The sequence below is a fragment of the Pseudomonas sp. RIT411 genome, from assembly GCF_003057735.2.
In the GTDB taxonomy this organism is placed as follows: Bacteria; Pseudomonadota; Gammaproteobacteria; order Pseudomonadales; family Pseudomonadaceae; genus Chryseomonas; species Chryseomonas oryzihabitans.
In genome coordinates this window covers 1-113,208 of record NZ_QBIZ02000014.1, presented here as the reverse complement: position 1 = coordinate 113,208, position 113,208 = coordinate 1, and the positions used below count along the sequence as shown (strand labels likewise).

101 protein-coding genes and 4 tRNA genes (1 of these 105 only partly in view) are annotated in these 113,208 nt (G+C 64.2%); 41 read left to right on the top strand and 64 right to left on the bottom strand.

Annotation, left to right across the window (positions count from 1 at the left end; genetic code table 11):
• Together ffh and DBY63_RS25030 are read right to left on the bottom strand one after the other, a co-directional pair.
• On the bottom strand, positions 1–221 hold the start of the coding sequence (ffh, locus tag DBY63_RS18260; RefSeq protein WP_007160953.1) for a signal recognition particle protein. It extends 1,159 nt beyond the left edge of the window; 221 of the gene's 1,380 nt are visible here — the first part of the coding sequence; it begins with the start codon at positions 219–221; its stop codon lies off the left edge, out of view.
• Positions 222–397: 176 nt separating this feature from the next.
• Complete coding sequence (locus tag DBY63_RS25030) at positions 398–643, bottom strand: hypothetical protein (protein WP_169854828.1); 246 nt, start codon at positions 641–643, stop codon at positions 398–400.
• Here DBY63_RS25030 and ccsA point away from each other — a divergent pair.
• Positions 642–1,442, top strand: coding sequence for a cytochrome c biogenesis protein CcsA (ccsA, locus tag DBY63_RS18250; RefSeq protein ID WP_007160952.1), 801 nt, complete (start codon positions 642–644; stop codon positions 1,440–1,442). The genes DBY63_RS25030 and ccsA overlap by 2 nt on opposite strands.
• A 188-nt stretch (positions 1,443–1,630) precedes the next feature.
• Positions 1,631–2,935 (top strand): MFS transporter, encoded by a 1,305-nt coding sequence (locus tag DBY63_RS18245; protein WP_027600217.1) that lies wholly within the window; start codon positions 1,631–1,633, stop codon positions 2,933–2,935.
• 60 nt (positions 2,936–2,995) lie between these two features.
• On the opposite strand, the gene purT is transcribed toward DBY63_RS18245, so the two are convergent.
• The 3 genes from purT to DBY63_RS18230 all read right to left on the bottom strand — a co-directional run bounded on the left by purT (position 2,996) and on the right by DBY63_RS18230 (position 5,061).
• Positions 2,996–4,177 carry a formate-dependent phosphoribosylglycinamide formyltransferase gene (purT, locus tag DBY63_RS18240; RefSeq protein WP_027600826.1) on the bottom strand — a complete coding sequence of 394 codons (1,182 nt, stop codon included), beginning with the start codon at positions 4,175–4,177 and terminating at the stop codon, positions 2,996–2,998.
• A 21-nt stretch (positions 4,178–4,198) separates the two neighbouring features.
• Positions 4,199–4,396 (bottom strand): DUF1289 domain-containing protein, encoded by a 198-nt coding sequence (locus DBY63_RS18235; RefSeq protein WP_007160948.1) that lies wholly within the window; start codon positions 4,394–4,396, stop codon positions 4,199–4,201.
• Positions 4,397–4,473: 77 nt separating this feature from the next.
• A complete protein-coding gene (locus DBY63_RS18230; protein ID WP_007160947.1) occupies positions 4,474–5,061 on the bottom strand; it encodes a CoA pyrophosphatase in 588 nt (195 codons plus the stop codon).
• Positions 5,062–5,188: 127 nt separating this feature from the next.
• Between DBY63_RS18230 and DBY63_RS18225 the strand changes: the two genes are divergently transcribed.
• Positions 5,189–5,743: an NUDIX hydrolase gene (locus DBY63_RS18225; RefSeq protein ID WP_108582492.1), complete on the top strand. Its 555-nt coding sequence runs from the start codon at positions 5,189–5,191 to the stop codon at positions 5,741–5,743.
• A 23-nt stretch (positions 5,744–5,766) separates the two neighbouring features.
• A complete protein-coding gene (locus DBY63_RS18220) occupies positions 5,767–6,303 on the top strand; it encodes a L,D-transpeptidase family protein (RefSeq protein ID WP_007160945.1) in 537 nt (178 codons plus the stop codon).
• Between the two features lie 163 nt (positions 6,304–6,466).
• On the opposite strand, the gene DBY63_RS18215 is transcribed toward DBY63_RS18220, so the two are convergent.
• From DBY63_RS18215 to DBY63_RS18200, 4 genes are read right to left on the bottom strand one after another with little or no spacing between them, the layout of a single operon-like run.
• A complete protein-coding gene (locus DBY63_RS18215) occupies positions 6,467–7,621 on the bottom strand; it encodes an ABC transporter ATP-binding protein (RefSeq protein ID WP_108582493.1) in 1,155 nt (384 codons plus the stop codon).
• Positions 7,622–7,631: 10 nt separating this feature from the next.
• Entirely contained in the window at positions 7,632–8,291 is a 660-nt protein-coding gene (locus DBY63_RS18210; RefSeq protein WP_007160943.1) for an ABC transporter permease, read from the bottom strand.
• A gap of 3 nt (positions 8,292–8,294) precedes the next feature.
• Positions 8,295–9,197: a glycine betaine ABC transporter substrate-binding protein gene (locus DBY63_RS18205; RefSeq protein WP_042137128.1), complete on the bottom strand. Its 903-nt coding sequence runs from the start codon at positions 9,195–9,197 to the stop codon at positions 8,295–8,297.
• 9 nt (positions 9,198–9,206) lie between these two features.
• Positions 9,207–9,917: an ABC transporter permease gene (locus tag DBY63_RS18200; RefSeq protein ID WP_042137126.1), complete on the bottom strand. Its 711-nt coding sequence runs from the start codon at positions 9,915–9,917 to the stop codon at positions 9,207–9,209.
• 733 nt (positions 9,918–10,650) lie between these two features.
• Between DBY63_RS18200 and DBY63_RS24900 the strand changes: the two genes are divergently transcribed.
• The 4 genes from DBY63_RS24900 to DBY63_RS18185 all read left to right on the top strand — a co-directional run bounded on the left by DBY63_RS24900 (position 10,651) and on the right by DBY63_RS18185 (position 15,363).
• Positions 10,651–10,842: a hypothetical protein gene (locus tag DBY63_RS24900; protein WP_132832793.1), complete on the top strand. Its 192-nt coding sequence runs from the start codon at positions 10,651–10,653 to the stop codon at positions 10,840–10,842.
• A 318-nt stretch (positions 10,843–11,160) separates the two neighbouring features.
• The gene (locus DBY63_RS18195) at positions 11,161–12,210 is read left to right on the top strand and encodes a glycoside hydrolase family 5 protein (RefSeq protein WP_074583942.1); all 1,050 of its coding nucleotides are present in this window, start codon (positions 11,161–11,163) and stop codon (positions 12,208–12,210) included.
• Positions 12,211–12,508: 298 nt separating this feature from the next.
• A complete protein-coding gene (locus tag DBY63_RS18190; protein WP_027600209.1) occupies positions 12,509–13,684 on the top strand; it encodes an acyltransferase in 1,176 nt (391 codons plus the stop codon).
• Positions 13,685–13,779: 95 nt separating this feature from the next.
• A complete protein-coding gene (locus DBY63_RS18185) occupies positions 13,780–15,363 on the top strand; it encodes a peptide chain release factor 3 (RefSeq protein WP_007160937.1) in 1,584 nt (527 codons plus the stop codon).
• 74 nt (positions 15,364–15,437) lie between these two features.
• Here DBY63_RS18185 and rmuC read toward each other — a convergent pair whose 3' ends face one another.
• From rmuC to recC, 4 genes are all read right to left on the bottom strand, one after another.
• Positions 15,438–17,021 (bottom strand): DNA recombination protein RmuC, encoded by a 1,584-nt coding sequence (gene rmuC, locus DBY63_RS18180; RefSeq protein ID WP_108582494.1) that lies wholly within the window; start codon positions 17,019–17,021, stop codon positions 15,438–15,440.
• A 73-nt stretch (positions 17,022–17,094) separates the two neighbouring features.
• Positions 17,095–19,176 (bottom strand): exodeoxyribonuclease V subunit alpha, encoded by a 2,082-nt coding sequence (recD, locus tag DBY63_RS18175; protein ID WP_108582495.1) that lies wholly within the window; start codon positions 19,174–19,176, stop codon positions 17,095–17,097.
• A complete protein-coding gene (recB, locus tag DBY63_RS18170) occupies positions 19,169–22,831 on the bottom strand; it encodes an exodeoxyribonuclease V subunit beta (protein WP_108582496.1) in 3,663 nt (1,220 codons plus the stop codon). Before recB ends, recD begins: the two co-directional genes overlap by 8 nt.
• Complete coding sequence (gene recC / locus DBY63_RS18165) at positions 22,828–26,259, bottom strand: exodeoxyribonuclease V subunit gamma (protein WP_108582497.1); 3,432 nt, start codon at positions 26,257–26,259, stop codon at positions 22,828–22,830. Before recC ends, recB begins: the two co-directional genes overlap by 4 nt.
• A 181-nt stretch (positions 26,260–26,440) precedes the next feature.
• On the opposite strand from recC, the gene DBY63_RS18160 reads away from it, so the two are divergent.
• On the top strand, positions 26,441–26,938 hold the full coding sequence (locus DBY63_RS18160; protein WP_108582498.1) for a hypothetical protein: 498 nt from the start codon (positions 26,441–26,443) through the stop codon (positions 26,936–26,938).
• Positions 26,939–26,951: 13 nt separating this feature from the next.
• On the opposite strand, the gene yacG is transcribed toward DBY63_RS18160, so the two are convergent.
• From yacG to pilB, 5 genes are all read right to left on the bottom strand, one after another.
• On the bottom strand, positions 26,952–27,149 hold the full coding sequence (gene yacG / locus DBY63_RS18155; protein ID WP_007160931.1) for a DNA gyrase inhibitor YacG: 198 nt from the start codon (positions 27,147–27,149) through the stop codon (positions 26,952–26,954).
• Entirely contained in the window at positions 27,146–27,757 is a 612-nt protein-coding gene (coaE, locus tag DBY63_RS18150; RefSeq protein ID WP_108582499.1) for a dephospho-CoA kinase, read from the bottom strand. The genes yacG and coaE overlap by 4 nt, the downstream gene beginning before the upstream one ends.
• The gene (locus DBY63_RS18145; protein WP_108582500.1) at positions 27,754–28,626 is read right to left on the bottom strand and encodes an A24 family peptidase; all 873 of its coding nucleotides are present in this window, start codon (positions 28,624–28,626) and stop codon (positions 27,754–27,756) included. The genes coaE and DBY63_RS18145 overlap by 4 nt, the downstream gene beginning before the upstream one ends.
• Complete coding sequence (locus tag DBY63_RS18140; protein WP_108582501.1) at positions 28,626–29,843, bottom strand: type II secretion system F family protein; 1,218 nt, start codon at positions 29,841–29,843, stop codon at positions 28,626–28,628. The genes DBY63_RS18145 and DBY63_RS18140 overlap by 1 nt, the downstream gene beginning before the upstream one ends.
• A gap of 210 nt (positions 29,844–30,053) precedes the next feature.
• The gene (gene pilB, locus DBY63_RS18135) at positions 30,054–31,748 is read right to left on the bottom strand and encodes a type IV-A pilus assembly ATPase PilB (RefSeq protein WP_108582520.1); all 1,695 of its coding nucleotides are present in this window, start codon (positions 31,746–31,748) and stop codon (positions 30,054–30,056) included.
• A gap of 212 nt (positions 31,749–31,960) precedes the next feature.
• On the opposite strand from pilB, the gene DBY63_RS18130 reads away from it, so the two are divergent.
• The gene (locus DBY63_RS18130; RefSeq protein WP_108582502.1) at positions 31,961–32,440 is read left to right on the top strand and encodes a pilin; all 480 of its coding nucleotides are present in this window, start codon (positions 31,961–31,963) and stop codon (positions 32,438–32,440) included.
• Positions 32,441–32,550: 110 nt separating this feature from the next.
• Here the strand turns inward: DBY63_RS18130 and DBY63_RS18125 are convergent, their stop codons facing one another.
• Complete coding sequence (locus tag DBY63_RS18125) at positions 32,551–33,549, bottom strand: SDR family oxidoreductase (RefSeq protein ID WP_108582503.1); 999 nt, start codon at positions 33,547–33,549, stop codon at positions 32,551–32,553.
• A 290-nt stretch (positions 33,550–33,839) separates the two neighbouring features.
• Between DBY63_RS18125 and DBY63_RS18120 the strand changes: the two genes are divergently transcribed.
• The 6 genes from DBY63_RS18120 (at position 33,840) to cyoE (ending at position 39,093) form a co-directional block, all read left to right on the top strand.
• Positions 33,840–33,915, top strand: a tRNA-Thr gene (locus tag DBY63_RS18120).
• A gap of 406 nt (positions 33,916–34,321) precedes the next feature.
• Complete coding sequence (gene cyoA / locus DBY63_RS18115) at positions 34,322–35,245, top strand: ubiquinol oxidase subunit II (protein ID WP_007160924.1); 924 nt, start codon at positions 34,322–34,324, stop codon at positions 35,243–35,245.
• Positions 35,246–35,248: 3 nt separating this feature from the next.
• The gene (gene cyoB, locus DBY63_RS18110) at positions 35,249–37,237 is read left to right on the top strand and encodes a cytochrome o ubiquinol oxidase subunit I (RefSeq protein WP_007160923.1); all 1,989 of its coding nucleotides are present in this window, start codon (positions 35,249–35,251) and stop codon (positions 37,235–37,237) included.
• Positions 37,238–37,241: 4 nt separating this feature from the next.
• On the top strand, positions 37,242–37,856 hold the full coding sequence (locus tag DBY63_RS18105; protein WP_027600197.1) for a cytochrome o ubiquinol oxidase subunit III: 615 nt from the start codon (positions 37,242–37,244) through the stop codon (positions 37,854–37,856).
• Complete coding sequence (cyoD, locus tag DBY63_RS18100) at positions 37,856–38,194, top strand: cytochrome o ubiquinol oxidase subunit IV (RefSeq protein WP_007160921.1); 339 nt, start codon at positions 37,856–37,858, stop codon at positions 38,192–38,194. The genes DBY63_RS18105 and cyoD overlap by 1 nt, the downstream gene beginning before the upstream one ends.
• Before the next feature lie 11 nt (positions 38,195–38,205).
• Positions 38,206–39,093 (top strand): heme o synthase, encoded by an 888-nt coding sequence (gene cyoE / locus DBY63_RS18095; protein ID WP_223855368.1) that lies wholly within the window; start codon positions 38,206–38,208, stop codon positions 39,091–39,093.
• A 70-nt stretch (positions 39,094–39,163) separates the two neighbouring features.
• Here the strand turns inward: cyoE and DBY63_RS25025 are convergent, their stop codons facing one another.
• The 11 genes from DBY63_RS25025 to rluD all read right to left on the bottom strand — a co-directional run bounded on the left by DBY63_RS25025 (position 39,164) and on the right by rluD (position 50,716).
• Complete coding sequence (locus tag DBY63_RS25025) at positions 39,164–43,075, bottom strand: PilC/PilY family type IV pilus protein (protein WP_256594443.1); 3,912 nt, start codon at positions 43,073–43,075, stop codon at positions 39,164–39,166.
• Positions 43,072–43,677 carry a PilX N-terminal domain-containing pilus assembly protein gene (locus DBY63_RS18085; protein WP_042137095.1) on the bottom strand — a complete coding sequence of 202 codons (606 nt, stop codon included), beginning with the start codon at positions 43,675–43,677 and terminating at the stop codon, positions 43,072–43,074. Before DBY63_RS18085 ends, DBY63_RS25025 begins: the two co-directional genes overlap by 4 nt.
• A complete protein-coding gene (locus DBY63_RS18080; RefSeq protein ID WP_108582504.1) occupies positions 43,674–44,459 on the bottom strand; it encodes a prepilin-type N-terminal cleavage/methylation domain-containing protein in 786 nt (261 codons plus the stop codon). The genes DBY63_RS18085 and DBY63_RS18080 overlap by 4 nt, the downstream gene beginning before the upstream one ends.
• A 3-nt stretch (positions 44,460–44,462) precedes the next feature.
• Positions 44,463–45,059 (bottom strand): type IV pilus modification protein PilV, encoded by a 597-nt coding sequence (gene pilV / locus DBY63_RS18075; RefSeq protein ID WP_108582505.1) that lies wholly within the window; start codon positions 45,057–45,059, stop codon positions 44,463–44,465.
• Positions 45,060–45,593, bottom strand: coding sequence for a GspH/FimT family pseudopilin (locus DBY63_RS18070; protein ID WP_108582506.1), 534 nt, complete (start codon positions 45,591–45,593; stop codon positions 45,060–45,062).
• Between the two features lie 335 nt (positions 45,594–45,928).
• Positions 45,929–46,004 (bottom strand) — tRNA-Lys (locus DBY63_RS18065).
• 5 nt (positions 46,005–46,009) lie between these two features.
• Positions 46,010–46,086 (bottom strand) — tRNA-Pro (locus DBY63_RS18060).
• Positions 46,087–46,096: 10 nt separating this feature from the next.
• Positions 46,097–46,172 (bottom strand) — tRNA-Asn (locus DBY63_RS18055).
• Positions 46,173–46,334: 162 nt separating this feature from the next.
• Complete coding sequence (clpB, locus tag DBY63_RS18050) at positions 46,335–48,899, bottom strand: ATP-dependent chaperone ClpB (RefSeq protein ID WP_027600191.1); 2,565 nt, start codon at positions 48,897–48,899, stop codon at positions 46,335–46,337.
• Positions 48,900–49,028: 129 nt separating this feature from the next.
• Positions 49,029–49,760, bottom strand: coding sequence for a peptidoglycan editing factor PgeF (gene pgeF, locus DBY63_RS18045; RefSeq protein ID WP_108582507.1), 732 nt, complete (start codon positions 49,758–49,760; stop codon positions 49,029–49,031).
• Positions 49,757–50,716, bottom strand: a complete 960-nt coding sequence (gene rluD, locus DBY63_RS18040) for a 23S rRNA pseudouridine(1911/1915/1917) synthase RluD (RefSeq protein WP_074583960.1) — start codon at positions 50,714–50,716, stop codon at positions 49,757–49,759. Before rluD ends, pgeF begins: the two co-directional genes overlap by 4 nt.
• 188 nt (positions 50,717–50,904) lie before the next feature.
• Here rluD and DBY63_RS18035 point away from each other — a divergent pair, with 188 nt between their 5' ends.
• Positions 50,905–51,930: an outer membrane protein assembly factor BamD gene (locus tag DBY63_RS18035; protein ID WP_108582508.1), complete on the top strand. Its 1,026-nt coding sequence runs from the start codon at positions 50,905–50,907 to the stop codon at positions 51,928–51,930.
• A 109-nt stretch (positions 51,931–52,039) separates the two neighbouring features.
• Here the strand turns inward: DBY63_RS18035 and DBY63_RS18030 are convergent, their stop codons facing one another.
• Positions 52,040–53,662 (bottom strand): NAD+ synthase, encoded by a 1,623-nt coding sequence (locus tag DBY63_RS18030; protein ID WP_108582509.1) that lies wholly within the window; start codon positions 53,660–53,662, stop codon positions 52,040–52,042.
• Between the two features lie 131 nt (positions 53,663–53,793).
• On the opposite strand from DBY63_RS18030, the gene DBY63_RS18025 reads away from it, so the two are divergent.
• From DBY63_RS18025 to DBY63_RS18015, 3 genes are read left to right on the top strand one after another with little or no spacing between them, the layout of a single operon-like run.
• Positions 53,794–54,042 (top strand): PP0621 family protein, encoded by a 249-nt coding sequence (locus DBY63_RS18025; RefSeq protein ID WP_027600187.1) that lies wholly within the window; start codon positions 53,794–53,796, stop codon positions 54,040–54,042.
• Positions 54,026–55,600 (top strand): ATP-binding protein, encoded by a 1,575-nt coding sequence (locus tag DBY63_RS18020; protein ID WP_027600186.1) that lies wholly within the window; start codon positions 54,026–54,028, stop codon positions 55,598–55,600. Before DBY63_RS18025 ends, DBY63_RS18020 begins: the two co-directional genes overlap by 17 nt.
• Before the next feature lie 2 nt (positions 55,601–55,602).
• Positions 55,603–56,943 (top strand): sigma-54 dependent transcriptional regulator, encoded by a 1,341-nt coding sequence (locus DBY63_RS18015; RefSeq protein WP_007160808.1) that lies wholly within the window; start codon positions 55,603–55,605, stop codon positions 56,941–56,943.
• Here DBY63_RS18015 and thiO read toward each other — a convergent pair whose 3' ends face one another.
• On the bottom strand, positions 56,944–58,047 hold the full coding sequence (gene thiO / locus DBY63_RS18010; RefSeq protein ID WP_039975814.1) for a glycine oxidase ThiO: 1,104 nt from the start codon (positions 58,045–58,047) through the stop codon (positions 56,944–56,946).
• A gap of 95 nt (positions 58,048–58,142) precedes the next feature.
• Between thiO and DBY63_RS18005 the strand changes: the two genes are divergently transcribed.
• The 7 genes from DBY63_RS18005 to DBY63_RS17975 all read left to right on the top strand — a co-directional run bounded on the left by DBY63_RS18005 (position 58,143) and on the right by DBY63_RS17975 (position 65,582).
• On the top strand, positions 58,143–58,667 hold the full coding sequence (locus DBY63_RS18005) for a GspH/FimT family pseudopilin (RefSeq protein ID WP_108582522.1): 525 nt from the start codon (positions 58,143–58,145) through the stop codon (positions 58,665–58,667).
• Positions 58,668–58,730: 63 nt separating this feature from the next.
• Entirely contained in the window at positions 58,731–59,249 is a 519-nt protein-coding gene (locus tag DBY63_RS18000) for a GspH/FimT family pseudopilin (RefSeq protein ID WP_256594442.1), read from the top strand.
• Positions 59,246–59,737, top strand: a complete 492-nt coding sequence (gene pilV, locus DBY63_RS17995) for a type IV pilus modification protein PilV (RefSeq protein WP_058791933.1) — start codon at positions 59,246–59,248, stop codon at positions 59,735–59,737. The genes DBY63_RS18000 and pilV (DBY63_RS17995) overlap by 4 nt, the downstream gene beginning before the upstream one ends.
• Positions 59,734–60,741, top strand: coding sequence for a PilW family protein (locus DBY63_RS17990; protein ID WP_058791932.1), 1,008 nt, complete (start codon positions 59,734–59,736; stop codon positions 60,739–60,741). Before pilV (DBY63_RS17995) ends, DBY63_RS17990 begins: the two co-directional genes overlap by 4 nt.
• Positions 60,738–61,208, top strand: a complete 471-nt coding sequence (locus tag DBY63_RS17985; RefSeq protein WP_058791931.1) for a PilX N-terminal domain-containing pilus assembly protein — start codon at positions 60,738–60,740, stop codon at positions 61,206–61,208. The genes DBY63_RS17990 and DBY63_RS17985 overlap by 4 nt, the downstream gene beginning before the upstream one ends.
• A gap of 16 nt (positions 61,209–61,224) precedes the next feature.
• Positions 61,225–65,124 (top strand): PilC/PilY family type IV pilus protein, encoded by a 3,900-nt coding sequence (locus DBY63_RS25290; protein ID WP_158541737.1) that lies wholly within the window; start codon positions 61,225–61,227, stop codon positions 65,122–65,124.
• A complete protein-coding gene (locus DBY63_RS17975) occupies positions 65,121–65,582 on the top strand; it encodes a type IV pilin protein (protein WP_081320984.1) in 462 nt (153 codons plus the stop codon). Before DBY63_RS25290 ends, DBY63_RS17975 begins: the two co-directional genes overlap by 4 nt.
• Before the next feature lie 15 nt (positions 65,583–65,597).
• On the opposite strand, the gene ispH is transcribed toward DBY63_RS17975, so the two are convergent.
• The 6 genes from ispH to murJ form a co-directional block, all read right to left on the bottom strand.
• Positions 65,598–66,542: a 4-hydroxy-3-methylbut-2-enyl diphosphate reductase gene (gene ispH, locus DBY63_RS17970; RefSeq protein WP_007160801.1), complete on the bottom strand. Its 945-nt coding sequence runs from the start codon at positions 66,540–66,542 to the stop codon at positions 65,598–65,600.
• A 34-nt stretch (positions 66,543–66,576) separates the two neighbouring features.
• Positions 66,577–67,023 carry a peptidylprolyl isomerase gene (locus DBY63_RS17965; protein WP_007160800.1) on the bottom strand — a complete coding sequence of 149 codons (447 nt, stop codon included), beginning with the start codon at positions 67,021–67,023 and terminating at the stop codon, positions 66,577–66,579.
• Positions 67,016–67,519 carry a signal peptidase II gene (gene lspA, locus DBY63_RS17960; RefSeq protein ID WP_027600177.1) on the bottom strand — a complete coding sequence of 168 codons (504 nt, stop codon included), beginning with the start codon at positions 67,517–67,519 and terminating at the stop codon, positions 67,016–67,018. Before lspA ends, DBY63_RS17965 begins: the two co-directional genes overlap by 8 nt.
• On the bottom strand, positions 67,512–70,346 hold the full coding sequence (gene ileS / locus DBY63_RS17955; RefSeq protein ID WP_108582512.1) for an isoleucine--tRNA ligase: 2,835 nt from the start codon (positions 70,344–70,346) through the stop codon (positions 67,512–67,514). The genes lspA and ileS overlap by 8 nt, the downstream gene beginning before the upstream one ends.
• 1 nt (position 70,347) lies before the next feature.
• Complete coding sequence (gene ribF / locus DBY63_RS17950; RefSeq protein ID WP_007160797.1) at positions 70,348–71,295, bottom strand: bifunctional riboflavin kinase/FAD synthetase; 948 nt, start codon at positions 71,293–71,295, stop codon at positions 70,348–70,350.
• Positions 71,296–71,374: 79 nt separating this feature from the next.
• Positions 71,375–72,913: a murein biosynthesis integral membrane protein MurJ gene (gene murJ / locus DBY63_RS17945; protein ID WP_044341580.1), complete on the bottom strand. Its 1,539-nt coding sequence runs from the start codon at positions 72,911–72,913 to the stop codon at positions 71,375–71,377.
• 243 nt (positions 72,914–73,156) lie between these two features.
• On the opposite strand from murJ, the gene rpsT reads away from it, so the two are divergent.
• Positions 73,157–73,435 (top strand): 30S ribosomal protein S20, encoded by a 279-nt coding sequence (gene rpsT, locus DBY63_RS17940; RefSeq protein WP_007160795.1) that lies wholly within the window; start codon positions 73,157–73,159, stop codon positions 73,433–73,435.
• Between the two features lie 95 nt (positions 73,436–73,530).
• Here rpsT and proB read toward each other — a convergent pair whose 3' ends face one another.
• The 4 genes from proB to rplU form a co-directional block, all read right to left on the bottom strand.
• Positions 73,531–74,649 (bottom strand): glutamate 5-kinase, encoded by a 1,119-nt coding sequence (gene proB / locus DBY63_RS17935; RefSeq protein WP_007160794.1) that lies wholly within the window; start codon positions 74,647–74,649, stop codon positions 73,531–73,533.
• Between the two features lie 15 nt (positions 74,650–74,664).
• A complete protein-coding gene (cgtA, locus tag DBY63_RS17930; RefSeq protein WP_027600861.1) occupies positions 74,665–75,876 on the bottom strand; it encodes an Obg family GTPase CgtA in 1,212 nt (403 codons plus the stop codon).
• A gap of 102 nt (positions 75,877–75,978) precedes the next feature.
• The gene (rpmA, locus tag DBY63_RS17925) at positions 75,979–76,239 is read right to left on the bottom strand and encodes a 50S ribosomal protein L27 (RefSeq protein ID WP_007160792.1); all 261 of its coding nucleotides are present in this window, start codon (positions 76,237–76,239) and stop codon (positions 75,979–75,981) included.
• A gap of 26 nt (positions 76,240–76,265) precedes the next feature.
• Positions 76,266–76,580: a 50S ribosomal protein L21 gene (gene rplU, locus DBY63_RS17920; RefSeq protein ID WP_007160791.1), complete on the bottom strand. Its 315-nt coding sequence runs from the start codon at positions 76,578–76,580 to the stop codon at positions 76,266–76,268.
• A 400-nt stretch (positions 76,581–76,980) separates the two neighbouring features.
• Here rplU and DBY63_RS17915 point away from each other — a divergent pair, with 400 nt between their 5' ends.
• Together DBY63_RS17915 and DBY63_RS17910 are read left to right on the top strand one after the other, a co-directional pair.
• Complete coding sequence (locus tag DBY63_RS17915; protein ID WP_044341582.1) at positions 76,981–77,955, top strand: polyprenyl synthetase family protein; 975 nt, start codon at positions 76,981–76,983, stop codon at positions 77,953–77,955.
• 135 nt (positions 77,956–78,090) lie between these two features.
• Entirely contained in the window at positions 78,091–78,345 is a 255-nt protein-coding gene (locus DBY63_RS17910) for a hypothetical protein (RefSeq protein WP_007160789.1), read from the top strand.
• A 2-nt stretch (positions 78,346–78,347) separates the two neighbouring features.
• On the opposite strand, the gene DBY63_RS17905 is transcribed toward DBY63_RS17910, so the two are convergent.
• From DBY63_RS17905 to DBY63_RS17875, 7 genes are all read right to left on the bottom strand, one after another.
• The gene (locus DBY63_RS17905) at positions 78,348–78,965 is read right to left on the bottom strand and encodes an FKBP-type peptidyl-prolyl cis-trans isomerase (RefSeq protein WP_017640861.1); all 618 of its coding nucleotides are present in this window, start codon (positions 78,963–78,965) and stop codon (positions 78,348–78,350) included.
• 41 nt (positions 78,966–79,006) lie between these two features.
• Positions 79,007–79,162: a DUF2256 domain-containing protein gene (locus tag DBY63_RS17900; protein ID WP_074583973.1), complete on the bottom strand. Its 156-nt coding sequence runs from the start codon at positions 79,160–79,162 to the stop codon at positions 79,007–79,009.
• Positions 79,159–80,709: a cryptochrome/photolyase family protein gene (locus tag DBY63_RS17895; RefSeq protein ID WP_108582513.1), complete on the bottom strand. Its 1,551-nt coding sequence runs from the start codon at positions 80,707–80,709 to the stop codon at positions 79,159–79,161. The genes DBY63_RS17900 and DBY63_RS17895 overlap by 4 nt, the downstream gene beginning before the upstream one ends.
• Complete coding sequence (locus DBY63_RS17890; RefSeq protein ID WP_027600170.1) at positions 80,706–81,011, bottom strand: DUF6482 family protein; 306 nt, start codon at positions 81,009–81,011, stop codon at positions 80,706–80,708. Before DBY63_RS17890 ends, DBY63_RS17895 begins: the two co-directional genes overlap by 4 nt.
• Positions 81,012–81,158: 147 nt before the next feature.
• A complete protein-coding gene (locus tag DBY63_RS17885; RefSeq protein WP_017640865.1) occupies positions 81,159–81,647 on the bottom strand; it encodes a TIGR00645 family protein in 489 nt (162 codons plus the stop codon).
• 79 nt (positions 81,648–81,726) lie between these two features.
• Positions 81,727–82,068, bottom strand: coding sequence for a hypothetical protein (locus DBY63_RS17880; RefSeq protein ID WP_007160783.1), 342 nt, complete (start codon positions 82,066–82,068; stop codon positions 81,727–81,729).
• Between the two features lie 161 nt (positions 82,069–82,229).
• Positions 82,230–84,674: an ATP-binding protein gene (locus tag DBY63_RS17875; RefSeq protein ID WP_027600169.1), complete on the bottom strand. Its 2,445-nt coding sequence runs from the start codon at positions 84,672–84,674 to the stop codon at positions 82,230–82,232.
• Between the two features lie 227 nt (positions 84,675–84,901).
• On the opposite strand from DBY63_RS17875, the gene DBY63_RS17870 reads away from it, so the two are divergent.
• The 3 genes from DBY63_RS17870 to DBY63_RS17860 all read left to right on the top strand — a co-directional run bounded on the left by DBY63_RS17870 (position 84,902) and on the right by DBY63_RS17860 (position 86,715).
• On the top strand, positions 84,902–85,246 hold the full coding sequence (locus DBY63_RS17870; protein ID WP_027600865.1) for a hypothetical protein: 345 nt from the start codon (positions 84,902–84,904) through the stop codon (positions 85,244–85,246).
• 69 nt (positions 85,247–85,315) lie between these two features.
• Positions 85,316–86,179, top strand: coding sequence for an EamA family transporter (locus DBY63_RS17865; RefSeq protein ID WP_027600866.1), 864 nt, complete (start codon positions 85,316–85,318; stop codon positions 86,177–86,179).
• A gap of 41 nt (positions 86,180–86,220) precedes the next feature.
• Positions 86,221–86,715: a gluconokinase gene (locus tag DBY63_RS17860; protein WP_108582514.1), complete on the top strand. Its 495-nt coding sequence runs from the start codon at positions 86,221–86,223 to the stop codon at positions 86,713–86,715.
• A gap of 17 nt (positions 86,716–86,732) precedes the next feature.
• On the opposite strand, the gene DBY63_RS17855 is transcribed toward DBY63_RS17860, so the two are convergent.
• The 9 genes from DBY63_RS17855 to DBY63_RS17815 all read right to left on the bottom strand — a co-directional run bounded on the left by DBY63_RS17855 (position 86,733) and on the right by DBY63_RS17815 (position 96,595).
• On the bottom strand, positions 86,733–87,527 hold the full coding sequence (locus DBY63_RS17855; RefSeq protein WP_027600165.1) for a thymidylate synthase: 795 nt from the start codon (positions 87,525–87,527) through the stop codon (positions 86,733–86,735).
• Between the two features lie 126 nt (positions 87,528–87,653).
• Positions 87,654–88,550 carry an ABC transporter permease subunit gene (locus DBY63_RS17850; protein ID WP_027600164.1) on the bottom strand — a complete coding sequence of 299 codons (897 nt, stop codon included), beginning with the start codon at positions 88,548–88,550 and terminating at the stop codon, positions 87,654–87,656.
• Complete coding sequence (locus DBY63_RS17845) at positions 88,547–89,455, bottom strand: ABC transporter permease subunit (protein ID WP_037006730.1); 909 nt, start codon at positions 89,453–89,455, stop codon at positions 88,547–88,549. The genes DBY63_RS17850 and DBY63_RS17845 overlap by 4 nt, the downstream gene beginning before the upstream one ends.
• Entirely contained in the window at positions 89,452–90,606 is a 1,155-nt protein-coding gene (gene potA / locus DBY63_RS17840; RefSeq protein ID WP_027600163.1) for a polyamine ABC transporter ATP-binding protein, read from the bottom strand. Before potA ends, DBY63_RS17845 begins: the two co-directional genes overlap by 4 nt.
• 54 nt (positions 90,607–90,660) lie before the next feature.
• Positions 90,661–91,719, bottom strand: coding sequence for a polyamine ABC transporter substrate-binding protein (locus DBY63_RS17835; RefSeq protein WP_169853377.1), 1,059 nt, complete (start codon positions 91,717–91,719; stop codon positions 90,661–90,663).
• Between the two features lie 149 nt (positions 91,720–91,868).
• Positions 91,869–92,966 (bottom strand): polyamine ABC transporter substrate-binding protein, encoded by a 1,098-nt coding sequence (locus DBY63_RS17830; protein ID WP_044341587.1) that lies wholly within the window; start codon positions 92,964–92,966, stop codon positions 91,869–91,871.
• 105 nt (positions 92,967–93,071) lie between these two features.
• Positions 93,072–94,430, bottom strand: coding sequence for an aspartate aminotransferase family protein (locus DBY63_RS17825; RefSeq protein ID WP_027600869.1), 1,359 nt, complete (start codon positions 94,428–94,430; stop codon positions 93,072–93,074).
• Positions 94,431–94,452: 22 nt separating this feature from the next.
• Entirely contained in the window at positions 94,453–95,811 is a 1,359-nt protein-coding gene (locus tag DBY63_RS17820) for a glutamine synthetase family protein (RefSeq protein WP_027600160.1), read from the bottom strand.
• Positions 95,812–95,845: 34 nt separating this feature from the next.
• Complete coding sequence (locus DBY63_RS17815; protein ID WP_074583978.1) at positions 95,846–96,595, bottom strand: gamma-glutamyl-gamma-aminobutyrate hydrolase family protein; 750 nt, start codon at positions 96,593–96,595, stop codon at positions 95,846–95,848.
• 406 nt (positions 96,596–97,001) lie between these two features.
• Here DBY63_RS17815 and DBY63_RS17810 point away from each other — a divergent pair, with 406 nt between their 5' ends.
• Both DBY63_RS17810 and aguA read left to right on the top strand, forming a co-directional pair.
• Positions 97,002–98,378 (top strand): glutamine synthetase family protein, encoded by a 1,377-nt coding sequence (locus DBY63_RS17810; RefSeq protein ID WP_007160769.1) that lies wholly within the window; start codon positions 97,002–97,004, stop codon positions 98,376–98,378.
• A gap of 142 nt (positions 98,379–98,520) precedes the next feature.
• Positions 98,521–99,618 (top strand): agmatine deiminase, encoded by a 1,098-nt coding sequence (gene aguA, locus DBY63_RS17805; RefSeq protein WP_108582515.1) that lies wholly within the window; start codon positions 98,521–98,523, stop codon positions 99,616–99,618.
• A gap of 60 nt (positions 99,619–99,678) precedes the next feature.
• On the opposite strand, the gene DBY63_RS17800 is transcribed toward aguA, so the two are convergent.
• From DBY63_RS17800 to desA, 3 genes are all read right to left on the bottom strand, one after another.
• Positions 99,679–101,052: an OprD family porin gene (locus tag DBY63_RS17800; protein ID WP_108582516.1), complete on the bottom strand. Its 1,374-nt coding sequence runs from the start codon at positions 101,050–101,052 to the stop codon at positions 99,679–99,681.
• Between the two features lie 776 nt (positions 101,053–101,828).
• Complete coding sequence (locus DBY63_RS17795) at positions 101,829–102,806, bottom strand: sensor domain-containing diguanylate cyclase (RefSeq protein WP_027600873.1); 978 nt, start codon at positions 102,804–102,806, stop codon at positions 101,829–101,831.
• 113 nt (positions 102,807–102,919) lie between these two features.
• Positions 102,920–104,113, bottom strand: a complete 1,194-nt coding sequence (gene desA, locus DBY63_RS17790; RefSeq protein WP_027600155.1) for a delta-9 fatty acid desaturase DesA — start codon at positions 104,111–104,113, stop codon at positions 102,920–102,922.
• A gap of 250 nt (positions 104,114–104,363) precedes the next feature.
• Here desA and oscA point away from each other — a divergent pair, with 250 nt between their 5' ends.
• The 6 genes from oscA to DBY63_RS17760 all read left to right on the top strand — a co-directional run bounded on the left by oscA (position 104,364) and on the right by DBY63_RS17760 (position 110,092).
• Positions 104,364–104,549, top strand: a complete 186-nt coding sequence (gene oscA, locus DBY63_RS17785; RefSeq protein WP_027600154.1) for a sulfur starvation response protein OscA — start codon at positions 104,364–104,366, stop codon at positions 104,547–104,549.
• 77 nt (positions 104,550–104,626) lie between these two features.
• Positions 104,627–105,628 (top strand): sulfate ABC transporter substrate-binding protein, encoded by a 1,002-nt coding sequence (locus tag DBY63_RS17780; protein WP_108582517.1) that lies wholly within the window; start codon positions 104,627–104,629, stop codon positions 105,626–105,628.
• A 106-nt stretch (positions 105,629–105,734) separates the two neighbouring features.
• The gene (gene cysT / locus DBY63_RS17775; protein WP_027600152.1) at positions 105,735–106,547 is read left to right on the top strand and encodes a sulfate ABC transporter permease subunit CysT; all 813 of its coding nucleotides are present in this window, start codon (positions 105,735–105,737) and stop codon (positions 106,545–106,547) included.
• Positions 106,548–106,557: 10 nt separating this feature from the next.
• Positions 106,558–107,424, top strand: coding sequence for a sulfate ABC transporter permease subunit CysW (cysW, locus tag DBY63_RS17770; RefSeq protein ID WP_027600151.1), 867 nt, complete (start codon positions 106,558–106,560; stop codon positions 107,422–107,424).
• Between the two features lie 6 nt (positions 107,425–107,430).
• A complete protein-coding gene (locus DBY63_RS17765; protein ID WP_027600150.1) occupies positions 107,431–108,399 on the top strand; it encodes a sulfate ABC transporter ATP-binding protein in 969 nt (322 codons plus the stop codon).
• 142 nt (positions 108,400–108,541) lie between these two features.
• Positions 108,542–110,092: a methyl-accepting chemotaxis protein gene (locus DBY63_RS17760; RefSeq protein WP_108582518.1), complete on the top strand. Its 1,551-nt coding sequence runs from the start codon at positions 108,542–108,544 to the stop codon at positions 110,090–110,092.
• Here the strand turns inward: DBY63_RS17760 and DBY63_RS17755 are convergent.
• The 3 genes from DBY63_RS17755 to DBY63_RS17745 all read right to left on the bottom strand — a co-directional run.
• Positions 110,089–111,285, bottom strand: a complete 1,197-nt coding sequence (locus DBY63_RS17755; protein ID WP_108582519.1) for an HDOD domain-containing protein — start codon at positions 111,283–111,285, stop codon at positions 110,089–110,091. The two genes, DBY63_RS17760 and DBY63_RS17755, sit on opposite strands and share 4 nt — an antisense overlap.
• A gap of 113 nt (positions 111,286–111,398) precedes the next feature.
• Positions 111,399–112,679 carry a 4-aminobutyrate--2-oxoglutarate transaminase gene (gene gabT / locus DBY63_RS17750; RefSeq protein ID WP_027600147.1) on the bottom strand — a complete coding sequence of 427 codons (1,281 nt, stop codon included), beginning with the start codon at positions 112,677–112,679 and terminating at the stop codon, positions 111,399–111,401.
• A gap of 224 nt (positions 112,680–112,903) precedes the next feature.
• On the bottom strand, positions 112,904–113,208 hold a 305-nt coding region (locus DBY63_RS17745; protein ID WP_146750264.1), incomplete at its 5' end, for an aldehyde dehydrogenase family protein.

Here is a 113,208-nt window from a genome sequence, read left to right as displayed (position 1 = left end):
AAAGCCTGGCCCGGGGTCAGGCTCTTGGACACCTCGGTGCCGACCGCCCGCTCCTTGACCCGATTGACGAACTCCTTGACCACCGGCAGGGCGACGTCCGCCTCGAGCAGCGCCATGCGCACCTCGCGCAGGGTGTCCTTGATGTTGTCTTCGGTGAGCTTGGCCTTGCCGGTAATGTGGCGCAGGCTTTGGGACAGGCGGTCTGTGAGATTCTCGAACATGCGGACATCCAGGGCAGAAACGGCGGCTGACCGGCAAGTATAACGAAAGAGCGCCTGAGCAGGGATAGCCGCCAGGGCCGCTACCGCGTGAAACCGTCAGCAGGGCCGGTATCGGCGAGCCGCCGAGGCAGGAGCGCGAGGCACCGACGCCAGGGCCGGTGCCTGCGGGGAGGGGATCAGAAGATCAGCGAGAAGATGCCGATGACCACCACCAGGCCGATCAGAAAGATGATGCCCATGGTACCGCCGAGAAATTTAAGCATGGTCGCGACCTCTTCAAGATATGTACCTCTTGGGACCACCCGCTGGCGGCCAGGGTTCGCCCAGCCTGGCCAGCCGGCGCCAAGGCGCGGCTCAGACTTTCTGTACCGCCCTGTCTGTGCCACACTCGCCTGCTTTCCGCTCTGCTGAAACCGGACCATGCACGCCCTGCTGCCCACCCTCCTGGCCGCCGCCCTCTATCTGCTCGCGACCCTCTACCAGGGCAGTTGCCTGCTGCGCAAACAGCCGTCGAGCAAGCCCCTGGTCCTGGGCGCTGGCATCCTGGCCCTGCTGCCCCACGCCCTGGCCGTCTATCTGCAGCTGATCCTCGAACCGACCCTGAGCCTGGACTTCTTCGACGCCTCCAGCCTGATCTCGGCGACCGCCATCGCGCTGATGCTGATCGGCTGCCTGCGCATGCCGCTGCAACCGCTGCTGGTGCTGGTCTATCCCCTCGGTGCCATCACCGCGCTGCTGGCCGAATTCGTGCCACCGGGCACCGTGACGCCGCTGGACGTGTCGCCCAAGATCGTCGTGCACGTGCTGCTGTCGATCATCGCCTACGGGCTCTTCACCCTGGCGGTGCTGCAGTCGCTGCTGCTGCTGATCCAGGATCGCCAGCTCAAGAACAAGCACCCGTCCGGGCTGATCCGCAGCTTTCCCCCGCTGCAGACCATGGAAAGCCTGCTGTTCGGCTTTCTCTGGGCCGGCTGGGTGGTGCTGTCGCTGTCGCTGATCTCCGGCTGGTTCTTTGTCGAGGACATGTTCGCCCAGCACCTGGTGCACAAGACGGTGCTCTCCTGCATCGCCTGGGTGGTGTTCGGCATCCTGCTGTGGGGGCGCAATCGCCTGGGCTGGCGCGGCCACCGGGCGATCCGCTGGACGCTGCTGGGCTTCATCCTGCTGATGCTGGCCTATTTCGGCAGCAAGCTGGTGCGGGAATTCATCCTGCATCGTTGACAGTCGTCGTTCCACTACCTGCATAATCAGGCGACCGAACCACGTTCGGCGCGACCCGGCCAACAGCCGCTTCGCGCCCGGCACGTCATAACAGGTCGTCCCGCCCGTCCCCATCCTCGGACAGCCGCTGCCCCACCGGGCCGCTCCGGCAGACGCCTCCTACAAGAACGACTGCCCGGTACCCCTGCATGTCCACGACCGCTGCCGCCTTCGACGCGCCCACCTCCGTGCCGCGCAACTCCCCCACTCGCGTGGCCACCGCCAGCTTCATCGGCACCGCCATCGAGTTCTACGACTTCTACGTCTATGCCACGGCCGCGGCCCTGGTGATCGGCCCGGTGTTCTTTCCCCAGGGCGCGGGCATGGCCCAGACCCTCAGCGCCTTCATTACCTTTGGCATCGCCTTCCTGGCGCGCCCCCTGGGTTCGCTGCTGTTCGGCCACTTCGGCGATCGCATCGGGCGCAAGTCCACCCTGGTGGCCTCGCTGCTGCTGATGGGCATCTCCACCACCCTGATCGGCCTCCTGCCCGGCTACGCCAGCATCGGCGTCTGGGCACCGATCCTGCTCTGCCTGCTGAGGTTCGGCCAGGGCCTGGGCTTGGGTGGCGAATGGGGCGGCGCGGCGCTGCTGGCCACCGAGAACGCCCCGCCCGGCAAGCGCGCCTGGTTCGGCATGTTTCCCCAGCTCGGTCCTTCCATCGGCTTTCTCATGGCCAACGGTCTGTTCCTGGCCCTGGCGCTGCTACTGGACGACGAGCAATTCCGCGCCTGGGGCTGGCGCATCCCCTTCCTGCTCAGCGCCCTGCTGGTGGTGGTCGGCCTCTATGTGCGGCTGTCGCTGCACGAGACGCCGGTGTTCGCCGAGGCCATGGCGCGGCGCGAGAAGCTGCGCCTGCCCATGGTCGAGACCTTTGGCAAGCACGGCAAGGCGGTACTGCTGGGCGCCCTGAGCATGGTGGTGTGCTACGCGCTCTTCTATATCTCCACGGTGTTCTCGCTGAGCTACGGGGTGAAGAATCTCGGCTACAGCCGCCAGGAATTCCTCGGCCTGCTCTGTGTGGCCGTGCTGTTCATGGCCCTGGCCACGCCGCTGTCGGCCTGGCTGGCCGATCGCTTCGGCCGCAAGCCGGTACTGGCGGCCAGCGCCATCGCCGCCCTGCTGTCGGGCTTCGCCATGGAGCCGCTGCTGACCCACGGCTCCAGTCAGGCGGTCGGCCTGTTCCTGGCGCTGGAGCTGTTTCTCATGGGCATGACCTTCGGTCCCATGGGCGCCCTGCTGCCGGAAATCTTCCCCACCCGGGTGCGCTACACCGGTGCCTCGGCGGCCTACAACCTGGGCGGCATCCTCGGCGCCTCCCTGGCGCCCTACGCCGCGCAGCAACTGGTGGAGGCCGGTGGCCTGAGCTGGGTGGGCGGCTATGTCTCGGCAGCAGCGGCCATCAGCCTGGTGGCGGTGCTCTGTATGCGCGAGACGCGCGACCAGTCGCTGTAGATCTCTCCAGCCAATGAAAAAGGGCCCCGCGGGGCCCTTTTTCGTGGTGCGCAGCCGGCCTTACAGCTCGACCTTTACCGCCTGGGACGCACGCACGGCCTTGGCCCGGGCGGCTTCGATGCTTTCGTCGCGGGCCAGGGCGACGCCCATGCGCCGCTGCCCCTTCACCTCGGGCTTGCCGAACAGGCGCAGCGCGGTGTCGGGTTCGGCCAGGGCCGCGCCGAGGTTGGCGAAGGCGGTCTGCCGCGAATCGCCGTCCACCAGGATCACCGCCGAGGCCGAGGGACCGAACTGGCGGATGGTGGGGATCGGCAGGCCGAGGATGGCCCGGGCATGCAGGGCGAATTCGGAGAGATCCTGGGAGATCAGGGTCACCAGGCCGGTGTCGTGGGGCCGCGGGGAGACCTCGCTGAACCAGACCTGGTCGCCCTTGACGAACAGTTCCACGCCGAACAGGCCGCGACCGCCCAGGGCCTCGGTGACCGCGCGGGCGACCCGCTCGGACTCGGCCAGGGCCTTGTCGCTCATGGCCTGGGGCTGCCAGGACTCGTGGTAGTCGCCCTTGACCTGGCGATGCCCGACCGGCGCGCAGAAGGAGGTGCCGCCGACGTGGCGCACGGTCAGCAGGGTGATCTCGTAGTCGAAGTCGACGAAGCCCTCGACGATCACCCGGCCCTTGCCGGCGCGACCGCCTTCCTGGGCGTATTGCCAGGCGGCCTGCAGCTCGTCGGCGCTGCGCAGCAGGCTCTGGCCCTTGCCCGAGGAACTCATGATCGGCTTGACCACGCAGGGATAGCCCAGCGCCTCGGCGGCGGCGGCATAGTCTTCGTAGGTGTCGGCGAAATGATAGGGCGAGGTGGGCAGGCCCAGTTCCTCGGCGGCGAGGCGGCGGATGCCTTCGCGATTCATGGTCAGCTGGGCGGCGCGGGCGGTGGGCACCACGGTGTAGCCCTCGCCTTCCAGCTCCACCAGGGTGGCGGTGGCGATGGCTTCGATTTCCGGCACGATGAAGTGCGGCTGTTCGCGCTCGATCACCGCGCGCAGGGCGGCACCGTCAAGCATGTCGATGACGTGGCTGCGGTGGGCGACTTGCATGGCCGGGGCATCGGCGTAGCGATCCACGGCGATGACCTCGACGCCCAGACGCTGCAGTTCGATGACGACTTCCTTGCCCAGTTCGCCGGAGCCGCAGAGCAGCACGCGGGTGGCGCTGGGGGACAGGGGGGTACCGATACGGGGCATGACAGATCTCTCCGGCTGATGTCAGGTCAGGAAGGCCGCACCGCCCGCCCGCGCCCGCTCGCTGCAGCGCAGCAGCACCTCGCGGCGCTCGCTGTCGCTCATGGACATCCAGCGGGTGATCTCGGCGGCGCTGCGCTGGCAACCGATGCAGATGTCCTGTTCGTCCAGGGCACAGACATGGACGCAGGGCGAACGCACGGGTGAATCGGCGGTGGTCATGCGGCTTCCCTCGAATGGCCGCGCATTGTGCCCGTTAATGCCCGACTTGGCATGTGCCTTTACCTTGCCGATACCGCTCAATCCCGCCTGGGCGGTGCCTTGAGCACGATACCGGCGTCGTACAGCAGGTTGACCAGTTCGACGATGATCACCGCCGTCAGCCCCCAGATGCGGTGCTCGCCATACTGATAGCTGGGCACCTGCCAGCGCAGGCCGTCGTGGTCGACCCTGAGGGTGTAATCCGGCGGCACCTCGCAGAAGAACTGCAGGGGCACGCTGAAGATCGCGGCGATCTCGGCTTCGCTGGGAACGTATTCGAGCTGATCGGGGATCAGCGCGACGATGGGGGTCACCGCCAGGCCGTAGCGCGACACCAGCGGACTCAGGGGGGCGATCACCTCCACCAGGCCCGGTGGCAGTCCGACCTCTTCCTCGGCCTCGCGCAGGGCAGTGGCGACCAGATCGGCGTCCTCGGGATCGCGCCGGCCGCCCGGCAGGGCCACCTCGCCGCCGTGGGTGGACAGGTTGCTGGCCCTCAGGGTGAGCAGCAACTCGGGATGCTCGCCACGGATGATGGGCACCAGCACCGCCGCTTCCTGGTAGCTCTCGGTGCCGCTCAGGGTGCGCGGCTGATAGTGACGCAGGCGCTGGAGCAACTCATCCACGCCGGAATTCTCCCTTGCTCATCGTATCCCCTGGATCATGGCACGCCCGTCGGGCAATCCCAAGCCCAGCCATCGCTTGCGAGGCCCGGGATCGCCCCGGCACACTGCAGCAAAACGAGGATGAACCATGAAGCATTGCAATCACTGTGGCGGACTGCTGGAAGAACGCCTTCCCGCGGGTGACAACCGGATGCGCCTGGTCTGCAGCCAGTGCGGCGCAGTGCATTATCAGAATCCGCGGGTGGTGGCCGGCTGCCTGGCGACCTGGGAGGGCAAGGTGCTGCTCTGCCAGCGCGCCATCGAACCGCGCAAGGGTTACTGGACGCTGCCGGCGGGCTTCATGGAAAACGGCGAGACCACCACCGAGGCCGCCGCCCGCGAGACCTTCGAGGAAGCTGGCGCGAACGTGCAGGGCCTGGAGCTCTATACCCTCTTCGACCTGCCGCACATCGACCAGATCTACATGCTGTTCCGCGGCGAGCTGGTCGATGGCCGCTTTGGCGTCGGCGAGGAAAGCCTCGACGTGCGCCTTCTGGACGAAGCCGAAATCCCCTGGTCGTCTCTGGCTTTTCCGACCATCAAGCGGACACTAGAATGCTTTTTCGCCGACCGCCGTCGCGGCGAGTTTTCCCTGCGCCATGAAGGCATGGCGCCTATGGTGGTCGCACCCAAGCCTGCCTGAGCTCTTCCGAGGATCTTCCCGACATGCGTCCGTTGCACCTGTTGTTGGCGCTCTGCTATGTGCTGTGCGGTTCGTTGCTTCCCCAGCTGGCCCAGGCCAGCACCAGCGTCACGGTGATCCGCCAGCCGGCCGCGCCGCTGATCGACAAGGTGCTGGTCATCAAGTCGCGCAATCAGCTGCAACTGCTCAGCGGCGATACCGTGATGAAGTCCTATCGCATCTCGCTGGGCAAGAATCCCCGCGGCCCCAAGCTGCGCGAGGGCGACAAGCGCACCCCGGAAGGCTTCTACTGGATCGACTGGCGCAAGACCAGCGACAAATTCAACCTGGCCATGCACATCTCCTATCCCAATCGTGAGGACCTGGCCCGCGCCAGCCAGGCCGGCGTGCGTCCCGGCAGCATGATCATGCTGCACGGCACGCCCATCGACGAGGAGTACCCGGAGTGGTACTTCAACTCGCTGAACTGGACCGAGGGCTGCATCGCCATGACCAACCACGACATGCGCGAGGTCTGGGGCCTGGTCAAGGATGGCACCCTGATCGAGATCCGCCCCTGAGAGCCTATTCAGAGGCTGCTGCGCGTCGGCCAAACTGCGTTGAAGAGGCCTTCGGAATGCTCATTTACCATTCGTAAACTCCGCTTCCTCAGGCCTCTTCGCCTTGTTTGGCTCTAGCTCGCGAGCCTTTGAACAGGCTCTGAGCCGGTGGACTTCCCGCGCTCTACCCCGCTACCTGCTCCGCCGGCGAGACGATGGTGGTCTTGCCGCGCGACCGACCGCTGCTGAGGTAGTCGGCGATGGACTCCTGGGTGACCTCGCCCAGGAAGTCGTTGTCGGCGCTGAGCACCGGCAGCCAGGAGCTGTTGAACTGGTACATGCGCGACAGCAGGATGCGCAGGTGCTCGTCGAAGGCCGCGGTAGCCTTGAACGGGGTGATGAAGGGCGCCACCGGGCCGCTCTGCCCGCGCAGGTCGCGGCGGCGCACGTAGCCCAGGCCCTTGTTGGCGGCATCCGTCACCACCAGGTAGCGGCGATCGTGCTCCTCCATCAACTCCACGGCATCGCCGATCAGGGTCTCGGCCTGGATCGAGGGCGCGTTGTCGGCCGCATCCTCGGCGCGGATCAGCAGGAGACGTTTCAAGGTGCTGTCCTGGCCGACGAAGTTGCTGACGAAGTCGTCCCTGGGATGGGCCAGCAGGGTGTCCGGGTGATCGAACTGCACCAGGCGGCCGCCGCGGAACACCGCGATCTTGTCACCCAGGCGGATGGCCTCGTCGATGTCGTGGCTGACCATGATCACCGTCTTGTTCAGCGCCCGCTGCATCTGGAAGAACTCGTTCTGGATGGCATCGCGGTTGATCGGGTCCACCGCGCCGAAGGGTTCGTCCATCAGCAGCAGCGGCGCCTCGGCCGCCAGGGCGCGGATGACGCCGATGCGCTGCTGCTGGCCACCGGACAGTTCGCGCGGATAGCGCGACAGGTACTGCTTGGGTTCGAGCTGCACCATGCTCATCAGCTCGGTGGCGCGCTCGCGGCATCTTTTCTTGTCCCAGCCCAAGAGCTTGGGCACCACGGTGATGTTTTCCTCGATGGTCATGTTGGGGAACAGACCGATCTGCTGGATCACGTAGCCGATATGGCGCCTGAGCGTCACCTCGTCGATGCCGGTGGTGTCCTCGCCATTGATCAGCACCCGGCCCGAGGTGGGCTCGATCAGGCGGTTGATCATCTTCAGGGTGGTGGTCTTGCCGCAGCCGGAGGGGCCGAGGAAGACGCAGATCTGGCCCTCCTCCACGGTGAGGCTCACGGCGTCCACCGCGGTCACGTCCTTGCCATGCTGCTTGAAGGTCTTGGTCAGGCGGTCGAGTTCGATCATCTGGGACTCCTTAAGGGGCGCTGCGCAGGCCGCGCGGGGTGAGGCGGCGTTGCAGCCACTGCAGGACGAGGTCGGCGACGATGGCCAGCAGGCTGACCAGCACCGCGCCGACGATGAGGGTGGCCATGTCGCTGCGACTGATGGAGGTGAGGATGAGCACGCCCAGGCCGCCGGCGCCGATGGTGGCGGCGATGGTCATGACGCCGATGTTCATGACCACGGCGGTACGCACCCCGGCCAGGATCACCGGCAGGGCGATGGGCAGTTCGACCATGCGCAGGCGTTGCCAGAAGGTCATGCCGATACCGGCACCCGCCTCGCGGATGCCCGGCTCGACGCTGGTCAGCGCCAGGTAGGTGTTTCTCAGGATCGGCAGCAGCGAATAGAGGAACACCGCGGTGATGGCCGGCAGCGGACCGAGGCCCTGGCCGAACTTGGAATAGAACGGCAGCAGCAGCCCGAACAGGGCGATGGAGGGCAGCGTCATGACCACCGTGGCCACCGCCTGCAGCGGTCCGGCCAGCCAGGGATAGCGGGTCATGAGGATGCCCAGGGGCACGCCCACCAGGATCGCCAGGGTTACGGCGATCCCCACCAGGGTGATGTGCTGGCGAGTCAGTTCGAGGACCTGCAGCCAGTCGATGTGATTGAAGGAGGTGACGAAATCCATGGGTCATTGCCCTCCGTCTAGGGGGTGCTGGGCGAGGAAGTCGCGGGCCACCTGGGCCGGCGTCTGTCGCTCGATGTCCACCTTGGCGTTGAGCTGACGCATGGTGGCCTGGTCCAGGCTTTCCGCCAGGGGCCTCAGCAGCTCGGCGAGATCCGGGTGCTTTTCCAGATACTTGGCGTTGACCACGGGGGCAGCGGTGTAGTCGGGGAAATAGCCCTTGTCGTCTTCCAGCACCTTGAGCCTGAAGGCATCCAGGCGGCCGTCGGTGGTGTAGACCAGGCCGGTGAAGACCTGGCCGTTGCGCAGGGCGGTGTAGACCAGGCCCGGGTCCATCTGGCGGATGTCGTCCCGGGTGTAGCTCAGGCCATAGGCCTTGACCAGGCCGGCGAGGCCATCGGAGCGGTTGGCGAATTCGATGTCCAGCGCGGTGAGGTGCTGCTTGCCGGCCTCGGCCTTGAGCAGTCCGGCCAGGTCGCTGATGCTGTTCAGCTCGGGATGCTGTCGAGCGATCTTCTCCGGCAACGCCAGGGCATAGGTATTGTTGAAGCGGGTGGGCGCCAGCCAGGCCAGACCGACCTTGGCGTCCAGCTGCTTGACCCGCTGGTAGGAGGCCTCCTTGTCCAGTCGTTCGGTGACATGGTTGTAGGCCACCAGGGAGGTGCCGGTGTATTCCCAGGTGAGGTCGAGCTGGGCGTTCTTCACGCCATTCCAGGCGATGGTGCTGCCCAGGCCGCCGACGATCTCCGGCTGATAGCCGTGGCGGGACAGATACTGCCCAGTGAGTTCGGCGAGGATGGCCTGCTCGGTAAAGACCTTGGCGCCGATGCGGATCGGATCGGCCTGGGCAGCGCTGGCCAGCGTCAGTCCGAACCAGGCGGCGCCCAGGGCGATAAGCAACTTCTTCATCTCGTCTCCTTAGCGGGCCAGGCCGCGTTCCAGCCAGAGGCGACTGGCGAGCAGCACCAGGCCGTCCAGCAGCAGCGCCAGCAGCGCCGTGGCGGCGGCGCCCAGCAGCAGCTGCGACTGGTTCTCCAGGGCGATGGCGGGAAAGATCAGGCTGCCCAGGCTGTTGGCGCCGATGAGAAACACCAGCGGCGTGGTGCCGACGTTGATCGCCAGGGCGACCCGCACCCCGCCGATGATGATGGGCACGGCATTGGGCAGCTCCACCTTGGTCAGCACCTGGGTGGGGGTCATGCCGATGCCGGTGGCAGCCTCCTTGAGCGAGGCCGGCACGTTCTTCAGCCCCTCGTAGGTGTTGCGCACGATGGGCAGCAGCGAGGCCAGGAACAGCGCCAAGATCGCCGGCCCATCGCCGATGCCGACGATGCCCAGGGCGATGGCCAGCACCGCCAGCGGCGGCACGGTATTGCCGATGTTGAACACCTGCATGAAGCGCTCGGCGCTGCGGGCGAAGGCTGGCCGACTCAGCAGCACCCCGGCGGGGATGCCTACCAGCAGGGCCAGGACCATGGAGACGGCTACCAGATAGAGATGAGCCTGGAGATAGAACCAGAGGTCTGCGCGATAGGTACGCAGCGTATCCATACCGATCCAGTGCACCAGCAGTGCCAGGATCACCCCTCCCACGGCCGTGCCGAGCAGGAGGGTCTTGAACTTCGCCATGTCAGGCTCCTTCAACGGGCGGACAGGCCGCATGCCTTCCGAGTGCGGACCTCGCACGGGGGCGAGGCGCAGGACGGCTGTCCGGGTTCAGGGTCGAGACACAGCAGGGCATGGCGGGTATGCCGGCTGGACCAACGGGGCACTGCGGATCTCTGATCTGCCTAGCCCTTGGGTGTCGCTCCGGGGGAACGACATGGCGCCTTGTCTCGACCGAAGAGATTGACGTCCATCGCAGTCGATAGTTCGCCAGCTCCTTTTCAGGCTAACCCAATAGACTCGCTCAATGCCAACCCGATCATGCAAAGCGGGACGTCTTGACAGGGTGAAAGGCCCGGCCGAGAGGCCCGGCCGAGAGGCCCGGACAGCCGGCAAAAAGCGAGAGTCGCGCGCTAGAGCCCTCGGCGAATGTGTGACGATAAATTTAATACGCTTACTGTTAGCTGCTTTGCAGTACCAGCGCGACGCCTGTCACGGATGCCGAGGCAAGCCACGGCGGTTTCGTGGAGCGGCACACAGCTCAGCTGACGTACGGTCATAACTGAAACATCTTTCTGTGAGCCAGTGCGGTGACGGGGTTTTGGCACCCCTTTATCATGCCGACGAATGGCTGACGCTTTGAGGGATCATTCAGCCATACCAAGGTCAATAGGTGGCCCAGTGATAGCACCAAGCGCCATTTCTGGAACCGCTATAAAAACAGACTATTCACCGAGCTAACTTCAAAGGGAACGTTATGAATGACATGACGGCTTGTGCATCGTTGGACTCCGCTGTTCTCTCCTCTGCCCCCGTAATGCTGCTGCAACCCAAGGTGGAAAATTGGGTGGTGGTGTATGCGCACGGCGGCCTGATCGCCGAATTCAGCGACGAGGCCTCGGCCCGCCGCGAAGCCGAGCAGTGGGCCGGGATCTGCCTGCGTCGCTAAAGACCGCTTTCGAATGACCTGCCTGCGCCATATAAAGATGGAAAGCAGTCACAGGCAGTTCATTACCCGCGCTACCCTTCTTCCTGCCCTGCCCAGGGGCCGCGCTGCCCGAATCCAGCCGCCGCGGCGTCCCGCTCCAAGCTGCCCGCCAGTCTACCCAGCTCGCATTTCCGCGGTTTTCGCCCGACATTAACGTTGTCTGGCGCACCTTCTGAGCCTTGCACTGCAACTTCCCGGCGTCTCTTCAGGCCTCATGGCGGATCGGGCCACGACCGCCCGACATTCCTACGTCTTCCGTCACTGTCCGGGACCTTGCCGATGACGCTACGCCTGAAATCCAAGCTCACCCTGTTGTTCACCCTGCTTTGCAGTCTGGCAGCCATGCCGGTCGCCCAGGCCGCCACACGGGACTTCCCCACCGATCTTGTGGGCCTGAATTTTTCCGGCGCCGGCTTCGCGCCCCACGTACTGCCGGGCAAACCGGGAACCAACTACTTCTTTCCCGACGCCGGCCATTACCGACGCTGGGCGGCCAAGGGCATCCGGGTGATCCGCTTCCCGGTCATCTGGGAGCGCCTCCAGCCCACGCTGGGACAACCCCTGGATCCCGCCTACGCCAAGCTGATCGACCAGACCCTGGACAACGCCAAGCGCTATCGCATGAGCGTGATCCTGGATCTGCACAACTACATGAGATACCGCGGCCAGGTCATCGGCAGCGCGGCGGTGCCCTATCCGGCCTACGCCGATGTCCTACGCCGGATCGCCCAGCGCTGGCACGAGCACCCCGCCCTCGCCGCCTACGACATCATGAACGAGCCCCACGATGCCGTGGAGCAATGGCCGGTGGCCGCCCAGCACGGTATCGACGCGGTGCGCGAGGTGGATCGGGCGCGTCCGCTCCTGATCGAAGGCAATGGCTGGTCCAGCAGCTATCTCTGGCCGCGCTACAACGCCAAGCTTCTCGGTCTCAAGGATCCGGCCGACAACCTGATCTATTCGGCGCACGTCTATTTCGACAATGACGGTGGCGGTAAGTACCTCAAGAAGGACATGACCGACTTCGATCCCGACGTCGGCATCCGGCGGGTCGAGCCCTTCATCACCTGGCTCAAGCAGCACGGCAAGCGCGGCCACATCGGCGAGTTCGGCGTGCCGGACAACGACCCCCGCTGGCTGGCCGCCATGGACCGCTTGCTGGCGCGGCTGCGCCAGGAATGCATCCCGGCCATGTACTGGGCAGCCGGCCCCAACTGGGGCGACTATCCGCTGGCGATCGAACCGGTCAAGGGAAAGCCCCGCCCACAATGGAAGGTGCTGCAAAAGTACGTGAAGCCGGCCGACTGCCAGACCCTGGGTCCCCGCTGAGCGAAGCGCCGCCAGGCAGCACGGGCGGCGCCTTCTTGCAGTCAGGTGACAACTTGTCTGGAAATCGGTGACTGCAATCACAAAACGCCGGGCCAGGGACGGCCTAGCAAGAACTTGCTGGATTTTGGCGATCAAAATGTAACAGCAAGTAATAGTTCGACTATTAAGAAGCTTGCGACGCACAAGAGCCAGGATGCCATGTCAGCTTTCACGTTCCCGCACTACCCCTCCGCTCTTTCCCCCTAACGGCAGCGCTGCATCCGTTCGCCTCTTCTTGCCGCACCCTCAGGGATATCCCATGGAAAGATTTGTCGCTTTGGATAGCTTTCGCGGTCTGTTGGCCGTCGCCGTCGTGCTGTTTCACACCTATGTCGCTCAGGCCGCCTCGGAAAATCCGCTGATCGCCAACGCCTACCTGTTCGTCGAGTTCTTCTTCGTGCTCAGCGGCTTCGTGCTCATGCACACCTATGAGAGCCGGCTGCGCACCCTGGACGATTATCGCGACTTCGCCATCAGTCGCGCGACGCGGATCCTGCCGCTGCATCTGGCCATGCTGGGTCTCTATGTGCTGCTGGAGTGCGGTCGCCTGCTGGCGGAAAAACTGGGGGTCGGCTTCAACGATCCGGCGTTCAGCGGCGCCACCGCGCCCGAGCAATTCCTGCCCAATCTGTTGCTGCTGCAATCCTGGCTGGGCCAGGCCATCACCGGCTCCTTCAACTACCCATCCTGGAGCATCAGCATCGAGTTCTACCTCTATCTGATCTTCGGCCTGCTGGTGCTCAAGGGCCAGGGTCATCAGCGCCAGTGGTTCCTGGCGATCGCCCTGCTGGCCTTCGTGCAGCTGCTGTTTCCCTTCCTGCCGCTGAAGACCGAGATCTTTCGCGGTCTGTCGTGCTTTTTTGCCGGCGCCTGCACCTATCGCCTCTATGTCTGGATCAAGCAGCACAACGGCGGACAATTCGGTGGCACCCTGCTGGAACTGGCCTGCCTGATCGCCGGTGCCGCGGTGATGACCTCCGATCTACCGGTGCCCAAGAAGGGCGTGCTGGCGACCCTGGTGTTCTGCGTCACCATCCTCACCTTTGCCTTTGAGCGCGGCCTGGTCTCCAGCGTGCTGCATCACGGCCTCTTCGTGCGCCTGGGGGTACTGTCCTATTCGATCTACCTGTGCCACGCCGCGGTGATCTTCGTGGTCAAGAGCGCCTTCATCGTGCTGGGCAAGTTGCTGCACCAGGACCTCACGGTGGTGGCGCCCTCCCATGACGCCCCGCTGCCCTTCATGATCCGCTATATCGCCACCGGCAGTGTCGTGCTGGACAACCTGGTGGTGGTGGTGGAACTGGCGGTGGTCTTCGCCTTCGCCTGCCTGACCCATAGATACATCGAGGTCCCGGGCATGGCGCTGGGCAAGCGTCTGGTGCGCCGCAAACGCACCCCACCCTGCTGCGACGGCAACATCCAGCCGCAGCGCTGAGCGGCGCCTGGTGCAGCCCTACCGACCTCGAGCCGGTGGGGCCGCCCTCTGCTATACTCCGCCCCCTCTTTTTTCGCTCTCGCCCAGGTTCATCCATGACCACCCAGGCCGCCGAAGTCGCCAAGCGCCGTACCTTCGCCATCATTTCCCACCCCGACGCGGGCAAGACCACCATCACCGAGAAGCTGCTGCTGATGGGCCAGGCCATCGCCGTCGCGGGCACGGTGAAGTCGCGCAAATCCGACCGGCACGCGACCTCCGACTGGATGGAGATGGAAAAGCAGCGCGGCATCTCCATCACCACCTCGGTGATGCAGTTCCCCTATCGCGAGCACATGATCAATCTGCTCGACACCCCCGGCCACGAAGACTTCTCCGAAGACACCTACCGCACCCTGACCGCGGTGGACTCGGCGCTGATGGTGCTCGACGGTGGCAAGGGCGTCGAACCCCGCACCATCGCCCTGATGGACGTCTGCCGCCTGCGCGACACCCCCATCGTCAGCTTCATCAACAAGCTCGACCGCGACATCCGCGATCCCATCGAACTGCTCGACGAGATCGAGGCGGTGCTCAAGATCAAGGCCGCGCCCATCACCTGGCCGATCGGCAGCTATCGCGACTTCAAGGGCGTCTATCACCTCTCGGACGACCGCATCTACGTCTATACCCCCGGCCATGGCCACGAGCGCATCGCCACCAAGACCATCGACAAGCTGGACTCCGACGAGGCCCGCGCGCACCTGGGCGATCTCTACGAGCGCTTCGTCGAGGAGCTGGAGCTGGTCCAGGGCGCCTGCCACGAATTTGATGGCGAGGCCTTCCTGCGCGGCGAGATGACCCCGGTATTCTTTGGTACCGCGCTGGGCAACTTCGGCGTCGACCAGGTGCTCGACGCCGTGGTCGACTGGGCTCCGCGCCCGCTGTCGCGCGCCGCTCACGAGCGGGTAGTGGAGCCGGTGGAAGAGAAGTTCTCCGGCTTCGTGTTCAAGATCCAGGCGAACATGGATCCCAAGCACCGCGACCGCATCGCCTTCATGCGCATCTGCTCGGGCAAGTACGAGAAGGGCATGAAACTGCGCCATGTGCGCATCAAGAAGGATCTGAAGATCGCCGACGCCCTGACCTTCTTCTCCAGCGAGCGCGAGCACCTGGACGAGGCCTTTGCCGGCGACATCATCGGCCTGCACAACCATGGCACCATCCAGATCGGCGACACCTTCACCGAAGGCGAAGCCCTGGGCTTCACCGGTATCCCGCACTTCGCCCCGGAACTGTTCCGCCGCGTGCGCCTCAAGGATCCGCTGAAATCCAAGCAGCTGCGCCAGGGTCTGCAGGAACTGGCCGAGGAAGGCGCCACCCAGGTGTTCTTCCCCGAGCGCAACAACGACATCGTGCTCGGCGCGGTGGGTGTGCTGCAGTTCGACGTGGTCGCCAGCCGCCTGAAGGAGGAATACAAGGTAGAGTGCGCCTACGAGGCCATCAACGTCTGGTCGGCGCGCTGGATCGAGTGCGACGACAAGAAGAAGCTCGAAGACTTCAAGAACAAGGCCTTCGAGAACCTGGCGGTGGACGGCGGCGGTCACCTCACCTACCTGGCGCCGACCCGGGTCAACCTGGCGCTGATGGAAGAGCGCTGGCCGGAGATCAAATTCCGCGCCACCCGCGAGCACCACTAAGCGCCATCGCCCTGACCGGTGCGCCTGGCACCGGTCAGGCGCACCCGCCCTCCTCCTGAAACCGTAGCGCCGGATCAGCCCTGGTCGGAAGACTCGGCCGCAGCTTCCAGCTCGACCATCGTCAGCTCCAGTTCCGCCCGCTCGGTCCACTGGCCGTCCAGTTCGGTGCGTACCGCCACGCCCAGCTCCTTGAAGTCGGCCACCTGCTTGACCAGGTTGCCCGGCCCGCCCACCAGTTGGCCGCAGGCCTTGCGATAGGCTTCGCCGGCCTTGTCCAGACTCTTGCCGATGCCGTCCATGCTGCCGAGAAAGGTGCGCAGCTTGTCGTAGACCTTGCCCGCGCGCTCGGCCAGTTCGGCGGTGTGGCGATTCTGGTCTTCGAAGCGCCAGAGCTGGCGGACGATGTTGAGGCTGGTGAGCAGGGTGGTCGGCGTCGCCACCAGGACATTCTGCTCGATGGCGCGCTGGAACAGACTCTCGTCGGCCTTGAGCGCCTCGACGAAGGCCGATTCGATGGGGATGAACAGGAAGACCATCTCCGGCGAATTCAGCCCCGGCAGGCTGAAGTATTCGCGATCGGCCAGTTCGCGGATACGCTCGCCCACGGCGCGCACGTGCTCGCCCAGGGCCAGGCGCCGCTCGCCCTCGTCTTCGCTGTTGACGTAGCGGGTATAGGCGTTGAGCGACACCTTGGCGTCCACCACCAGGTGCTTCTTCTGTGGCAGATGGACCAGCACGTCCGGTCGCCGGCGGCCGGTCTCGGTGGTGAAGCTGCGTTCGCGGACGAAGTCGCGCCCCTCGCGCAGGCCGGAGCGTTCCAGCACGTTTTCCAGGATGAGTTCGCCCCAGTTGCCCTGGGCCTTCTTCTGGCCGCGCAGGGCGGTGGCCAGGTCGTGGGCCTCCTGGGTGATCTGGCGGTTGAGCTCCTTGAGGTCGAGCAGTTGCTGGCCGAGGGCCGCCTGCTGCTGCACATCCTTGTGGTGGATGTCTTCGACCTTGGCGCGAAAACCCTCGATCTGCTCGCGGAAGGGCCGTAGGAGCGCATCCAGGGATTGCTGGCTGTGCTGGGCGAAGGCCTGGCCCTTGGCGTCGAAGATGCGTCCGGCCAGTTGCTCGAATTCCAGCTTGAGTTGCTCGCGACTCTCGCGCAGCAGCTGTTGCTGCGCCTGGAAGTGCTCTTCCTTCTGTTCCAGGGTGGTCCGGAGCGTCGCGTGTTCTTCGGTCAGGCGCGCATGGCGTTCCTGCACCTCGGCGTGCAGCTGCTGCTCGCGGTGCTGGCGCTCGCGCACCTCGGCGAGCTGCTCCTGGATGCCCTGCAGCTGGGCGCGGGTGGCCTCGGCCAGGGCGTGCTGTTCGGCGGCCTGCAGCTGCGCCTGGCGGGTCTGCTGGCGCAACTCGGCTTCCAACTCGCGATTGGCCTCCAGCTGGCGCTGCAGGGCGGCGGTGCGTTCGCGCTCGGCGCCCAGCTCCACCACCTGGCGACCGTTGGCCAGCTCGGCGCGTTGCAGGTCGTCGCGCAGCATGTCGTAGCGCTCGGCGGCACTGTCGAGTTGCTGTTGCAGATAGCGCTGGCGCCCGGTCAGCCAGACGGCCGAACCCGCCCAGCCGGCCAGCAGCAACAGGGGAAGCACAAGGGAAACGAAAGGCAGGGAAGTCATGGCGCTCTCATCGCGGACGGCTCCCCTCACCTTAGGCAGGCGCGAGGGGAGCGTCCAGCGTTTATCTGTACATTTACACAGTGTTTCGCAAATCCAGGTCCAGGCCGCTGACGCGGCGGACCCGACGGGCCACCGCCTCGGCGAAGATGCCGCTCCGGGCCTCGATCAGGGTGAAATCATCGCGCGCCCGGGTGATGCCGGTATAGACCAGCTCCTTGGTCAGCACCGGACTGAGCTGCTCGGGCAGCAGCAGCGCGGTATGGGCGAATTCCGAGCCCTGGGACTTGTGCACGGTCATGGCGAACACCGTCTCCACCGCCGCCAACCGGCTGGGCAGGACGAATCTCAGACCGCCGCTGCCATCGCCGCGCGGGAAGGCGACCCGCAGGACCTTGCGTCCCGGATGGGTGGCGTCGGGCAGGCAGAGGGTGATGCCGATGTCGCCGTTCATCAGCCCCAGGCTATAGTCGTTGCGCGTCACCAGCACCGGACGGCCCTCGTACCAGCCGTGCTCGCCCGCGAGCAGGCCGGCCGCCAGCAGGGCGCTGGCGATGCGCAGGTTGAGGCCTTCCACGCCCCAGGGGCCCTTGCGCACGGCGCAGAGCAGCTGGAAGTCGTCGAAGGCGGACAATACCTGGCCGGCCCAGAGCGTCCAGGCGGGATCCTCCAGAACGGTATCCAGTTGGGGCCGCGCCTCCTGCAGGACCTCGAGATAATGACGATAGCCCCGGGCGCGCCCGCGTCCCTCCAGCACCAGGCGTTCCAGGGCGCGATCCTCCGGCCCCTTGAGCAGCACCCGATGGAGATCGGCATAGCCGCCGTCGACCAGCACCTGCTGAGCACCCTGGCCGTCCTGGGCATTGACCCGGCGGGCCAGCTGGCCGATCCCGCTGCCGGCGCCGAAACGCCGTGAGCGCCTGAGCATCACCACCTGCTGCGCCAGGGCGTCAGCCTGATCGTCGCCGACCGCCAGGGCCGTCTGGGCCAGCGACTGGCCGCTCACCGCTTCCAGCCAGGCGCGGGTGGCTGGGCTGTAGCGCCCGGCTTCGGCATCGCGGCAGAGATCACCCAGCACCGCCCCTGCCTCCACCGAGGCCAACTGATCCTTGTCACCGAGCAGGATGAGGCGCGCCCGCGGCGGCAAGGCCGCCAACAGGCTAGCCATCATCTCCAGGTCGATCATCGAGGCCTCGTCCACCACCAGTACATCCAGCGGCAACGGCTGTCCGCGGTGATGGCGGAAGTGGCGGGTATTGGGGCGACTGCCCAGCAGCCGATGCACCGTGGTCACCCCGGTGGGGATGTGCCGGCGCAGTTCGTCATCCACCGGCAGGCGACTGACCTGGCCGCCGATGGATTCGGTGAGGCGCGCGGCCGCCTTGCCGGTCGGTGCGGCCAGGCGGATGCGCAAGGGGCGACCGGCCGCCACCGCGGGCGCTTGGAGCAGCGCCAGCAGGCGCACCACGGTGGTGGTCTTGCCAGTGCCGGGGCCGCCGGTGACGATGCTGAAGGCACCGCGCACCGCCAGGGCGCAGGCCAGTTTCTGCCAGTCGGGTTCGCCACCCGCGTCGGGGTCCGGCGGAAACAGCCGATCGAGACGCTCGGCGAGATCCGCCGGCAAAGGTTCGTGGGTGGCCAGGCGCTGGCGCAGGCTGGCCGCCACCGCGCGTTCGTAATTCCAGTAGCGACGCAGGTAGAGGCGCTCGCCACCCAGCACCAGCGGTCGTTCCGGACAGCTGCCGTCGCCATCGACCAGGTCGCTGTCCAGCAGCGCCCGCTGCCAGGCCTCGAGGGTCTGGCCGTGCAGCAGTTGCGACGGCAAGAGCGAGGCGCGCGCCTCGTCGCCCTCGGGCGGCAGCGACAGGGCGGCATCGGGATTGCGCAGGGTGGCGGCGAGATCCAGGCAGACATGGCCATGGCCGAGCTGATGGCTGGCCAGGGCCGCGGCCAAGAGCACCGCCGAGTCGCCCTGGGGTTCGAGTTCGCCGAGAAAGCCGGTGAAGGCCCGGTCCACCTGGCGCAACCAGCCGCGCTGCACCCAGAGCTCCAGCAGGCGAAAGAGGTCGTCCCGCTGTTCGAGCGGGGCAAGCGGGCGCTCCTGGGCCAGGGACGCCAGGCGCAACAGCCGTTCGGTGGCGGGGCTGAAATCAGACATGAGCATTCTCCGCACCGCTGAACAACAGATCCAGGGTCTCGATCAGCGCCTGGGCGGGCCGCTCGACGAAGACGCCGTGGCCGGCCGGATCGCAGCCGCGCAGGAAGAGGTAGACGGCGCCGCCGAAGTGGCGCTCGTAGCTGTAGTCGGGCAGCCGCGCCTTGAGCAGCCGGTGCACGGCCAGGCTGTAGAGCACGTACTGCAGGTCATAGCGCTTGGCCAGGACGGCCTCCTCCATGGCCGCGCGGGTATAGGCGCCGGCTTCGGCGCCCAGCCAGTTGGACTTGTAGTCCACCACGAAATAGCGCCCCTCGTGTTCGAAGACCAGATCGATGAAGCCCTTGAACAGGCCGTTGAGCTGCCCCGGCTCCAGCATCGGCCGCACCTGGCCGCGGTGGGTACCACGACTCACCAGGTCATCCAGCCGCTCCAGATCGACGCCATGGGTGGCGAACCAGAATTCCATCTCCACCTGGTAGCGCGCCAGTTCGCCCAGGCGCTGGCTGCCCCCCGGCAGGGGCAGCGGCAGCGCCAGCAACTGGCGCAGCCAGCCCTGCAGGATGGGAATCCAGTGATTCCAGCCGCGCCGCTGGCAACGCCGGGCGATCAGGTCGTCCAGCCGCTCGGGCGCCGCCTGGATGGCGGTGAAGCCTTCCTCGCCGACCCACTCCAGCAGGCTGTGCAGGAAGGTGCCCGGGCCGGGGCCGCGGGGAAAGCGATGCAGGTCTTCACCGGCTGCGGGCTGGCGGGCCTCGTCGGGAGCGAGGCGGTCGTCGTCGAACAGCTTCTGGGCCGCCGGGGTATCCAGGTCCAGCTCCAGGTTGAACGGGCCCTCTTCCCGCGCCTCGCCCAGGCGCGTACCGATCCGCAGGGCGCTGTAGGAGGCGATCCACCAGTCCTCGCGAGCCGCCCGACGCGCCGTCAGCGCCTTGAGGGTCACCGGCGCTTCGCGGGCTTCGGGCAGGCGTGCCGGACTGGCCTCGGGGAGCGGCAGGATAAGAGTGTCGGGCTGGGCGTCGATCAGGGTGGTCAGGGCGGTGCCCAGGGCCGCCGAACTCGCCAGGGGCTCGCCGCCGGTGGCCAGGTAGCCGAGGGCACTGCGGGCGAAGCCGGATTCCTTGCTGCGCCCGCGCTTGAGATCGGCCACCCCGACCCAGCAGGCATGGCGGGCCCGGGTCAGGGCGACATAGAGCAGGCGCAGGTCTTCGGCCAGGCGCTCGTCGTCGGCGCGGGCCAGTTCCTCGGCGGAGGGCTTGAAGGTGCGGCGCAGCTGGCCTTGGTCATCGTGATAGCGCAGCGGCAGGGTCGTGCCTTCTTCGGCGCGATAGGCGCAGGCGAAGGGTAGGAACACCAGGGGATATTCCAGGCCCTTGGACTTGTGCACCGTCACCACCTTGACCAGCTCGGCGTCGCTTTCCAGGCGCAGGATCTGCTCGTCGGCGGCGCCTTGGGCGGCCAGTTGCTCGGCCAGGTGGCGGATCAGCGCCTGCTCGCCATCCAGCTCGCCGGCGGCACGCTGCAGCAGTTCGGCGAGGTGCAGCAGATTGGTCAGCACCCGCTCGCCATCGGCGCGAGCCATCAGCCGCTGCGGCAGGCGGAAGTCCTGCAGCAGGCGGCGCAGCATGGGCAGCATGCCCTGGCCGCGCCATAGCTGGCGATAGCCGCGGAATTGCAGCACCCGCGCCTCCCAGGCCTGCTCGTCGTGGTTGAGGGCATCCAGTTCGGCCAAGGGCAGGTCGAGGGTCAGGCTGCCCAGGGCCGCACGCAGCCGGCGATCCACATCGGGCTCGGCGCAGGCCTTGAGCCAGTCCAGCAGGCAGCGGGCCTCCTGGGCGGTGAACACCGAATCCTTGTCCGACAGATAGACGCTGCGCACCCCGCGCCGCACCAGCGCCTGGCGTACCGCCTGGGCCTCGCTGCCGGCGCGCACCAGGATGGCGATGTCGGCGGGCCGCAGTGGCGTGAACTCGCCGTCTTCGCGCCGAAAGCCGGCCTTGGCCTCGGCGGCCAGGGTCAGCAACCGGACGATCTCACTGGCGGTGCTCTCGGCCAGGGCGGCGCGATAGGCGGTGCCGGCCAGGGGCTCGTCTCCGGCCAGCTGCCAGAAGGTCAGGGCCGCACCCGGCGTGCCGTCGATCTCCAGCGCTTCACGCCGCCCCTGGGCGCTGACCGGCTCGAAGGGCACCGGATTGTCCTCGCCCTGGCGGAAGAGGAAGGCCGCCCGCGGGGCCGTGGCCTCGCCATGGGCGAACACCTGGTTGACCGCCGCGACCATGGCGGCGGTGGAACGGAAGTTGGTGTCCAGCGAGTGCAGGTGGCCGGCATTGGCGCGACGCGCCTGCAGGTAGGTATGGATGTCGGCGCCGCGAAAGGCATAGATGGCCTGCTTGGGATCGCCGATCAGGAACAGCCCGGTGCCCTCCCCCGCGCCATAGACGCTGCTGAAGATGCGGTACTGTACCGGGTCGGTGTCCTGGAATTCGTCGATCAGTGCCACCGGGAATTGCTCGCGGATCAGCGCCGCCAGCCGCGCGCCGGCGCCATCGGCCTGCAGCGCCCGATCCAGACGGGTGAGGATGTCGTCGAAACCCAGTTCGGCGCGGCGCAGCTTCTCGCGCTCGAATTTCTGCTGCACCCAGGCCGCCGCGTGCTCCAGCAGCGGCACCTCGGGGCTGGGCAGCTCGGCCAGTTGTCCGGGTAAGCGCGCCATGGCCGCCAAGGCCGGATGATCCGGCGGACTGGCCTTGGTCCAGACCTCGGCGAAGCCCTCCTCGGTCAGCCGGATAAAGCCGGTGCCGATATCCAGGTCCTCGCTGGCGGGGTTGTCCGCCCAGGCGACCAGCTTGTCGCACCAGGGCCCGAAGAATCGCTTCTGCAACTTGCGACCGTCGACCACCTTGGCGTCGCAGCCGGCCTGGCAGAGGTCGCGCACCTCTTCCGCCCACCGGGCCCAAGGCGCCTTGAGGTGTGCCAACCGCTCGCGACGCTCCGTCAGGGCGGTGGCCAGCAAGGCGGCCGGTTCACCCTGGGGCGCGCCCAGGGCCTCGCTCAGCAAGGGTCGCAGGCGCGCGGCCAGGGCGCAGGGCTCGCCCCAGTGCTCGATGACCCAGTCCAGCGCCTCGCCCTCCAGCGGATAGCAAAAGCGTCGCCAGTAGTCGCGCACCACCTGGGCGAGCAGCTCGCTCTGGTCCTGCTCCAGGTTCTGCACGAAGAGACTGCCGCTGTCGAAGGCGTGCTCGCGCAGCATGCGCTGGCACCAGCTGTGAATGGTGGAAACGGCCGCCTCGTCCATCCACTGGGCGGCGATGTCCAGGCGCCGGGCGCAATCGGCCCAGGCCTCGACCGGAAAGTCCTCGCGCAACTCGGCGAGCAGCGGATCGGGCGCGGCGATCTCGTCGCGAAAGAAGCGCGCCGCCTCGGCGAGGCGATGGCGAATACGATCGCGCAATTCCTGGGTGGCGGCATCGGTAAAGGTCACCACCAGGATCTGTGGCGGCAGCAGTTCGCGGCCGAAGGCCGTCTCGGGCGTACCGTGGCCCAGCACCAGACGTACATAGAGTGCGGAGATGGTGAAGGTCTTGCCCGTCCCGGCGCTGGCCTCGATCAGCTGATTGCCCTGCAGCGGAAAGCGCAGGGCGAGCGGACGCTGACTCATGCCTGGCCCTCCCCGCCCACTACCTGCCAGCCAGCGGTGTGTACCGGCGCATAGAGGGTCTGGCACCAGCCGTCGAATTCCTCGTCGACCAGCAAGGCGGCGAAGTCTGGATACTGCCGACGCAGCGCCGGATGGGTCGCCGCCTCGCCCTGATAGGCCTGCTCGGCTGCGGCCAGGGCCTTGTCCGGGTCATTGGCCAGCCAGGCGAAGGCGGTGCGGGGCGCGACGGGAAGCGGACGCCGCTGCCCCAGGGCCCAGGCGTCCAGCAATTCGTTCAGCTGCCGGCGGGCCAGCTCGGCGTCCAGTGGCGCCAGCAACAGGGTCAGATCGGTCGCCACCACTGCGGTGGTCAGCTGCAGCCCGCCGGCCGCGGCGACCAGATGCTGTACCCAGGGGCGCAGCAGCCGGTGCCACTTGCGGGTGCGCGTATTGCCCAGGCCATTGGCCTGAGCGGTCAGGGCCAGCAGGCCCTCGGGACCGCGGCGCAGCCGTTCGAGGTTGGCCACCAGTTGCAGCTCGCGATGTTCGATATCCAGGGTCAGGGCCTCTTCCAGGGGTTCGGGCCAGCGCAGAATCAGGGCCTCGACCTGGGCCACCACGGCGGGCAGCGGCTCGCGCAAGGCCCGCCCGGCCCGCTCGCCAAAACCCGCCAGCGGCAGCCGACCACTGCCGCGCAGGCGCTCCGCGGCGGCCATAAGCGCCTGATCCGCCTCGGCCGGCGCGGCCAGAGCCGCCGCCAGCAGGTCTTCGCCCAACTGGTAGCGGGTCAGGGCGTCCAGGCCGAAAGGCTCTTCGTCTTCCGCCGGCGCATCGGGCGGCGCGAAATGCACCTTGAGGCGATTGGCGAAGAACAGGTCCACCGGTCCGCGCAGAAAACGGGCGAGATCATCGAGGCCCAGGGGCTCTTCGGGCACCAGTGGCGGCAACAGCTCATCCTCGTCACGCGTGGTGCGGTCATGCACGCCCAGCCACTCGGCCGCGAAGCTGAAATAGCCGCGCTCGCCGCGGAAGTAGCGGGCACTGAAGGGTTGCAGGGGATGCTCCTGGGTCAGGGCCGTGAGCAGGCGCTCCGGTTCCTCTTCATGGCCGGCCAGCCGCCAACCGGCCTGGAGATGGTCGCGCAATTGGGCGACCAGCACCGACGGCGGGCGCTCGCTGTTGTCGCGGATGCTGCGCCCCACCCAGCTGATATAGAACTGATCGCGTGCCGAGAGCAGCGCTTCCAGCAGCAGATAGCGGTCGTCCTCCCGTCGCGAGCGGTCCCCGGGACGGTAGTCCTGGGCCATGAGATCGAAATCCAGCGGCGACTGGATGCGCGGATAGGCACCGTCATGCATGCCCAGCAGGCAGACCACGCGGAAGGGAATGGCCCGCATGGGCATCAGGGTGCAGAAATTGACCGCGCCGGCGAGAAAGCGCTGGGCCAGGCCACCGCTGTCCAGCCCCGCCAGCCAGGCCTCGCGCACCACGGTGAGCGGCAGCTCCTCGTCCAGCGCCACGTCCTCGCACAATTCCAGCCAGCGCTCGCGCAGATTCTCCAACTGTTCCAGCAGGTATTCGTCGTGCTCGTCCTGGGGGCTGAAGAACAGCGCCAGCAGCGCCTGCAGGCGGGCGCCCCACTCTGCCGGTCGCGCCGGCTGGGCCAGCGCCGCCTGGGCCGCGTCCAGGGCGTCGAGCAGATCCACCAGCGGCCCGACCAGGGCCGCGTCCAGGCCGCCCACCTCGTCGAAGGGCTCGATATCCCCCAGGGCCGCGCCGCTGCCGACGGCGTAGCCCAGCAGCATGCGCCTCAGGCCGAACCGCCAGGTGTTCTGCGTCAGCCCTTCCGGCAGATCAAGGCGACTGCGCTGCTCGGCATCCAGCCCCCAGCGCACGCCAGCGCCTTCCAGCCAGAGGTGCAGGGTTGGCAGATCGCCCTCGCGCAGGCCGAAGCGGGCGCGCAGCGCCGGCACGTCCAGCAGGTCGAGGATCTCGCTCAGGGCGAAACGGCTGTCGGGCAGCTGCAGCAGATGCTCCAGGGCGATCAGCAAGGGTTGGAAACCGCGCTGGTGCTGGTCGGCCAGGCTGAAGGGGATGAAGCGCGGATCGCCACGCTCGAGCTGGCCGAACACCGCGCGGATGTGCGGCGCATAGGCATCGATGTCCGGCACCATGACGATAACGTCGCGCGGCCGGAGGCTGCTGTCGCTGCTGAAGCGCGCCAGCAGCTGGTCGTGAAGGATCTCCACCTCGCGCTGGGGACTGTGGGCCACATGGAAGCGCATGGACCTGTCCCGCGCCGGATCGACCGCCGGCCAGCGCTCGCGGGTCTCGCTCAGCGGACGCAATTCGAGAATGTCGTCCTGCAACTGGCCGAGCAGGTGCTGGGGTTCGGCCTCGGCGAAGAGGTCGATGCGCCCGCCATTGAGGGCCTCGAACAGGCGGCGATAGCCATCGGGTTCGTCGAATTCGTCCAGCAGATGGATGTAGTCGCGGCCCTGCTTGCCCCAGCTGGCCAGCAGCGGCTGGCCGTGCTGGTGCAGCGCCTCGGCATCCAAGGTCTGTGGCATGCCCGGCTTGCGCTGCTGGCGGCGATAGTTCTGCCGCAGCAGATCCTGGTCGGCGACGATGTCGGACCAGTGATGGCGACAGGGATTGTGCACGCAGAGCAGCACCTGGCTGAACTGGGCCAGGGCGGCCAGGGCTTCGAGGGTCTGCGCCGGAATCGCCGACAGCCCAAAGATCACCACCCGCCGCGGCAGACCGGCAGGCGGCTCGGTCGCCGCCTGCATGACCTCAAGAAAGCGCCGGTGCACCCCGGCCCGACTGCGGGCCAGACCGCCATCGCCCACATCGTCCAGCAGCGCCCGCCACAGCTGCGCCTGCCAGCGGCAACTTTCCGGCAAGGGACGCCGACCGTCGCGCAGGCTGGCCAGCAGATCGCGCCCCGCCGCCCAGTCGTTGAGCCAGTCGGCGCGATAGACCTGGTAGCCGTCATAGAGATCGGCCAGGCGCTCGGCCAGCTGATAGCGCTTGCGCAGATCGCCGTCATCGTCGAGAAAGCGCCGCAGGGCGGCGAAGTCCGGTTGCAGGAGCAGGGTCGGCAGGAGCCGCATCAGGCGCCAGGTCAGGGGCGCGCGGTCCAGCGGCGAGGATGGCGGGACCTGGTCACGCCCCAATACCTGGCGATAGGTCCGCCAGAGGAAGGCCGCCGGCAACTGCACCTCGAGGGCCGCAGCGACCCCGCAGCCACCCTCATCATCACCGCGCGGATCCTCGGCCAGCGCCAGCTTGAGCCACTGGGCGATGCCATTGCTCTGCACCAGCACCTGTTCGTTTTCCAGCGGCGCCAGGGGATACCGCCGCATCCAGCCGACCGCCAGGCCACGCAGCTCCTCGAGCCGATTGCCATGTACCACCATGAATCCGGGAGTGAGCGCCTCGGACATCCTACGCCTCGCTGTTCGCTATCTGCGGCCAGGGTAAGGATCACCCGCGCCAGACACCAGCCCGCAATGTGTTGACCGACGCATGACGCAGTGCACAGCCGCTCCGTCCACCCGCCTATCGCGGGACTCGAGCCGGTAGACTCAGCCGCTATCGGCCGCCGGCCTTCGACAGGATGTTTTCATGCGTTTCCTCGTTGCCCTTCCCCTGCTTCTGGGCGCCGCCCTCGCCCATGCCGACAACGGCGAGCCCGTCGACTGCGCCAGCCTGCAGGCGCAGTTGCCCTTGCCTCTGCTCCAGCAGACCTCCGGCCTGCCCCTGGCCTATGCCCGGCAGATCGCCGGCGGCTGCGCCTTCACCGATCGCGACACCGGCCAGCCGGCCAACTACCTGCTGGGCCTGTCGGCGGGCTACGAGAATGGCGGTCGGGCGCTGGCCAAGCTGCGTCGGCAGGTGCAGTCCTTGAGCGAACAACTGGAGTGCAAGGCCATCGACGGCCTGGGCGAAGGCGCCAGCGCCTGCAGCAAGCCCTTGCTGGGCACCCAGGTGTTCTTCATCAAGCGTGACCGTATTCATACGGTGACGGCATCCAGCCCGCTGGAATACGAGAAACCCGAGCTGGCGGCCAAGCTGCGCCAGGCGGCCCAGGCAACCGCCCAGGCCTGGGCACAGCGGCTATAGGGGAAGGCGCGCCCTAGTGGCCGCGCCGATTGAGGTCTTCCGAATAAAGATCGTCTTCCAGCTCATTGCCGGGGATGGCGTGCTCTTCCGCCGCCCAGGCGCCCAGGTCGATCAGTTTGCAGCGGTCGGAACAGAAGGGCCGGTTGGCGCTCTTCTCGCTCCATTCCACGGGTGCGCCACAGGTGGGGCAGTCCACGGTAAGAGTGCTCATGCTTGGCCTCCGTCAAGGGTCAGATAAAAGGAATGCAGGCGCTCCACCTCGGTGTGGAGCTGGGCGAGATCGCCGTCGTTGCAGATGACGTCATCGGCCTTGGCCAGCCGCTCGGCGCGCGGCAACTGCGCCGCCAGGATGGCCCGCACCTGAGTCTCGTCCACCCCGTCGCGACGCATGGCTCGTTCGAGCTGCAGCGCTTCCGGCACGTCTATCACCAGCCCCCGCCGGACCAGCGCCCGCTGCCCGGATTCGAACAGCAGCGGCGACACCAGGATGGCATAGGGCGACGCTGCGCGGGCCAAGGCCGCCAGGATTTCCTGGCGAATGAGAGGATGCAGCAGGGCTTCGAGCCAGCGCCGCTCGGCCGGATCGGCAAAGATCGCGGCTCGCAGCGCCGCTCGATCCAGGCTGCCATCCGGCTGCAAGACAGCGGGCGAAAAATGCCCGGCGATCTCAGCCAACGCCGGTCGTCCTGGCTCAACCACCCAGCGGGCGGCCTGGTCAGCATCGACACAGGTGATGCCCAGTTGGGCAAAGTGCTCGGCAGCGGCGCTCTTGCCACTGCCGATGCCCCCGGTCAGGCCGAGGGTCCAGGCAGAAGTCATCGGAATCCGGCGAAGTTCAGGTACAGGCCGGTTATTTGATCACCCCAGAGCAAGGCAATCCACCCCGCCACGGCGAGATAGGGACCGAAGGGCAAGGGCGTGCTGCTTTCCGCCCGCCGCAGCCGCAGGGTAATGACACCCAGAATGGCGCCCACCAGCGACGACAGCAGGATGGTCAGGGGCAGGATCTGCCAACCGCCCCACGCGCCGAGCAGCGCCAGCAGCTTGAAGTCGCCATAGCCCATGCCTTCCTTGCCGGTCACCAGGCGGAACAGCTGAAACACCAGCCACAGACTCAGATACCCCGCCACCGCGCCCCAGACCGCATCACCCAGATTGGTGAACAGGCCGAACTGGTTGACGATCAGCCCCAGCCACAGTAGCGGCAGGACGATAATGTCCGGCAACAGTTGGTGATCAGCATCGATCAGACTGGCCGCCAGCAAGCCCCAGGTCAGCAACAGGAAGGCCCCGCCCTGCCAGGTCACGCCCAGATGCCAGATGACCCAGGCCGACAGCAGCCCACAGGCCAGCTCCACCAGCGGATAACGCAGGCTGATAGAGGCCTGACACCCATTGCAGCGACCGCGCAGGAGCAGATAACTCAGCACCGGCACATTTTCCCAGGGCCGCACGGCGCGCTGGCAATGAGGGCAGCGGGAAGCAGGTCGCGCCAGGTTGAAGGGGGCGCCTGCCGGCTCGGCCGGCAGCTCCAGCACCTCACGCGCCTCCGCCTGCCAAGCCCGCCACAGCATCACCGGCAGGCGATAGACCACCACATTGAGAAAGCTGCCCATCAGCAGCCCCAGGACCAGCGCGCACAACGCCGCGGCCAGCGGCGCGCCGGCCAAAAATTCCAGCAGCGCCATCAGACCACCGAGCCGAGCTGGAAGATGGGCAGGTACATGGCAATGATCAGACCACCCACCAGAACCCCCAGGACCGCCATGATCATCGGCTCCATCAGGGTGGTGAGGTTGTCGACCATGTTGTCGACCTCGTCTTCATAGAAGGTCGCGACTTTGGACAGCATCTCGTCCAGCGAGCCCGACTCCTCACCAATGGCCGTCATCTGGATGGCCATCGAAGAGAACACCCCGGTAGTACGCATGGAGAAGTTGAGCTGCATACCGGTGGACACATCGCCCTTGATCTTCTCCACGGCATTGCGGAACACCACGTTGCCGGTTGCCCCTGCTACCGAGTCCAAGGCATCCACCAGCGGGACACCCGCCGCAAAGGTAGTGGCCAGGGTCCGGGCATAACGGGCAATGGCGGACTTATAGAGAATTGAGCCAATGAGCGGGATCTTCAGCAGCCCCCGATCCGTAGCGTCACGAAACTTCTCCGACTTCTTGTAGAAGTGCCGCAGGACGAAAGCCAGCACAAAGATTCCGCCCAGTACCAGCAACCACCACTCCTGCAAGACCTCGGAAATGGCGATGACCATAAGGGTAAAGGCCGGCAACTGAGCACCGAAGCCCTCGAACACCGATTGGAATTGAGGCACTACCTTGATCAATAGAATGGCCGACACGATCACCGCGACGACGATGACCGCCGCAGGATAGGTCATGGCCTTCTTGATCTTCTTCTTCAACGCCTCGGTCTTTTCCTTGTAGGTGGCTACCCGATCCAGCAAGGTCTCCAAGGCACCCGATTGCTCACCCGCATCCACTAGGTTGCAATAGAGATCGTCGAAATACTGCGGCTGCTTGCGCAAGGAGTTAGCGAGGCTGTTACCTGCGGCGACGTCCTGCTTGATGTCGTCGACCATCTTGCGCATGTTGGGATTGTCGAAGCCCTCGCCGATGATGTCGAAGGCCTGCAGCAGGGGCACTCCTGCGGTCATCATAGTCGCCAGCTGCCGGGTGAACAGGGCGATATCCATGGGCTTGATCTTCTTGCCCTTGCTGAATAGCGACGCTGACTTCTTGCGCACCCGGGTCGGATTGATGCCCTGCTTGCGCAACTGCGCCTTGATCAACGCCGGATTCAGGCCCGTCATCTCGCCCTTCACCTTGGTCCCTTTGCGATCGGTCCCCTCCCAGGTGAAGCTGCCCATCTTGATAGCTTTATCGGCCATGGCCTCGACTCGTCAAAGGCTCGGCCCGCGGTGGCGAGCCCGTCAAAAGAATGCTCTGTTCAGAGCCGGTTGCCGCTTTAAAGGCAAGCATCGCGCCAAACATCGACGGCTTTAGCGTTCTGCGGCAATCAAGACGCGTGGACAGCAATCATGCGATGCACCATTCCAGTCCCCTCTCCCTTCGGGAGAGGGCTAGGGTGAGGGAAGCCGTTAATCCTTTGTGACCCGATTAATCTCTTCCAGGCTAGTGATTCCCTGCATCGCCTTCACCAGCCCCGACCGCCGCAGATCATTGAAGCCCTCCTTACGCATCCGCGCCGCGATCTCGATGGAGTTGCCCTCCTCCATGATCATCTGCTGCAGCGCCGGGGTGATCTTCACCACCTCGTAGATCCCCACCCGGCCGCGATAGCCCGCATTACAGTCTTCGCAACCGATGGGTTGGTAAAGAGTGAAGCTGCCGATATCTTCCGCGCGAAAGCCTTCCGCCAGCAGCGCCTCACGGGGCACCTCATGGACTCGCTTGCACTTGTTGCACAACTTGCGCGCCAGCCGCTGGGCGATGATGAGGTTGACCGAGGTCGCCAGGTTGAAGGCAGGCACCCCCATGTTACGCAAGCGCGTCAGGGTTTCCGCCGCGCTGTTGGTGTGCAGGGTCGACATCACCATGTGACCGGTCTGGGCTGCCTTGATGGCGATCTCCGCCGTTTCCAGGTCCCGGATCTCACCGACCATGATCACGTCAGGATCCTGACGTAGAAAAGCCCGCAGCGCCTGGGAGAAGTCGAGCCCCTGACGCGGATTGACGTTGACTTGGTTGATGCCTTCCAGGTTGATTTCCACTGGATCTTCAGCGGTGGAAATATTGATGTCTTCGGTATTGAGGATGTTGAGGCCGGTATAGAGGGATACCGTCTTGCCCGAACCGGTCGGCCCGGTCACCAGGATCATGCCCTGCGGCTGCTTGAGTGCTTGCAGATAGAGTTCCTTCTGCACATCCTCGTAGCCCAGGGCATCGATCCCCATCTGGGCGCTGGAAGAGTCCAGAATACGCATCACGATCTTCTCGCCCCAGAGGGTGGGCAGGGTGTTGACCCGGAAGTCGATGGACTTGGTCTTGGAGACCTTCAGCTTGACCCGGCCGTCCTGGGGCTTACGACGCTCGGAGATATCCATATTGGACATCACCTTGAGCCGCGCCGAAATTCGCGAAACCAGCTGCACCGGCGGCCGCGCTGCCTCGTGCAGGACACCGTCGGTACGGAAGCGCACCCGGTACATCTTTTCATAAGGCTCGAAGTGCAGATCGGACGAACCCTTTTTGATCGCATCCAGCAACATCTTGTTGACGAACTTCACCACAGGCGCATCGTCAGCATCGGTACCTGCAACGGCTTCCTGAGGCCGCTCGCCGCCCTCAGTCTCAAGATCAAGATCGATATCGCCCAGATCCAGTCCACCCGTGCCGCCATCGAGATACCTTTCAATCGCCTGATGCAGCTTGTCGTCCTCGACCAGCACGACCTCGACGGCCAGCTTGCTGCCAAAGGACACATCATTGATGGCCTGCTGGTTGGTAGGATCGGAAAGTGCGATGAAAAGCTTGTTGCCTCTTTTGCTCAAAGGCAGAAAGTGATGCTGCTGCATCAGCTTCTCGTTGACGATGTCCTTTGGTAGCTGCTCCTTGTCGATAGCCGCGAGATCGAGAAAGGGCACACCAAATTCCTGAGCAGCTAGTTCCGCCAGAGGCCGGCTCTGCACCAGCCGCTGCTGAACGAGATAGGTCACCAGTGGCACCTTGGCCTGCTTGGCCTTGACGACTGCTTGCTGCGCTGCCGCCTCCGCCAGCAACTGCGCATCCACCAACTGGCGCGCCAGTCCCGACAGCATCACCGTCTCGTTCATCGTCATTCCCACCCTTGGCTACAACAGGCGTTATAGCACCCTCCAGACCGCCCGCAAAATGGCGCCAGACAGCTGACATTTTTTGTCACGTGCTGCCCCTTTGTTGACGCCTATCCCAAATGAAACGTGCTGCAGTCGCCATTTTTCTTTGGCACGGCCTATGCTTTATCTCTCACAGGCACGTTGGCCTGATCCAACCTCGGAGATTTGGAATGAAAGCTCAGAAAGGCTTTACCCTGATTGAATTGATGATCGTTGTAGCGATCATTGGCATTTTGGCTGCTATTGCTATCCCTCAATACCAGAACTATGTGGCTAGATCTCAAGTATCCAGAGTCATGGCAGAGTCGGGCGCACTTCGCACTGCTATAGAGGATTGCGTACTGAATGGCAGAACTGTTGTAGGGGCTGGCGCTGGCCAGTGTGACCCAGGCGCGACCGGATCTAACCTTGTTACTGGTAACTCTCAAACCGGCGCAGCGCTTCCCGCAGGCACAGGTGTGCCGCAGATAGCTGCTCTCGCCGCAGGCGCTCCTACGATTACCGCGACTTTTGGCGGAAACGCTGCTCAAGTACTCACTGCAGCTCAAGCACAGATCGTTTGGACCCGCACTCAAGCAGATGGAACTTGGCGTTGTACTTCGCCTAACGTACCTAACAACCTGCGTCCTAATGGTTGCCCTGCACAGTAGGAAAGCGCGTAACCCTAAAGTGCCCCGCAGAAAACCGGGGCACTTTAGGACTTAGGCAAAAAATTTTTGATCATTTACAATTAAAATTCTTGAATACTTTATCAATCCACTTACGGCATCCCCTTCCCTCCAAACGCCCCCACTACCGTCCCCGTACTAAAGCTCGCATCCTCCTCCGCCAGCGCCACATAAAGCCCCGCTAACTCCGCCGGCTGCCCTGCTCGTCCTAGCGGCGTGTCCTGCCCAAATTCCTTCATCTGCCCTTCCAATTGCCCGCCCGCCACCTGCAGCGGCGTCCACACCGGACCTGGAGCCACGGCGTTGACGCGAATGCCCTTCTTGGCCAGTTGCTTGGCCATGCCCTTGGTAAGATTGAGGATGGCGGCCTTGGTCGAGGCGTAGTCGATGAGTTCTTCGCCGGGATCGTAGGAGTTCACCGAGACGGTATTGATAATGCTGGCGCCCGGCGGCAGGTGCGGGATGGCGGCCTTGCTGAAGCGGAAGACGTGATAGACGTTGGTTTTGAAGGTCCGGTCGAATTGCTCGTCGGTGATCTCTAGTATGTCGGCCTTGCTCTGCTGATAGGCGGCATTGTTCACCAGCAGGTCCAGGCCGCCGAGTTGCTGGATGGCCTTGCTCACCACATCTTCGCAGGCCTCCTGGGTACGGATGTCGGCCGGCAGAGTGATGGCCTTGCGGCCAGCCTCCTGGATCAGCTTGACCACCTCCTGAGCGTCGGATTCTTCGGAAGGGTGGTAGTTGATGGCCACATCCGCGCCTTCCCGGGCACAGGCAATGGCCACGGCGCGACCGATGCCGCTGTCGCCGCCGGTGATGAGGGCCTTGCGTCCGGCCAGACGGCCCGAGCCGTGATAGCTGCTTTCGCCATGGTCGGGACGCGGCTCCATCTTGCTGGTGAGCGCCGGCCATTCCTGACGCTGCTCCTTGAAAGGCTCGCGCGTGTACTTGGTGCGCGGGTCCTGCAGGGGCTTGGCGGGACGAGTCGCACTGCTGCCTTCCTGGGCGACGGCAGCGCCCGAAGCAGCGGCGGCGAGTCCCACGGCGGAGCCGACGAGCACGTTACGACGGGTGAGGGAGTAATCGGTCATCGAGGCTCTCCGCATGGGCAGCTATCTATTGGCAGGATAATGGGGGCGAAGCTGCGGCAAGGCTGGATCCGCAAAGGTTTAGGTATGACGACTCCCGTAAAGGTTTCCCGAATGCATGCCGCCCTGACCGCTGACCTTCGCGCGCAACAATCACGTCAGGCCGAGATGCCTTGACGAATCGCGAAGTCAGAGGCGGACAGCAGTGCGACACATCGCCACAGGGCTTGGCACGGGCACGACGACCAGGCTTGCACAGCAGATGAGCGAAGACTTATCATTGAAAGCTTCGTGCCGGTGTAGCTCAGTTGGTAGAGCGGCGCATTCGTAATGCGAAGGTCGTAGGTTCGACTCCTATCTCCGGCACCATCCCTCCGCTTCATTCCTCCTCGCTCTTTTCAAAGCCTTCAAGGCCTTAGCCGCCTTGGGCCGCGTCTTTCTGCGCTCCTTTCCGATCTGCGCCTTGCGTGCGAGCCGACGGCAAACGCCGGAGCAAACTGGCGGCTCCCTGTCCCTCGGCTACTCTTACCCAGCGCATGACAGTGCCTTACACCGCCTGATTTCGGCTTGCTTGACGGGCGGCAACACCTGAACGGCGGCTGACCAAAGGGTCGAATATCCAGCCCCTCTGTGGCACCATACCGCGCTGCGAAATCCCGCAATTTCTGCAATCCATCAGCCTGCCGCACGGATGCCTGTCCGTTGCGGAGCATGAGGCTGGCGACAGGCACGTTGAGAGAATAACCACGATGAGCCGCTCTACTGAGGTCGTGAGATGAAACTAACGAAGTATCTAAAACCAACCGGTTGGCTTCTGGCCGGTGCCGCCGCGCTGCTGCTCAGCGGGTGCGACGCCGTGCTGCTGGACCCGAAAGGCTCCATCGGCGTGCAAGAACGCAACCTCATCTACACAGCGTTCGGCCTCATGCTGATCGTGGTGATCCCGGTCATCGTGATGACCTTCCTGTTCGCCTGGAAGTACCGCGCTACCAACAAGGAAGCCAAGTACACCCCGAACTGGGCTCACTCCTACAAGATCGAAGCCGTGGTCTGGCTGGTCCCCCTGGCCATCGTGGTGTTCCTGAGCATCCTGAACTGGAAGACTTCCCACGAGCTGGATCCCTTCAAGCCGCTCGACCATTCCGAGCAGCCGCTGGTGATCGAAGCGGTCTCGATGGACTGGAAATGGCTGTTCATCTATCCCGAGCAAGGCATCGCCTCGGTGAACGAGATCGCCATCCCGGTGAATCGTCCGGTGCAGTTCAAGATCACCTCCGAGTCGGTCATGAACACCCTGTCGATCCCAGCCCTGGGCGGCATGATCTATGCCATGTCCGGCATGCAGAGCCAGCTGCACCTGATCGCCGATCATCCCGGCGAATTCGAAGGTCGCTCGGCCAACTACAGCGGCGCCGGCTTCTCCGACATGATCTTTGCCGTGCACGCGGTACCCACCGCCGGTGATTTCGACGCCTGGGTGAACAAGGTCAAGCAGTCGGGTGGCAAGACCCTGGACCAGGCGAGCTACACCGAGCTGGCCAAGCCCAGCGAGAAGCAGCCGGTCGCCTACTACTCGACGGTCGAGCCGGATCTGTTCAGAACGGTCATCAAGAAGTTCATGAAGTCCGACTTCAGCAAGCAGACCGATCACGTGATGGACATGAGCCAGCACGGCGGTCAACACGGTACCGAGGAATAAGTCATGTTCGGTAAATTAACTCTCGCGGATATTCCGTATCACGAGCCGATCATTCTCGTAACGTTCATCGTGGTTGCCTTGGGCGGCCTGGGACTGGTGGGAGCGATCAGCTACTTCGGCAAGTGGGGCTACCTCTGGAAAGAGTGGCTGACCACCGTCGACCACAAGAAGATCGGCGTGATGTACTTCATCGTCGCCCTGATCATGCTGCTCCGTGGCTTCTCCGACGCCATCCTGATGCGTAGCCAGCAGGCCATCGCCTCCGGCGGGGCCGAGGGCTACCTGCCACCCCATCACTACGACCAGATCTTCACCGCCCACGGCGTGATCATGATCTTCTTCGTGGCGATGCCGTTCGTGGCCGGCCTGATGAACGTGGTGACCCCGCTGCAGATCGGTGCCCGCGACGTGGCCTTCCCCTTCCTGAACTCGCTGAGCTTCTGGCTGTTCGTGGCCGGTGCCGTGCTGATCATGATGTCGCTGTTCGTGGGCGAATTCGCCGCGACCGGCTGGGTGGCCTATCCGCCGCTGTCAGGCATCCAGTACAGTCCGGGCGTAGGGATGGACTACTACATCTGGGCCCTTCAGCTCTCCGGTATCGGGACGACCCTGACCGGCGTCAACTTCTTCGTGACCGTGCTGAAGATGCGTACCAAGGGCATGACCCTGATGCGCATGCCGATCTTCACCTGGACCTCCTGGTGTACTGCCATCCTGATCATGGCGGCCTTCCCGATCCTCACCGTGACCCTGGCGCTGCTGACCCTGGACCGTTACCTGGGCTTCCACTTCTTTACCGCGGAAGCCGGCGGCAACCAGATGATGTACACCAACCTGATCTGGGCCTGGGGCCACCCCGAGGTATACATCCTGATCCTGCCGGCCTTCGGCGTGTTCTCGGAAGTGACCTCCACCTTCAGCAAGAAGCGTCTGTTCGGCTACGTCTCGATGGTCTGGGCAACGGTAGCCATTACCGTGCTGTCCTTCATCGTCTGGCTGCACCACTTCTTCACCATGGGCTCGGGCGCTAACGTCAACGCCTTCTTCGGCATCGCGACCATGATCATTGCGATCCCGACAGGGGTGAAGATCTTCACCTGGCTGTTCACCATGTATCAGGGCCGCATCCAGTTCACCTCGCCGATGCTCTGGACCCTGGGCTTCATCGTGACCTTCAGCATCGGCGGCATGACCGGCGTCCTGCTGGCGGTACCGGGTGCCGACTTCGTGCTGCACAACAGCCTGTTCCTGATCGCCCACTTCCACAACGTGATCATCGGCGGCGCCGTGTTCGGCTACTTCGCCGGCATGATCTACTGGTTCCCGAAGGTCTTCGGCTTCAAGCTGAACGAGAAGCTGAACAAGCAGGCCTTCTGGTGCTGGCTGATCGGCTTCTATGTCGCCTTCATGCCGCTGTACATGCTGGGCTTCATGGGCATGACCCGTCGTCTGAACCACTACGACAACCCCGACTGGCATCCCTTCCTGGTGACCGCCGCCATCGGCGCCGGCATCATTGCCCTGGGCATCCTGAGCCAGCTGTGGATGTTCTACGTCAGTATCCGCGACCGCAACCTGCCGGAGAACGTGGACGTGACGGGCGATCCGTGGGATGGCCGTACCCTGGAATGGTCGACCTCTTCGCCGCCGCCCTTCTACAACTTCGCTGAAGTGCCGGAAGTGCACGACATCGACGCCTACTGGGGCATGAAAGAGAAAGGCATCACCGAGAAGAAGGATGCGGACTACAAGCAGATCCACATGCCGCGCAACACTGGCGCCGGTATCGTGATCAGCCTCTTCGCCCTGATCCTTGGCTTCGCCCTGATCTGGCACATCTGGTGGCTGGCCATCGCCAGCTTCGTGGGCTGCATCGTCACTGCGGTTGTCCGCAGCTACGACGACGACGTCGACTATTACGTACCAGCGGAAGAAGTGGCACGCATCGAAACCGCGCGCATTCAGTCCCTGGCGAAATTGAAGCAGGCCTAACCCAATGGCGAATCAAGTTATGCATAACGAAGTCGCCCATGCCGAGGAGCATGGGCACCACGACGCCGGATCGATGAAGACGTTCGGCTTCTGGTCCTACCTGATGACCGACTGCATTCTGTTCGGGACGCTGTTCGCGACCTATGCAGTCCTGAGCGGGGCCCATGCCGATGGCCCCTCCCAGAAGGACATCTTCGAACTGTCGTTCGTCCTGGTCGAAACCTTCCTGCTGCTGTTCTCCAGTATCACCTACGGCTTCGCCATGATTGCCCAGCATCATGGCAGCAAGGGTGGCGTCCTGGGTTGGCTGGCGGTTACCTGGCTGTTCGGTGCCGGCTTCATCGGCATGGAACTCTATGAGTTCAACCATCTGATCCATGAGGGCTATGGTCCGGATCGCAGTGCCTTCCTGTCCGCGTTCTTCGCCCTGGTCGGTACCCACGGTCTGCACGTGAGCTCGGGTCTGATCTGGATGATCGTGTTGATGCTGCAGATCTCTTCCAAGGGTCTGACCACCACCAACGTGACCCGCCTGTCGTGCCTGAGCCTGTTCTGGCACTTCCTGGACATCATCTGGATCTTCGTCTTCACCATCGTCTATCTGATGGGGGTGCTGTAATGGCGCACGACCATAACGCCCACGGGCATACCGCCGAGAGCCATGGCACTTTCAAGAGCTACATGGTCGGCTTCATCCTGTCGGTCATCCTGACGGTCATTCCCTTCGGCCTGGTGATGTTCCCCACCTTCTCCAAGGGTGCGACCCTGGCGATCGTGGTGATAATGGCGGTGGTACAGCTGCTGGTGCACCTGTACTTCTTCCTGCACCTGAACACCTCCGAAGAGCAGCGTTGGAACGTGATCTCCTTTGGTTTCACCGTGGTCATCGTCGGTATCCTGGTCGTGGGATCCCTGTGGATCATGTACCACATGCACCAGAACATGATGATCCACTGAACCGGGCCGACGTGATGATCAAGAAGTACCTTCTCGTGACGAAGCCGGGCATCATCTTCGGCAACCTGATCTCGGTTGCCGGCGGGTTCTTCCTGGCTTCCAAAGGGAGCATCGACCCGCTGTTGCTGCTGGCGACGGCTATCGGGGTGTCGTTGGTCATTGCTTCCGGCTGTGTGTTCAACAACGTGATCGATATGGACATCGATCAGAAGATGGAAAGAACCCGCAATCGTGCGCTGGTCCAGGGCACGATCTCCTCGAAGGTGGCGCTGGCCTATGCCACCCTCCTCGGCCTGGCCGGGGTGGGACTGCTGTACGTGGCGACCAATGCGGTCGCCACCGCCTTCGCGGTGATGGGTTTCGTGGTGTACGTAGGTCTCTACAGCCTCTGGCTGAAGCGCACCTCGGTATACGGCACCCTGGTCGGTAGCCTGTCCGGTGCCGCACCGCCGGTGATCGGCTACTGCGCCGCCAGCGGCCAGTTCGACAGTGGCGCTGCGGTGCTGCTGCTGATCTTCTGTCTCTGGCAGATGCCGCATTCCTACGCCATCGCCATCTTCCGTCTCAAGGACTACACCGCGGCCTCGATTCCGGTCCTGCCGGTGGCCAAGGGGATCTCGGTGACCAAGCGTCACATCGTCTGGTACACCGTGGCCTTCATGGCCGCCACCCTGCTGCTGACCGTGCTCGGCTACGCCGGCTACGTCTATCTGGCAGTGGCCGCCGTGATCGGGGCCTGGTGGCTGCGTCTGGCCTTCATGGGCTATCAGGCCGAGAACGATGTCCAGTGGGCACGCAAGCTGTTCGGGTTCTCCATCATCGCCATCACCGCCCTGAGCGTCATGATGTCGGTGGACTTCCAGATCCCGGGCGACGTGCTGTTGACCTACGCACGCTGAGACGCACCGTCCCATGAAAGAGCCCGGCCCAGTGCCGGGCTTTTTCATGCCTGCGTGAAAACTACTTCAGCTAGTCCTGGTTGGTGATGACGCGCCAGGTTTGGCGGCGACTGGCGGGCAGGTCACCCCGCAAGCCATTCGGCGACTTGCTGTCGCTGCCATAGATCGCCGCATCCGCCAGGGTCCCTTCCATGCTGAAAGTGCCGTCACCGTAGACGAAGGGCACGATTCCACCGAGCAGACCATCGAGCTGGATACGCCCATAGACTGTATCCGTCCCCAGGTTGAACAGGCCGCTGTTGTTGCCGCCGGTGTAGGGATCCAGGGCATAGAGGTAGGTGGTGACCCCAGCGGTACAGGCGTCGGTGCTGGGAATTAGCGAACTCATCAGCAGGGTGCCGCTGAAGAGCTGGGGCTTGTTGATTACTAGTTCGCCATTCAAGGGAAGATTCAGATACCAGCCCTGTTTGCCGTTGGTCGCCGTAATAGCGTCGTAGTTCACCGACGTCGTGGAGAGGGTGTTCGCCGTACTGCTGACACTGGAACCGGCAGAACTGGTGTAGCTGATGCGCTGGTCGGTACCCAGGGTCTGCTGCTGGAGGTTGGCGATCGTCAGTACCGGAGTACTGCTGGCCGCCGCTCCATCTGTCTGGCGATCCCAGATGCCATAGAGCGTCATGGCCTTGCTGGTATTGGCGAGGCCGTCGCTGGCCTCGAGGTATTTACCGGTACCAAAGAGCACCAGATGCCCCGTTCCACTGGGATGAGCCACGACTGAAGGACTGGCGGTGATCGGCTGGACCAGATTGGTGGTACCGGGCGCCAGGCTACTGGCCTGGGCGGTATAGAGGGGCCGCCCCCCGAAGGCAACACGGAAGTTGTCTGCTGCGGCCGTTGCGGTCAGGGAGGTGCCGATCAGGTCGAAGCGCCAGAGATTGCCGTGGAGGTCACCGGCATAGGCATAGTCGGCGATCAGGTCGCCATCGACATCGGCCACGAAGGGCGAACTCAGGCCATTGGGTGTGGCGATGTTATCGCTGGCCGGCAAGGCCTTGATCAGGCTGCCGTCGGCCACGTTCATCACATAGAGCACGGCGTTGTCCTGCGCACTGTTGTAACCGTTGCTGACCACCACTGCCCAACCACCGGTATGCAGCCGGGTGATGATCGGCTGCGCGTAGGTGAAGCCCAGGTCCTTGTAGCTGGCATCCGCGTCCGACTTTTCCCAGAGCAGCGCTGGGGCATTGGGATTGGTGATATCCAGCGCGAAGATGCCCCGCTCTCCCCCGCGCAGCGTGCCAATCAGTACCGTGCGCCAGGCCCCGTTGAAATAGACGTCGCCTACCACTGGCGTGTTGTCGACATAGGACTGATGGCCCCCACCGTTATAGCTGCGCTCGGTCAGTCGGTTGAGATTGCCGATGACCGCACTGGGAACGAAAGCAAAGACCTCCTGCCCCTGATCGTTGAAGGCATGCAGCATGCCGTCGTTGGCACCGACATAGATACGTCGCTCACGAGCCGCATTGGTGGTGCGGAACGTGGCGTAGGAATTGTCTCCGACGGTCGCATTCATCAGGGCGATGGGACTGTTGGGACCGTCCACCACCACTGGAGAAGAGTTCACGATATCACCGAGGATATGGCTACGCGGTCGAAACGATGGCGTGGCCCCGGGCGACTCCAGACTGCGATCGCCGCGCAGATAATCCACCCGGCGACTGCCATAGGTGTCGGTGGCACCACCGGAGGCCTTGTTGAGCCTGAGTTGTTGATCGGTATTCAGATTCGCCCAGGCGAAATCGGTCAAGGCGCCGCCCTTGGCCATGTAGATCTTGCGGGTGCCGAAGGCGGTATTACCCGGAGCGAACCTGCCATCGAGTTGTTGAGCGGCACTCCAGATCCGCGTCTGGGTGGTACCCGTGCGTTGGTACTTGATGACATCACCGCTCCAGTCGGCACTGGAAAAGGATGGGGAATAGGTAAAGAGCGCGTTGGTGTCCCCTACCCGGGTGGGCGATACGGTCTGGCTCGCGCCGACGCTGGTGGACTGGGTGATCCGCGTGATGACCTTGCCAAGAGAGGTGATCAGGTCGCTGGCATTTTCCGCACTGAAGAACTCCCCCCGCGAATTGATTGCCGCGTGCCAGAGGTCATAGACATTGTTCTGATTGACCGAGTTGTCTGCACCCGCCACTGGCCAGGACGTAGTACCTGCGGCCAAGCCAGCGTAGCCGCCGGCAAAGGTATCGCCATCCCAATCCGGATTGATCAGCGCACTGCTCAAGCCGATACCCACGTAGAACCCCGTGAGGTGCTGCCAGGTGGCTGGGTCGTTACGCGGATTCCAGTAGGGCGAAAGCGTAGTGGTCCCCCGTACCTCATTGCTGGTCACGGTATTGTAGGGCGGTACCTTGTTGTCGAGACCGGGCTGGGCATCGGTGCGCCAGTAGAGAAAGGCCAGGTCTGCGAGAGTGCTGGCCGTAGTGTCCTGGAACGGTGCCTGTGGTGAGTACTGCTGCCCGTCCGGAAGGGTTGCGGCTGTACCATCGACGTTGCCGGAATTCAGCGCAGAGTTCCAGATACCATCGGTCACCACCAGACTGTAGCTGGCGCGACAGCCGTAGACAGGCGACTCGCTATTACCCGGATCGTACGCATATGGACTGTTGCTACCGCTGGTCTTGAGCAGTTCGCCAACGCGAGCAACCGCCTGGAGCAGCGGCGTGCTCTGGTTGTAATAGACTTCTCCGAGCCAGGTGAAGAAAGCGGCTCGGTGCGCACCGGTAAAGGGTCTCAGCCGATTATCGTAGGCAGTTGAACCGGAGTTGCTGATACCGCGACAGTTGGCATTGGCCGCTACCAGGATGCAACTGTCGCTGGTTCCCAGTGCCTGCCAGCCAAGCCGGAGATTTTCCGACGCATCCGCCAAGGCCAGGTTGGTCGAAGTTTGAGCCGCCAGGGCGCGACTGCGATAGAAGGAATACCAGTTGGCGAAGTTCTGCCTTTCGTCCGTCCCGTTGGGACCGGAAGAGCTGCCGACCAGTACCCGCCGGTAACAGCCCTCGGTCTGCAAGGCGACGGGAAGACAGGTGCTGAGCGTCGTATCGTAGAGATAGTAGTAGGCCTGTACGCCAGTGATGGCAGCAGAAATGTTGGTATTGGCGGTGACCGTGTAGTTGACCGAGGAAACCACCCCAAGCAGTCCATAGTCCACGTTTCGGGTACAGATAACATTGCTGTAGGTGACCGCCGCCGTATTGGCAATGCTCGCGGTACAGCCACCGTTGAGCGCAGCTCCCGTCAGCAGGCGCTCAAGCAGGGAGGCGTCACTGATACTGACTTGGGCACCGTTGATGTTCTCGGTGAAGCCGGCACCCAACAAGATATTGAGCAGCGTGAGGCTGCCATAGGTCGCGCTTGTTCCACGGTAAGTACCACTACTGAAAAAATCCTGAGACGGGTTCTCCGCCAGCATGCTCGGGCTATTGTTCTGCAGCCCCGGGTTTCCGTAGGCATTACCCCGCGCCACATTGGGATCTGTAGTCACCAAATTAGGGTTATAGCTCCAGCTCACGCGGTAGTCGGTGGCGAGATTGACACTACCCAAGCTCGGTCGATAGCCGTTTACGTAGGCACTGGTAAAGCTGGTCGCCAGTCGCGTACGGGTCAGTCCGCCCGTAGTGCTGTAGCTCACAGCATAGGGCGCCGGATAAGTAATCGCCGGATTGTAGTAGAGGCTATTGAAAGCCGCCGATTTAGCGCGACGGGTTGGTCGGATGGCATCGGTATTCGACGCATCCGGCACAACCGCCATCTGCATGCTGGTGGAGTTATCCAGCGTGACGAACAGATTGGGACCGACACTATTGGTCAGGAACAATGGCTGCTGACTGAGATTCAAGGCCGCGGCCTGCGTCGCAGGTGCGGCCAAGGTTAATAGGAGGGCCAGAGTTCCAATGCCTAATGCAGCCCGACTCATGGCACCTCCAGGGCGACGACGCTCTGCAGAATCACCGGAAAGCGCTTGCCGCGATCCTGGGCCACGGCGGTGATCCGGAACAGGTTGGTGGCGGGCGCCGAGACATCGACCGAACTGCTACCGATGGCTGTCACGACCCAGCGGGGTGTCTGGGCGAAGGAAGCGCTGCCATCGGAGCCGCGGTAGGCAACCGTCCGCGTCGTAGGATCGGTCCCGCTCGCCTGGAGCGCTGCCGCTGCCCAGGTCTGGGTCAGGGCACCGGTATTGAGATCGCTGGCCTTGGTCAGGATGCACAGGTCACCGGTTGGTGGCTTGGCGAAGGCACTGCGTACCGCTGGGACACTTTCCGAACAGCTGGCAAAGCCGGCACTGAAGGCGGTAAAGGACGGTTGCTGACTGAGGGCCACCAATCGCCGCTCACCTTCGCGTAGCGCCGCCTCTGCGGCATTGAAGGCCTGGGTGTTTTCCAAGGCGGCGCCGCCGCTGCGGGCCTGCAGCAAGGTCTGACGCATGCTGGAGGCGGCCAGTAGCGACAGCAGCAGCAACATCACCAGGGCGATCAGCAAGGTCGCGCCGCGCTGCCTGCCAATGACTGGACTCATAGCGCCAGATTCCTCAGGGTAACGGTGCTCTGCAGTATCTGCATGGGTCGACTGGCATCCGCGATCTGCAGGCCGGTTAGGGTCTGCCAATTGGCAGCCGTGTTGCTGGCCACATCGCTGGTCAATGCCTCCGTGGTGCTGAGCAACGCCGCGTAGCGCACGGCCGGTGCATCCGCCTTGGGCGGAATGGACCAGCGAAAATCCTGCAGCCCCTGCACCAGCACCGCACTGCCCTTGCGCGTCAACGCGCCCCCACGCTCGCTCCAGACAGTGCAGCTCAGGGTGCCCCCGCCCGGGGTATTGCCCGCGGTGTAGCGCAGCTTGAGCAGCACGTTGCCGCCGGCATTGAGGTTCACCCGCGGGATGGGGTTGCCCAGACAGTCCTGGTCCTTGCTGTCCAATGCGCCCTGATAGCGAATGCAGACACCGGTGGGCGCATTGGCGCTGTCCGTGGTCGCCGCGAAGGTGGCGCCAGCGGCAAAAGCTGGACAGCTGATGTCATCGGTATCCTTTACCTCACCGACCGCCGGAAAGGCTGCCTGGAGGCTACCCTGATAACGGATTTCCGCGCGGAAGCCGGTCCGTGCCAGTTGCCGGTCGAGCACCTGCAAGGTCAGCTGAGCGTTGTTGCGATTGCCGGTCTGGCCCTGCTGGAAGAGAAAGCTACGCTTGTTGTTGATATAGATCTGAGAGACGCCCAGCACCAGAAAGGTACCCACGGTGAGGGCGATCATCATCTCGATGAGGGAAAATCCAGCCTGACTGCGTAGCTTGAGCTCCATGGCCTACAGCTCCGAGCGCAGGGCGTAGTAGCAGACGCCCTTGGGGCAATTCAGCGAATCGTTGCTGACGTCCTGCCAGGCCACCACCACCATCACCGGTGCCACCGCATTGGTCTCGCAGGCACCCAGCGGCGTCGTGTTGCCCGCGGGATCGCTGGACGGCAGTTTCGGTACGCCGGACGCCGGACAGACCGCGAAGCTGCTGGCGATCAGGGCATCCGTCACGGGTAGCAGCGCCTTTACCTGATTCAGCCAACATCCCAGATCCTGCCCGGCGACCGTTTCCCCGCCTGCAGAGCGATCCCGGGTCAGGCAGGTCTTGCCAGCATCGAGTGCCTTGGTGCGAAAGTTGGTACCAGGCTGCTTGATGTAGGCCCCGTCGATCTTGACCTTGTCGCTCGCCACCACCTGATCGCGGTTGCTGCGCATCAACTCGAGCAGGTCGTTGGCCAATGCCATGGCATTGCTGCGCTGCACCGAATCCTGGGACAGCGCCACACTGCGGGTCTGCAGGGCCACCATGCCCAGCACGCCGATGCAGATGATCACCAGACTGACCAGCACCTCGATCATGCTGACCCCCCCTTGCCAGCGCTTCATCTAGCTGCACCCCACGGCGCTGGCACGGTTAGGCACATAGTCGCTCACCGTCAGCACCCCGCCCTGACTGAGGGTGAATTGCTTGCCCTGGGTGAGCGCATTGGTAGCGCAGACGCGAATGGTGGCTTCACCGCTGAGTTTCAGGCTGCCATTGGGTTGGAAGGTCAGACTGGTCAGGGGGGTACCGCCCAGGGATCCGGTTCCGTTGACGCCGTTACCCAGTCCCCCGCTGTACTGCCGCAAGACTTCGGCAGTGGGCAGCACCACCGTCTTGGCCGTGGTGATCCTCAGCGCGCCCATCCAGCCGTTGGCATCCTCCGGATCCGTGGTGACCACGACATTCACACCGCGACTCATGGCTTCGCTGCGGGCGTAATAGAGGGCGCGCTGCAACTCCCCCGCTGCCGCCTGGACCCGGTTGCTTTGCACCAGGCTCGCGAAGCCAGGCGCCGCCAGCGCCGTGACGATACCCAGCAGCGCTATGACGACCAGGACCTCGATGAGCGTGAAACCCGAGAGGCGCTTCGACTGCATCCCCACCGCCTGAAAACCCGTGACTTCATCTGATAGTAGTAAGGGCTCGGGCAGTCGCTATGACCGGCTATCGCCTCGATAGGCGCGGGTAACCACCTGGATCAAGGCGTTCGCCGGAGATGGGCGAAATAGAGCGCGGCGGTGAGAAGCGAGAGTGGCAGACCAGAACACGGCCTGTTCCAGAGTCTGCTCTAAGCAGGGGGATTTGCGAGAGCAACTTAGCCCTGAGCCCTGGTGGGGTCGGCGCCTCACAGGCAGAGGGACCAGATCTCGGACAGAGAAAACGGCGCCCTAGAAACGCAAAAACCCTCCTTGCGGAGGGTTTCTGGTAAAAATGGTGGGTCGTGTAGGATTCGAACCTACGACCAATTGGTTAAAAGCCAACTGCTCTACCGACTGAGCTAACGACCCAAATATGGTCGGGGTAGGGGGATTCGAACTCCCGACATCCTGCTCCCAAAGCAGGCGCGCTACCGGGCTGCGCTATACCCCGAGAATGGAAGTGGCTCCGCGACCTGGACTCGAACCAGGGACCCAATGATTAACAGTCATTTGCTCTACCGACTGAGCTATCGCGGAATTTCGATCTTCCAACCCCTCTTACGTCAGTGCCTTTCGGGCTTTGCCGTAAGTGAGGTGCGCCATTTTACGGAAGTGGAAACAGACGTCAACACCTAGCCTGCTGTTTTTTCACAAATTTATGCGAAAGGCCGGGCGACCCTGGGATCGCCCGGTCATTTCCTAGGCGAAGACGATCTCGTCGCCCTCTACCCTGCCCTCGATGCGGCTGTTCGGCGCGAAGGCGCCCGAAAGGATGCGCTGGGCCAGCGGATTCTCGATCCAGCGCTGGATCGCGCGCTTGAGCGGACGGGCACCGTAGACCGGGTCGTAACCCACCGCCACCAGCTTGTCCAAGGCCTCGGGCGACAGCTCCAGCTGCAGGTCACGCTCGGCCAGGCGCTGCCGCAGGTGCTGCAGCTGGATCTCGGCGATGCCGGCGATCTGTTCGCGGCCCAGGGGCTCGAACACCACCACCTCATCGATCCGGTTGATGAACTCGGGGCGGAAGTGACTGGCCACCGCATCCATCACCGCGGCGCGCTGGGCATCGGGATCGCCGACCAGCTCCTGGATCTGCGCCGAGCCCAGGTTCGAGGTCATGACGATCACCGCATTGCGGAAATCCACGGTTCGGCCCTGGCTGTCGGTCAGACGCCCGTCGTCGAGCACCTGCAGAAGGATGTTGAAGACATCCGGATGAGCCTTTTCCACCTCGTCCAGCAGGACCACCGAGTAAGGCTTGCGCCGCACGGCCTCGGTCAGGTAGCCACCCTCTTCATAGCCGACATAACCGGGCGGTGCCCCGATCAGGCGAGCCACGGAGTGCTTCTCCATGAATTCGGACATGTCGATGCGCACCATGGCGTCTTCGGTGTCGAAGAGAAACTCCGCCAGCGACTTGCACAGCTCGGTCTTGCCCACCCCGGTCGGGCCGAGGAAGAGGAAGGAACCACTGGGGCGATTCGGATCGGACAGCCCCGCCCGCGACCGGCGCACGGCATTGGCCACGGCGGTGACTGCCTCGTCCTGGCCGATCACCCGGTTGTGCAGGGCCTCCTCCATGCGCAAGAGCTTGTCGCGCTCGCCTTCGAGCATCTTGCTGACCGGAATGCCGGTCCACTTGGAGACCACCTCGGCGATCTCGTCTTCGGTGACCTTGTTGCGCAAGAGCTGGTTGGCCGGCTTCTCGTGCTGGTCGACCATCTGCAGGCTGCGCTCCAGATCGGGGATGGTGCCGTACTGCAGCTCGGCCATGCGATTGAGGTCGCCCTTGCGGCGAGCGGCCTCCAGCTCGGTGCGCGCCTGCTCGATGCGCTGCTGCAACTGGGCGGAATCCTGGACCTCGGCTTTTTCTGCCTTCCAGACCTCTTCCAGATCGGCGTATTCCTGCTCGAGGCGAGCGATGTCCTCGTCGAGTTTTTCCAGTCGCTTGCGCGCGGCCTCGTCCTCTTCCTTCTTCAGCGCCTGACGTTCCACCTTGAGCTGGATCAGCCGGCGATCCAGGCGATCAAGGGCCTCCGGCTTGGAGTCTATCTCCATGCGGATGCGGCTGGCGGCCTCGTCGATCAGGTCGATGGCCTTGTCCGGCAGCTGACGATCGGTGATGTAGCGATGAGACAGCTTGGCCGCGGCGATGATGGCGCCATCGGTGATGGCCACCTTGTGGTGTACCTCGTAGCGCTCCTTGAGGCCACGCAGGATGGCGATGGTGTCTTCCTCGCTCGGCTCGTCCACCAGCACCTTCTGGAAGCGCCGCTCCAGGGCCGCGTCCTTCTCGATGTACTGGCGGTACTCGTCGAGGGTGGTGGCACCCACGCAGTGCAGCTCGCCACGGGCCAGGGCCGGCTTGAGCATGTTGCCGGCATCCATGGCGCCCTCGGCCTTGCCGGCGCCGACCATAGTGTGCAGCTCGTCGATGAAGAGGATGATGCGCCCTTCCTGCTTGGCCAGTTCGTTGAGCACGCCCTTGAGGCGCTCTTCGAATTCGCCGCGGAATTTGGCGCCGGCGATCAGCGCGCCCATGTCCAGGGCCAGCAGGCGCTTGTCCTTGAGGCCGTCGGGCACTTCGCCATTGATGATGCGCTGGGCCAGGCCCTCGGCGATGGCGGTCTTGCCGACGCCTGGCTCACCGATCAGCACCGGGTTGTTCTTGGTGCGGCGCTGCAGGACCTGGATGGTGCGGCGGATCTCGTCGTCCCGCCCGATCACCGGGTCGAGCTTGCCGTCTTCGGCGCGCTTGGTTAGATCGACGGTGAACTTGTCCAGCGCCTTGCGGCTGTCTTCGGCATTGGGGTCATTGACCGCCTCGCCCCCGCGCAGGTTGTTGATGGCGTTCTCCAGCGCCTTGCGCGAGACGCCCTGCCCCAGCAGCAACTTGCCGAGGCGGGTGTTCTCGTCCATGGCGGCGAGCAGCACCAGTTCGCTGGAGATGAACTGGTCGCCCTTCTGCTGGGCCAGGCGGTCGGCCTGGTTGAGCAGGCGCGCCAGATCCTGGGACAGATTCACGTCGCCGGTGGGATTCTGGATCTTGGGCAGCTTGTCCAGCTCTTCGGCCAAGGTCTTGCGCAGGCTGGCGAGGTCGAAGCCGACCTGGCGCAGCAGCGGGGAAATGGAACCGCCCTGCTGATCGAGCAGCGCGGAGAACAGGTGCAGCGGCTCGATGGCCGGGTGGTCATGGCCGACGGCCAGGGACTGAGCATCCGCCAGGGCGAGCTGCAATTTGCTGGTGAAACGGTCTATACGCATGGGCAAGGTCCTATCTGAGACGCGGGATGGCGCAGCAGAGGGCGCTTTCGATTACCCGCGGGAATGACCTTTAGATAGGGGCGATGCCTAACGATTCAAGCCACGGAGGCTTGACATCCGAAAAAATACTTAGGCGTTGATCCAGATCAGGCTGGCAAAGCGACCGGTCCGCGCGCCACGCCGATAGGAAAAGAAGCGCTCCTCGTCGGCGAAGGTATCGAAGCCACCGCCATGGACCGCCGTGATGCCTTGAGCCGCAAGGCGCAGACGGGCCAGGGCATAGAGATCGCCCAGGTATTTGCCCCCGCCCCTGGCCACGAAGCACCGCTCGGCCTCGGCGTGCTGGGCGACAAAGGCCTCGCGCACCTCGGCGCCCACTTCGAAACTGGCCGGCCCTATGGCGGGACCCAGCCAGACCAGCACCTCGGTGGGAGCGACCTCCAGACTGGCCGCAGCCGCCTCCAGCACGCCACCCGCCAGACCGCGCCAGCCGGCATGGGCCGCCGCGACGCGGGAGCCGTCCCGCCGGCAGAACAGGGCCGGCAGGCAATCGGCGGTCATCATGGTCACGGCGATGCCGGGCGTGGCCGTCCAGGCGGCATCGGCCTGGAGCACCCGGGTCGGATCGGCTTCGACGACGGCAGTGCCATGGACCTGTTCGAGCCAGGCCGGCCGGCACCCCAGGGCCTGGCCCAGGTGTCGACGATTCTCGGCGACCGCAGCCGGATCGTCACCGACATGGTTACCCAGGTTGAAGCTGTCGAAGGGCGCCTGGCTGACGCCACCGGCGCGGGTGGTCACACAGGCCTGGACGCCGACCGGCGCCGGCCAGTCCGGCCGCAGCCAGTCGGCACCGATCATTCGAAGGATTCCCGATCCTGGCGCAGCAGATCCAGCAGCCAGACCAGGTCTTCCGGCAGCGGCGACTCCCAGCGCAGGCGTTCGCCGGTCACCGGATGATCCAGTTCGAGGAAGCGCGCATGCAGTGCCTGGCGCGGGAATTCGCGCAGGGTCTTGACCAGGGTCGGATTGGTCGCCGGCGGGATCCTGAAGCGACCGCCATAGACCGGATCGCCCACCAGCGGAAAGCCGACATGGGTCATGTGCACGCGGATCTGGTGGGTGCGCCCGGTCTCCAGCTTGACCCGGGTATGGGTATAGGCACGGAAGCGCTCCAGCACCCGGTAGTGACTGACCGCGGGCTTGCCCCCGGCGATCACCGCCATCTGCTGGCGGCGCTGAGAATGACGGCCGATGGGCGCATTGACGGTGCCGCCGGCGACGATCACCCCGGCGACGATGGCCTCATAGATGCGACTCACCGAGCGCGCCTGCAACTGGGCGACCAGGTGGGTATGGGCCTCCAGGGTCTTGGCCACCACCATGAGTCCGGTGGTGTCCTTGTCCAGGCGGTGGACGATGCCGGCGCGCGGCACGCTGTCCAGCGAGGGTACGTGGTGCAACAGGGCATTGAGCAGGGTGCCGTCGGCATGACCGGCGGCCGGATGCACCACCAGCCCGGCGGGCTTGTCGAGCACCAGCAGGTGATCGTCTTCGTAGACGATGTCCAGTTCGATGTCCTGGGCCACCCACTCGCCCTGGGCCTCGCGCTCGGCGCGCAGCGCCAGCTGGGCGCCGCCATGGACGGTGTCACGCGGACGCAGCACGGCGCCGTCGACGGTCAGGCTGCCGTCCTTGATCCAGGCGGCGAGACGCGAGCGGGAGTGTTCGGCGAACAGCTGGGCAGCGACCTGATCGAGGCGCTGGCCACCGAGTTCGTAGGGGACTTCGGCATTAAGAACGATGGATTCGGACATGGATCTGCGCGGGCAATGGCAGGGCTTTTGGAATCGGCCCGACCCTGTGGTTAAATACGGCGACTTTTTTGCCCCGGCATTCCGGGTCGATCATCATAACAGGACGGTTCCGGCCCCGTCACAGGCTAGGTGAGCGCTCTCCGCGCTCATCCCTGCACCGCCGACCGTTTCGGGGAATCCAAGCCGCCATGCAATTGAAGCACCTGCTGCTGGTCACCAGCCTAGTCCTCACCGCCGCCTGCTCCTCGAAAGCACCCGAGGTTCCGGAAAATCTGCCGGAAGGCGAGCTCTACACCCAGGCTCAGCGCGACATCTCCAACAGCAGCTACACGGACGCCATCAGCAAGCTGAAGGCCCTGGAGTCGCGGTATCCCTTCGGTCGCTATGCCGAGCAGGCCCAGCTCGAGCTGATCTACGCTAACTACAAGAATGGCGAGCCCGAGGCGGCGCGCACGGCGGCGGATCGCTTCATCCGTCTGCATCCGCAACACCCCAATGTCGACTACGCCTACTACATGAAGGGCGTGTCCTCCTTCGAACAGGATCGCGGCCTGCTGGCTCGCTTCCTGCCGCTGGACATGACCAAGCGTGACCCGGGCGCGGCGCGCGATTCCTTCAACGACTTCGCCCAGTTCACCAGCCGCTTCCCCAACAGCCGCTACGCCCCGGACGCCAAGGCGCGCATGGTCTACCTGCGCAACCTGCTGGCGTCCTACGACGTGCACGTCGGCCACTACTACCTGACCCGCAAGGCCTATGTGGCCGCCGCCAACCGCGGCCGCTACGTGGTCGAGAACTTCCAGGGCACCCCGTCGGTGGGCGATGGCCTGGCGATCATGACCGAAGCCTACAAGCACCTGGGTCTCAACGACCTGGCGGCCACCAGCCTGGAAACCCTCAAGCTCAACTACCCGGACAACGTCAGCCTCAAGGATGGCGAATTCCAGCTGCGCGAGCCGGACGACAAGGATCAGCAGCGCTCCTGGCTGACCCGTGCGACCCTGGGCCTGATCGATCGCCCGAGCGATCCGCTGCCGCCCGGCGAGACCCGCGCCAGCCAGGATATCCAGCGCAAGTACCAGGAAGAGCGCGACAACCTGGCGCCCGAGCTGCGCATCGTCGACCCGGCCGAAGCCGAGAAGGCCGGCGGCGCGACGCCAGCGCCGGCCAAGCGCTCCTGGTTCAGCCGCCTGACCTTTGGTCTGTTCGACTGATCCGGCAGCAGACGTGAAAAGGGGAAGCCAGTGGCTTCCCCTTTTTTATTGACCGCAATGGCAGCGCTACCCTCTGGCGCCGAATCGCAGGGGTCCGGCGCCAGACGAGCTAGTCGCCGATGCGCCAGCCCGAGGTGATCGGATAGCGCCGGTCACGCCCGAAACCGCGCTGGGTGACCCGGGCGCCCACCGCCGCCTGGCGCCGCTTGTATTCGTTGAGATCCACAAAGCGCAGCACCTTGCGTACCGTTTCCTCATCGAAGCCGGCGGCGACGATGTCCACGGCCGAGAGATCCTGCTCGACATACAGTCGCAGGATCTCGTCGAGCACCGGATAGGGCGGCAGCGAGTCCTCGTCCTTCTGGTCCGGCGACAGCTCGGCCGATGGCGGGCGATCGATCACGCGCTGGGGAATCACCTCGCCCGCGCGATTGCGGTATTCGCAGAGGCGGAACACCAGGGTCTTGGGCACATCCTTGAGCACGTCGAAGCCACCGGCCATGTCGCCATAGAGGGTGGCGTAACCGACGGCCATCTCGCTCTTGTTGCCGGTGGTGAGCACCAGGTAGCCCTTCTTGTTGGAAATGGCCATCAGCAGGGTCCCGCGGCAGCGCGCCTGCAGATTCTCCTCGGTGGTATCCCGCCCGAGTCCGGCGAATTCGCCGGCCAGGGTCGCCTGAAAGGCCTCGACCATGGGTGCGATGGGCAAGACGCTGTAGCGCACTCCCAGCGTCCGCGCCTCGGCTTCGGCGTCGTCCAGGCTGATCTGGGCGGTGTAGTGATAGGGCATCATCACCGCCTCCACCTGCTCCGCGCCCAGCGCATCCACGGCGACCGCCAGCACGAGGGCCGAATCGATGCCACCGGACAGGCCCAGCACCACGCCCTTGAAGCCGTTCTTGCACACATAGTCGCGCACCCCGAGCACCAGGGCGTCATAGACGCTGGCCTCCAGCGAGGCGACGGGGGCGAGCTCGGCCGGCTGCGGTTGCAGGGCCTCATCGATGATCACCGGATAGAGGCCTTCGACGAAGGCCGGCGCGCGCTGACTGACCTGCCCCTGGGCATCGACCACGAAGGAATGACCGTCGAACACCAGCTCGTCCTGGCCACCCACCTGATTGACGTAGACCACCGGCATGCCGCCCTCGCGGGCACGCTCGCCCACCACGGCCTCGCGCTCCGGCTGCTTGCCGCCGTGGAAGGGCGAGGCATTGAGGTTGAGCATCAATCGTGCCCCGGCCGCGCGCGCCCTGGCCATGGGCTCGGCGAACCAGATGTCCTCGCAGATGGTGACGCCGATGGGCACGCCCTGGTAGTCGAACACGGCCGCGCTGTCGCCCGGCTCGAAATAGCGCTTCTCGTCGAACACCCGGTAGTTGGGCAATTGCTGCTTGCGATAGAAGGCCAGCTCGGCGCCATCGCGATAGACCGCGCAGGCGTTGTAGCGTCGCCCCTCCTCCAGCCAGGGAAAGCCCACCAGCACATGGATGCCGGCGATCTCCTGGCGGATCCGCTGCAGCCCCTGCTCGATCCGGCGCTGCATGCTCGAGCGCAGCAGCAGGTCCTCCGGGGGATAGCCGCAAAGCGACAGCTCCGGAAAGACGATGAGATCGCCCTGCAGCTCATCCCGGGCCTGCCGGGCAGCAGTGATGATGCGTTCCACATTGCCGTGGATGTCGCCGACCTTGAGGTTCACCTGCGCCATCACGACGTTCAGCAACTGACTCATGCACTCTTCCTTGCCCGATTGATCGGCGCATTTTCCCGCAAGCAGCGAAGCGGGACAATCGATGCCATGCGGGGCTCACCGCCTGCAGCGGCCCTGCTAAACTCCACCCTCCTTCACGCTGCGAGATCGCCATGGGTCTGCTTCGCCTGCTGTTGTGGCTCGTCCTCCTGGGCGCGCTGTTCTGGATGATCAGACGCTGGTGGCGTGGCAAGACGCAGACGCCTTCCGGCAAGGCCCGCCCGCTACCGCCCAACCCCATGGTGCGCTGCGCCCATTGCGGCGTGCACGTGCCCCAGGAGAGAGCCCTGGCCGATGGCGAAGGCCAGCGCTGGTATTGCAGCGCCGAACATCGCCGGTTGCAGCATGAGCACCGCGACTGATCCAGGCACCCTGAGAGCCGACGCGGTCCTGCGGCTCTATCACCTCTATCGCATCGTCATCGGCCTGGCGCTGGTGGTGCTGATTTCCAGCGACCTGGACCAGCACTGGCTGCGCACCGTCGACGGCCAGCTGTTCCGCCAGGCCAGCTGGGCCTATCTCGCCATCAACGCCGTGCTGGCGGTCGGCCAGCGGCTGCTGCGCGGCCGCGCCTTCACCCTGGCGCTGATCGACATCCTCGCCCTGGGCGGCCTGTTCTTCCTGGCCGGCGGCATCGCCAGCGGCATGGGCAGCCTGCTGGTGGTGACCGTCGGGGTGTCCAACGTCCTGATCCGTGGCCGCCGCGGCCTGCTGATCGCCGCCCTGGCGGCCATCGCCCTGTTGCTGGCGACCGGCTATCTCGACCTGCGCCGCGGCGACAGCGGCAGTGGCTATGTGCAGGCAGCGGGCCTGGGTACCCTCTGCTTCGCCACGGCGCTGCTGGTGCAGGGCCTGGTCCGGAGGCTGCTGGACAGCCAGGCCCTGGCCGAAACCCGCGCCACGGCCGTGGCCGAACTGGAGGCCCTCAACGCCCTGATCCTCGAACGCATGCGGACCGGCATCCTGGTGTTCGACGCCGAATACCAGGTGCTGCTGGTGAATCCGGCAGCCCGCCGCCTGCTGGGGGTGGACGACGAGGACACCATCGCCCCCCTGGCCCTGGGTCTCGCCCAGCGCCTCGAGGAATGGGAGCGCAATCCCAGTATCCGGCCGGCGCCCTGGCGCGCCTATGCCAACGGCCCGCTGTTGCAACCCAGCTTCGCCCGTTTGCAGCAGGGCGAAGGCGAGCGGGTGCTGACCTTTCTCGAAGACGTCTCGCGCATCGCCCAGCAGGCCCAGCAACTTAAGCTCGCCTCCCTGGGCCGTCTCACCGCTGGCATCGCCCACGAGATCCGCAATCCGCTGGGCGCCATCAGTCACGCTGCGCAATTGCTGCAGGAATCCGAAGAGTTGGCCACGCCGGACCGGCGCCTGGCGCAGATCATCCAGGACCAGTCGCGGCGGATGAACCGGGTGGTGGAAAACGTCCTGCAGCTGTCTCGCCGCCAGCAGGCCGCCCCTCAGCTGATCGACCTGCGCTACTGGGCGCACCGCTTCGCCGGGGAGTTGCGCCCTACCCTGCCCGCCGGCCAGACGCTGCACGTCAAGACCGAGCCGGGCACCCTGCAGACGCACATGGATCCCCACCAACTGGGCCAGATCCTGACCAACCTGGTGCAGAACGGCCTGCGCTACAGCTGCCAAAAGCACGGCATCGGCCAGGTCTGGCTCAGCACCTACCGCGATCCGGAAAGCGACCTGCCCATCCTCGAAGTGGTCGATGACGGACCGGGCGTCGCTGCCGAGCAACTCGACCACCTGTTCGAGCCCTTCTTCACCACCGAGAACAAGGGGACCGGACTGGGCCTGTACATCTCCCGTGAGCTTTGCGAGAGCAACCAGGCCAGACTTGGCTATCATCCCTTGGCGAACGGCAGCTGTTTTCGCATCACCTTCGCCCATCCCCGCACAATGAGCTGAGCATGGCCCGACAGAAAGTCCTGATCGTCGACGATGAACCCGATATCCGCGAACTCCTGGAGATCACCCTGGGGCGGATGAAGCTCGACACCGCCAGCGCCAAGAACATCGCCGATGCCCGGGCCATCCTCGAACGGGAAAGCTTCGACCTCTGCCTGACCGACATGCGTCTGCCCGACGGCTCGGGACTGGACCTGATCCAGTTCATCCAGCAACGCTTTCCGCAATTGCCGGTGGCCATGATCACCGCCTTCGGCAGTCTGGAAACCGCGGTCCAGGCCCTCAAGGCCGGTGCGTTCGACTACCTCACCAAGCCGGTGGACCTGCCGCGCCTGCGTGAACTGGTAGGCACGGCCCTGCGGCTGTCCGGGCCTGCCCCGGCGGCGGCCGGCGCCAGCGAAACCCAACTGCTCGGCGAATCGCCGCCCATGCGCGCCCTGCGCAACCAGATCGCCAAACTGGCACGCAGCCAGGCGCCGGTCTACATCAGCGGCGAATCGGGCAGCGGCAAGGAGCGGGTGGCACGACTGATCCATGAGCAGGGTCCGCGGGCCGGTCGGCCCTTCGTGCCGGTCAACTGCGGCGCCATCCCCTCGGAGTTGGTGGAAAGCGAATTCTTCGGCCACCGCAAGGGCAGCTTCACCGGCGCCATCGAGGACAAGCAGGGTCTGTTCCAGGCCGCCCAGGGCGGCACCCTGTTTCTCGACGAGGTAGCCGATCTGCCGCTGCCGATGCAGGTCAAGCTCTTGCGCGCCATCCAGGAAAAGGCCGTGCGCCCGGTAGGCAGCCAGCAGGAGATCAGCCTGGACGTACGCATCCTCAGCGCCACCCACCGGGATCTGGCCGCTGAGGTCGCCGCCGGGACCTTCCGCCAGGACCTCTACTACCGCCTCAATGTCATCGAATTGCAGGTGCCGGCCCTGCGCGAGCGCCGCGAAGACATCGGCATCCTGGCCAACCATATGCTCGAACGCCTGGCACGCGACTCCGGCCTGGCCGCGGCCACGCTGGGCGAGGATGCCCTGGCCAAGCTCAAAAGCTACCGTTTCCCCGGCAACGTGCGGGAACTGGAAAACATGCTGGAGCGGGCCTACACCCTCTGCGAGGGCGACGTCATCCGCCCGGCCGATCTGCGCCTGGCCGATGCCCCGGCAGCCACCGCCACCGGCGAAGCCAGCCTGGCCAACATCGCCAATCTGGAAGACCACCTGGAGTCCATCGAACGCCAGCTGATCATGCAGGCGCTCGAAGAGACCCGCTGGAATCGCACCGCCGCCGCGGAACGCCTGGGTCTCTCCTTCCGCTCGATGCGCTACCGACTGAAGAAGCTCGGAATCGACTGATCAGTCCGCTGCCAACCGCGCGCCTGGCGCATAGGGCGCCGGATCGATGATCGGCGTGCGTTCGGTGAGCAGATCGGTCAGCAACTGGCAGGACGCCGGCGCCAGCACCAGGCCGTTGCGATAGTGCCCGCAGTTGAGCCACAGCCCGGGCAGCTCCGGTACCGGCCCGATGAAGGGCACGCCATCCGGCGAGCCCGGCCGCAGTCCCGCCCAGTGCGCCACCGGCGCCTGGCCGGCCAGCGCCGGCAGCAACTCGGCGGCCGAGGCCTGCAGGCTGGCCAGCGCCTCGGCGGTCGGCGTCTTGTCGAATTCGGCGTGCTCCAGGGTGCTGCCGATGAGGATATGCCCATCGCGGCGCGGAATGGCGTAGCGCCCCTTGGCCAGCACCATACTGGTCAGATAACCCGCTGGCTGGCGATACAGCAGCATCTGCCCCTTCACCGGCCGCACCGGCACGGCCAGCCCCAGGCTCTGCAGCAAATCACCACTCCAGGCCCCGGCACAGACCACCACGGACTCGGCATGGATGGCCTCGCGCGCCGTCTGCACCCCCACTACCCGCTCGCCCTGGCGCAGGAAACCGGTCACCGGCGACTCGCTCACCAGCGTCACATTCGGCATGCCTAGCAGGGCTTCGCGCAGGGAGCGCACCAGCCGGGGATTGCGCACATTGGCCACCCCCGCCATGAAGACCGCCCGCTCATAGCCCGGCCCCAGCACCGGTACCCGCTGCCGCACCGCCGCGACCGACACCGACGCCAGGGGCCGCACATTGCGCCGCGCCCAGTCCAGCGCCTCGGCTTCGTCCTCCAGATCGAGCCAGTACAGCCCGGTCACTTCCACCTCGGGGTCCACCCCCGTCTCCTGCCGCAACCGTTCCCCCAGTACCGGATAGAAATCCTGCGACCAGTGCGCCAGCGCCGTCACCGCCGGCTGATAGCGCCACGGATAAAGCGGCGACACGATCCCACCGCCGGCCCAGGACGCCTCCCGCCCCGGCTCACCGCGCTCGACCACCACCACCCGCCGACCGCTCAAGGACAGGCAATAGGCCGACATCAACCCGATCGCACCCGCCCCGACCACCGCTACATCAAAGATCACGTCACACCTCTACATCCTGGAATTGACTGTTCCGCCGTCCTGGCGCAAAACGGCTAGCGCGGCCAGGAAGGCCGCCTACCCACAAGGACGTCAACATGACCTATCGCATCGCGCGAGGCTTCAGTCTTTTCGAATCCCTGATCTGCCTCAGCATACTGAGTATCGTTGCCTCCCTGGCCGTCCCTGCCTTTGGGGGAATGCTGCAGCGCAATCGCCAGCAGCTGGCCATTCAGCAACTCAGGGAGACGGTCAACTTCGCACGGGCGGCTGCGATCAATGGCCACGGCAGTGTGTCCATCTGTCATGCACCGACCGGCGAGTGCGACAGCTCGAACCTCTGGTCGGCTACCACCCGCGTCTTCCGCGACTGGGATCGCGATGGCCTTCAATCGGTCGAAGAGCCCACCCTGCTGATTAGTCAGCTCCCCGACGGACTGCACTGGCGGTGGAACAATTTCCGTACGCTACCTCATCTGACGTTTTTAAACAGCGGCGTGACCGACGCCCTGAACGGCAGCTTCATCCTCTGCCAAGGCGCCGAGCCGCGCGCACGACTGGTCCTTAACAAGGCTGGGCGGATCGAGGTGGCGAATCTTCGCACCAGCGATCGCTGCGCCTGAACGTCCTGACCAGACACCTTCCCGTTTCGACCGGATATCCGCCCTACGCTGGTCCAGCCAGGCATGATCCCCCATGCTTGGCCTTCCAGCCCGGCGAAACCGACGATGCGGACCCAGTACGGCTTTACCCTGATCGAAACCCTGGTAGCGCTCGCCATTCTGGCGATCGTGGTCAGCATTGCTGCGCCTTCTTTCACTCGAACGCTACAGAGCAACAGGGCTGCGGTCATGAGCAATGAACTGCTTGGCGCCATGCAGATAACACGCTCCGAAGCCCTGAAGCGTCGTACCGACGTCACCCTATGTCGGCGTAATGTCGCGGGTGATGCCTGTGAAAGCGGTACCGACTGGACTGCGGGCTGGTTGATGATTCAGGGCCCCAATGTCATTCGGGTCTGGGAGCCAACTACCGGCATCACCTTGACCGGTCTTGCCGATGGCGTCACCTATCGCAGCACCGGTCTCACCACTCTCGCTGCCGTCCAGTCGTTCAGTATCGAAACACCCAGCTGCCGCCGTACGGTTTCGGTAAGCCTTACCGGAAATGCCTTCGTCAATCAGAACGGCTGCCAGTCACCATGAATGCAAAGCAGCAAAGGGGCGCAACCCTGATCGAGGTATTGGTTGCCATGGTCATTCTCGCCATTGGGCTGCTAGGGCTCGCGGGGCTGCAATCGGTAAGCGTCCAAAGCAACCAAGGTGCCTATTACCGCTCACAGGCGACTATCTTGGCCAACGACATGGCTGATCGTATGCGTGCGAACCGTACCGCTGCCTTGGCTGGTAGCTACGCCCTGACCACCTTTCCCGCTCCGTCGGCCAGTAACGCTATCACTGGTACCCCGGCCCAGCGCGATACGGGCCAATGGCTTAACAACCTGGCAACCACGTTGCCACAGGGCACAGGGACCATAGTGACCAGCGGACAGATCGTGACCGTGACCATCTGCTGGAACGACAGTCGAGCCCGAATCAAGTCCACTCAATACGTCGCGCCACAGAACGATAGCTGTACCTCTACCGCCGAGAATTCGGGCTTCGAAACCTTTTCCTACAGGACTCGCCTATGAAATATCGGGCGACTCGCCGCCAGAAGGGCCTATCCATCATCGAACTCATGATCGCCTTGCTTCTGGGGCTATTGCTCATGGGCGGCGTCATGCAGGTATTTCTCTCTTCCCGGCAAACTTATCAGACCAATTCCGCGCTATCTCAGGTACAGGAATCGGGACGCTTCGCCCTGGACTTTCTGGCCTATGATCTGAAAAACGCCGGCTATCGCGGAGACTGCCTGTTTCCACTCTATGATCCAACGCCTACGACACTGACCAAGGACGAACGCTATGTTCTCGGTACCGGTATCGAAGGCTGGAATGACGCTGGAGAGAACTCTATCCCGGGCTGGCTGAACGACATCTACACCACGAGCCGACGAGCCGGAACGGATGTCATTCTACTCAAGCATGCTGCTGGCGCGACCGGCATAGCCCTATCCAATCCCGTCAGTGCAGACGCCACGACCATTAACACGACTGCAGCGACCGGCCAGACACCTGGTAGCCTGCTGATCATCTCCGACACAGCTGGCTGCCAACTCTTCATCAATCAAAGCGCAGCCAACGCCACCACGTTGACAACGCTGCAGGCGATCAATCGTCCCTATGCGCAAACGGCGGTAATCTCAAATTTTCAAAGTTCGCTCTATTACATAGGTCAGAGTTCCGTTGCAGCCGGCCTTCCTGCGCTACGCCGAATCCGCTATCTGGCCACAGCCGACGCAAGGCCCTTGGTTGTCGATGAGGAATTAGTCAGTGGCATCCAGGATCTGCAGATCCAATATGCAGTAGGCAATAGCAATGGCCAGATAGCAGGACAATATAGAGACGCTCAGGACATCAACGATTGGCAGTCCGTAATTTCCGCCCAAATCAGTCTGATTGCCGTTAGTAGAGATACCCAGGCCGTATCGCCAGATCAGCAACTTACCTTTCGTGGCGGTACCGTCCCCCTTGATAACGGTCGCCTGGGGCAGGTATTCAACCTAACCGTCAGCATTCGGAACCATCTGCCATGAGAACTTCAGCCCTCCATCAAAAAGGCGCGGTGTTGATCGTGACCTTGGTGATGCTGCTACTGATGACCCTGATTGCCCTGGCCAGTATGAGAGGCACGACGCTGCAGGAACGCATGGCAGGAAATGCTCGCGATCAAAGCCAGGCTTTTCAAGCATCGGAAATGGCCCAGCGACAGGCCGAAGCCTTCGCCCTCACCCGCAGCGTCACCGACTGGCAAAACGCTGCCCAAACTGCCACCTGGACAAATGCAGATGCTTTGACGGATCTGCCCAATCAGGCCCGCTTTAGGATCAATCCAACACCAGGTGTCAATCCGCTGAGATCCGGCGATGGCCTTCAGGTGATTCCGCTGGACGTAAGCGTACTGCGCATCGAAACCCAGGGTGCTGGAGCGGCTACCACTGCCGGAGCCGGGTCGGCGTCCACGGCGAATGTCACCATCAACACCATCTTTGTCAGGCGATAGCTACTCGGAGAGCGTCATGCCTCATCAATTGCGAATTCTGACGTGGACTCTGCCTTCAGCGATGGTGCTGCTTCTGCTGAGTACGCCAGGCAACGCCACGGTATCCCAGACTCCGCTGGCTGTAGGGGGAGACATTCCAGGCAGCCTGGCGCTGGTGCCCTCGGTAGAATGGCCGACGGTCCTCTCTGTAGCCAATCTTGGCAGCTACAGTTCCAGCAATGTCTATAGCGGATACTTCGATTCGGAAAAATGCTATACCTACGCCTTTGGCGGCTCACTGGACAATAGTTGGTTCAATCCTGTCAGTGCCGCCAATAGCCGTCGCTGCAGCGGTGCCAGGCAATGGAGCGGCAATTTCCTCAACTGGGCCGCCACCCCAACCATCGACCCTTTCCGTAGCGCTCTGACCGGCGGTGCCAGAGTGCGGGATGATGTTGGCCTTACCGTCTTGCAAAAAGCTCGGCACAGTGGACAAAACTCTGCTGGCAACCGTTTGAATAGCGGTCAGGGACTGCTGCCAGCGTCCGAGATTGCCGGTGCTACCCCCTTTGCGGCCAACTGGGCTGGCTTCTATGTTCGTCTGGAAGGCCAAGGTTTCGATATGCTGTTCTCCAACTGGAACGATCGAATCGGTGGCGGCGGCTCTGCCGACTATGGCGCGGGCAACAACATGTCGAGCGTCTGGGTGAATCTGGACCCAAACGACAACAACCAATGGAATGGTAATTTACTCAAGGCTGACTATACCGTGGGTTCTATTTTCAATTCGACCCGCTACAGTGTCTATCGAGTAAGAGTGCAAGTAAAAGTATGCGACCCCACCGTTGGCCTAGAAGCAAATTGCAAAAGATACTCGGCAAGCAATTACAAACCCGAGGGGCTTCTACAACAATATTCTGACAAGTTGCGCTATTCGGTATTTAGCTATCTTAATGACTCCAGCGCAACACGTGATGGCGGTGTACTACGGGCTAACCAAAGTTTCATCGGGCCTCTCAAGCCAGATCTCAGCAGTAATGCTGCACGCGCCGAATGGGACCCTCAGACAGGCATTCTGGTGCGTAATCCCTCCGCTAGTGAAGCCTCGGCGACAGGCTATGGAGTGGCAGACAGTGGCGTCATCAACTATTTGAACAAATTCGGCTCAATGCCTTATGCGCCGAACACTTATCTAAGCCTAAAAAGCAACGACCCGGTCAGCGAGCTCTATTATACAGCGCTACGTTACTTCAAGAACCAAGGAAACGTATCTGCCTACAGTAACTTATCCGGCTCCACGGACACCGATAAATACGCCCAAGCCGACGGCTTTCCCGTAGTGACCGACTGGCAGGATCCCATTACCTATTCTTGCCAGAAGAACGTCATTCTTGGCATCGGCGACACGAACACTTGGAATGACAAGAATCTACCGGGCGGTATCACTTCCTCAGGCGGAGAGCCCGCCAAGCCAGCGGAAGTGAACCGTGATACCTCGATAGATGTTGAGGCTTTGACACAAAAAGTCGCCAGTCTCGAAAATATCACCATAAACACTCCCTTCACAGGTCGTGGCAATTCTGCATACATCGCCGGCCTTGCTTATGATGCCCATACGCGGGACCAGCGTAGCGATAAAGCAGGTAGCCAGACCATTTCCACCTATTGGATGGATGTCCGCGAGAATCAAAGTCTGGCTGGCAGATCATCGAACCAATACTGGCTCGCTGCTAAATATGGCGGCTTCACGGTCCCCCAAGGCTTTTCTAGCAGCGCAGCCACCGCTGCTGCCATTACCGACGACCTGTGGTGGACTAGCGGTGAGTATCTCTCATCCAATTACAAGCGCCCTGACAATTTCTACGTTGCTAGTGATGCTCCCAATATGATCAAGGGCCTTCGAGCAGCCTTTGCCAAGATCGTCCAAGAGGTAACTACTTCGACTACCTCGATCAGCACCAACGGCCAGCAACTCGATACCGGGAGCGGCACCTTCCAAACTCAATTCGAAGCAAAATTCTGGAGTGGCGATCTACTGGCCAGAGCGCTTAATACTTCGGGTGTTGCCAGCTCCTCCAGCTGGAGCGCGGCAAAAAAACTTGACATCTTAGAGCCAAGCAGCCGTAAGATTTTTACGAGCAACACCCTAACCGCTCAGAGCAACAACACCTATTCAGTGGCAACGGGCCAAGGTGTCAATTTTCTCTGGAGCAGCTTGGATACTGAGAGCAAGGTCGCGCTGCAAAGAACCGCGACGACGGGCACTAACGTCAGCACTACAGAAGGGTCGCGACGTCTCGATTATCTGCGCGGTGACCGAGGTCAAGAGACCGTTGGTAGTAATCCTATGCGTAAACGCAAGAGCCGCTTGGGAGATATTGTCAACTCAGACCCTCTATATATAGGCAAACCAGATTATGGCTATAACCGTCTAGCCGGATCCGTATGGGGAAGTGCTGGTGAAAGCTATCTGACCTACCGTCAAAGCACAGCCTATCAGGCACGCAAGGCGCTGGTCGTAGTAGGCGCCAACGACGGTATGCTTCACGGTTTCGACGCCAGCCTGGCCGATGGCGGCAATGAACTGTTCGCCTATGTACCTCGTACCCTGATGGGTGAGCTTTACCGCCTGACCGATCCCAGCTATAGCCATCGCTACTATGTAGACGGTTCGCCAACGGGAGGAGATGCCTGGATCAACAATAGCTGGAAGTCCCTCATCGTGGGGACGGCTGGTGCCGGGGGGAATACCGTATTTGCCCTGGACGCGAGCGACCCCAGCAACATGGCCCCCAGCAACGTACTCTGGGAGTTCTCTTCGCCCGACATGCGATATCCCATTCAGAAGCCTGCCCTGGTCGCACTGGAGAATGGCAAGTTCGGTGTAATCGTGACTAGTGGCTTCAGCGACAGCAGTGTCAGTCAGGGCAAAATCTGGATCCTGGACGCCGGCACTGGCAGCGTCCTCAAGACCTTTACTGTCTCTACGACCGGGGGCTTGGGAGAGCCCCTTGCCATTGATACCAATAACGATCGCATCGTGGATCGCCTTTATGCTGGCGATACTGCCGGCAATATCTGGCGTTTTGATCTGAAAGGAGTCAATCCGGCCAATTGGGACGCTCCTGCTGCCTTGAAGAGCGGGGCAAACATTCTGCCCCTGTTCACTGCAAGAACAGCCAATGGCACCAGCAATCCCGCTCAACCTATCACTGCGCCTCTCGAAGCCGCCCTCAACAGCGACGGCAATCCGCTTATTCTTTTCGGTACCGGAAGCTACTATCAGATTGGGGACAACGAGGTACCTGCCAATCCGCGCCTGGAAACCTTTTATGGCCTGATCGACAGGGGACAGCAGATCAGCCGTAGCAATCTCGTTGAACAGGCCATCATCGCCCAGCAAACCATTGGCAACCGCCGTGCCCGTGCGGTCACCAGCGCTAAGATCGGCTCGGATAAATCAGGTTGGTTCATGGATCTGGTGTGGAAGAGCAGCAACGGTGGGTCTGGAGCGCTAACGAGCGAAAGGGTCATTGCCAGGCCGACACTGAGAAACGGTGTCTTGGTCTTCACCACCATGACACCCAACAGCGACCCCTGCGGTGGCGGAGGTACAAGCTGGATCATGACGTTGGACGTCCTGAACGGGGGTACTCTCAACTTCAGTTTCTTCGATTACAACGGTGACGGCACCTTTGATCAAGGTGATTATTACAGCTTGGCAAACGGCACCAAGGTCCCTTTCTCTGGAATTTCAGACGACCAGAGCGGCATCATCAAGACACCCAGCTTCGTTCGCGGTAATGGCGATACAACCGACGGCTCTACAGCAACAGGGAAATTGTGCCATTCGGACTCGAATGGCAACACGATCTGCCAAGATATCAATGACCCGAACAGCAGTTCGAAACGCATGACCTGGCGCGAAATCAGATGAAGTCAATGACACAATATCTACATCCAAACCGCCAAAGAGGCTTCACGCTCATCGAGTTGATGATCGTTGTGGCTATAGTTGGCATCTTGGCGGCCATTGCCTATCCGTCCTACACGGAGCACGTACGCAAGGGGAACAGGGCTGACGCTCAGGCTTCTCTCATGGAGCTGGCTCAGCTTATGGAGCGTAACTTCACTCGATTAGGAAGCTACACCACGGATACGGCAGGCACGACGGCACCCACTCTGCCGTTCACTACCTCTCCGAAGGATGGCGGGCGGGCCATCTACGATTTGAGTCTGAGTGCGATCACGGCTACTACCTACACCCTCCAGGCGGCGCCTCGTGCAGGCGGCTCCATGGCAGGTGATCGATGCGGAAGTCTGACACTCACCAACACCGGCTTGAAGGGCCAAACCGGCCAAAACGTCACCACCGCCGACTGCTGGCGCCGCTAGGGCGCCAGCGACGTCCTATACCGCCTTTACCCTAAGCTCTCGCGGCAGGGTGAAGGTGATGTGTTCCGGCTCGCCTTCCAGCTCGACTTCATCGGTGGCGCCCCAGCTCTGCAGCTGGTCGATGACGCCGCGTACCAGGACCTCGGGGGCCGAGGCGCCGGCGGTTACGCCGATGCGTTGGACGCCTTCGAACCAGCTCTGCTGCAGGTCTTCGGCGCCGTCGATGAGATAGGCCGGGGTGCCCAGGCGTTCGGCGAGTTCGCGCAGGCGGTTGGAGTTGGAACTGCTGGGGCTGCCCACCACCAGCACCACGTCGCTTTCCAGCGCCAGGGTCTTCACGGCGTCCTGGCGGTTGGTGGTGGCGTAGCAGATGTCGTTCTTGCGCGGGCCATTGATGCGGGGAAACTTGGCGCGCAGAGCATCGATCACCTTGCGGGTGTCATCCATCGACAGGGTGGTCTGGGAGACGTAGAACAGGGCTTCGGGGTTGCGCACCTCGAGCTTTTCCACGTCTTCCTCGTCTTCCACCAGGTAGATGGCACCGCCGGCACGATCATCGTACTGGCCCATGGTGCCCTCCACCTCCGGGTGCCCGGCATGGCCGATGAGGATGCATTCCTGGCCGTCACGACTGTAGCGTGCGACTTCCATGTGCACCTTGGTCACCAACGGACAGGTGGCGTCGAACACCTTGAGGCCACGCTCGGCGGCCTCGCGGCGCACGGCCTGGGAGACGCCGTGGGCGCTGAAGATGAGGATGACGTCGTCCGGTACATCGGCCACGTCTTCGACGAAGACGGCGCCACGGGCGCGCAGGTTGTCGACCACGAACTTGTTGTGCACCACTTCGTGACGCACATAGATGGGCGGACCGAAAACGTCCAGCGCCCGGTCGACGATGTCGATGGCGCGGTCCACGCCGGCGCAGAAGCCGCGGGGATTGGCGAGCTTGATCTGCATAGGCTCCTCTGCCCGCTTCACGGGCGGCGTTGGATCAATGGGAGACGGCAGGCTCGATGGCCAGGATTTCCACGTCGAAGGTCAGCACACGGCCGGCCAGCGGGTGGTTGAAGTCGATGATCACCTGCTCGTCGTCGTAGCTCTTGACCACGCCAGGCATCTCGCCACCGGCGGCGTCGCTGAAGATGATCAGCAGGCCGGGCGACAGCTCCATGTCACTGAAGTCGTCCCGCGCCATGGTCTGCAGATTGCCATCGTTGGGCTGGCCGAAGCCGCGCTCCGGCGGAATGGTCAGGCTGGTCTTGGTACCGGCCTCCAGGCCGAACAGCGCCTGCTCGAAACCGGGCAGGAGATTGCCGTCGCCGACGGTGAAGGTGGCCGGCGCCTTGTCGAAGGTACTGTCCACCACGTCGCCATTCTGCAGCTTGATGGCGAAGTGCAGGGTGACCCGGGTATCCGGGCCGATGGTGATCTCAGCCATGGGCTTCCTCGGGCTTCTTCTTGCGGAACATGTCCAGGGCCAGCATCACGGCACCGACGGTGATGGCGCTGTCGGCCAGGTTGAAGGCCGGGTAGTACCACTCCTGGCGCCAGTGCACCAGGATGAAGTCGATGACGTGGCCCAGGACCAGGCGGTCATAGAGATTGCCCAGCGCACCACCGAGGATCAGGGCCAGGGCGATGGCGGTCCAGGTGTCGTTGCGCAGGCGCTTGAGCCAGACCACCAGGACCACGCTCACTACGGCGGCGATGCCGGCGAAGAACCAACGCTGCCAACCGGAGTGATCGGCCAGGAAGCTGAAGGCGGCGCCCGGGTTGTAGGCCAGGGTCCAGCTGAGGATGTCCGGAATCACCGGCACCTTCTGGTAGAGCGACAGGTTGGCCTGGAAGTAGAGCTTGGTCAGCTGATCCAGCAAGATCACCAGCACACTCAGGGCCAACCAGGGCAAGGCACCGAAACGCGAGGCGTCACGCATGCTCGCGCACCTCGCCGGCACCGTAGACGTTGGTCACGCAGCGCTCGCAGATCTCCGGATGCGCGGCATCCTGGCCGACGCTGTGGCTGTGGTGCCAGCAGCGGGCGCACTTGGGTGCCTCGGACTTGCGGACCACCAGCTTGAGACCGCTCAGTTCGCTGGCCACGGCGCCTTCCGGAGCCTTTTCCAGCGGCTGGACAGCGGCCTGGGACGAGATCAGCACGAATCTGAGTTCGTTGCCCAGGGCTTCCAGCACGGTCTGCAGGGCGCTGTCGGCGTAGAGGGTGATCTCCGCCTGCAGGCTGCCACCCAGGGTCTTGGCGGCGCGCTGGTTCTCCAGCTCCTTGTTGACCGCGGCCTTGACCGCCATCACCTGATCCCAGTAGGCACGATCCAGGGTCGCGCCCTCGGGCAGGGCGAAAAGGCCGTCGTACCAGGTGGTCAGCATCACCGACTCTTCCCGCTCGCCCGGCAGGTACTGCCAGATCTCGTCGGCGGTAAAGGAGAGGATAGGCGCGATCCAGCGCACCAGGGCCTCGGCGATCAGATACAGCGCGGTCTGGCAGGAACGCCGTGGCAGGCTGTCGGCGCCAGTGGTGTACTGGCGGTCCTTGATGATGTCGAGGTAGAAGCCGCCCAGCTCCTGCACGCAGAAGTTGTGCACCTTCTGGTAGACGTTGAGGAAGCGGTACTCGGCGTAGGCCTGCTCGATTTCCTGTTGCAGCAGCAGGGCGCGATCCACAGCCCAGCGATCCAGGTCGATCATGTCCTCGGGAGCGACCCGGTTGACCGCCGGATCGAAGCCGGAGAGGTTGGAGAGCAGGAAGCGCGCGGTATTGCGGATGCGGCGATAGGAGTCGGCGCTGCGCTGCAGGATCTGGTCGGAAACCGCCATCTCGCCGGTGTAGTCGGTGGAGGCGACCCAGAGGCGCAGGATGTCGGCGCCCAGGCTGTCGATGACCTTTTGTGGGGCGACCACGTTGCCCAGCGACTTGGATTGCTTGCGGCCCTGCTCGTCCACGGTGAAACCGTGGGTCAGCAGTTCCTTGTAGGGCGCATGGCCGTCGATGGCGCAACCGGTCAGCAGCGAGGAGTGGAACCAGCCACGGTGCTGGTCGGAGCCTTCCAGGTAGAGATCGGCCGCCGGGCCCTGGTCATGGGCCAGCTCGGCATGGGAGCCGCGCAGCACGTGCCAGTGGGTGGTGCCGGAATCGAACCAGACGTCGAGGGTGTCGCGACTCTTGTCGTACTGACCGGCTTCTTCGCCGAGCAGTTCAGCGGGATCGAGTTTGAACCAGGCTTCGATGCCCTCGCGCTCGACGCGCTGGGCGACGGCTTCCATCAACTCGACGGTACGCGGATGCAGCTCGCCGCTTTCCTTGTGGGTGAAGAAGGGAATCGGTACGCCCCAGTTGCGCTGGCGCGAGATGCACCAGTCGGGCCGGCCGGCGATCATGCCGTGCAGCCGCGCCTGGCCCCAGGCCGGGACGAACTGGGTCTGCTCGATGGCGGCCAGGGAACGCTCGCGCAGGGTGGCGCCCTTGTTGGGCTGCTTGTCCATGCCGACGAACCACTGGGCGGTGGCGCGATAGATCAGCGGGGTCTTGTGGCGCCAGCAGTGCATGTAGCTGTGGTTGATCGCCTCGTGCTTGAGCAGGGCGCCCGCCTCTTCCAGCGCGCCGACGATGACCGGGTTGGCCTTCCAGATGAACTGGCCGCCAAACAGCGGCAGCGACTCGGCGTAGACACCGTTGCTCTGCACCGGATTGAGGATGTCGTCGTTGCTCAGGCCGTACTGCTTGCAGATACGGAAGTCGTCCTCACCGTAGGCAGGCGAGCAGTGCACGATACCCGTACCGGCGCCCAGCTCGACGTATTCGGCCAGGTAGATGGGCGACAGGCGCTCGTACAATGGATGACGGAAATTGATCAGCTCCAGGGCGGTTCCCGGGGCAGTGGCGATCACCTCGCCCTGCAGGCCGTAGCGCGCCAGGCAGCTTTCCACCAGCTCTTCGGCCAGCAGCAGCAGGCGATCACCGACGTCCACCAGCGCATAGGTGAACTCGGGATGCACGTTGAGTGCCTGGTTGGCCGGGATGGTCCAGGGGGTGGTGGTCCAGATGACGATGGCGGTGGGCTTGGCCAGCGCTTCGAGGCCGAAGGCGGCTGCCAGCTTGTCGGCATCGGCGACCGGGAAGGCCACGTCGATGGCGTCGGAACGCTTGTCCTGGTACTCCACCTCGGCCTCGGCCAGGGCCGAGCCGCAGTCGAAGCAGAAGTTGACCGGCTTGAGGCCCTTGAAGACGAAGCCCTTCTTGACCAGTTCGCCCAGGGCGCGGATCTCGCCGGCCTCGTTGGCGAAGTTCATGGTCAGGTAGGGATTGCTCCAGTCACCCAGTACGCCCAGGCGGACGAAGCCGGCCTTCTGCTCTTCGATCTGCTCGCTGGCATAGGCGCGGCAGCGCTCGCGGGTCAGATCCGCCGGCTGATTCTTGCCGAAGGTGGTCTCCACCTTGTGCTCGATGGGCAGGCCATGGCAGTCCCAGCCCGGCACATAGGGGGCATCGAAGCCGGCCAGGGTCTTGGACCGGGTGATGATATCCTTGAGGATCTTGTTCAGCGCATGACCGATGTGGATGCTGCCGTTGGCATAGGGCGGACCGTCATGCAGGATGAAGGTCGGACGGCCCTTGCCGATGGCGCGCAGCTTCCCGTACAGGTCGATGTCCTGCCAGCGCTTGAGCGCTTCCGGCTCGCGCTGCGGCAGGCCGGCTTTCATCGGGAATGCCGTTTCCGGCAGGTTGAGCGTCGCTTTGTAATCGGTCATGTCAGTCCAGGCTCGTTGACGGTTGCCCCTGCCAGTAGGCGCGGGCCGTGGCGACGTCCGCTTCGATCGCCGCCTTGAGGGCCTCCAGAGAGGCGAATTTCTGTTCGTCGCGGACCTTCTGCACGAAGGTCACGCTGAGGTGGCGGCCATAGAGGTCGCCGGCAAAGTCCAGCAGATGGATCTCCAGATGCGGACGACCATCGCCCTGCACCGTCGGCCGCTGGCCGATATTGGCCACGCCCGGCACCACCCGCCCATCGATCAGGCTGCTGACCAGATAGACGCCGCGCAGCGGCGGTCGACGCCGCTTGAGCTGGACGTTGGCCGTGGGCCAGCCCAGCTGGCGCGCCAGCTTCTGGCCGTGCAAGACCCGTCCCGAGAGGCTGTAGGGCCGGCCCAGCATGCGCGCGGCCAGGGCCAGATCGCCGTCGGCCAGGGCCTGGCGGATCAGGGTACTGCTCACCCGCAGGCCGTCCAGTTCGACGGTGGTAGCAGCTTCCAGGGTGAAGCCGTGGTCGCGGGCAGCCAGATTCAGGTAGGTGAAGTCGCCGGCGCGGTCGCAGCCGAAGCGGAAATCGTCACCGATCTCTAGGTGTTTCACCCCCAGGCCTTCCACCAGCACCTGCTGGACGAAGGCCTCGGCAGACAACTCGCGCAGCCGCCGATTGAAGTTCAGGCAGAGCACGTTGTCGACGCCCAGGCGCGCGAAGCATTCCAGCTTCTCGCGCAGGCGGGTCAGACGCACCGGCGCGATATCGGGCAGGAAGAATTCCCGCGGCTGAGGTTCGAAGATCACCACGCAACTGGGCACCCCGAGCTCCGCCGCCCGCTCACGCAGCCGCGCGAGGATGGCCTGGTGCCCCAGGTGAACCCCGTCGAAGTTGCCAATGGTGGCAACGCAGCCCTTGGGAAAGGCGTCGAGATGATGGAGACCACGAAACAGCTGCATGGGTAGGTATTGCTCAGAAATTAATCGATTATATCCGGATGCCCGCCGCGAGGACAGGCGCACACCCGGCCTTGTGCAATCACAGCACCGCGCGCCGATTGAAGTCGCGCACGCGGAAGCCGAGCAGGAAGAGACTGGCGAAATAGGCCAGCACCCCCGCCGCGACCAGCCCGCCCAGACGCAGCAGGCGCTGCCACATCAGTCCTTCGCTCCAGCTGGGCAACAGCTGCATCAGGCCGAACAGGACAGCGGTCATCACCGCCACGGCGATCAGCAGTCGCAGCAGAAAGCTTGTCCAGCCCGCCTGGGGGATGAACAGGTTATGGCGGCGCAGTTGCCAGAATAAAAGGCCGGCGTTGAGACAGGCCGCGACGCCTATGGCCAGGGCCAGGCCCACATGCTGCAGCGGACCGATCAGGATCAGGTTGAGCACCTGGGTCACCGCCAGGGTGAAGAGCGCGATCTTCACCGGGGTCTTGATGTTCTGCTGGGCATAGAAGCCCGGTGCCAGCACCTTGACCAGGATGATGCCGAGCAGCCCCACGGCATAGGCGACCAGTGCCCGCTGGGTCATCAGGGCGTCATGGGCATCGAAACGGCCGTACTGGAACAGTGAGACGGTCAGGGGCTCGGATAGCAGCGCCAGGGCCGCCGAGCAGGGCAGCACCAGCAGGAAGCACAGTCGCAGGCCCCAGTCGAGCAGCCGCGAATACTCCTGGCGATCGGCCTTGGCGTAGGTGCGCGACAGCGCCGGCAGCAGGATGGTCCCCAGCGCCACGCCGAGCACCCCCGAGGGCAGCTCCATCAGGCGATCGGCGTAGTACATCCAGGAGACCGAGCCGGCCGCCAGGAAGGAGGCGAAGATGGTGTTGATGATCAGCGAAATCTGGCTGACCGAGACCCCGAGGATCGCCGGCCCCATCTGCTTCATGACCCGCCAGACGCCGCTGTCACGCAGATTCAGTCGCGGCAGCACCAGCATGCCGATGCGCTTGAGATGCGGCAGCTGATAGAGGAATTGCGCCAGACCACCCACCAGGGTCGCCCAGGCCATGGCCATGATCGGCGGATCGAAATAGGGGGTCAGGAACAGCGCGAAGACGATCATGCTGACATTGAGCAGGGTCGGCACGAAGGCCGGCACGCTGAACCTGTTCCAGGTGTTGAGCACGGCCCCGGCCAGGGACGCCAGGGAGATCAGCAGGATGTAGGGAAAGGTCACCCGCAGCAGGCTGGAGGTGAGGGCGAATTTCTCCGGGGTATCGGCGAAACCCGGCGCGGTGATCCAGATCACCAGGGGCGCAGCCAGCATGCCCAGCAGCGTGACCACCGCCAGCACCAGGGTCAGCAGGCCACTGACGTAGGCTAGAAAGGTGCGGGTGGCCTCCTCGCCCTGCTGGGCCTTGTATTCGGCGAGGATGGGGACGAACGCCTGGGAAAAAGCCCCTTCGGCGAAGATGCGGCGCAGCAGGTTGGGCAGCTTGAAGGCGACGAAAAAGGCGTCGGTGGCCATGCCGGCGCCAAAGGTGCGGGCGACGATGGTGTCGCGCACGAAACCCAGCACGCGGGACAGCATGGTCATGGAGCTGACGGCGGCCAGGGACTTGAGCAGATTCATGGCAGGGAGAGGACTCGGTGAACGCAGCGGGACGTGACAGAGGATGCGCGTGAGCGCAGTCGCGCGATGGGCACAAGCGATCGAGTGTAACGAGGCCCTTCATCGGCGACCAGCCGGATATCCATCCAGATAGCCTTGACAGGCGCCGCCAGGGACGTCAAGATTCGCGACCTTAATTTAGCTCTGTACTTGCTACAGAGTTCGCTCTGTACCCAATACAGTCTTTTTCGAAGGAGCTCCACGGTGGCTAACTCCCCCTCCGCCAAAAAACGCGCCAAACAGGCTGAGAAGCGTCGCAGCCACAATGCGAGCCTGCGCTCCATGGTGCGTACCTACATCAAGAACGTCGTCAAGGCGATCGAAGCCAAGGACCTGGAAAAAGCCAAGTCCGCTTATGTTGCTGCCGTTCCGGTCATCGACCGCATGGCCGACAAGGGCATCATCGACAAGAACAAGGCCGCTCGTCACAAGAGCCGCCTGAACGCTCACATCAAGGCCCTGGCTACCCCCGCCGCTGCCTGATAAGCGTTCAAGTAAAAAACCGGCTTCGGCCGGTTTTTTATTGCCTGGGATTCGGGAATCCAGCGCCTCCGGAGAGGCGCCAGGATCGACGATCGTCAGACCAGGACGAGGTTGTCCCGGTGAATCAGCTCGGGCTCGTAGACATAGCCCAGCTCAACCACGATGGCATCCGAAGGCCGCCCCAGGATGCGCTGCGCCTCGGTCGCACTGTAGTTGACCAGGCCACGCGCCACCTCGCGCCCGTCCGGACCGACGCAGGCAACCATCTCACCGCGCCGGAAGCTGCCTTCCAGCGCTCGCACGCCCACCGGCAGCAGACTGCGATGACCGCCCACCAGGGCCTCCACCGCACCGGCATCCAGGCGCAGGGTGCCACGCACCTGCAGATGCCCCGCCAGCCACTGCTTGCGCGCCGCCACCAGGCCACGCTCGGGTGACAGCAGGGTGCCCAGCTGCTCGCCCTGCTGCAGGCGACTGAGCACCTGCTGGATCCGCCCGCCGACGATGACGGTATAGGCACCGGAGCGCGCCGCCAGACGCGCAGCACGCAGCTTGGTCTGCATGCCGCCACGCCCCAGGGCACCGCCGGTACCGCCGGCGACCAGATCCAGGGCCGGATCGTCGGCGCGCGCCTCGCTGATGAGACTGGCATCGGGATTGTTGCGCGGATCGGCATCGAACATGCCATCGCGATCGGTGAGGATGACCAGCAGATCGGCTTCGACCAGGTTGGCCACCAGGGCAGCCAGGGTGTCGTTGTCGCCGAAGCGGATCTCGTCGGTAACGACGGTATCGTTCTCGTTGATCACCGGCACCACACCCAGGCTCACCAGGGTGCGCAGGGTGCTGCGGGCATTGAGGTAGCGCTTGCGATCGGACAGGTCGTCATGGGTGAGCAGGATCTGCGCGGTCTGCACCTGATGCTCCGCGAAACTGGATTCCCAGGCCTGCACCAGCCCCATCTGCCCTACCGCCGCGGCCGCCTGCAACTCGTTGATGGCGGTCGGACGCTGCGCCCAGCCGAGCCGACTCATGCCGGCCGCCACCGCACCCGAGGATACCAGCACCAGCTCGATGCCCGCCTGGTGCAGGGCTACCATCTGCTCGACCCAGCCAGCCATGGCCCCGCCATCCAGACAACGCCCGTCGTCGGTCAGCAGGGCACTACCGATCTTCACTACCCAGCGCTGGGCGCCAGACACCTGATCACGCATGGGCAAGCTCCTTTCTTACCGTACGTAGAAGATTTCCGGACCGTCGCCGTCGTCTTCGTCATCATCGAAGTCGTCGTCTTCGTCCACCGCCTTGACGCCCGAACGGCGCAGGGCCCGCTGGTCGTCCAGCGCCTGCAGACGCGCCCGCGCCTCGTCCTCGATGCGCTGATCGAGTTCTTCCAGCGCCTCGGCATAGGCCGGGTCCTCGGCGAGACGCAGGGTCCGCTCGTCGAGATACTGCATGATGGCCTGACAGAGCTGCTCGGTGCCTTCCCGCTCCAGGGCGGAGATGACGAAGACCGGACCCTGCCAGCCCAGACGCTCGACCACCGCCTTGAGGCGCTCTTCGCGCTCGTCATCGAGCAACTGGTCGGCCTTGTTCAGCACCAGCCAGCGGTCACGCTCGCCCAGCGCCGGGCTGAACTTGGTCAGCTCGTTGATGATGGTCTCGGCAGCCTCGGCCGGATCGCTTTCATCCAGGGGCGCCATGTCGACGAGGTGCAGCAGCAGGCGGGTCCGCGCCAGGTGCTTGAGGAAGCGGATTCCCAGGCCGGCGCCTTCGGACGCTCCTTCGATCAGCCCCGGGATGTCGGCGACCACGAAGCTCTTGAAGCGCCCCACGCTGACCACGCCCAGGTTGGGCACCAGGGTGGTGAAGGGATAGTCCGCGACCTTGGGCTTGGCGGCCGAGACCGCGCGGATGAAGGTGCTCTTGCCGGCATTGGGCAGGCCGAGCAGACCGATGTCCGCCAGCACCTTGAGCTCCAGCTTGAGATCGCGCTCTTCGCCGGGTTTGCCCGGGGTGGTCTGCCGCGGTGCGCGGTTGGTGCTGGACTTGAACCGGGTGTTGCCCAGGCCGTGCCAGCCACCCTGGACGACGCGGATGCGCTGACCGGGCTGGGTCAGGTCACCGATGATCTCCTGGGTCGCCGCATCGATCACCGTGGTGCCCACGGGGACCGGCAGCACCAGGTCTTCACCCTTGGCGCCGGTGCACTCGGTGCTCCCGCCCTTCTCACCGTTCTGCGCGGTGAAACGTCGGGTGTAACGGTAATCGACCAGGGTGTTCAGGTTGATGTCGGCTTCGAGCCAGATCGACCCGCCATCGCCGCCGTCACCGCCATTGGGGCCACCCTTCTCGATGAATTTCTCCCGGCGGAAACTCATCATGCCGTTGCCGCCGTCACCCGCTTTTACGTGTATGGATACTTCATCGACGAATTTCATCTGGACCTCCCGCGCTCGCGGGCCGCTGCAAACAAGGAAATAGCTTAACTACAAACGAAAAAGCCCCGTCGGGTAGACAGGGCTTTTCTTTCGTCACGGGCCTTAGGCGGCGGCGACGATGCTCACGTAACGACGGCCGAAGGCGCCCTTCACGTCGAACTTGATCACGCCGTCCACTTTCGCGAACAGGGTGTGATCCTTGCCGAGGCCCACGCCGTAACCGGCATGGTACTGGGTGCCGCGCTGACGCACGATGATGTTGCCGGCCTTGACGACCTGGCCGCCGTACAGCTTCACGCCAAGGCGTTTGCTTTCGGAATCGCGACCGTTACGAGTAGAACCACCCGCTTTTTTGTGTGCCATGAGTCAATTCTCCGTTAGAGGCGAGATCAGGCCTGGATGCCAGTGATCTTGATTTCGGTGAACCACTGACGGTGGCCCTGACGCTTCATGTGATGCTTACGACGACGGAATTTGATGATGGTGACCTTGTCGTGACGGCCCTGGGCGGTCACTTCGGCGGTCACTTTGGCACCATCAACGACCGGCAGACCGATCTTGACGTCGTCACCGTTGCCAACCAGCAGAACCTGGTCGAAGGTGACGGTTTCACCGGTGGCGATGTCGAGCTTCTCGACCTTCAGGTATTCGCCTTCGGCGACCTTGTACTGCTTGCCACCGGTAACGATAACTGCGTAGGACATGGTAAATCTCCGTTAAACCTGCTCACCCGGTGCTTTATAGGAGGTATCGTCGACCGGCATGGCTGCACGGGACCGGAAGGACCACCGCGCAATTGCGTAAGACAGGGGGTTAACCCTAGGAATGTTCAGGGCCCGCGATTCTACGCAAGCCGGGGCCGGGAGGCAAGAGCCGCCCGCCCGCGCCTTGACAGCCCCCCACCCCACCCCTAGCATGCCGCGCAACCTCGTTCAGCGGCCATGCCGGGCCGGTGCCCAGCCGAATCGGCATGAGCGGCGAGCCGCGGGAGCGCGATGGCAATCCCTGGGCATGGCACTTGTGCCGGTCCCTAGGGCATAGTCTGGCGGTCATGCGCCATCCGGCCGCTTGAATATTGCCCGGACCTCCAGTGGACACCTCTCAATGACGCAGCAATCCCAGTCCTTCTATCGCGTGGTGACGGACGATTTCGCCGCCGTAGACGGCATCATCCGCCAGCAGCTGACCTCGCGCGTGCCGCTGGTCGAGAAGATTGGCGACTACATCGTCTCCGCGGGTGGCAAGCGCCTGCGTCCGCTGCTGGTCCTGCTGGCCGGCAAGGCGCTCGGGCGCGCCGATCACGATCTGCAGCTGCTGGCGGCGACCATCGAATTCCTGCACACCTCCACCCTGCTGCACGACGATGTCGTCGATGCCTCGGGAATGCGCCGTGGCCGCTCCACCGCCAACGCCCTCTGGGGCAACGCCCCCAGCGTCCTGGTGGGCGATTTCCTCTATGCCCGCTCCTTCGAGATGATGGTGGCGCTCGGCTCCATGGAAGTGATGCGCATCATCTCCCAGGCCACCCGCGTCATCGCCGAGGGCGAGGTGCTGCAGCTGTCGAAGATCCGCGACGCCAGCACCACCGAAGAGATCTACATGGAAGTCATCCGCGGCAAGACCGCCATGCTCTTCGAAGCCTCCACCCACAGCGCGGCGATCCTGGCCGGCGCCAGCGCCGAACAGGCCGACGCCCTGCGCCGCTATGGCGATCACCTGGGCGTGGCCTTCCAGCTGGTCGACGACCTGCTCGACTACCAGGGCGACGCCGTCGCGTTGGGCAAGAACGTCGGTGACGATCTGGCCGAGGGCAAGCCGACCCTGCCGCTGATCGTGACCATGCGCGAAGGCACTGCCGAACAGGCCGCCCTGGTACGCCAGGCGATCCGCCAGGGCGGCAGCCAGGACCTGGAAGGCGTGCGCGCCGCCGTCGAAGCCGCTGGCGCCCTCGACTACACCGCACGCAAGGCCCAGGAATTCGCCGAGCGGGCGATCGCCTGCCTGGACGTCCTGCCCGCCAGCGAATATCGCGACGCCCTGGCCGACCTGGGTCGCTTCTCGGTGGCCCGTACCCACTGACGCCTGCACCGTCCGATCAAGCCCGCCGTCGCCAGACTGCGGGCTTTTTCATATCCGACCAAAAAAGTCAGGTAATCTCTTGCTATTTATTGAATAAGAATTATTCTCACAAATAGCACAGCAGGAGCCCTTGCCATGACTTATCTGATCGACGCCTGGCTGGACCGGCCGCACCCCTATCTGCGCATCCTCAACCGGGAAACCGGCAAGGTCTGCGCGGAGCTGGACGAGACGGCCCTGGAAGAACTCAAGGACCTGGGCGAGCTGGATCTGCACAGCCTCACCTCCAGCGAGCCGCGGGTGGTGAAGGAGCAGATCCGCCAGGTCTTCCTGTTCAGCTACGCCCTGGCGCTGCGCCCGGACAACGAGGCGCTGCGCCTGGACTGCTAGCGTTAGAGGACGTCGAGCAGCTCGACGTCGAACACCAGCACGCTGTGCGGCGGGATGCCGCCGACGCCCTGGGCGCCATAGGCCAGTTCGCTGGGTACGTGCAGGCGCCACTTGCTGCCGGCAGGCATCAGTTGCAGGGCTTCGGTCCAGCCGGCGATCACGCCGCCCACCGGAAACTCGGCCGGCTGGCCGCGCTGGTAGGAGCTGTCGAACACGCTGCCGTCGATGAGGGTGCCGTGGTAGTGGGTACGCACCTGGTCTTCACGGGTCGGCGTGGCGCCCTCCCCCTGGGTGAGCACCTCGTATTGCAGACCGGACGGCAGCACCACGACGCCAGGGCGCTCGGCATTGGCCTTGAGGTAGTCGACGCCCTCCTGAGCCGCCGCAGCGGCCTTGGCCTGGGCTTCCGCCTGCATGCGCTCGCGGATGACGCGGAAGCTGGCGTTCAGCGACTCGACGTCCACCCGGGAATCCTGGCCGTCGAAAGCCTCGGTCAGGCCGGCGAGCACGGCCGCCAGCTGCATGCCGGGGACCGGATTCTGGCGCAGCTGATCGCCCAGCTGGCGGCCGATGCCGTAGCTGACGCGGGCTTCGTCGGTGTCGAGCAGGATGTCGTTCATAGCAGCCTTTCCATCGTGAAAAAAGAGCCGAGCCTAGCACATCAAGGACTCGACTCGCCGCCGAGGCTGCCGCGCTGCCGGCGACAGCGCTCGGAGCAGTAGCGCACCTCGTCCCAGTTGCGCTCCCACTTCTTGCGCCAGGCGAAGGGCCGCTGGCAGACCGGACAGACCTTGGTGGGCAGATCGCCCTTCTTCATAGGGATTCTCCCGCGTCGAGACGCGCCAGCAGGGTTTCGCCACGCTGCCAGAGGGCCTGCTGGCGCTCGGGGGCCTGGCGATCGAGATTGCGATAGAGATTGAGCATGCGCGGATAGTGGGCGAAACGCTCGCGATGGCGGATCAGGAAGTGCCAGTAGAGGGCATTGAAGGGACAGGCCCTGTCGCCCAGCGCTTCCGTGACTTGATAGTGGCAGCCCTTGCAGTAGTCGGACTGGCGACGGATGTAGTGGCCGCTGGCGCAATAGGGCTTGCTCGCCAGATAGCCGCCGTCGGCATGCATCACCATGGCCTGGGTGTTGGGCAGCTCGACCCACTCGAAGGCATCCAGGTAGACCGCCAGATACCACTCGCCGATGGCCTGGGGCGCGATGCCGGCCAGCAGGGCGAAGTTGCCGGTGACCATCAGCCGCTGGATATGGTGCGCGTAGCCCAGCGCCAGGGTCTGGCCGATGGCCTGGCGCATGCAGGCCATACGGGTATCGCCGGTCCAGTAGAACTCTGGTAGCGCCCGGGTATTGCCCAGCGCATTGAGCTCACGGTATTCGGGCATGCGCAGCCAATAGACGCCATGGACGTACTCTCGCCAGCCGATCAGCTGACGCAGGAAGCCCTCGGCACTGTTGAGCGGCACCCTGCCCTCGCGATAGGCGGCATCCACGTCGGCGCAGAGCCGACGCAGGTCCAGCAGGCCAATGTTGAGCGCCGCACTGATCCGGGCGTGATGCAGATAGGGCTCGCCACGGGCCATGGCGTCCTGATAGCTGCCGAAGTCGCGCAAGCCCGTGCCCAGGAAGTGCTGCCAGAGGCGCTCGGCATCCGCCCGGGTCACCGGATAGTCGAAGCCCTCCAGCCGGCCATAGTGATGGGCGAAGCGCTGCCCGACCAGCTCGAGCACGTCCCCGGTACAGGCATCGGCCGGACAGCTGAAGGGCTCGGGAACAGGCTGGTCTTTAGGCAGCGCCTTGCGATTGTCCTTGTCCAGGTTCCAGACGCCACCGCACGGCTCGTCTGGCCCCTCCATCAGCCAGCCGTGTCGCCTGCGCATGCCGCGGTAGAAGGCCTCCATGCGCAGCTCGGTGCGCGACCCGGCCCAGCGGGCAAAGGCGGCGCGACTGCAGAGGAATCTGTCATCGCCATGCCAGCGTACCGGTATCGCCAGGTCCAGCGCCCGCAGCGCCTGCTCCAGTCGCCACTCGCCGGTCTCGGTCAGCCGAATCTCACGCGCGCCCGTCGTCTTTGCCCAGAACGTGATCTCGGCTGGCAGCGAGCCCTGGTTGTCGAGGTCGTCCAGGGTGCGATAGAGAACCCGGAAGCCGCGCGCGCGCATCTCGCTGGCGAAGTGGCGCATGGCGCTGAAGATCAGGGCGATCTTGCGCGGATGATGAGGGACATAGCTGGCTTCGCTCATCACCTCGGCGAGCAGCAGCACGTCCTGCGCGGGATCGGCGTCGCGCAGGGAGGCCAGGCGAGGCGAAAGCTGATCGCCGAAGACCGGCAGCAGGCGCCGAACGGCGCCCTCGCTCAAGAGGCGTTCCGGTAGTTCAGCGGGATCTTCAGGGGTTCGGCCGAGCGTGGCGCCATGCCGACCATCTCGTCGTAGGCACTGTGCTGGATGAGAAAGCACGGCAGTGCCGGCAGATCGGCCAGCAGGCGGCGGGCCTGGGCGGCCGAGCCCAGGCGGTAGAAGTGTCCGTCCCGTCCGGTCAGGCGCGTGCGACCGTTCTGGGTGAGCACCTCGAGCACATAGAAACCACCCTCGATGGAAAGCAGATTGAGTTCACGAACCTCACCGGCCTGGGCGCGCTGGGTCAATTCCGGCAATTGCATGGAAACCTCCGGGTCGAGATCGACGCCGGGGATGGCGTCGATAGGCAGCTGTGAGCCTTCGACAACCTAGGACAAGCAAGCGCAGCGGTGCAATCCACAAAGCGTAAGCGAAAGCTGCCGGCGGCAGACGAGTGGCCGCCCGGCCCATCAGTGCTTGGTCAGGCGATCCAGATAGCCCATGGCAAAGGCCGAGACCACGAACACCAGATGGATGATCACGTACCACTTGAGGTACTCGGGATTGGTGTTCTGGGCATCCATGAAGATGCGCAAGAGGTGAATCGAAGAAATGGCGACGATGGACGCGGCCACCTTGTTCTTCAGCGAGCCCGAATCCATCTTGCCCAGCCAGCTGAGCTTTTCCGAGCCCTCGTCGATGTCCAGCTGGGAGACGAAATTCTCGTAGCCGGAAATCATCACCATCACCAGCAGGCCACCCACCAGCGCCATGTCGATCAGCGACAGCACCAGGAGGATCAGCTCGGCCTCGGTGGATTCGAAGATGTGCGGCAGGACGTGGAAGACTTCCTGAAAGAACTTGAGCGCCAGCAGGACCAGGGCCAGGGACAGACCCAGATAGATGGGTGCCAGCAGCCAACGGGAGGCGTAAAGGGCTTTTTCGATCAGACGTTCCATGCAGACTCGCTCGGATTACAGGGCCGGGCGAGTATACCGGGGCGGTGCGAACGGACCAATGCGGCAGGTTGTACCTGATTCAGGCGTCGGGACCGACCTGGAAACGCACCTGCTGATGGGCACGCTCACCGTTCATCTTGCGCAGTTCACTCTGCATGTGCAGGCGCCAGATCTGGGTCTCCTCGACCTGGATGTAGCCCTGCTCGACCAGGTTCTCGGCGATGGCGGTCATGACGCCCTCGGCCGCTTTGGGACCATGGAAAGGCCCCTGGGCCTTGATGGCGGTGGGCTGCTGACCGTTGAGGCCGGCGGCGCACAGCAGGGTCCAGAGGCCCTGCTCCTGACCGAGCGGCTTGATTTCGCATTCGATACGGGTGACGAGGCCCAGGCAGGGACGGATCAGGGTAATGGTGCGGGACATGGCGTCATCCTCTCGAAGCGCTCAATGCTCGCCGGTCCTAGGCCAGAGGTATCCACAAAGGCTGTGGACAACCCTGTTGGTCAACAGGGGGCAAGCGGGTCTGGGCGCCGTGCTACTTGGGCTGCGGCACCTTGTACAAAATCCGACCTGCCCCCTGTACCTCAGTTCTCCGCCGCTTGGTTGTTTTTCCCTTTTGCCTTGGAGTTATCACTGAGTTTGTCGGCCAGTTCATCTTCCAGCTCGAGCTCGGCGATTTCCTTGAGACGCTGTACCACGCGCGCATTGACGCTGCCGTCGGGGAAGCGACCCTTGGCATCCGGCGCCCCGGCGGGCTCGCCCACCAGCAGCGACAGGGCCTCGTCCGCCTGACGTACGGCATAGACATGGAACAGCCCCGCGCGGACCGCTTCCAGCACGGTTTCGTCGAGCATCAGGTTGGTGACGTTGGCGCGCGGAATGATCACGCCCTGCTCGCCGGTCAGGCCACGGGCCTGGCAGAGGCGGAAGAAGCCTTCGATCTTCTCGTTCACGCCCCCGACCGGCTGCACCTCGCCGAACTGGTTGATGGAGCCGGTGATGGCGAAGCACTGCTTGAGCGGGGTGCGCGACAGCGCAGAGATCAGGGTGCAGGCCTCGCCGAGGGAGGCGCTGTCGCCATCGACATAGCCATAGGACTGCTCCAGGGCGATGCTGGCCGAGATCGACAGCGGGAATTCCTGGGCATAGCGACTGCCCAGGTAGCCGGTCAGGATCATCACCCCCTTGGAGTGGATCGGCTGACCCAGGCTGACTTCGCGCTCGATATCGAGGATGCCGCTGGCGCCCGGGTAGACGGTGGCGGATATTCGCGCCGGCATGCCAAAGGCGGAATCGGCCACCTCCAGCACGGTGAGGCCGTTGCACTTGCCCACCGCCGCGCCCTGGGTGTCGATGAGGATCAGCCCGGTGAGCATGTCGTCCAGCACCCGGGCGCAGACGCGACCAGTGCGGGTCTCCTTGGCCTTGAGCGCGCGCTCGACATGGCCCTTATCGGTCCGCTCGTCGCCCGCCAGGTGGCGAATGAAGTCGGCTTCGCTGACCAGCTGGAACAGATCGCCGATACGCGCCGACAGCCGCCCCTGGTGTTCGGCCAGGCGGGCGCTGTAGGTGGCCAGGCGGGCCACGGCCGCCGAGGTCAGAGGCGCCATGCCCTCCTCCGAGGTACGCGTCTTGAGCAGCTGGGCGAACTGCTCCAGGCTCTCGTCGCGCAGCGGCAGTTCTTCGTCGAAGTCCACCAGCACCCGGAACATCTCCTGGAAGTCCGAATCCAGCTCCTGCAGGGTGTAGTAGATGTTGCGCGAGCCGATGATGATGACCTTGAGCTGCAGCGGGATCTGCTGCGGCGCCAGGCTCATGGCGGTGAGCCGCCCCAGCTCGGCCAGTGGCGATTCCATCTTCAGCTGACGCGAATGCAGGGCGCGCTTGAGCGCGTCCCAGACGAAGGGCTCGGTCAGCAGCTTGTCCGCCTCGACGATGAGGAAGCCGCCATTGGCGCGGTGCAGCGCCCCCGGGCGCAGCTGGCGATAGTTGGTGTAGAGCGCGCCCTGATCGGACTGGTACTCGATGCGCCCGAAGAGGTTGTCGTAGGTCGGGTGGGACTCGAACACCACCGGCGCACCACCGGTGACGTGGTGACCGATGATCAGATTGGGTTCGTACTGCTCGCGCAATTCCTTGCGCCGCTGCATGTCGGGCTTGGCGTCGTCGGCCAGCTGCTCGACCACCGTCTTGAGCAGATCCACCTGCATGGCCTGCAGGTAGGCGCAGACCCCGGGATTGTCGTTGTACTTCTCCGACAGCGGCGCCAGCAGCGGCTGCAGGGCCTGGATGATGGTGTCTTCATTCAGGGCACGCAGCTGGTTGCTCGATTCGCGCCGCCACTGCGGCAGGCTGGCCAGCTCTTCGTTGAGGCGCTCTTCCAGGCTGGAGATGTCGGCGTGGAAACGCTCGCGCTCGGCCTCGGGCAGCTGGGCGAAGTCGGCCTCATCCAGCGCCTTGCCCTCCTTCATCGGGGTGAAGGCGACATTGTTGGCATCGCGATAGAGGGCGATCTCCTTTTCCAAGGCGAGCTTTTCCACTACGTCCAGCGCCTGGTCGTAGCGCTGGTTGAAGGCGCGCTCGATGGCGCTCTTCTTCTGCTGGAAGGCCGGGTGCTCGAACACCGCCGGAAAGGTCGCCAGCAGGTTGTCGATGAAATGCGCCATGTCGGCCACGAAAGCCTCGCCTTCACCAGGCGGCAACTCCAGGGCGCCCGGGGCGCGGGGCTCTTCGAAGTGATTCAGGTAGACCCAGTCGTTGGGCGTCGGTTGGCGCTTGGCCTCGGCCTTGAGATAGCGCTGGACGAAGGAGAAGCGACCGGTGCCCGGCTCGCCCATGACAAAGACGTTGTAGCCGGGCCGCGGCATGGCCACCCCGAACTGCAGGGCTTCCACCGCGCGTTCCTGACCGAGGATGCCGCGGAAGGGTTCGAGCTGATCGGTATCGGCAAAGGAGAATTGTTCGGGAGCGAAGGGGCGGGTCAGCTCATCGGGAGCGAGCCGGAGACCGGCCGCGACGGGATCGTGCATCGTAAGTCCTTGTCAGGCATGCAAGCAGTGTCCGCATTCTGCGACCGGGATGACAGCCGAAGCAAGGCAAGCGGCGCACCCCTGCGCATTTAAGCGCAGCGGTGCGCGGGGTTAGCGCAACGTCTGTCGGTATTTTCCGGCGCCCGCGTTTTTTGACGAAATTCTCACCAGACGCCTACTAAGCTCTCTACATGGGGATCAGGCGTAGGATCCCGTGAGGAGGCCCCATGGCTGGCTCTCGTCGTTTCATTCCGCTGTTGTTCCTGCTGTCCGCGCTCGCGGCCTGCACCAGCTATCACGACCAGTTGATCGCCAAGGGCTATCCGCCGGCCTATGCCGACGGCTTCAGCGACGGCTGCCAGACCGGCAAGCAGGCGGTCAACGGGATAGGTTACGAGCACAAGGACGCCCGTCGCTTCGCCGCGGAAAAGCCCTATCAGCAGGGCTGGGACGCGGGCTATGCGCAATGCGTGCAGGTGGCCCAGCGCGAGGAGCAGCAGCGGTTCCTGGACCAGGTCCGGGAAAATCGCGAAGGCGCCGAACAACTGCACCTGCGCTCCAAAACACGTTGAGGTCGTAGCCAACCTTGCGGCGCGGATAGGATGACCTATGCTGGCGGGCCCGCTTGTCGAGCCCTGCCGATGTCTGCCCGTTCGCCGCTGTTCGCCGTTGCCCTGCTGCTGGTCGCCATGACCTCGATCCAGACCAGCGCCAGCCTGGCCAAGACCCTGTTCCTGCGTCTCGACCCGGTGGGCGTCACCACCCTGCGGTTGATCTTCGCCGCGCTGGTCCTGCTGCTGGTGCTGCGCCCCTGGCGCAACTTTCGCCGCGAGGCGCTGGGCAGTCTGCTGGGCTATGGCATCGCCATGGGCGTGATGAACCTGACCATCTACCTGGCCATGCAGCGGCTGCCGATCGGCATCGCCGTCGGCCTGGAATTCGTCGGCCCCCTGGTGGTGGCACTGTGCGCCCTGCGCCGCTGGCTGGACCTGCTGTGGATCGTGCTCGTAGTGGCCGGCCTGGCAGTACTCCTACCCTTCGGCCACAACGCCTCGGCGCTGGATCCACTGGGCACCGCCCTGGCCCTGGGCGCCGGTGCCTGCTGGGCGCTGTACATCGTGCTGGGCAAGCGCGCGGGGGCGGTGCACGGCACCGGCACGGTAGCCTTTGGCGCGACCATCGGCGCCCTGGTGATCCTGCCCATCGGCATCGCCCACAGCGGCAGCAATCTCTTGCAACCGGAAATCTGGCCGCTGGCACTGGCCCTGGCGCTGATGTCCACGACCATTCCCTACGCCCTGGAGATGGTGGTGCTGACCCGCCTGCCGGCGTCCACCTTCGGCACCCTGATGAGTCTGGAGCCCGCGCTGGGCGCCCTCTCCGGCTGGGTGTTCCTCGGCGAAATCCTGGGCATCGCCCAGTGGTTCGCCCTCGCCTGCATCATCGTCGCGTCCATCGGCGCCACCTGGAGCAGCCGCCTGACCCCGGAGCAAACGCCGCTCTAGGCACTCTATAGCGAGGCGAATCCTCACGCGGAGTACCGACGATGATCTATCTGATAATGGGCGTCTCGGGCAGTGGCAAGACCACCCTGGGCGAACTCCTGGCCAGCCGGCTTGGCTGTCGTTTCGACGATGCCGACACCTTTCACAGCCAGGCCAACAAGGACAAGATGGCCAAGGGTATCGCCCTCACCGACGAGGATCGCTGGCCCTGGCTGGACGCCATCCACGATGCCATGCAGCAGGCGCAGGCCGAGGGCACCACCCGGGTGTTCGCCTGCTCGGCGCTGAAAAAGATCTATCGCGACCGCCTGCTGAGCGGCCTCGAAGGGGTCCGCCTGCTGTTTCTCAAGGGCTCGCCGGAGCTCCTGGCCGAGCGCATCGGCAGTCGCCGCGGACACTTCTTCGATCCCAAGCTCCTGCAGAGCCAGCTCGATACCCTGGAGGCGCCCGATCACCTGGAAGCCCAGGTGCTGGACGTGCGCAAGTCGCCGGAGCAGCTGGTGGATGAGGTGCTGGCGTCTGGCCACGGCGCCTGAGCGCTGCGGCCAGCGCTTCAGACCGCGACGGGCGCCTTGATGTGCGGGTGGGCCTGATAGCCTTCCAGCTCGAAATCCTCGAAGCGGAAGGCGAACAGGTCGGTGACCGCCGGATTGAGCTTCATGGTCGGCAGCGGCAGTGGCTCGCGGGTCAGCTGCAGATCGGTCTGCTCCAAGTGATTGGCATAGAGATGGCAATCACCGCCGGTCCAGATGAATTCGCCCGGCTGCAGCCCGGTGACCTGGGCCACCATCAGGGTCAGCAGCGCATAGCTGGCGATGTTGAAGGGCACGCCGAGGAAGATGTCGGCGGAGCGCTGATACAGCTGGCAGCTCAGGCGACCATCGGCGACATAGAACTGGAAGAGCGCATGGCACGGCGGCAGCGCCATCTCGTCCACCAGGGCCGGATTCCAGGCCGAGACGATCAGGCGGCGCGAGTCGGGCTTGGCGCGGATCATGTCCACCACCCCGGCGATCTGGTCGATATGGCGACCATCGGGTGCCGGCCAGCTGCGCCACTGGTAGCCGTAGACCGGACCCAGCTCGCCATTCTCGTCGGCCCATTCGTCCCAGATGGACACGCCATTGTCCTTCAGGTAGCGGATATTGGTCTCGCCCTGCAGGAACCACAGCAGTTCATGGATGATGGATCTCAGATGGCACTTCTTGGTGGTGACCAGGGGAAAGCCCTCGGCCAGGTCGAATCTCATCTGGTAGCCGAAGACGCTGTAGGTCCCGGTGCCGGTGCGGTCGCTCTTGAAGGTGCCGTGTTCGCGCACGTGGCGCATCAGGTCGAGGTACTGTTTCATGGCGGAAGCGCTACCTGGCAAAAGGCAAATGGTATCAAATCGTGCCCTGTTGCAGCGGTCGCGCTTGTCGCAGGCTTGCTCATCGGACATAAAAAAGCGGCCCTGAGGCCGCCTTTTCCAGGACACCTAGCTGCTGGCTGGCGGCGCCGTGAGGGTCGCCGTTTCGCGCTCGCGCTGGGTGATCTCCGAGGCCGTGGCATCCATGGCTTCCTGCAGCCCCTGCAGGCGCTTCTTCTCGGCGCGGCGGGTGAAGTACCAGGCGAAGAAGGTGAACAGCGAGACCGCCAGCAGGATCAGGCTGGCGATGGCGTTGATCTCCGGCTTCACACCCAGGCGCACCGCCGAGAACACCTCCATCGGCAGGGTGGTCGAGCCGGGGCCCGACACGAAACTCGCCAGCACCAGGTCGTCCAGCGACAGGGCGAAGGACATCATGCCGCCCGCCGCCAGCGACGGCGCGATCATGGGAATGGTGATCAGCAGGAACACCTTCCACGGCCGGGCGCCCAGGTCCATGGCCGCCTCTTCGATGGACAGGTCCAGTTCGCGCAGCCGCGCCGACACCACTACCGCCACATAGGACGAGCAGAAGCTGGTGTGGGCGATCCAGATGGTGGTCACGCCGCGATCCTGCGGCCAGCCGATCAGCTGGGCCATGGAGACGAACAGCAGCAGCAATGACAGACCGGTGATCACCTCGGGCATCACCAGCGGCGCCGTGACCATGCCGCCGAAGACGGTGCGGCCGCGGAAGCGCGGGATGCGGGTCAGCACGAAGGCCGCCAGGGTTCCGAGGATCACCGAGGAGATGGCCGTGTAGAAGGCGATCTCCAGGGAGCGGAACACCGCGCTCATCAGCTGGCTGTTGTCCAGCAGCCCGACGTACCACTTCACCGACCAACCACCCCAGACGGTCACCAGGCGCGACTCGTTGAAGGAGTAGATGACCAGGATGACCATCGGCAGGTAGATGAACAGCAGTCCGAGCACCAGCATCAGGTTGGTGAACTTGAGGCCTCTCATAGCTTGCCCTCCAGTTCCTTGGCTTGGTTTCTGTTGAACAGCACGATGGGCACGATGAGGATCAGCAGCATCACCACCGCCAGGGCGGACGCCACCGGCCAGTCACGGTTGTTGAAGAATTCCTGCCAGAGCACGCGGCCGATCATCAGGGTCTCCGGGCCACCCAGCAGCTCGGGAATGACGAACTCGCCCACCGCCGGAATGAACACCAGCATGCAGCCGGCGATGATGCCGTTCTTGGACAGCGGCACGGTGATCTTCCAGAAGCTGGTGAAGCGGCTGGCGCCCAGGTCGCCAGCGGCTTCCAGCAGGGTCAGGTCATGCTTCACCAGGTTGGCGAACAGCGGCAGGATCATGAACGGCAGATAGGAATAGACGATCCCCAGGTACACCGCGAAGTTGGTGTTGAGCATCTGCAGTGGACTGCTGATGATCCCCAGATTCATCAGGAAGCTGTTGATCAGACCGTTGGTGGACAGCAGCCCCATCCAGGCATAGACGCGGATGAGAATGGCGGTCCAGGTCGGCATCATGATCAGCAGCAGCAGGACCGTCTGCTTCTCGCGACTGGCCCGGGCGATGGCATAGGCCATGGGATAGCCGATCAGCAGGCAGATCAGGGTGCTGATGCCGGCCATCTTCAGCGAACCGAGATAGGCATCCAGATACAGCGGATCGTCGGCGAACATCAGGTAGTTGCCGAAGTTGAGCGCGATATCCAGTTGCTGATCGGCGTAGCTGAACAGCTCGGTGTAGGGCGGGATGGCCACGTCCGCCAGCGAGAAGCTGATCTTGAGCACGATCAGGAACGGCAGCAGGAAGAACAGGAACAGCCAGACGAAGGGCACGCCGATGGTCAGGCGGCGGCCATCGAGCAGGCGCTTGAGCAAGGGAGGTCTGGTCATGCTTGCAGTACCACGCCGCTGTCGTCTTCCCAGTACACCACCACGGCGTCGTCCCAGGTGGGTCGCTTGCCGAGGCGCTCGGCGTTGGCGATGAAGCACTGGACCAGATGGCCGGAGGCCAGGCGCACGTAGTACACCGAGTGACCGCCCAGGTAGGCGATGTCCTGCACGGTGCCGCTGCACCAGTTGTAGTCGGGATGCTCGTGATCCGCCGGCAGGCTGGTGCCCATCAGCAGCTTTTCGGGACGCAGGGCGAAGGTGACCTGCTTTTCCTGAGCCCGGGTACTGATGCCGTGGCCGATGTAGATCGGCCGTTCCAGTTGCGGACTCTGGATGATGGCGTGGTCGGCACCGTCGTCGGTCAGCTCGCCGTCGAAGACGTTGACGCTGCCGATGAACTCGCAGACCAGCCGGCTCGCCGGGGTCTCGTAAATGTCCATGGGGCTGCCCACCTGGGCGATCCAGCCCAGGTGCATGATGGCGATGCGCTCGGCCATGGTCATGGCCTCTTCCTGGTCGTGGGTCACCATCACGCAGGTCACGCCCACGCGCTCGATGATCTCCACCAGCTCCAGCTGCATCTGCGAGCGCAGCTTCTTGTCCAGCGCGCCCATGGGCTCGTCGAGCAGCAGCAGCTTGGGTCGCTTGGCCAGGGAGCGCGCCAGGGCCACCCGCTGGCGCTGGCCACCGGAGAGCTGGTGCGGCTTGCGCTTGGCGTACTGGGTCATGTGCACCAGCTTGAGCATCTCGGCCACGCGGGCCTCGATCTCGGCCCTGGGCAGCTTGTCCTGCTTGAGCCCGAAGGCGATGTTCTGCTCCACGCTCATGTGCGGGAACAGCGCATAGGACTGGAACATCATGTTGATCGGCCGCTCGTAGGGCGGCATGTCGGTGATGTCCACGCCATCGAGGAAGATGCGCCCTTCGCTCGGCCGTTCGAAACCGGCCAGCATGCGCAGCAGGGTCGACTTGCCCGAACCCGAGCCGCCGAGCAGGGCGAAGATCTCGCCCTTGTTGATGGTCAGGGAGACGTCGTCGACAGCGACGGTTTCGTCGAACTTCTTGGTGACCCGGTCGATCTTGACCAGGACTTCCTTGGCTTTCTTGTCGCCGGTGGCGGCTTTCTTGAAGGCACTGGTGGCGGTCGCCATGTACATCTCCCCAGGAAAATCGGGGACCGGCCGGGCCGGTCCGCTTAGCGTTGGTTATTTGCCGGACTTGACCCGCGTCCAGCTGCGGGTTTCCAAGCGCAGGAGTTGCGGGGGCAGCTCCTTCATGACGTACAGCTTGTCCATCACCGCCTGTGGCGGATAGACGGTCTCGTCCTGCCGCAGCTCGGCATTCATCAGCTCGCCCGCCTTGGGATTGGGGTTGGCGTAGCCGACATAGTCACTGACCTTGGCGATGACCTCGGGCTGCAGCAGATAGTTGATGAAGGCATGGGCCTCCTTCACGTTCTTGGCATCCTTGGGGATGGCCAGGAGGTCGAACCAGAGGTTCGCGCCCTCCTTGGGAATCGCGTAGCCGATGTTGACGCCCTTCTTCGCTTCCTCGGCACGCGAACGCGCCTGAAAGACATCGCCGGAATAGCCGAAGGCCACGCAGATGTTGCCGTTGGCCAGATCCGAGATGTACTTGGAGGAATGGAAATAGGTGATGTACGGCCGCACCTTGAGCAGCTGCGCCTCGGCCTTCTTGTAATCGTCGGGGTTGGTGCTGTTGGGATCGAGTCCCAGGTATTGCAGTACTGCCGGATAGACCTCATCGGGCGAATCCATGAAGGAGACGCCGCACTTGCTCAGCTTCTTGAGGTTCTCGGGTTCGAACAGGATGGCCCAGGAATCGAGCTTGTCGGTGCCCAGCGCGGCCTTGACCTTGTCGACATTGTACCCGATGCCGTTGGTGCCCCACAGGTAGGGAACGCCGTATTGGTTACCCGGATCGCTCTTTTCCAGCTGCTTGAGCAATGCCGGATCGAGATTCTGCCAGTTCGGCAGCTGGCTCTTGTCCAGTTTCTGGAAGGCACCCGCCTTGATCTGCTTGGCCAGGAAGTTGCTCGAGGGCACCACCACGTCATAGCCGGTATGGCCGGCCAGGAGCTTGCCTTCGAGGGTTTCGTTGGAATCGAAGACGTCATAGACCGGGGTGATGCCGGTGGCCTTCTGGAAATCCTCGAGCGTGGTCTCGCCGACGTAATCGCTCCAGTTGTAGACGCGTACCGTCGGCTCGGCGACGGCGGTTCCCATGACGGTCAGGGTGGTCATGGCCAGCAGGGTTTTACGCAACGAAAGCACGGGCGGCTCCTTTCATGGTGGGCATCGGCGACGACACCCTTTCAGCGGTCCATACAGACGTACGGCACGCCGGAGTGACTCCGGCGTGCCGTCCTGTCAGCCGCACGCGGCGGCAGAACTCACTTGCCGGACTTGATGGTGGTCCAGGTACGAGTCATCAGACGCTGGGTCTTGGCCGGAAGATCCGGGAAGGCGTACAGCTTGGCCATGGTTTCCTGGGTCGGATAGATCCCCGGGTTGGTGCGGATCTCTTCGGCCACCAGCGGGGTCGCCGCCTTGTTGCCGTTGGGATACTGCACGTAGTCGCTGACCGCCGCGATCACCTTGGGCTCCATGATGTAGTTGAGGAACTTGAGCGCCCCCTCGGGGTTCTCGGCATCCTTGGGAATGGCCATGGTGTCGAAGAAGGTGCCAGCGCCTTCCTTGGGAATGTTGTAGGCCACGGTCACGCCGTTCTTGGCGTCGGCCGCGCGGGCCTTGGCCTGGGCGATGTCGCCGGAATAGCCGACCGCCACGCAGACGTTGCCGTTGGCCAGGTCCGAGATGTACTTGGAGCTGTGGAAATAGGTGATGTACGGACGCACCTTGAGGAACAGGTCCTCGGCCGCCTTGATCTCCTTGGGATCCTGGCTATCCGGCTTGTAGCCGAGGTAGTGCAGACCGGCGGGAATGATCTCGGTGGGCGAATCCAGCACCGCCACGCCACAGCCCTTGAGCTTGGAGAGGTTCTCGGGCTTGAAGATCAAGTCCCAGGAATCCACCGGGGCATTGTCGCCCAGGGCAGCCTTGACCTTGGCCGGGTTGTAGCCGATGCCGATGGTGCCCCACAGGTAGGGGATGGCGTACTGGTTGCCCGGATCGCTGACTTCCAGGGTCTTCATCAGCTGCGGGTCCAGGTTGCTGTAGTTGGGCAACTTGGACTTGTCCAGCGGCTGGTAGACGCCGGCCTTGATCTGCTTGGCCAGGAAGGAGTTGGACGGCACCACCACGTCGTAGCCGGAACGGCCGGCCAGCAGCTTGGCCTCGAGGGTCTCGTTGCTGTCGTAGACGTCATAGACCACCTTGATCCCCGACTCCTTCTCGAAGTTGGCGATGGTGTCTTCGGCAATGTAGTCGTTCCAGTTGTAGACGTGCAGGACCTTGGGGTCCGCCGAGGCGTTACCGGCAAAGAGGCCGGCCAGGCTCAGCGCTAGAAGAGTCTTGCCAAAAACATTCATGCGGTGGTGCTCCTCAAGTCATCGTTGGTCTTTTGATTCGGTGCGCGGCCAGCGCCCGCGCGCAGTCTGGCAAGGTCCGCCGCCGCGCTCAAGCCTTGCCGCCCATTAGCCACGCTGGCGCAGCAGCTCATGGGTCTGATCGAGGCTCAGGCGCGCCAGGGTAACCAGCTCGTCGATGGACTCGGGCGTGATCACCAGCGGCGGCGCGATGATCATGGTATCGCCCACCGCGCGCATCACCAGGCCATTGCGGAAGCAGTGCTCGCGACAGAGCATGCCCGCCCCACCCTCGTACCGCGACCGCGTCTTCTTGTCGCGCACCAGCTCCAGCGCCGCCACCATGCCGACGCCACGGGTCTCGCCCACCAGCGGGTGGTCGGCCAGCTCCGCCCAGCGTTTCTGCAAATAGGGTGCCGTGGTGCTGCGAACCCGGTCGACGATGCCTTCGTCGCGCAGGATGCGGATGTTTTCCAGGGCCACGGCGGCCGCTACCGGATGCCCGGAATAGGTGAAGCCGTGATAGAACTCGCCGCCCTCGTCGAGCACCCTGACCACCTCGTCGCGCACCACCACGCCGCCCATGGGCACGTAGCCGGAGGTGAGCCCCTTGGCGATGGGCATGAGGTCCGGAGCGTTGCCGTAGTACTGGCTGCCGAACCATTCGCCGGTACGGCCGAAGCCGCAGATGACCTCGTCGGCGATGAAGAGGATGTCGTACTTGGCGAGGATCTGGCGCACCCGCGGCCAGTAGCTTTCCGGCGGCACGATCACCCCGCCGGCGCCCTGGATGGGCTCGGCGATAAAGGCGGCGACGCGCTCTTCCCCGACCTCGAGGATCTTCCGCTCCAGCTGATCGGCCGCCCAGATGCCGAACTCCTCGGGACTCATCTCGCCGCCTTCGCCGAACCAGTAGGGCTGCGGGATGTGCACGATGTCGGGCAGCAGACCGCCCTGCTCGTGCATCGCCGCCATGCCACCCAGGCTGGCCCCGGCCAGGGTCGAGCCGTGGTAACCGTTCCAGCGACCGATGACCACGCGCTTCTCCGGCTGCCCCTTGGTCGCCCAGTAATGGCGCACCAGGCGCAGCACGGTGTCGTTGGCCTCCGAGCCGGAACCGGTGAAGAACACGTGGTTCATGCCCTCCGGTGCCAGCTCGGCAATGGCCTTGGCCAGCTCCAGCGCCGGCGGGTGGGCGGTCTGGAAGAACAGGTTGTAGTAGGGCAGTTCGCGCATCTGGCGGCTAGCCGCCTCGACCAGCTCTTCCCGGCCGTAGCCGACGTTGACGCACCAGAGTCCGGCCATGCCGTCGAGGATGCGCTGACCCTCGCTGTCCCAGAGGTGCACGCCCTCGGCGCGAGTGATGATGCGCGCGCCCTTTTCGTTGAGCTGGCGATAGTCGGTGAAGGGCGCCAGCAGATGCCGGCGACTCAGGTCCTGCCAATGGGCGGTGGTAAAGGTGTTCACGAAGCCTCTCCTCGGATCGCGGTCAGACGCTGAGCAGCAGGAATTCCCGCTCCCAGGAACTGATCACGCGCTTGTAGTTCTCGTGTTCGGCGCGCTTCACCGCGACATAGCCGCGGGTGAAGCGACTCCCCAGATAGCGTTCCAGGGTGGCCGACTGCTCCATGCGCTCCAGGGCGGCTTCCAGGGTCAGCGGCAGGCGCAGGTTGCGACGCTCGTAGCCACGCCCCTGCACCGGCGCGCTGGGCGAGACGTTCTCGATCATGCCCAGATAGCCGCACAGCAGGCTGGCCGCCAGGGCCAGGTAGGGGTTGGCATCGGCGCCCGCCAGGCGATTCTCCACCCGGCGATTCTGCGGATCGGAATCCGGCACCCGCAGGCCCACGGTACGGTTCTCCTCGCCCCACTCCACGTTGACCGGCGCCGAGGTGTCGGGCAGGAAGCGGCGGAAGGAATTCACGTTTGGGGCGAACAGCGGCAGCGCCTCGGGAATGTACTTCTGCAGACCACCGATGTGGTGCAGGAAGAGTTCGCTCATGCTGCCATCGGGGTTGGAAAACACCGTCTTGCCGGTCTTGAGATCCACCACGCTCTGGTGCAGGTGCATGGCACTGCCGGGCTCGCCGGTCATGGGCTTGGCCATGAAGGTGGCGGTGACGTTATGCTTGAGCGCCGCCTCGCGCAGGGTGCGCTTGAAGACGAAGATCTGGTCGGCCAGGTGCAGCGGATCGCCATGGCGGAAGTTGATCTCCATCTGTGCGGTGCCTTCCTCGTGGATCAGGGTATCCAGATCCAGTTCCTGGGCCTCGCACCAGTCGTACATGTCTTCGAACAGCGGATCGAATTCGTTGGCGGCATCGATGGAAAAGGACTGGCGCCCGGTTTCCTGGCGCCCGGAGCGGCCTACCGGCGGCTGCAGCGGATAGTCGGGGTCGTCGCTGCGCTTGGTCAGGTAGAACTCCATTTCCGGTGCGACGATGGGCTGCCAGCCATGCTCGGCATAGAGCTTGAGCACCTTCTTGAGCAGGTTGCGCGGCGACAGCTCGATGGGGATGCCGCGCTTGTCGTAGGTGTCGTGGATCACCAGGGCGGTGGGCTCCAGTGCCCAGGGCACCAGGAACACCGCGCGATCGTCCGGGCGACAGTGCATATCGATGTCGGCCGGGTCGAGCAGTTCGTAGTAGATGTCGTCGTCGACATAGTCCCCGGTCACGCTCTGCAGGAGCACGCTCTCCGGCAGGCGCATGCCCTTTTCGTTGAGAAACTTGGCAGTGGGGGAAATCTTGCCGCGGGCGATGCCGGTCAGGTCGGCGACCAGGCATTCCACTTCGGTGATCTTGCGTTCTTTCAACCAGGCGGTGAGCCGGTCAAGCGGGGTGCTCATAAAGACCTCGAAGGTTCGAGCGGGGTGAACAGCATCAGCGCTCGGCAGCGCGCGCCTTGCAGGCCTTGCCGAACGCCTCGAATAAGGCGAGATAGACCGGGTGACTGCGCACCTTCCATTCCGGGTGCCACTGCACGCCGCAGGCGAAGGCGCGGGCCTCGCGGACCGAGACGGCTTCGATCAGGCCGTCGGGGGCCAGCGCCTCGGCGCGCAATCCTGGCGCCAGGCGGTCGATGCCCTGGCCATGGATGGAATTCACCTCGAAGCGCGCCGGCAGGCCGAGGGCCTCGAACAGGCCGCCCGGCTGGACCTCGACCGGATGGTGCAGGCCATAGTGCTCCTCCAGGGTCTCGCCGCGTTCGCGGTGGTCCATGAGGGAACCGACCTCGTGCACCTTCTGGTGCAGGCTGCCGCCAAAGGCCACGTTCATTTCCTGGAAGCCACGGCAGATGCCCAGCACCGGCACGCCTGCCGCCACGGCGGCGCGCAACAGCGGCAGGGTCACGGCATCGCGGGCCGCGTCATGCGGGGTGCCGGGCTCGCTGGGCGCACCCTGGTAGTGATGGGGCTCGACATTGGAGGGCGAACCGGTGAACAGCAGACCGTCCAGGCGCTCGAGCAGGGCCTCGGTGGCGATGAGGTCGGCCAGGGCCGGAATCACCAGCGGCATGCCCTCGGCGCCCTCCACCACCGCGCGCAGATATTTGTCACCGGCGATGTGAAAGGGATGCAGGCCTAGTTGCCTGGTACAGGCTGTGACACCTATGAGGGGCAGCGCGGACATGGGGCACCGGGTTGAACAGGAATCATCCGAGCCTAGTCTTGTTCGTTATTTTTCACAACCACCGGCAAAAAGTTTCGAGATTCTGCACAGAAGCGGCGAAACAGAGGTGTTTCAGCCCCTCCAAATGCGCCAAAAACAGGCGCCTGCGCACCACCTCCGAGCAGGGCTGCCTCCAGTTGACTTTGGTCCGCCTTTCGGATTGACTCCAGGGTGGTAACTCCGCTGATTGATATTTTTAACAGGGGCGCTGACAAAGCGTCGGAGCGCAGGCGAGACCGTACTCTCAGGTCGCTGTCGGATCGACAGCGGGCACTCGTGCCCTCACTGCGGTTGGCCCACTGGGCAAACAGGCGCATCAGGCGCTAACCGTTTTGTCGAGCGCAGCCAAAAGCAAAGGTGTTTCATCATGTCGGTACCCCCGCGTGCCGTTCGTTTGGATGAAGCGACCGACTTCCTCAGGGAACACCCTGAGGTCCAGTTCGTCGATCTTCTGATTGCGGATATGAATGGCGTGGTGCGTGGCAAACGCATCGAGCGCAACAATCTGCCCAAAGTCTTCGAGAAAGGAATCAACCTCCCCGCTTCGCTCTTCGCCCTCGACATCACCGGCTCCACCGTCGAAAGCACCGGTCTCGGCCTCGACATCGGCGACGCCGACCGCGTCTGCTTCCCCATCACCGACACCCTCTCCATGGAGCCCTGGCAGAAGCGCCCCACCGCGCAGCTGCTGATGACCATGCACGAGATGGAAGGCGAGCCCTTCTTCGCCGACCCCCGCGAAGTCCTGCGCCAGGTCGTCCAGCGTTTCGACGAGCTCGGCCTCACGGTCTGCGCCGCCTTCGAGCTGGAGTTCTATCTGATCGATCAGGAGAACATCAACGGCCGCCCGCAACCGCCACGTTCGCCCATTTCCGGCAAGCGCCCCCAGTCGGTCCAGGTCTACTCCATGGACGATCTGGACGAATACGCGGACTGCCTGCAGGACATCATCGACGGCGCCCGCGCCCAGGGCATTCCGGCCGACGCCATCGTCGCCGAATCGGCTCCGGCGCAATTCGAGGTCAACCTCAACCACGTCGCCGATCCGATCAAGGCCTGCGACTACGCCGTGCTGCTCAAGCGCCTGATCAAGAACGTCGCCTATGACCATGAGATGGACACCACCTTCATGGCCAAGCCCTACCCGGGCCAGGCGGGCAACGGCCTGCACGTGCATATCTCCCTGCTGGACAAGGAAGGCCGCAACATCTTTGCCGGCGAGGATCCCGAGCAGAACGCCGCATTGCGTCATGCCATCGGCGGTGTGCTCGAGACCCTACCCGCCTGCATGGCCTTTCTCTGCCCCAACGTGAACAGCTATCGCCGCTTCGGCTCGCAGTTCTTCGTGCCCAATGCGCCGAGCTGGGGCCTGGACAACCGCACCACCGCCCTGCGCGTCCCCACCGGCACGCCCGAGGCGCACCGCATCGAGCATCGGGTGGCCGGCGCCGACGCCAATCCCTACCTGCTGCTGGCCGGCGTCCTGGCCGGCGTGCACCATGGCCTGACCCGGCAGATCGAGCCCGGTCCGGTCACCGAGGGCAACTCCTACGAGCAGCACGAGCAGAGCCTGCCGAACAACCTGCGCGATGCCTTGCGTTACCTGGACGACAGCTCGGTGATGGCGGAGTACATCGATCCGAAGTACATCGACATCTTCGTCGCCTGCAAGGAACACGAGCTGGAGGAGTTCGAGCACTCCATCTCCGACCTCGAGTACAACTGGTACCTGCACACCGTATAAGCGCCAGCCTGCCGACCGGTCCCGCACCGGTCGGCAGGCTGTCCGGCGGTAATGCTGGCGCCCTGCGCGTGTTCACGCCCACGGCGCCCTTTCGATCCTTTCCCTTATCAGCCCACGACGACTCTGGACGGAGAGCCTCGCCATGACCACCCTCACCACGCCGCGTGCCGACGGCTTCCACATGCCGGCCGAATGGGCCGACCAGCGCCAGATCTGGATGGTCTGGCCCGAGCGCCCGGACAACTGGCGCCTGGGCGGCAAACCCGCCCAGGGCGCCTTCACTGCCGTCGCCCAGGCCATCGCCCATTTCGAGCCGGTCACCGTCGGCGCTTCGGCGCAGCAATACGAGAATGCCCGAGCCCGCCTGCAGCATCCGCATATCCGCGTGGTGGAAATCAGCAATGACGACGCCTGGTGTCGTGACACCGGCCCGACCTTCGTCAGCGATGGCCAGGGCGGCGTGCGCGGTGTGGACTGGAGCTTCAACGCCTGGGGTGGCCTGGATGGCGGCCTCTATTTCCCCTGGCAGCGCGATGACCAGGTGGCGGGCAAGATCCTGGCGATCGAGAACCTGCCCGGCTACCGCACCCCGGACTTCGTCCTCGAAGGCGGCTCCATCCATGTCGATGGCGAAGGCACCCTGATCACCACCGAGGAATGCCTGCTCAACGCCAATCGCAATCCGCACCTGGATCGCGAGACGATCGAGCGCTACCTGAGCGACTACCTGGCGGTGGACAAGGTCATCTGGCTGCCCCACGGTCTCTACAACGACGAGACCAACGGCCACGTGGACAACTTCTGCTGCTACGTGCGCCCGGGCGAGGTGCTGCTGAGCTGGTGCGACGACCAGGCCGATCCCAACTACAGCCGCTGCCGCGAGGCCCTGGCCGTGCTGGAACGCGAAACCGATGCCCGCGGCCGCACCTTCAAGGTGCATCGGATCGTTACTCCGGGCCCGCTGTTCGCCAGCGATGAGGAATGCCGTGAGGTGGATGCCTGCCTTGGCACTCAGCCACGCCGGGCCGGCGAGCGGCTGGCCGCGTCCTACGTCAACTTCCTGATCGTCAACGGCGGCATCATCGCCCCGACCTTTGGCGTCCCCGAGGATGCCGAGGCCCTTCGCACCCTGCAGGCCTGCTTCCCGGAGCACGAGGTGGTGCAGGTTCCCGGCCGCGAGATCCTGCTCGGCGGTGGCAACATCCACTGCATCACCCAGCAGCAGCCGACCGGTCGCTGATTTCCGGCGGAAACGAAAAAGCCCGTCTCGCGACGGGCTTTTTCTTGACCTGAGCGCGGCTTAGAGCAGCGGCAGGGTGTAGCTGACGATCAGACGGTTTTCGTCCTGATCACGCTGGGTAGCGGCCGGCAGGTCGGTACGCAGCATGGCGTTACGCCAGGTGAAGCCCAGACCTTTCAGCTGGCCTTCCGGGATGACGTAGCTGACGGTCAGGTCGCGTTCCCATTCCATGAAGTCGCTACCAGCGGAGGTGCGGATGTTATCGCCGCGCTGATAGATGACGCCAGCGGTCAGGCCTTTGACACCCAGCTGACCGAAGTCATAGGAGTAGCGAGCCTGCCAGGTGTCTTCGCCGGAACGGGTGAAGTTGTTGATCTGGATATCGGTGATGGTATAGGTCGAAGCACCACCGTTCTCGTTCAGATACGGGAAGTTGCTGTCGCCGCTGGTGCTCTGGTAGCCCAGGCCCAGGGTGTGACCATAGATGGAGTAGGTGAACAGGCCGCTGTAGAGACGGTTGTCCACTTCGCCACGGGTACGGGTGCCGCCGTAGTAGCCGCTGGCGCCGTACAGGGCAGCCTGGGTGTCGGCGTCCTTGTTGTTGCCGTCGCCCTTGCTGTTGAAGTAGCGCAGGTCGGTCTTGAAGGTGCCGTCGCCCAGCTTGACCGCGTGGGTCAGACCCAGGAAATGCTGGTTGTAGAAGTCTTCCAGCTGACCGAAGTAGTACTGCAGGGTCAGGTCTTTGGTGACCTTGTAGTCGGCGCCGACGAAGCGGAAATGGTCGCTGTTGCGACGCAGGGCGGCGGACTGGGCACCGTTGGAACCGGCGATGGACAGATCGTCTTCGTCGGTGGAGTTACGGTTCTTGGCGCGCTCGAGCTGGCCGGCGGTCAGGGTCACATCCTTGATGTCCTTGGACGTGATCTGGGTGCCCTGGTAGGTCTGCGGGAGCAAACGACCGTCGTTGAAGACCACGACCGGCAGCTTGGGCATCAGGGTGCCGTAGCGCAGTTCGGTCTCGGAGATCTTCATCTTGGCGGTAGCGCCAACGCTGGAGAATTCGTCAACGGAGCTGTTGTCGGTCTCACGCGGGAACATGGTACCCGGCTGGTTGGAGTTGGTGGCACGACCGGCATGGCCGCTGCCATCCAGGCGCAGGCCCAGCATGCCGATGGCGTCAACGCCGAAACCGACGGTGCCCTGGGTGAAGCCCGACTGATAGTTCAGCAGGAAGCCCTGACCCCACTCTTCAACCTTGGAGGGGTTCCGTGCAGCGTAGGAAGCCTCGTTACGGTTGTCGCTGTTGTAGTAGAAGTTGCGCAGGCTGAGGGTTGCTTTGCTGTCCTCGATGAAGCCGGCAGCGTTGGCAGCGGCAATGACGGACAGGTTCAGACAGGCCGCGGAGACCGCGACCACCAGTGGCTTCTTGACCATGTGTGCTCCAGGGGTGAATCGTTGTTATGCGGCCACCAGAGGTGTCAGCGCCTGCTGGTGGTATGCCCGACGGGCCGTGCGGAAGGGAAAGCTAGAGGGCTTTTGTTTCAATTTGGAGAATTATCCCGGGCCTGGTCGACTTTTAAGTTGCGACCTCCAGCACAGGGTCCCTGCCACCGTCTTCCACGTTGCGAAAGCTAATTGCAAAAAAGCATTTCGTCTAGCGATACCTGGGTGAAAACCCGCCCTGTGGTCTTCCGCTCTGACTGTTCGGTCATGACTCGAGGGAACCTGCGCTGCCCACCCCCTGGGAAAGGTTTGCCTTTTGCTGGGAAACCAGCCTTCCCAACCCAGCGCCGTGACGCTCTAGAGCGGGCGTTTCGAGGGATATTCGGCAACCTTCCAGCTAGCTACTTTTGCCCCGCGAGTCCTGAATTCAAATGAATTTCCGTTCTTCTTCAAGGACTTGTAATTTTTTGCGACTGAGCTGCCAGCCGATTTCCGCAGCAGTCGAGCGCTTTCGTTGCTGACTGGGCGCCACCTGCTTTGCAACAAAAGTCTTTCCAATCGGCGCGGTGACGCTTTTCAGCCTGCAGGCCAGGCGATGGCGGCACGCTGAAGCGAAAGATCGGCGAATGAAGGGAGACGATCGCGTGAACTTTGGAGAGGCCGGGCAGCCGCCCGGCTGGTAGGACAGCGGAGACGCGACGCGCGCAGCCGGCTGAATCGGCGGCCAGGCCATCCGGGATATCGCCGGGCCGCCTGGCAAAGGGACCTCAGCCCTGGACGATCTGATCCTTGCCCTGGCGCTTGGCCCGGTACATGGCTTCGTCAGCCCGGACATAAAGGGTGTCGAGGGACTCGTCGCCCTCGCGCAGGACGGTGACGCCCTGACTGATGGTGACCTTCAGCGGCCCCTCGGCAGTGGGCACCGCCAGTTGCCGCACGGCCCGTTGCAGGCGTCCGCCGATCTGCAGTGCCAGGTCGCTGTCGCAACCCGGCAGTAGCAGGGCGAATTCCTCGCCCCCGATACGGCCGAACAGATCGCCCCGGCGCGTGGTCTGGGCACCGCATTCGGCAACACGCTGTAACACTTGATCACCCATCTGGTGACCGAAGCGGTCGTTGATCTTCTTGAAGTCGTCGATGTCGAGCAGCAGGAAGGCCAGGGGCTCGCCTTCGTTCTGGGCGAATTCGAAGGCGCGCTGGGCGCTTTCGAAGAAATGCCTGCGGTTGCTGCTGCGCGTCAGCACATCGGTGGTGGCGAGCCGCTGCAGCTCTTCCTCCATGCGTTTCTTGTCGGTGATGTCTTCGGCGATGCCCACCACCAGCAGGGGCATGCCGGCTTCGCTGCGCTGGCTGACAAAGCACTTGTCGCTGAGCCAGCGGATCTCGCCGTCGGCGCGGATGATGCGGTACTCGCGCGACTCCACGGCACCCTGCTCGATCACCTGTTCCAGGGTGCGCTGAGCGTATTCCAGGTCGTCGGGATAGATGTTGTTGAGCCAGGTGCTGTAGTCGCTCAGGACCAGCGACTGGGAACGACCGAAGATCTGCTCGTAGGCGGGGCTGACATAGATGATCTGGCGGTTGCGCCAGTCCAGCGCCCAAAGTACGGCATTGACGCTTTCCAGCAGGGCGCTGAAGAGCTGCTCACGATCACGCAGGCGATCTGCCTCGGCCCGCGAGTGCAGGAGAGCCAGAAGATTCTCTTCCGGGGTGGGAAGAGCAGACAGTGGGGGTTGTTCATCCATATACAAATGCGCCTACGCGGGGTCCTGAGGGAGTTAGAGACAGCTGAAACCAGCCTGGTTCAATCCCCGCATAGGGCAGCCCACGGCTTCGGTGGGCTTTTGTGAAGCCTTTCTCAGGCGGTTCCGGCCGGCCGCAGGGAATAGGTTTTCAGCTGTTCGGCGAATTCGCGCAGGGACTGGATACCACTGGCTTCGGCCTCGCCGATCCACTGACGGGTCGCGGCCAGCATGTCATGGCCATTGGCACTCGTCCGGGCCCAGATCTGCTGCAGCGCCAGGCGCTTTTCGTAGATCAGCTTCAGCGCCTGGCTGTGTTCGAGCAGCTCGTCGATGCGCACCTGATGGCGGGCCTTGAGCAGGCTGGTCTCGCGGGCCAGCAGCCCCCTGGCACGGCGGAACAGCGGACGCTGGGAGGGCGTGGCGCTGACCCGCTCCTGCCGCAGCAGCGGGCCGATCACCTGCTTGCGATACTGGGCCATGATCTGGAAGCGGTTGTTGAGGATGGCCATGGCGGTGTCCATGTCCAGCTGCCCCTTGCCTTCGATGCGATGGGCGATGGGGGCGACGCGATTGACCTTGGCCAGGCGCAGCCAGGTGAACAGCTTGATCCAGGCCCAGCCCATGTCGAATTCCCAACGCTTGACCGACAGCTTGGCCGAGTTGGGATAGGTGTGGTGATTGTTGTGCAGCTCTTCGCCACCGATGACGATGCCCCAGGGGATGAGGTTGGTGGCGGCGTCGCGGCACTCGAAGTTGCGATAGCCCACGGCATGGCCGAGGCCATTGACCACACCCGCGGCCCAGAAGGGAATCCAGACCATCTGCACGGCCCAGACGGTGAGACCCAGGGCGCCGAACAGGGCGATGTCGATCAGCAGCATCAGCACCACGCCCATATTGCGGGTGCGCGGATTGGAATAGAGCTTGCGCTCGATCCAGTCGTCCGGACAGTTCTTGCCATAGATGCGCAGGGTATCGGCATTGTTGGCCTCGGCCTTGTACAGCTCGGCGCCGCGGCGGACCACGGTGGCCAGGCCCTTGTGCACCGGACTGTGCGGGTCCTCTTCGGTTTCGCACTTGGCGTGGTGCTTGCGGTGGATGGCGGTCCACTCGCGGGTGTTCATTGCCGTGGTCAGCCACAGCCAGAAGCGGAAGGCGTGCTTGAGCGCGGGATGCAGCTCCAGCGAGCGGTGGGCGGAGTAGCGATGCAGGTAGACGGTGACACTGACAATGGTCAGGTGGGTCAGCAGCAGGGTGACCACCACCAGTTGCCAGACCGACAGGTCGAGCAGGCCGTTGTAGCTCATGGACGCAGAGGACCTCGCGCGAGTTGTGTAGTGCAACTGTCACGGAAAGTTCAGTGAACAGGCGTTCGCGCATTATTGCCGGGGCGGGCGATAAATCCAGCCCTCCCTTTTGCTACACAACGTGTCCTTCACAGACTGCTAATTCTAAAAGTGAATAAACAAAGCATTATTAGCAATTTTAAGAAATAAAGATCGGCATCCTAAGATGGCCCACCTCTTCGCCCATCTCTGCCTCCGAGGACGCCATCCCATGAGCTCCGTTCCGTTCCGCAGCCTGGAAAACCAGGACGAAACCGCACTGCTCCGCGATATCCAGCAGGCTTTGCGCGGACTCAGGTTCGGCGCCATCGAGATCACCGTGCACAACGGGCAGGTGGTACAGATCGAGCGCAAGGAAAAATTCCGGCCCCAGAGCGGCCACACCAACAAGCACTGAGTTCTCGAGGTCAGCGGACGAGCGGGCAAGGTGCCCGCCAGACGGTGTCCGGCATTCTCACGTCAAGGAGCCTTTTCATGTCGATTCGCCGTTTCGCCCTGGCCGCGCTGGCCGGTGCCCTGTTCGCCACCCAGGTCCACGCCGTTGAATTGCTCAACGTCTCTTACGATCCGACCCGCGAGCTCTACCAGCAGTACAACGCCGCCTTCGCCAAGCACTGGAAGGCCGAGACCGGCGAAGACGTGACCATCAAGAATTCCCATGGCGGCTCCGGCAAGCAGGCGCGCTCGGTGATCGATGGCCTGCAGGCGGATGTGGTGACCTTGGCGCTATCCGGCGATATCGATGCCCTCAACCTGCGCCAGCAGCTGGTCGACCCCAACTGGCAGAAGCGTCTGGCGGACAACAGCACCCCCTACACCTCGACCATCGTTTTCCTGGTGCGCAAGGGCAATCCCAAGGGCATCAAGGACTGGGACGACCTGGTGAAGAAGGACGTCCAGGTCATCACTCCCAATCCCAAGACCTCTGGCGGCGCCCGCTGGAACTTCCTCGCCGCCTGGGCCTATGCCAAGGCCAAGTACGGCAGCGATGCCGAGGCGCTCAAGTTCGTCACCGAGCTCTATCGCCACGCCCCGGTGCTGGATACCGGCGCACGCGGCGCCACCATCAGCTTCGTGCAGCGTCAGCTGGGCGACGTGCTGATCGCCTGGGAGAACGAAGCCTATCTGTCGCTCAAGGAAGAAGGCGGCGACCAGCTGGAGATCGTCACCCCGTCGCTGTCGATCCTGGCCGAGCCCCCGGTGGCGGTGGTGGACAAGGTGGTCGACAAGAAGGGCACCCGCAAGCAGGCCGAGGCCTATTTGCAGTATCTCTACAGCCTCGAGGGCCAGCGCATCGCCGCGCAGAACTTCTATCGTCCCCGCGATGCCAAGGTGGCGGCGGAATTCAAGGATCAGTTCAAGCCGGTCAAGCTGGTGACCATCGACCAGGAATTCGGCGGCTGGAAAGAGGCGCAGCCCAAGTACTTCGCCGACGGCGGGGTGTTCGACAAGATCTTCGCCGACATCAACAAATAGCGCCCTGGCCGGGACGGCTCACGCTGACCGGCCCGGAACAGGTATCGTTCCACCCCTCTGCGCCCTGGCGAATGCATCGCCGGGGCGCCTTGCAGAAGGACGTCTCATGTCTCGCCGTCTCTCCCCGGTCATACCCGGCTTCGGGTTGACCCTGGGATTCTCCCTGACCTACCTCGCGCTGATCGTGCTGATCCCGCTGGGCGCCATGTTCCTCCATGCCAGCCAGCTGACCCTCGGGCAGTTCTGGTCGCTGATCACCGGGCGCCAGGTGCTGGCCGCCTTGCAGCTGTCCTTTGGCACGGCCCTGCTCGCCGCCTTCGTCAATGGCATCCTCGGCACCCTGCTGGCCTGGGTGCTGGTGCGCTACGAATTCCCCGGGCGCAAGCTGATCGATGCCATGGTCGATCTGCCCTTCGCCCTGCCCACCGCGGTGGCCGGCATCGCCCTGACGGCCCTCTATGCGCCCAACGGCCTGATCGGTTCGCTGTTTCCCTTCAAGATCGCCTATACCCCGATCGGCATCACCCTGGCGCTGATCTTCGTCACCCTGCCCTTCGTGGTGCGCACCCTGCAGCCGGTGCTGGCGGACATCCCCAAGGAGATCGAGGAAGCCGCCACCTGCCTGGGCGCCCGCCCCTGGCAGGTGTTCCGCTACGTGCTGGTGCCGACCCTGCTGCCGGCCTGGCTGACCGGCTTCGCCCTGGCCTTCGCCCGCGGCGTGGGCGAGTACGGTTCGGTGGTGTTCATCGCCGGCAACATCCCGTTCAAGACCGAGATCCTGCCGCTGCTCATCGTCTCCAAGCTGGACCAGTACGACTACACCGGCGCCACCGGCATCGGCGTGTTCATGCTGCTGGTGTCCTTTGTCATGCTGCTGCTGATCAACATCCTGCAGCGCCGCATCCAGCCCAACATCTAAGGACGTCCGCATGAGCCTCATGACTTCCACCAAGGCCGATGCGCGCGCCAACAAGCAGCGCACCCCGGTGGCCATCGCGCTGATCGCCAGCGCCTGGCTGATCTTCCTGCTGGTCCTGGTGCTGCCGCTGTACATGGTGCTGAGCCAGGGCCTGGCCAACGGCATCGGTGCCTTCTGGGACGCCATCAGCGAACCGGATGCGATCTCTGCGCTCAAGCTGACGCTGTTCGCCACCGCCATCTCGGTGCCCCTCAACCTGGCCTTCGGACTGGCCGCGGCCTGGTGCGTCACCAAGTTCGAATTCACCGGCAAGAGCCTGCTGATCACCCTGATCGACCTGCCCTTCTCGGTCTCGCCGGTGATCGCCGGTCTCATCTATGTGCTGCTGTTCGGCGCCCAGGGGCTGCTGGGCCCCTATCTGCAGAGCGTCGATGTGCAGATCGTCTTTGCCGTGCCGGGCATCGTGCTGGCGACCATCTTCGTCACCTTTCCCTATGTGGCCCGCGAACTGATCCCGCTGATGCAGGAACAGGGCACCCAGGAAGAAGAGGCGGCGCGCCTGCTGGGCGCCAGTGGCTGGCAGCTGTTCTGGCACGTGACCCTGCCCAATGTGAAATGGGCGTTGATCTATGGCGTGGTGCTCTGTACCGCCCGAGCCATGGGCGAGTTCGGCGCGGTGTCGGTGGTCTCCGGCCATATCCGCGGCCTGACCAACACCCTGCCGCTGCACATCGAGATTCTCTACAACGAATACAACATCGTCGCCGCCTTCAGCGTGGCGATCCTGCTGCTGATGATGGCCCTGGTGATCCTGCTGCTGCGGCAGTGGAGCGAGAGTCGCCTGAGCCGCCAACTGCAGCACCGTGACGAGGAATAAGGCGCCATGAGTATCGAGATCCAGGGCATCAACAAGAGGTTTGGCGCCTTCCAGGCGCTCAAGGACATCAACCTGCACATCGAGAGTGGCGAGTTGGTCGCCCTGCTCGGCCCCTCGGGCTGCGGCAAGACCACCCTACTGCGCATCATCGCCGGCCTGGAAGCGCCGGACACCGGCAACATCGGCTTCCATGGCGAAGACGTCTCCGGGCGTGACGTGCGCGATCGCAACGTCGGCTTCGTCTTCCAGCACTACGCGCTGTTCCGCCACATGACGGTGTTCGACAACGTGGCCTTCGGCCTGCGCATGAAGCCGCGCCGCGAGCGGCCGAGCGAGGCGCAGATCGCCAGCAAGGTGCACGAACTGCTGAACATGGTGCAGCTCGACTGGCTGGCCGATCGCTATCCCGAGCAACTCTCCGGCGGTCAGCGCCAGCGCATCGCCCTGGCCCGAGCCCTGGCGGTGGAGCCCAAGATCCTGCTGCTCGACGAACCCTTCGGCGCCCTGGATGCCAAGGTGCGCAAGGAGCTGCGGCGCTGGCTGGCACGGCTGCATGAGGAGATCCACCTGACCTCAGTGTTCGTCACCCACGACCAAGAAGAAGCCATGGAGGTGGCCGACCGCATCGTGGTGATGAACAAGGGCCAGATCGAACAGGTCGGCTCGCCCGGCGAGGTCTACGAGCAGCCGGCGAGCGACTTCGTCTATCACTTCCTCGGCGACTCCAACCGCTTGGCCTTGGGCGAGCAGGAAGTGCTGTTCCGTCCGCACGAGGTGGAGCTGGAGCGTGAGCCGCGACCGGGTTACCACGCCGCCGAAGTGCGCGACATCCGGCCGCTGGGCGCCACCACCCGGGTCACCCTGAGAGTGCCGGAGCAGAGCGAGGTGATCGAGGTGGAACTGGTCAAGGACCACCCGGTGCTGGCCGGGCTGCAACGGGGTGCGCCGCTGCATTTCCTGCCGCGTACGCCCTGACCCGCCGCAGGCGGCTAAGACGAAAGTCGTAGCCGCCGGGACCAGACAGCGGTTGCAACCTCCGGAAAGCCGGCTCCATGATCGACGAAGCTGACAGCCGTCACACTTCGTCCTCGATCGAGCAAAATTACAAGGAGGTCGCATGCCCAGGCGCTGGCCCGTCGTGTTGTCGCTTCACCTGGCCAGCCTCGCGGCGGCCTTGCTGCTCTGGCAGGGGCTGGCGCTATCCACCGTTGCTGGCATGGGGCTGGTCCTGATGGCCGCCCTCTGGCCCTGGTTGCTGCTGCGCAAGCCCGAGGCACCACCCGCTTCCACCCAGTCTTTCGATGAACTGACCGGCGATCTCTCGCGCAGCACGGCGCGCAACGCCGTGGCCATCGCCGGCGTGGCCTTTGCCGCCCAGCAGCTGGCGGCTCGGGTCCAGTCCCAGGCCAGCACGGCCGCGCAGATTTCCAGCAGCGCCTCAGCCCTCACCCAGACCGAGCACGACAGCGCCGCCAGCGCCCGCCAGGCCCTGGTGGTGGCGCAGCAGGTGCACCAGCGCAGCGAGGCCGGTCAGGACGCCCTGAGTACGGCGATCGCCGCTATCCGTGCCCTAAGCGAGCACGCCCGCCAGAGCCGCGAACTGATCGCCGGCCTGAGTGCCCGCACCGACAAGATCCAGCAGGTCACCGAGGTCATCCAGGGCATCGCCAGCCAGACCAACCTGCTGGCGCTCAATGCCGCCATCGAGGCTGCCCGGGCCGGCGAGCACGGGCGCGGTTTCGCCGTGGTCGCCGACGAGGTCCGGGGCCTGGCGGCGCGGACCTCCAGCGCGACCGGCGAGGTGGGGCTGATCGTTGCCGACATCAGCCAGCAGACCGACGCCGTGGTGGCGCAGATCCAGCAACTGGCCCAGGCGCTGGAAGACGGCGTGCGCCAGGTCGAACGTACCGGCGAAGGCCTGCAGGAGATCGCCGAGCTGGCGCAGACCGCCGAGCGCCAGGCCGCGGACATCGCCCAGGGCACCTCGGCCAATCTCGCCCAGCTGGAAAGCCTGGCCCAGGCGGTGGAGCAGGTGCACAGCGATCTGGCCGACAGCGAGCGCCAGACCAGCCGGCTCAGCAGCGCCGCCGACGAACTGGTGGACATGGCCGAAGCCAGCAGCGAACGTCTGGCCGAGGTCGGCCTGGACAGCTATCACCAGCGCATCTTCGAACTGGCGCGCCAGGGCGCGGATGCCATCGGCCGGCGCTTCGAGGAAGACCTGGCCGCCGGGCGCATCACCCAGGACGCCCTCTTCGACCGCCAGTACCAGCCGGTGCCCGGCAGTCAGCCGGCCAAGTACCGCACCCGTTTCGACAGCTATACCGATGGCGTGCTACCGGCGATCCAGGAGCCGCTGCTGGATCAGCATCCCGGCCTAGTCTTCGCCATCGCCTGTACCCCGGAAGGCTATGTGCCCACCCACAACCGCGCCTTCGCCCATGCGCCCACCGACGACGTGGCGGTGGATACCGCGCGTAGTCGCAGCAAGCGCCTGTTCAGCGACCGCACCGGCAGGCGCTGCGGCAGCCATCAGCGCCGCCTGCTGTTGCAGACCTACATGAGAGACACCGGCGAGGTGATGCACGACCTTTCGGTGCCGATCCTGGTGAATGGCCGCCACTGGGGTGGACTGCGGCTGGGCTATCGCCCCGATACGGCGCGCTAGCCTAGCTTGAGCTGGGTGACGGCCAGCTGCCAGACCGCCGCCTCCAGCCCCAACATGCGCCCGGCCTTGTGCTCCAGCAGGGCTTCGAGGGACTCGCCCGGGGCGGGATCCGCCGCCTGCGCCGCCAGATGCAGGATCAGCGACGGCTTGGGCAACACGCCGTGCAGGCTGTGCACCGCGGCCACCAGTTCGCGCAACTCCAGGGGCAGTCGCCAGTGCCGCTGCAGTTCCGCGGAGAATTCCAGGCTGTAGCTCAGCAGCGCGCGTTCCAGCGCGGCTTCGTCGATGGCCCCACCGCCGTCGCACCAGCGCTGCACGCCCTGCAGCACGGCCAGCTCACCCAGGCGGTGCAGCAGGCCGGCGGTATAGCAGCGTTCGGCATCTTCGCGCACATAGCGCAGCGCCAGCAGCCGGGCGCAATCGGCGGCGCGCTGGGCGAGGTGCAGATAGCCCTCGGCGCGTCCGGCCAACAGCGGCTCGGCCAGGCGGGTTGCCCGCCGCAGGCTCAGGCCCAGGACCAGATTGAGGGTGAAGCCGACGCCCAGCCGCGGCAGGGCCTGGCTGAGTGTCTGGCAGGACTGGCCGACGCGCTGGGAGGCACTGTTGGCCGCGGCGATCAGGGTCGCCGTGACCAGCGGATCCTGGCCGAATTCGGTTTCCAGTTCGCCCAGGCTGCAGTTCTCGCTCTCGCGGCAGCGCTGGATGATGGCGGGCAGGTCGGCGAACAGCGGCACGGCGTCGATTTCGGCGGCCATGCGCTGCAGATGATCGTCCAGGGAGCCCAGGGCCGCGGCACTGGCTGCCTGAGAGGCGTCTCCGGCCGGCGGCAACAGACTGTGCAGGCGGCGCAACACCTCTTCCGCCGCATAGGGTTTGACCAGATAGGCCGTTGGTGCCAGGCGCAGGGCGGCGCGCACATAGGCGGCATCGGAATGGTCGGACAGCAGGATCACCGGCTGCAGCGGCTGGGCGCCGCGCTGGCGAATGCGCCGCAACAGGTCGAGGCCGTCGCAATCGGCCGGTCGCTCGACGATGATCAGGGCGCATCTCTTGCGCTGATCCAGTTCGGCGAGGGCCTGATAGCCATGGCCGTATTCATGCACCAGGGCATCGGCACGCACGGCCAGCACCAGCGACTTGAGCAGGTCACGGGTCCAGGGATTGGCGTCTACGATGAGTATCAGGGGCGGCATCCCAACCCACTCCTGCTTGAGGAAAGCGAAGCGGCGGATGATGCGGCAAAGCGAGGTTTGTGCCAAGCGTGTCACAAAAAAACCGCCCTCCAGGAGGGCGGTTTAGGCAGGACTCAGGCCAATTCGGCAAAACACTCGCCGATAATGGCCAAGCCGCGATCCAGCTCTTCGTCGCTGGCGGTCAGGGGCACCAGGATGCGCAGCACATTGCCGTAGCTGCCGCAGCTGAGCAGGATCAGGCCCTTCTGACGCGCCCGGACCACGATCTGACTGGTCAGCTCGGCATCGGGCTGCTCGATGTCGCCGCCCTTGCCCAGCTCCATGGCGATCATGGCGCCCAGGCCACGGACGTCGCAGATCTGCGCGTGCTGGGCGGCCAGTTCGCGCAGACCGGCGGTGAGGCGTTCGCCCACGGCCTTGGAGCGGTCCAGCAGGTTCTCTTCCTTGAAGGTCTCGATCACCGCCAGGGCCGCGGCGCAGGCGATGGGGCTGCCGGCGTAGGTGCCACCCAGGCCACCGGGGGTGACGGCATCCATCACCGTGGCGCGACCGGTCACGCCCGACAGCGGGAAGCCGCCGGCGATGGACTTGGCGAAGGTCACCAGGTCGGCGTCGACGCCCATCTGCTCCATGGCGAAGAAGGTGCCGGTCCGGCCGGCGCCGGACTGGACTTCATCGGCGATCAGCAGGATGCCGTGGGTGTCGCACAGGGTGCGCAGGCGCTGCATGAATTCCTTGGGCGCGGCATAGAAGCCGCCCTCGCCCTGCACCGGCTCGAGGATGATGGCGGCGATGTCGCCGGGGGCGGCATCGTTCTTGAAGATGCGCTCGACGCTGGCGATGGCGTCATCGACGCTGATGCCATGCAGTTCGCAGGGGTAGAGCGCGCGATAGACGCCGCCGGGCATCAGGCCCATGCCGGCCGAATAGGGCGCGACCTTGCCGGTCAGCGACAGGGTCATCATGGTGCGACCGTGGTAGGCGCTGGAGAAGGCGATGACGCCGGCACGCTGGGTGGCGGCGCGGGCGATCTTGACCGCGTTCTCCACGGCTTCGGAGCCGGAGTTGAACAGCGCGGTCTTTTTCGGGAAGTTGCCCGGCACCAGTTCGTTGAGCTTTTCGCAGACCTCGACATAGGGCTCGTAGGCCAGCACCTGGAAGCAGGTGTGGGAGACCTTGGTCAGCTGCTCCTGCACGGCCGCCACCACGCGCGGATGCAGGTGGCCGGTGTTGAGCACGGCGATGCCGCCGGCGAAGTCCAGGAATTCGTTGCCCTCGACGTCCCAGACCTTGGCGTTCTCCGCGCGGGCGACGAAGATCGGGTGGGTCTGGCCGACGCCACGGGCGACGGCGGCGCTGCGGCGGTGCATCAGGGAATCATTGGTGTGGCTCATTGCAGTCCTCGATGGCCGCTCATCGTGGCGGCCGGCTACGGGAAAGGCGCGGACCGGATTCCGGGCAGCATACGATGATCGACTGCCAACGGCCCGGCGTCCGCGCCGGGGGAAAGCTTTGGGTCAGGCTGAGGGTCTGTCGGGCTTCGACGATAGAGCCGTCTCAACCCAACCTACGGGTGCTGGTAGGTCGGGTTGAGCGCAGCGAAGCCCAACGAGGGCGATTAGACGCCCAGGCAGAGGTACTTGATCTCCAGGTATTCCTCGATGCCGTACTTGGAGCCTTCACGGCCCAGGCCCGAGGCCTTGACGCCGCCGAAGGGGGCGACCTCGTTGGAGATCAGGCCGGTGTTGATGCCGACCATGCCGTACTCCAGCGCCTCGGCCACGCGGAACACGCGGGACAGGTCGCGGGCATAGAAGTAGGAGGCCAGACCGAATTCGGTGTCGTTGGCCAGTTCGATGACCTCGGCCTCGTCCTTGAAGCGGAACAGCGGCGCCAGCGGGCCGAAGGTCTCTTCCTTGGACA

Coding starts and splice junctions, on each gene's coding strand:
- DBY63_RS17870 (WP_027600865.1), top strand. CDS start 84,902: ATGGCTGGCTCTCGTCGTTTCATTCCGCTGTTGTTCCTGCTGTCCGCG.
- DBY63_RS17830 (WP_044341587.1), bottom strand. CDS start 92,966: ATGAATGTTTTTGGCAAGACTCTTCTAGCGCTGAGCCTGGCCGGCCTC.
- DBY63_RS17835 (WP_169853377.1), bottom strand. CDS start 91,719: ATGACCACCCTGACCGTCATGGGAACCGCCGTCGCCGAGCCGACGGTA.
- DBY63_RS18225 (WP_108582492.1), top strand. CDS start 5,189: ATGAAGCATTGCAATCACTGTGGCGGACTGCTGGAAGAACGCCTTCCC.
- DBY63_RS18145 (WP_108582500.1), bottom strand. CDS start 28,626: ATGGCGCTGCTGGAATTTTTGGCCGGCGCGCCGCTGGCCGCGGCGTTG.
- DBY63_RS17850 (WP_027600164.1), bottom strand. CDS start 88,550: ATGAGAGGCCTCAAGTTCACCAACCTGATGCTGGTGCTCGGACTGCTG.
- DBY63_RS18215 (WP_108582493.1), bottom strand. CDS start 7,621: ATGATCGAACTCGACCGCCTGACCAAGACCTTCAAGCAGCATGGCAAG.
- cyoA (WP_007160924.1), top strand. CDS start 34,322: ATGAAACTAACGAAGTATCTAAAACCAACCGGTTGGCTTCTGGCCGGT.
- DBY63_RS17810 (WP_007160769.1), top strand. CDS start 97,002: ATGTCGGTACCCCCGCGTGCCGTTCGTTTGGATGAAGCGACCGACTTC.
- pgeF (WP_108582507.1), bottom strand. CDS start 49,760: ATGATCGGTGCCGACTGGCTGCGGCCGGACTGGCCGGCGCCGGTCGGC.
- ispH (WP_007160801.1), bottom strand. CDS start 66,542: ATGCAGATCAAGCTCGCCAATCCCCGCGGCTTCTGCGCCGGCGTGGAC.
- DBY63_RS17985 (WP_058791931.1), top strand. CDS start 60,738: ATGAGAACTTCAGCCCTCCATCAAAAAGGCGCGGTGTTGATCGTGACC.
- DBY63_RS17905 (WP_017640861.1), bottom strand. CDS start 78,965: ATGAACGACATCCTGCTCGACACCGACGAAGCCCGCGTCAGCTACGGC.
- DBY63_RS18185 (WP_007160937.1), top strand. CDS start 13,780: ATGACCACCCAGGCCGCCGAAGTCGCCAAGCGCCGTACCTTCGCCATC.
- DBY63_RS18235 (WP_007160948.1), bottom strand. CDS start 4,396: ATGACCACCGCCGATTCACCCGTGCGTTCGCCCTGCGTCCATGTCTGT.
- DBY63_RS18085 (WP_042137095.1), bottom strand. CDS start 43,677: ATGAGTCCAGTCATTGGCAGGCAGCGCGGCGCGACCTTGCTGATCGCC.
- desA (WP_027600155.1), bottom strand. CDS start 104,113: ATGAGCTACAACGGCCTGCTCGACCTGTCGGTCTGGCAACTGGTGGTG.
- potA (WP_027600163.1), bottom strand. CDS start 90,606: ATGGCGACCGCCACCAGTGCCTTCAAGAAAGCCGCCACCGGCGACAAG.
- DBY63_RS18070 (WP_108582506.1), bottom strand. CDS start 45,593: ATGCAGTCGAAGCGCCTCTCGGGTTTCACGCTCATCGAGGTCCTGGTC.
- rluD (WP_074583960.1), bottom strand. CDS start 50,716: ATGTCCGAATCCATCGTTCTTAATGCCGAAGTCCCCTACGAACTCGGT.
- pilB (WP_108582520.1), bottom strand. CDS start 31,748: ATGAACGAGACGGTGATGCTGTCGGGACTGGCGCGCCAGTTGGTGGAT.
- DBY63_RS17795 (WP_027600873.1), bottom strand. CDS start 102,806: ATGGATGAACAACCCCCACTGTCTGCTCTTCCCACCCCGGAAGAGAAT.
- DBY63_RS18105 (WP_027600197.1), top strand. CDS start 37,242: ATGGCGAATCAAGTTATGCATAACGAAGTCGCCCATGCCGAGGAGCAT.
- DBY63_RS18080 (WP_108582504.1), bottom strand. CDS start 44,459: ATGGAGCTCAAGCTACGCAGTCAGGCTGGATTTTCCCTCATCGAGATG.
- clpB (WP_027600191.1), bottom strand. CDS start 48,899: ATGCGTATAGACCGTTTCACCAGCAAATTGCAGCTCGCCCTGGCGGAT.
- DBY63_RS18200 (WP_042137126.1), bottom strand. CDS start 9,917: ATGGCGAAGTTCAAGACCCTCCTGCTCGGCACGGCCGTGGGAGGGGTG.
- DBY63_RS17880 (WP_007160783.1), bottom strand. CDS start 82,068: ATGTCCCGCACCATTACCCTGATCCGTCCCTGCCTGGGCCTCGTCACC.
- DBY63_RS17820 (WP_027600160.1), bottom strand. CDS start 95,811: ATGAGCACCCCGCTTGACCGGCTCACCGCCTGGTTGAAAGAACGCAAG.
- murJ (WP_044341580.1), bottom strand. CDS start 72,913: ATGAATCTGCTCAAGTCCCTGGCCGCCGTCAGCTCCATGACCATGCTG.
- DBY63_RS17760 (WP_108582518.1), top strand. CDS start 108,542: ATGCCCAGGCGCTGGCCCGTCGTGTTGTCGCTTCACCTGGCCAGCCTC.
- DBY63_RS18000 (WP_256594442.1), top strand. CDS start 58,731: ATGATCCCCCATGCTTGGCCTTCCAGCCCGGCGAAACCGACGATGCGG.
- DBY63_RS18030 (WP_108582509.1), bottom strand. CDS start 53,662: ATGAGTCAGTTGCTGAACGTCGTGATGGCGCAGGTGAACCTCAAGGTC.
- DBY63_RS18195 (WP_074583942.1), top strand. CDS start 11,161: ATGACGCTACGCCTGAAATCCAAGCTCACCCTGTTGTTCACCCTGCTT.
- DBY63_RS18160 (WP_108582498.1), top strand. CDS start 26,441: ATGCGTTTCCTCGTTGCCCTTCCCCTGCTTCTGGGCGCCGCCCTCGCC.
- DBY63_RS17800 (WP_108582516.1), bottom strand. CDS start 101,052: ATGGTCAAGAAGCCACTGGTGGTCGCGGTCTCCGCGGCCTGTCTGAAC.
- DBY63_RS18245 (WP_027600217.1), top strand. CDS start 1,631: ATGTCCACGACCGCTGCCGCCTTCGACGCGCCCACCTCCGTGCCGCGC.
- lspA (WP_027600177.1), bottom strand. CDS start 67,519: ATGCGTGACGCCTCGCGTTTCGGTGCCTTGCCCTGGTTGGCCCTGAGT.
- aguA (WP_108582515.1), top strand. CDS start 98,521: ATGACCACCCTCACCACGCCGCGTGCCGACGGCTTCCACATGCCGGCC.
- cyoD (WP_007160921.1), top strand. CDS start 37,856: ATGGCGCACGACCATAACGCCCACGGGCATACCGCCGAGAGCCATGGC.
- DBY63_RS18025 (WP_027600187.1), top strand. CDS start 53,794: ATGGGTCTGCTTCGCCTGCTGTTGTGGCTCGTCCTCCTGGGCGCGCTG.
- rmuC (WP_108582494.1), bottom strand. CDS start 17,021: ATGACTTCCCTGCCTTTCGTTTCCCTTGTGCTTCCCCTGTTGCTGCTG.
- cyoB (WP_007160923.1), top strand. CDS start 35,249: ATGTTCGGTAAATTAACTCTCGCGGATATTCCGTATCACGAGCCGATC.
- DBY63_RS17890 (WP_027600170.1), bottom strand. CDS start 81,011: ATGCAATTGCCGGAATTGACCCAGCGCGCCCAGGCCGGTGAGGTTCGT.
- yacG (WP_007160931.1), bottom strand. CDS start 27,149: ATGAGCACTCTTACCGTGGACTGCCCCACCTGTGGCGCACCCGTGGAA.
- DBY63_RS18020 (WP_027600186.1), top strand. CDS start 54,026: ATGAGCACCGCGACTGATCCAGGCACCCTGAGAGCCGACGCGGTCCTG.
- cgtA (WP_027600861.1), bottom strand. CDS start 75,876: ATGAAATTCGTCGATGAAGTATCCATACACGTAAAAGCGGGTGACGGC.
- DBY63_RS17915 (WP_044341582.1), top strand. CDS start 76,981: ATGACGCAGCAATCCCAGTCCTTCTATCGCGTGGTGACGGACGATTTC.
- DBY63_RS17990 (WP_058791932.1), top strand. CDS start 59,734: ATGAAATATCGGGCGACTCGCCGCCAGAAGGGCCTATCCATCATCGAA.
- DBY63_RS17900 (WP_074583973.1), bottom strand. CDS start 79,162: ATGAAGAAGGGCGATCTGCCCACCAAGGTCTGTCCGGTCTGCCAGCGG.
- DBY63_RS17860 (WP_108582514.1), top strand. CDS start 86,221: ATGATCTATCTGATAATGGGCGTCTCGGGCAGTGGCAAGACCACCCTG.
- DBY63_RS17975 (WP_081320984.1), top strand. CDS start 65,121: ATGAAGTCAATGACACAATATCTACATCCAAACCGCCAAAGAGGCTTC.
- DBY63_RS25025 (WP_256594443.1), bottom strand. CDS start 43,075: ATGAGTCGGGCTGCATTAGGCATTGGAACTCTGGCCCTCCTATTAACC.
- DBY63_RS18005 (WP_108582522.1), top strand. CDS start 58,143: ATGACCTATCGCATCGCGCGAGGCTTCAGTCTTTTCGAATCCCTGATC.
- DBY63_RS18190 (WP_027600209.1), top strand. CDS start 12,509: ATGGAAAGATTTGTCGCTTTGGATAGCTTTCGCGGTCTGTTGGCCGTC.
- DBY63_RS17965 (WP_007160800.1), bottom strand. CDS start 67,023: ATGGCTGAGATCACCATCGGCCCGGATACCCGGGTCACCCTGCACTTC.
- oscA (WP_027600154.1), top strand. CDS start 104,364: ATGAGCTCCGTTCCGTTCCGCAGCCTGGAAAACCAGGACGAAACCGCA.
- rpmA (WP_007160792.1), bottom strand. CDS start 76,239: ATGGCACACAAAAAAGCGGGTGGTTCTACTCGTAACGGTCGCGATTCC.
- DBY63_RS17755 (WP_108582519.1), bottom strand. CDS start 111,285: ATGCCGCCCCTGATACTCATCGTAGACGCCAATCCCTGGACCCGTGAC.
- DBY63_RS18205 (WP_042137128.1), bottom strand. CDS start 9,197: ATGAAGAAGTTGCTTATCGCCCTGGGCGCCGCCTGGTTCGGACTGACG.
- DBY63_RS18035 (WP_108582508.1), top strand. CDS start 50,905: ATGCAATTGAAGCACCTGCTGCTGGTCACCAGCCTAGTCCTCACCGCC.
- gabT (WP_027600147.1), bottom strand. CDS start 112,679: ATGAGCCACACCAATGATTCCCTGATGCACCGCCGCAGCGCCGCCGTC.
- purT (WP_027600826.1), bottom strand. CDS start 4,177: ATGCCCCGTATCGGTACCCCCCTGTCCCCCAGCGCCACCCGCGTGCTG.
- coaE (WP_108582499.1), bottom strand. CDS start 27,757: ATGACTTCTGCCTGGACCCTCGGCCTGACCGGGGGCATCGGCAGTGGC.
- rplU (WP_007160791.1), bottom strand. CDS start 76,580: ATGTCCTACGCAGTTATCGTTACCGGTGGCAAGCAGTACAAGGTCGCC.
- ileS (WP_108582512.1), bottom strand. CDS start 70,346: ATGACCGATTACAAAGCGACGCTCAACCTGCCGGAAACGGCATTCCCG.
- DBY63_RS18220 (WP_007160945.1), top strand. CDS start 5,767: ATGCGTCCGTTGCACCTGTTGTTGGCGCTCTGCTATGTGCTGTGCGGT.
- ccsA (WP_007160952.1), top strand. CDS start 642: ATGCACGCCCTGCTGCCCACCCTCCTGGCCGCCGCCCTCTATCTGCTC.
- DBY63_RS17765 (WP_027600150.1), top strand. CDS start 107,431: ATGAGTATCGAGATCCAGGGCATCAACAAGAGGTTTGGCGCCTTCCAG.
- pilV (WP_058791933.1), top strand. CDS start 59,246: ATGAATGCAAAGCAGCAAAGGGGCGCAACCCTGATCGAGGTATTGGTT.
- pilV (WP_108582505.1), bottom strand. CDS start 45,059: ATGAAGCGCTGGCAAGGGGGGGTCAGCATGATCGAGGTGCTGGTCAGT.
- DBY63_RS17780 (WP_108582517.1), top strand. CDS start 104,627: ATGTCGATTCGCCGTTTCGCCCTGGCCGCGCTGGCCGGTGCCCTGTTC.
- DBY63_RS18140 (WP_108582501.1), bottom strand. CDS start 29,843: ATGGCCGATAAAGCTATCAAGATGGGCAGCTTCACCTGGGAGGGGACC.
- recC (WP_108582497.1), bottom strand. CDS start 26,259: ATGTCCGAGGCGCTCACTCCCGGATTCATGGTGGTACATGGCAATCGG.
- DBY63_RS18130 (WP_108582502.1), top strand. CDS start 31,961: ATGAAAGCTCAGAAAGGCTTTACCCTGATTGAATTGATGATCGTTGTA.
- DBY63_RS17875 (WP_027600169.1), bottom strand. CDS start 84,674: ATGCACGATCCCGTCGCGGCCGGTCTCCGGCTCGCTCCCGATGAGCTG.
- DBY63_RS25030 (WP_169854828.1), bottom strand. CDS start 643: ATGGTCCGGTTTCAGCAGAGCGGAAAGCAGGCGAGTGTGGCACAGACA.
- ribF (WP_007160797.1), bottom strand. CDS start 71,295: ATGCAGCTGTTTCGTGGTCTCCATCATCTCGACGCCTTTCCCAAGGGC.
- DBY63_RS24900 (WP_132832793.1), top strand. CDS start 10,651: ATGAATGACATGACGGCTTGTGCATCGTTGGACTCCGCTGTTCTCTCC.
- cysT (WP_027600152.1), top strand. CDS start 105,735: ATGTCTCGCCGTCTCTCCCCGGTCATACCCGGCTTCGGGTTGACCCTG.
- DBY63_RS17910 (WP_007160789.1), top strand. CDS start 78,091: ATGACTTATCTGATCGACGCCTGGCTGGACCGGCCGCACCCCTATCTG.
- DBY63_RS17845 (WP_037006730.1), bottom strand. CDS start 89,455: ATGACCAGACCTCCCTTGCTCAAGCGCCTGCTCGATGGCCGCCGCCTG.
- recB (WP_108582496.1), bottom strand. CDS start 22,831: ATGAGTCAGCGTCCGCTCGCCCTGCGCTTTCCGCTGCAGGGCAATCAG.
- DBY63_RS25290 (WP_158541737.1), top strand. CDS start 61,225: ATGCCTCATCAATTGCGAATTCTGACGTGGACTCTGCCTTCAGCGATG.
- proB (WP_007160794.1), bottom strand. CDS start 74,649: ATGCGTGATCAGGTGTCTGGCGCCCAGCGCTGGGTAGTGAAGATCGGT.
- DBY63_RS18015 (WP_007160808.1), top strand. CDS start 55,603: ATGGCCCGACAGAAAGTCCTGATCGTCGACGATGAACCCGATATCCGC.
- DBY63_RS17885 (WP_017640865.1), bottom strand. CDS start 81,647: ATGGAACGTCTGATCGAAAAAGCCCTTTACGCCTCCCGTTGGCTGCTG.
- DBY63_RS17865 (WP_027600866.1), top strand. CDS start 85,316: ATGTCTGCCCGTTCGCCGCTGTTCGCCGTTGCCCTGCTGCTGGTCGCC.
- DBY63_RS17855 (WP_027600165.1), bottom strand. CDS start 87,527: ATGAAACAGTACCTCGACCTGATGCGCCACGTGCGCGAACACGGCACC.
- DBY63_RS18210 (WP_007160943.1), bottom strand. CDS start 8,291: ATGGATTTCGTCACCTCCTTCAATCACATCGACTGGCTGCAGGTCCTC.
- DBY63_RS17815 (WP_074583978.1), bottom strand. CDS start 96,595: ATGTCCGCGCTGCCCCTCATAGGTGTCACAGCCTGTACCAGGCAACTA.
- DBY63_RS18125 (WP_108582503.1), bottom strand. CDS start 33,549: ATGACCGATTACTCCCTCACCCGTCGTAACGTGCTCGTCGGCTCCGCC.
- cysW (WP_027600151.1), top strand. CDS start 106,558: ATGAGCCTCATGACTTCCACCAAGGCCGATGCGCGCGCCAACAAGCAG.
- recD (WP_108582495.1), bottom strand. CDS start 19,176: ATGTCTGATTTCAGCCCCGCCACCGAACGGCTGTTGCGCCTGGCGTCC.